The sequence below is a fragment of the Faecalibacter rhinopitheci genome, from assembly GCF_015234135.1.
In the GTDB taxonomy this organism is placed as follows: Bacteria; Bacteroidota; Bacteroidia; order Flavobacteriales; family Weeksellaceae; genus Empedobacter; species Empedobacter rhinopitheci.
Genome location: NZ_JADGIK010000002.1, coordinates 115,343 through 230,685 on the forward strand (window position 1 = coordinate 115,343; position 115,343 = coordinate 230,685).

The 115,343-nt window shown below is 30.7% G+C and carries 103 protein-coding genes and 7 tRNA genes (2 of these 110 running past the window's edge); 57 read left to right on the top strand and 53 right to left on the bottom strand.

Annotation, left to right across the window (positions count from 1 at the left end):
• A protein-coding gene (locus IM532_RS03280) for a DUF5694 domain-containing protein (RefSeq protein ID WP_194182023.1) crosses the window boundary here: on the top strand, positions 1-109 show its 3' end. It extends 740 nt beyond the left edge of the window; the window shows 109 of its 849 coding nt (coding positions 741-849); its start codon lies off the left edge, out of view; it ends in the stop codon at positions 107-109.
• A gap of 60 nt (positions 110-169) precedes the next feature.
• Here IM532_RS03280 and IM532_RS03285 read toward each other — a convergent pair whose 3' ends face one another.
• The 5 genes from IM532_RS03285 to ruvB form a co-directional block, all read right to left on the bottom strand.
• Positions 170-688 (bottom strand): hypothetical protein, encoded by a 519-nt coding sequence (locus tag IM532_RS03285; RefSeq protein WP_194182024.1) that lies wholly within the window; start codon positions 686-688, stop codon positions 170-172.
• Positions 689-716: 28 nt separating this feature from the next.
• A complete protein-coding gene (locus IM532_RS03290) occupies positions 717-1,202 on the bottom strand; it encodes a hypothetical protein (RefSeq protein ID WP_194182025.1) in 486 nt (161 codons plus the stop codon).
• Positions 1,203-1,207: 5 nt separating this feature from the next.
• Positions 1,208-1,717: a hypothetical protein gene (locus tag IM532_RS03295; protein WP_194182026.1), complete on the bottom strand. Its 510-nt coding sequence runs from the start codon at positions 1,715-1,717 to the stop codon at positions 1,208-1,210.
• Positions 1,718-1,810: 93 nt separating this feature from the next.
• Positions 1,811-2,752: a tRNA epoxyqueuosine(34) reductase QueG gene (queG, locus tag IM532_RS03300; protein ID WP_194182027.1), complete on the bottom strand. Its 942-nt coding sequence runs from the start codon at positions 2,750-2,752 to the stop codon at positions 1,811-1,813.
• Positions 2,753-2,772: 20 nt separating this feature from the next.
• Complete coding sequence (gene ruvB, locus IM532_RS03305; RefSeq protein WP_194182028.1) at positions 2,773-3,810, bottom strand: Holliday junction branch migration DNA helicase RuvB; 1,038 nt, start codon at positions 3,808-3,810, stop codon at positions 2,773-2,775.
• Between the two features lie 106 nt (positions 3,811-3,916).
• Between ruvB and hemH the strand changes: the two genes are divergently transcribed.
• The 8 genes from hemH (at position 3,917) to IM532_RS03345 (ending at position 11,424) form a co-directional block, all read left to right on the top strand.
• On the top strand, positions 3,917-4,900 hold the full coding sequence (gene hemH / locus IM532_RS03310) for a ferrochelatase (protein ID WP_194182029.1): 984 nt from the start codon (positions 3,917-3,919) through the stop codon (positions 4,898-4,900).
• A gap of 80 nt (positions 4,901-4,980) precedes the next feature.
• A complete protein-coding gene (locus IM532_RS03315) occupies positions 4,981-6,087 on the top strand; it encodes a DUF3078 domain-containing protein (RefSeq protein WP_194182030.1) in 1,107 nt (368 codons plus the stop codon).
• Positions 6,088-6,098: 11 nt separating this feature from the next.
• Positions 6,099-7,151 (top strand): DUF3078 domain-containing protein, encoded by a 1,053-nt coding sequence (locus IM532_RS03320; RefSeq protein WP_194182031.1) that lies wholly within the window; start codon positions 6,099-6,101, stop codon positions 7,149-7,151.
• 79 nt (positions 7,152-7,230) lie between these two features.
• Positions 7,231-8,463, top strand: coding sequence for an imidazolonepropionase (gene hutI, locus IM532_RS03325; RefSeq protein ID WP_194182032.1), 1,233 nt, complete (start codon positions 7,231-7,233; stop codon positions 8,461-8,463).
• Positions 8,464-8,584: 121 nt separating this feature from the next.
• A complete protein-coding gene (locus tag IM532_RS03330) occupies positions 8,585-9,445 on the top strand; it encodes a YicC/YloC family endoribonuclease (protein ID WP_228063642.1) in 861 nt (286 codons plus the stop codon).
• Positions 9,446-9,454: 9 nt separating this feature from the next.
• Positions 9,455-10,021 (top strand): guanylate kinase, encoded by a 567-nt coding sequence (gmk, locus tag IM532_RS03335; RefSeq protein WP_194182033.1) that lies wholly within the window; start codon positions 9,455-9,457, stop codon positions 10,019-10,021.
• A 73-nt stretch (positions 10,022-10,094) separates the two neighbouring features.
• Positions 10,095-10,886 carry an alpha/beta fold hydrolase gene (locus IM532_RS03340; RefSeq protein WP_194182034.1) on the top strand — a complete coding sequence of 264 codons (792 nt, stop codon included), beginning with the start codon at positions 10,095-10,097 and terminating at the stop codon, positions 10,884-10,886.
• Entirely contained in the window at positions 10,873-11,424 is a 552-nt protein-coding gene (locus tag IM532_RS03345; RefSeq protein ID WP_194182035.1) for a hypothetical protein, read from the top strand. Before IM532_RS03340 ends, IM532_RS03345 begins: the two co-directional genes overlap by 14 nt.
• Before the next feature lie 38 nt (positions 11,425-11,462).
• On the opposite strand, the gene IM532_RS03350 is transcribed toward IM532_RS03345, so the two are convergent.
• From IM532_RS03350 to mutS, 5 genes are all read right to left on the bottom strand, one after another.
• On the bottom strand, positions 11,463-12,224 hold the full coding sequence (locus IM532_RS03350) for a C40 family peptidase (protein WP_194182036.1): 762 nt from the start codon (positions 12,222-12,224) through the stop codon (positions 11,463-11,465).
• Complete coding sequence (locus tag IM532_RS03355) at positions 12,221-12,868, bottom strand: O-methyltransferase (protein WP_194182037.1); 648 nt, start codon at positions 12,866-12,868, stop codon at positions 12,221-12,223. Before IM532_RS03355 ends, IM532_RS03350 begins: the two co-directional genes overlap by 4 nt.
• Positions 12,869-12,970: 102 nt before the next feature.
• Positions 12,971-14,872 (bottom strand): acetate--CoA ligase, encoded by a 1,902-nt coding sequence (acs, locus tag IM532_RS03360; protein WP_194182038.1) that lies wholly within the window; start codon positions 14,870-14,872, stop codon positions 12,971-12,973.
• A 92-nt stretch (positions 14,873-14,964) separates the two neighbouring features.
• Entirely contained in the window at positions 14,965-15,765 is an 801-nt protein-coding gene (locus IM532_RS03365; RefSeq protein ID WP_194182039.1) for a M48 family metallopeptidase, read from the bottom strand.
• Positions 15,766-15,771: 6 nt separating this feature from the next.
• Positions 15,772-18,327, bottom strand: coding sequence for a DNA mismatch repair protein MutS (gene mutS, locus IM532_RS03370; RefSeq protein WP_194182040.1), 2,556 nt, complete (start codon positions 18,325-18,327; stop codon positions 15,772-15,774).
• Between the two features lie 79 nt (positions 18,328-18,406).
• On the opposite strand from mutS, the gene IM532_RS03375 reads away from it, so the two are divergent.
• On the top strand, positions 18,407-18,937 hold the full coding sequence (locus IM532_RS03375; protein WP_194182041.1) for an RNA methyltransferase: 531 nt from the start codon (positions 18,407-18,409) through the stop codon (positions 18,935-18,937).
• Between the two features lie 92 nt (positions 18,938-19,029).
• Here the strand turns inward: IM532_RS03375 and IM532_RS13805 are convergent, their stop codons facing one another.
• Positions 19,030-20,430, bottom strand: coding sequence for an OmpA family protein (locus IM532_RS13805; RefSeq protein WP_194182042.1), 1,401 nt, complete (start codon positions 20,428-20,430; stop codon positions 19,030-19,032).
• A 71-nt stretch (positions 20,431-20,501) separates the two neighbouring features.
• The gene (gene folK / locus IM532_RS03385) at positions 20,502-20,897 is read right to left on the bottom strand and encodes a 2-amino-4-hydroxy-6-hydroxymethyldihydropteridine diphosphokinase (protein WP_317172982.1); all 396 of its coding nucleotides are present in this window, start codon (positions 20,895-20,897) and stop codon (positions 20,502-20,504) included.
• A 43-nt stretch (positions 20,898-20,940) separates the two neighbouring features.
• On the opposite strand from folK, the gene sppA reads away from it, so the two are divergent.
• The 6 genes from sppA (at position 20,941) to rodA (ending at position 28,697) form a co-directional block, all read left to right on the top strand.
• On the top strand, positions 20,941-22,710 hold the full coding sequence (gene sppA / locus IM532_RS03390; protein ID WP_194182044.1) for a signal peptide peptidase SppA: 1,770 nt from the start codon (positions 20,941-20,943) through the stop codon (positions 22,708-22,710).
• Positions 22,711-22,875: 165 nt separating this feature from the next.
• Positions 22,876-23,901 carry a rod shape-determining protein gene (locus tag IM532_RS03395; protein WP_194182045.1) on the top strand — a complete coding sequence of 342 codons (1,026 nt, stop codon included), beginning with the start codon at positions 22,876-22,878 and terminating at the stop codon, positions 23,899-23,901.
• Between the two features lie 22 nt (positions 23,902-23,923).
• A complete protein-coding gene (gene mreC, locus IM532_RS03400; RefSeq protein ID WP_194182046.1) occupies positions 23,924-24,772 on the top strand; it encodes a rod shape-determining protein MreC in 849 nt (282 codons plus the stop codon).
• Positions 24,762-25,277, top strand: coding sequence for a rod shape-determining protein MreD (mreD, locus tag IM532_RS03405; RefSeq protein ID WP_194182047.1), 516 nt, complete (start codon positions 24,762-24,764; stop codon positions 25,275-25,277). Before mreC ends, mreD begins: the two co-directional genes overlap by 11 nt.
• Complete coding sequence (gene mrdA / locus IM532_RS03410) at positions 25,274-27,184, top strand: penicillin-binding protein 2 (protein WP_194182048.1); 1,911 nt, start codon at positions 25,274-25,276, stop codon at positions 27,182-27,184. The genes mreD and mrdA overlap by 4 nt, the downstream gene beginning before the upstream one ends.
• Positions 27,153-28,697: a rod shape-determining protein RodA gene (rodA, locus tag IM532_RS03415; protein ID WP_194182049.1), complete on the top strand. Its 1,545-nt coding sequence runs from the start codon at positions 27,153-27,155 to the stop codon at positions 28,695-28,697. Before mrdA ends, rodA begins: the two co-directional genes overlap by 32 nt.
• 76 nt (positions 28,698-28,773) lie before the next feature.
• Here rodA and IM532_RS03420 read toward each other — a convergent pair whose 3' ends face one another.
• The 11 genes from IM532_RS03420 to IM532_RS03470 form a co-directional block, all read right to left on the bottom strand.
• A complete protein-coding gene (locus tag IM532_RS03420; protein WP_194182050.1) occupies positions 28,774-29,226 on the bottom strand; it encodes a GNAT family N-acetyltransferase in 453 nt (150 codons plus the stop codon).
• A 31-nt stretch (positions 29,227-29,257) separates the two neighbouring features.
• The gene (gene dgt / locus IM532_RS03425) at positions 29,258-30,625 is read right to left on the bottom strand and encodes a dGTP triphosphohydrolase (protein WP_194182051.1); all 1,368 of its coding nucleotides are present in this window, start codon (positions 30,623-30,625) and stop codon (positions 29,258-29,260) included.
• Between the two features lie 96 nt (positions 30,626-30,721).
• Complete coding sequence (locus IM532_RS13765) at positions 30,722-31,537, bottom strand: TPM domain-containing protein (RefSeq protein ID WP_194182052.1); 816 nt, start codon at positions 31,535-31,537, stop codon at positions 30,722-30,724.
• Positions 31,518-31,958: a TPM domain-containing protein gene (locus IM532_RS03435; protein ID WP_194182053.1), complete on the bottom strand. Its 441-nt coding sequence runs from the start codon at positions 31,956-31,958 to the stop codon at positions 31,518-31,520. Before IM532_RS03435 ends, IM532_RS13765 begins: the two co-directional genes overlap by 20 nt.
• 2 nt (positions 31,959-31,960) lie before the next feature.
• Complete coding sequence (locus IM532_RS03440; RefSeq protein WP_194182054.1) at positions 31,961-32,575, bottom strand: LemA family protein; 615 nt, start codon at positions 32,573-32,575, stop codon at positions 31,961-31,963.
• A 112-nt stretch (positions 32,576-32,687) separates the two neighbouring features.
• A complete protein-coding gene (locus tag IM532_RS03445) occupies positions 32,688-33,155 on the bottom strand; it encodes a hypothetical protein (RefSeq protein ID WP_194182055.1) in 468 nt (155 codons plus the stop codon).
• Between the two features lie 126 nt (positions 33,156-33,281).
• Positions 33,282-34,073 (bottom strand): (Fe-S)-binding protein, encoded by a 792-nt coding sequence (locus IM532_RS03450; protein ID WP_194182056.1) that lies wholly within the window; start codon positions 34,071-34,073, stop codon positions 33,282-33,284.
• Between the two features lie 42 nt (positions 34,074-34,115).
• Positions 34,116-34,550, bottom strand: coding sequence for an LNS2 domain-containing protein (locus tag IM532_RS03455; RefSeq protein ID WP_194182057.1), 435 nt, complete (start codon positions 34,548-34,550; stop codon positions 34,116-34,118).
• Between the two features lie 73 nt (positions 34,551-34,623).
• Positions 34,624-35,949: a 4Fe-4S dicluster domain-containing protein gene (locus tag IM532_RS03460; protein ID WP_194182338.1), complete on the bottom strand. Its 1,326-nt coding sequence runs from the start codon at positions 35,947-35,949 to the stop codon at positions 34,624-34,626.
• A 41-nt stretch (positions 35,950-35,990) separates the two neighbouring features.
• The gene (locus tag IM532_RS03465) at positions 35,991-36,965 is read right to left on the bottom strand and encodes an MlaD family protein (RefSeq protein ID WP_194182058.1); all 975 of its coding nucleotides are present in this window, start codon (positions 36,963-36,965) and stop codon (positions 35,991-35,993) included.
• A gap of 53 nt (positions 36,966-37,018) precedes the next feature.
• Positions 37,019-38,314 carry an N-acetylmuramoyl-L-alanine amidase family protein gene (locus IM532_RS03470; RefSeq protein WP_228063643.1) on the bottom strand — a complete coding sequence of 432 codons (1,296 nt, stop codon included), beginning with the start codon at positions 38,312-38,314 and terminating at the stop codon, positions 37,019-37,021.
• A 143-nt stretch (positions 38,315-38,457) separates the two neighbouring features.
• On the opposite strand from IM532_RS03470, the gene IM532_RS03475 reads away from it, so the two are divergent.
• The 14 genes from IM532_RS03475 (at position 38,458) to IM532_RS03540 (ending at position 53,230) form a co-directional block, all read left to right on the top strand.
• Positions 38,458-41,040, top strand: a complete 2,583-nt coding sequence (locus IM532_RS03475) for a putative LPS assembly protein LptD (protein WP_317172976.1) — start codon at positions 38,458-38,460, stop codon at positions 41,038-41,040.
• Between the two features lie 15 nt (positions 41,041-41,055).
• Positions 41,056-41,439, top strand: coding sequence for a RidA family protein (locus IM532_RS03480; RefSeq protein WP_194182060.1), 384 nt, complete (start codon positions 41,056-41,058; stop codon positions 41,437-41,439).
• Positions 41,440-41,459: 20 nt separating this feature from the next.
• Positions 41,460-41,939: a hypothetical protein gene (locus IM532_RS03485; protein WP_194182061.1), complete on the top strand. Its 480-nt coding sequence runs from the start codon at positions 41,460-41,462 to the stop codon at positions 41,937-41,939.
• A 12-nt stretch (positions 41,940-41,951) separates the two neighbouring features.
• Positions 41,952-43,025 (top strand): 4-hydroxythreonine-4-phosphate dehydrogenase PdxA, encoded by a 1,074-nt coding sequence (gene pdxA / locus IM532_RS03490; RefSeq protein WP_194182062.1) that lies wholly within the window; start codon positions 41,952-41,954, stop codon positions 43,023-43,025.
• Positions 43,026-43,096: 71 nt separating this feature from the next.
• Positions 43,097-43,666, top strand: a complete 570-nt coding sequence (locus tag IM532_RS03495) for a YceD family protein (RefSeq protein ID WP_194182063.1) — start codon at positions 43,097-43,099, stop codon at positions 43,664-43,666.
• 46 nt (positions 43,667-43,712) lie between these two features.
• Positions 43,713-43,910, top strand: coding sequence for a 50S ribosomal protein L32 (gene rpmF / locus IM532_RS03500; protein ID WP_194182064.1), 198 nt, complete (start codon positions 43,713-43,715; stop codon positions 43,908-43,910).
• A gap of 128 nt (positions 43,911-44,038) precedes the next feature.
• Positions 44,039-44,515, top strand: a complete 477-nt coding sequence (accB, locus tag IM532_RS03505) for an acetyl-CoA carboxylase biotin carboxyl carrier protein (protein WP_194182065.1) — start codon at positions 44,039-44,041, stop codon at positions 44,513-44,515.
• A gap of 16 nt (positions 44,516-44,531) precedes the next feature.
• Positions 44,532-45,890, top strand: a complete 1,359-nt coding sequence (gene accC / locus IM532_RS03510) for an acetyl-CoA carboxylase biotin carboxylase subunit (RefSeq protein ID WP_194182066.1) — start codon at positions 44,532-44,534, stop codon at positions 45,888-45,890.
• 197 nt (positions 45,891-46,087) lie between these two features.
• Positions 46,088-47,410, top strand: coding sequence for a trigger factor (tig, locus tag IM532_RS03515; protein ID WP_194182067.1), 1,323 nt, complete (start codon positions 46,088-46,090; stop codon positions 47,408-47,410).
• 50 nt (positions 47,411-47,460) lie between these two features.
• Entirely contained in the window at positions 47,461-48,126 is a 666-nt protein-coding gene (gene clpP, locus IM532_RS03520; RefSeq protein ID WP_194182068.1) for an ATP-dependent Clp endopeptidase proteolytic subunit ClpP, read from the top strand.
• Between the two features lie 170 nt (positions 48,127-48,296).
• Positions 48,297-49,451 carry an ATP-dependent Clp protease ATP-binding subunit ClpX gene (gene clpX, locus IM532_RS03525; protein ID WP_194182069.1) on the top strand — a complete coding sequence of 385 codons (1,155 nt, stop codon included), beginning with the start codon at positions 48,297-48,299 and terminating at the stop codon, positions 49,449-49,451.
• 85 nt (positions 49,452-49,536) lie between these two features.
• Positions 49,537-51,627 carry a T9SS type A sorting domain-containing protein gene (locus IM532_RS03530; RefSeq protein WP_194182070.1) on the top strand — a complete coding sequence of 697 codons (2,091 nt, stop codon included), beginning with the start codon at positions 49,537-49,539 and terminating at the stop codon, positions 51,625-51,627.
• Positions 51,628-51,641: 14 nt separating this feature from the next.
• Positions 51,642-51,881 (top strand): hypothetical protein, encoded by a 240-nt coding sequence (locus tag IM532_RS03535; RefSeq protein ID WP_194182071.1) that lies wholly within the window; start codon positions 51,642-51,644, stop codon positions 51,879-51,881.
• Between the two features lie 50 nt (positions 51,882-51,931).
• Positions 51,932-53,230 (top strand): TlpA disulfide reductase family protein, encoded by a 1,299-nt coding sequence (locus tag IM532_RS03540; protein WP_194182072.1) that lies wholly within the window; start codon positions 51,932-51,934, stop codon positions 53,228-53,230.
• 37 nt (positions 53,231-53,267) lie between these two features.
• Here the strand turns inward: IM532_RS03540 and IM532_RS03545 are convergent, their stop codons facing one another.
• The 7 genes from IM532_RS03545 to putP form a co-directional block, all read right to left on the bottom strand.
• Positions 53,268-54,629 carry an exonuclease domain-containing protein gene (locus IM532_RS03545; RefSeq protein WP_194182073.1) on the bottom strand — a complete coding sequence of 454 codons (1,362 nt, stop codon included), beginning with the start codon at positions 54,627-54,629 and terminating at the stop codon, positions 53,268-53,270.
• A 9-nt stretch (positions 54,630-54,638) separates the two neighbouring features.
• The gene (locus tag IM532_RS03550; RefSeq protein WP_194182074.1) at positions 54,639-56,171 is read right to left on the bottom strand and encodes a helicase HerA-like domain-containing protein; all 1,533 of its coding nucleotides are present in this window, start codon (positions 56,169-56,171) and stop codon (positions 54,639-54,641) included.
• A gap of 28 nt (positions 56,172-56,199) precedes the next feature.
• Positions 56,200-57,300 carry an endonuclease/exonuclease/phosphatase family protein gene (locus IM532_RS03555; protein WP_228063644.1) on the bottom strand — a complete coding sequence of 367 codons (1,101 nt, stop codon included), beginning with the start codon at positions 57,298-57,300 and terminating at the stop codon, positions 56,200-56,202.
• Positions 57,248-58,117, bottom strand: coding sequence for a rhomboid family intramembrane serine protease (locus IM532_RS03560; protein ID WP_194182075.1), 870 nt, complete (start codon positions 58,115-58,117; stop codon positions 57,248-57,250). Before IM532_RS03560 ends, IM532_RS03555 begins: the two co-directional genes overlap by 53 nt.
• Positions 58,118-58,128: 11 nt before the next feature.
• On the bottom strand, positions 58,129-58,884 hold the full coding sequence (locus IM532_RS03565; RefSeq protein ID WP_228063645.1) for a rhomboid family intramembrane serine protease: 756 nt from the start codon (positions 58,882-58,884) through the stop codon (positions 58,129-58,131).
• 2 nt (positions 58,885-58,886) lie between these two features.
• Positions 58,887-60,713, bottom strand: coding sequence for a DNA mismatch repair endonuclease MutL (gene mutL, locus IM532_RS03570; protein ID WP_194182076.1), 1,827 nt, complete (start codon positions 60,711-60,713; stop codon positions 58,887-58,889).
• 117 nt (positions 60,714-60,830) lie between these two features.
• Positions 60,831-62,330 (bottom strand): sodium/proline symporter PutP, encoded by a 1,500-nt coding sequence (gene putP / locus IM532_RS03575; RefSeq protein WP_194182077.1) that lies wholly within the window; start codon positions 62,328-62,330, stop codon positions 60,831-60,833.
• Positions 62,331-62,408: 78 nt separating this feature from the next.
• Between putP and IM532_RS03580 the strand changes: the two genes are divergently transcribed.
• The 5 genes from IM532_RS03580 (at position 62,409) to IM532_RS03600 (ending at position 68,393) form a co-directional block, all read left to right on the top strand.
• On the top strand, positions 62,409-64,415 hold the full coding sequence (locus IM532_RS03580; protein WP_194182078.1) for a thioredoxin domain-containing protein: 2,007 nt from the start codon (positions 62,409-62,411) through the stop codon (positions 64,413-64,415).
• A 2-nt stretch (positions 64,416-64,417) separates the two neighbouring features.
• The gene (locus IM532_RS03585) at positions 64,418-64,978 is read left to right on the top strand and encodes a DNA-3-methyladenine glycosylase I (protein WP_194182079.1); all 561 of its coding nucleotides are present in this window, start codon (positions 64,418-64,420) and stop codon (positions 64,976-64,978) included.
• A gap of 62 nt (positions 64,979-65,040) precedes the next feature.
• Positions 65,041-65,931 (top strand): DMT family transporter, encoded by an 891-nt coding sequence (locus IM532_RS03590; RefSeq protein ID WP_194182080.1) that lies wholly within the window; start codon positions 65,041-65,043, stop codon positions 65,929-65,931.
• A gap of 72 nt (positions 65,932-66,003) precedes the next feature.
• Positions 66,004-67,212 (top strand): beta-N-acetylhexosaminidase, encoded by a 1,209-nt coding sequence (locus IM532_RS03595; protein WP_194182081.1) that lies wholly within the window; start codon positions 66,004-66,006, stop codon positions 67,210-67,212.
• A gap of 8 nt (positions 67,213-67,220) precedes the next feature.
• Positions 67,221-68,393, top strand: a complete 1,173-nt coding sequence (locus IM532_RS03600) for a family 20 glycosylhydrolase (protein ID WP_194182082.1) — start codon at positions 67,221-67,223, stop codon at positions 68,391-68,393.
• A 36-nt stretch (positions 68,394-68,429) separates the two neighbouring features.
• On the opposite strand, the gene IM532_RS03605 is transcribed toward IM532_RS03600, so the two are convergent.
• From IM532_RS03605 to IM532_RS03615, 3 genes are read right to left on the bottom strand one after another with little or no spacing between them, the layout of a single operon-like run.
• Positions 68,430-69,368: a hypothetical protein gene (locus tag IM532_RS03605; protein WP_194182083.1), complete on the bottom strand. Its 939-nt coding sequence runs from the start codon at positions 69,366-69,368 to the stop codon at positions 68,430-68,432.
• Positions 69,368-69,823, bottom strand: coding sequence for a GNAT family N-acetyltransferase (locus tag IM532_RS03610; protein WP_194182084.1), 456 nt, complete (start codon positions 69,821-69,823; stop codon positions 69,368-69,370). Before IM532_RS03610 ends, IM532_RS03605 begins: the two co-directional genes overlap by 1 nt.
• Entirely contained in the window at positions 69,823-70,623 is an 801-nt protein-coding gene (locus IM532_RS03615; protein ID WP_194182085.1) for an SDR family NAD(P)-dependent oxidoreductase, read from the bottom strand. The genes IM532_RS03610 and IM532_RS03615 overlap by 1 nt, the downstream gene beginning before the upstream one ends.
• A 122-nt stretch (positions 70,624-70,745) precedes the next feature.
• Here IM532_RS03615 and IM532_RS03620 point away from each other — a divergent pair, with 122 nt between their 5' ends.
• From IM532_RS03620 to IM532_RS03655, 8 genes are all read left to right on the top strand, one after another.
• Entirely contained in the window at positions 70,746-71,639 is an 894-nt protein-coding gene (locus IM532_RS03620) for a lysylphosphatidylglycerol synthase transmembrane domain-containing protein (protein WP_194182086.1), read from the top strand.
• Positions 71,640-71,763: 124 nt separating this feature from the next.
• Positions 71,764-71,838, top strand: a tRNA-Val gene (locus tag IM532_RS03625).
• Positions 71,839-71,879: 41 nt separating this feature from the next.
• A tRNA-Val gene (locus IM532_RS03630) sits at positions 71,880-71,954 on the top strand.
• Positions 71,955-71,996: 42 nt separating this feature from the next.
• Positions 71,997-72,071: transfer RNA gene (locus tag IM532_RS03635), tRNA-Val, on the top strand.
• Between the two features lie 43 nt (positions 72,072-72,114).
• Positions 72,115-72,189 (top strand) — tRNA-Val (locus IM532_RS03640).
• 42 nt (positions 72,190-72,231) lie between these two features.
• Positions 72,232-72,306 (top strand) — tRNA-Val (locus tag IM532_RS03645).
• A gap of 42 nt (positions 72,307-72,348) precedes the next feature.
• Positions 72,349-72,423 (top strand) — tRNA-Val (locus tag IM532_RS03650).
• A 43-nt stretch (positions 72,424-72,466) separates the two neighbouring features.
• A tRNA-Val gene (locus tag IM532_RS03655) sits at positions 72,467-72,541 on the top strand.
• A gap of 41 nt (positions 72,542-72,582) precedes the next feature.
• Here the strand turns inward: IM532_RS03655 and IM532_RS03660 are convergent.
• The 4 genes from IM532_RS03660 to ileS form a co-directional block, all read right to left on the bottom strand.
• Positions 72,583-72,936: a hypothetical protein gene (locus IM532_RS03660; protein WP_194182087.1), complete on the bottom strand. Its 354-nt coding sequence runs from the start codon at positions 72,934-72,936 to the stop codon at positions 72,583-72,585.
• 118 nt (positions 72,937-73,054) lie between these two features.
• Positions 73,055-73,699, bottom strand: a complete 645-nt coding sequence (locus tag IM532_RS03665) for a lipoprotein signal peptidase (RefSeq protein ID WP_194182088.1) — start codon at positions 73,697-73,699, stop codon at positions 73,055-73,057.
• Positions 73,700-73,708: 9 nt separating this feature from the next.
• Entirely contained in the window at positions 73,709-74,092 is a 384-nt protein-coding gene (locus IM532_RS03670; RefSeq protein ID WP_194182089.1) for a TraR/DksA family transcriptional regulator, read from the bottom strand.
• Between the two features lie 6 nt (positions 74,093-74,098).
• Entirely contained in the window at positions 74,099-77,506 is a 3,408-nt protein-coding gene (ileS, locus tag IM532_RS03675; RefSeq protein ID WP_194182090.1) for an isoleucine--tRNA ligase, read from the bottom strand.
• A gap of 214 nt (positions 77,507-77,720) precedes the next feature.
• Here ileS and IM532_RS03680 point away from each other — a divergent pair, with 214 nt between their 5' ends.
• From IM532_RS03680 to IM532_RS03690, 3 genes are read left to right on the top strand one after another with little or no spacing between them, the layout of a single operon-like run.
• Positions 77,721-79,349, top strand: coding sequence for a DUF4836 family protein (locus IM532_RS03680; protein WP_194182091.1), 1,629 nt, complete (start codon positions 77,721-77,723; stop codon positions 79,347-79,349).
• Positions 79,330-79,974: an ATP-binding cassette domain-containing protein gene (locus IM532_RS03685; protein ID WP_194182092.1), complete on the top strand. Its 645-nt coding sequence runs from the start codon at positions 79,330-79,332 to the stop codon at positions 79,972-79,974. The genes IM532_RS03680 and IM532_RS03685 overlap by 20 nt, the downstream gene beginning before the upstream one ends.
• The gene (locus tag IM532_RS03690; protein ID WP_194182093.1) at positions 79,958-81,166 is read left to right on the top strand and encodes an ABC transporter permease; all 1,209 of its coding nucleotides are present in this window, start codon (positions 79,958-79,960) and stop codon (positions 81,164-81,166) included. Before IM532_RS03685 ends, IM532_RS03690 begins: the two co-directional genes overlap by 17 nt.
• A gap of 46 nt (positions 81,167-81,212) precedes the next feature.
• Here IM532_RS03690 and IM532_RS03695 read toward each other — a convergent pair whose 3' ends face one another.
• The 4 genes from IM532_RS03695 to IM532_RS03710 form a co-directional block, all read right to left on the bottom strand.
• A complete protein-coding gene (locus tag IM532_RS03695; RefSeq protein ID WP_194182094.1) occupies positions 81,213-81,860 on the bottom strand; it encodes a porin family protein in 648 nt (215 codons plus the stop codon).
• Positions 81,861-82,014: 154 nt separating this feature from the next.
• Positions 82,015-82,512 carry a hypothetical protein gene (locus IM532_RS03700; protein ID WP_194182095.1) on the bottom strand — a complete coding sequence of 166 codons (498 nt, stop codon included), beginning with the start codon at positions 82,510-82,512 and terminating at the stop codon, positions 82,015-82,017.
• Between the two features lie 270 nt (positions 82,513-82,782).
• A complete protein-coding gene (locus tag IM532_RS03705; RefSeq protein WP_194182096.1) occupies positions 82,783-83,313 on the bottom strand; it encodes a hypothetical protein in 531 nt (176 codons plus the stop codon).
• A 196-nt stretch (positions 83,314-83,509) separates the two neighbouring features.
• Positions 83,510-87,106, bottom strand: a complete 3,597-nt coding sequence (locus IM532_RS03710; RefSeq protein ID WP_194182097.1) for a glycosyltransferase family 117 protein — start codon at positions 87,104-87,106, stop codon at positions 83,510-83,512.
• Positions 87,107-87,228: 122 nt separating this feature from the next.
• Between IM532_RS03710 and guaB the strand changes: the two genes are divergently transcribed.
• Positions 87,229-88,689, top strand: a complete 1,461-nt coding sequence (gene guaB, locus IM532_RS03715) for an IMP dehydrogenase (RefSeq protein ID WP_194182098.1) — start codon at positions 87,229-87,231, stop codon at positions 88,687-88,689.
• Between the two features lie 134 nt (positions 88,690-88,823).
• Here guaB and IM532_RS03720 read toward each other — a convergent pair whose 3' ends face one another.
• Together IM532_RS03720 and IM532_RS03725 are read right to left on the bottom strand one after the other, a co-directional pair.
• Complete coding sequence (locus IM532_RS03720; protein ID WP_194182099.1) at positions 88,824-90,440, bottom strand: SusD/RagB family nutrient-binding outer membrane lipoprotein; 1,617 nt, start codon at positions 90,438-90,440, stop codon at positions 88,824-88,826.
• 10 nt (positions 90,441-90,450) lie between these two features.
• Complete coding sequence (locus tag IM532_RS03725; protein ID WP_194182100.1) at positions 90,451-93,630, bottom strand: SusC/RagA family TonB-linked outer membrane protein; 3,180 nt, start codon at positions 93,628-93,630, stop codon at positions 90,451-90,453.
• 103 nt (positions 93,631-93,733) lie between these two features.
• Between IM532_RS03725 and IM532_RS03730 the strand changes: the two genes are divergently transcribed.
• The gene (locus IM532_RS03730) at positions 93,734-94,330 is read left to right on the top strand and encodes a ribonuclease HII (RefSeq protein WP_194182101.1); all 597 of its coding nucleotides are present in this window, start codon (positions 93,734-93,736) and stop codon (positions 94,328-94,330) included.
• Between the two features lie 49 nt (positions 94,331-94,379).
• Here IM532_RS03730 and coaD read toward each other — a convergent pair whose 3' ends face one another.
• Both coaD and IM532_RS03740 read right to left on the bottom strand, forming a co-directional pair.
• Positions 94,380-94,841, bottom strand: coding sequence for a pantetheine-phosphate adenylyltransferase (coaD, locus tag IM532_RS03735; protein ID WP_194182102.1), 462 nt, complete (start codon positions 94,839-94,841; stop codon positions 94,380-94,382).
• Complete coding sequence (locus IM532_RS03740; RefSeq protein WP_194182103.1) at positions 94,829-95,818, bottom strand: D-alanine--D-alanine ligase; 990 nt, start codon at positions 95,816-95,818, stop codon at positions 94,829-94,831. The genes coaD and IM532_RS03740 overlap by 13 nt, the downstream gene beginning before the upstream one ends.
• Positions 95,819-95,909: 91 nt before the next feature.
• Here IM532_RS03740 and IM532_RS03745 point away from each other — a divergent pair, with 91 nt between their 5' ends.
• The 3 genes from IM532_RS03745 to IM532_RS03755 all read left to right on the top strand — a co-directional run bounded on the left by IM532_RS03745 (position 95,910) and on the right by IM532_RS03755 (position 99,447).
• Complete coding sequence (locus IM532_RS03745; protein WP_194182104.1) at positions 95,910-96,860, top strand: PASTA domain-containing protein; 951 nt, start codon at positions 95,910-95,912, stop codon at positions 96,858-96,860.
• Between the two features lie 10 nt (positions 96,861-96,870).
• Positions 96,871-97,971, top strand: coding sequence for an RluA family pseudouridine synthase (locus IM532_RS03750; RefSeq protein ID WP_194182105.1), 1,101 nt, complete (start codon positions 96,871-96,873; stop codon positions 97,969-97,971).
• A gap of 246 nt (positions 97,972-98,217) precedes the next feature.
• Positions 98,218-99,447: a DEAD/DEAH box helicase gene (locus IM532_RS03755; RefSeq protein ID WP_194182106.1), complete on the top strand. Its 1,230-nt coding sequence runs from the start codon at positions 98,218-98,220 to the stop codon at positions 99,445-99,447.
• A 41-nt stretch (positions 99,448-99,488) separates the two neighbouring features.
• Here IM532_RS03755 and IM532_RS03760 read toward each other — a convergent pair whose 3' ends face one another.
• The 5 genes from IM532_RS03760 to lipA all read right to left on the bottom strand — a co-directional run bounded on the left by IM532_RS03760 (position 99,489) and on the right by lipA (position 104,570).
• On the bottom strand, positions 99,489-100,109 hold the full coding sequence (locus IM532_RS03760) for a porin family protein (protein ID WP_194182107.1): 621 nt from the start codon (positions 100,107-100,109) through the stop codon (positions 99,489-99,491).
• 66 nt (positions 100,110-100,175) lie between these two features.
• Entirely contained in the window at positions 100,176-101,339 is a 1,164-nt protein-coding gene (locus tag IM532_RS03765; protein ID WP_194182108.1) for a dicarboxylate/amino acid:cation symporter, read from the bottom strand.
• Positions 101,340-101,481: 142 nt separating this feature from the next.
• The gene (locus IM532_RS03770) at positions 101,482-102,741 is read right to left on the bottom strand and encodes a CinA family nicotinamide mononucleotide deamidase-related protein (RefSeq protein ID WP_194182109.1); all 1,260 of its coding nucleotides are present in this window, start codon (positions 102,739-102,741) and stop codon (positions 101,482-101,484) included.
• Positions 102,742-102,799: 58 nt separating this feature from the next.
• Positions 102,800-103,600, bottom strand: a complete 801-nt coding sequence (locus tag IM532_RS03775) for a GLPGLI family protein (RefSeq protein ID WP_194182110.1) — start codon at positions 103,598-103,600, stop codon at positions 102,800-102,802.
• A gap of 100 nt (positions 103,601-103,700) precedes the next feature.
• A complete protein-coding gene (gene lipA, locus IM532_RS03780) occupies positions 103,701-104,570 on the bottom strand; it encodes a lipoyl synthase (protein WP_194182111.1) in 870 nt (289 codons plus the stop codon).
• Between the two features lie 147 nt (positions 104,571-104,717).
• Between lipA and IM532_RS03785 the strand changes: the two genes are divergently transcribed.
• On the top strand, positions 104,718-105,206 hold the full coding sequence (locus IM532_RS03785; protein ID WP_194182112.1) for a copper resistance protein NlpE: 489 nt from the start codon (positions 104,718-104,720) through the stop codon (positions 105,204-105,206).
• On the opposite strand, the gene IM532_RS03790 is transcribed toward IM532_RS03785, so the two are convergent.
• From IM532_RS03790 to IM532_RS03800, 3 genes are all read right to left on the bottom strand, one after another.
• Positions 105,146-105,637: an NUDIX hydrolase gene (locus IM532_RS03790; protein ID WP_194182113.1), complete on the bottom strand. Its 492-nt coding sequence runs from the start codon at positions 105,635-105,637 to the stop codon at positions 105,146-105,148. The two genes, IM532_RS03785 and IM532_RS03790, sit on opposite strands and share 61 nt — an antisense overlap.
• Positions 105,627-106,652: a UDP-glucose 4-epimerase GalE gene (galE, locus tag IM532_RS03795; RefSeq protein ID WP_194182114.1), complete on the bottom strand. Its 1,026-nt coding sequence runs from the start codon at positions 106,650-106,652 to the stop codon at positions 105,627-105,629. Before galE ends, IM532_RS03790 begins: the two co-directional genes overlap by 11 nt.
• Positions 106,653-106,747: 95 nt before the next feature.
• Entirely contained in the window at positions 106,748-107,863 is a 1,116-nt protein-coding gene (locus tag IM532_RS03800; protein ID WP_194182115.1) for a DegT/DnrJ/EryC1/StrS family aminotransferase, read from the bottom strand.
• Between the two features lie 99 nt (positions 107,864-107,962).
• Here IM532_RS03800 and IM532_RS03805 point away from each other — a divergent pair, with 99 nt between their 5' ends.
• The 5 genes from IM532_RS03805 to IM532_RS13810 form a co-directional block, all read left to right on the top strand.
• Positions 107,963-109,216, top strand: coding sequence for a 3-deoxy-D-manno-octulosonic acid transferase (locus tag IM532_RS03805; RefSeq protein WP_194182116.1), 1,254 nt, complete (start codon positions 107,963-107,965; stop codon positions 109,214-109,216).
• Between the two features lie 128 nt (positions 109,217-109,344).
• Complete coding sequence (locus IM532_RS03810) at positions 109,345-109,716, top strand: BlaI/MecI/CopY family transcriptional regulator (protein ID WP_194182117.1); 372 nt, start codon at positions 109,345-109,347, stop codon at positions 109,714-109,716.
• Positions 109,717-109,719: 3 nt separating this feature from the next.
• Positions 109,720-111,675 (top strand): M56 family metallopeptidase, encoded by a 1,956-nt coding sequence (locus IM532_RS03815; protein WP_194182118.1) that lies wholly within the window; start codon positions 109,720-109,722, stop codon positions 111,673-111,675.
• A 477-nt stretch (positions 111,676-112,152) separates the two neighbouring features.
• Complete coding sequence (locus IM532_RS03820; protein WP_194182119.1) at positions 112,153-112,761, top strand: outer membrane beta-barrel protein; 609 nt, start codon at positions 112,153-112,155, stop codon at positions 112,759-112,761.
• 127 nt (positions 112,762-112,888) lie between these two features.
• Positions 112,889-115,343, top strand: the 5' portion of a protein-coding gene (locus tag IM532_RS13810) for a UvrD-helicase domain-containing protein (protein ID WP_194182120.1). The gene runs 653 nt beyond the window's last position; the window shows 2,455 of its 3,108 coding nt (coding positions 1-2,455); it begins with the start codon at positions 112,889-112,891; its stop codon lies beyond the right edge, outside the window.

Genomic DNA, 115,343 nt, shown 5'->3' on the forward strand with positions numbered 1-115,343 from the left:
CAAAAGGATTGCTGTTTTAGTTGGAAATAGCCATGCAGGATTTTTTACTGAAATATTGAAGTATGATAGTCGTTTTAAGATTATCAATCTCAATGAAATTATTAAATAATTTAACTGAAATTATAATATAAAAAAATCCCGACATCAATAGTCGGGATTTTAGTGAAGACTAACAACCTTCATTATAACCTACATAAAAAGAAGTTACTTTTCCATTTTTCAATGTTATTCTTAAAAAACTTCCTGCATCATAATCATTGATGATAAAATATCGTTGTGTTTTAGTGCGATTACCGTTATCATCCCAAGAATCAGAAATTTCAATATTATTGTCCTTGTATTTTTCAAGGATATCATATAAAGAATTTCCAATTCCAATTCCTGATAAAGTTTTCAATGTTTTATCATTTGATTCTACTGTATAAACTGAAAAATCTTTTAAATCGTTTCCGTTTTCATCATACATGGAATTAAAATTAACTTCGTATACAATACCTTTATAAACCAATTGACTTGGCGAATCTACTCCTCCATATTCGTTCATTTTTAAAGGAATTTTCTTTCCGATAATTTTTTCTAATTCTGATTTTTTCATTCCAAGTTTAAAATCATTTAAACGCGTAGTTGAAACTTGTGCCATTGCAAATATTGAACACAAAAAAACTGTAATACTTAATATTCTTTTCATTTAAGGTTGGTATTAGTTTATTAATAATTTATATAAAGCATTCTTCGGGATTGTAGCTATTCACTTCAATTTCTATAACCTTATTATTTTTTAAAAGGAAATTCAAGGTCGATTTATTCTCTACATCTTCAATCCGAAAACTGCGTTGGTTGTCATTTAATTTTTCGATATATATTTGATATTTATGGTAGTGCTTCCATAAATCTTCTAAGGAACTTCCGATGCCTAAATTACTCAATGTTTTAATTTTCGGAGAAGTAGTTCTTATTTGTCTAACATACGTGTCAGATTCATTTTTACTTAAAAATCCCCTACCTATTACAACAAAATAATCCAGTCCATTTAATGTGTATTTCTGTTCAACATCTTCTACAAATGCAATAGGTTGTTGACCAAAAAGTTTTAAAAAATCAGGTGTTTTCATCTCAAGTTTAATCTTATTCATACGCGTAGTAGAAATTTGCGCAAAACTGGAACATGACCAAAATATTAATATTAAAACTATATATCTCATTCGGATTAATTTTGATAGTAAATATTATTGTTTAGATATCCCTTTTCATAGGATAATTTAATTTTCCAAACTTTATTATTTTTCAAATAAAATATAAGTTCAGTTTCATTTTCAAGATCATAAAATGTAAAGTATCTGTTGTCATCAGTGCCTAAATATGAAATGGAATTATTTTTATACACTTTCCAAAGATCATCTAACGAACTTCCAATTTTAATTCCAGACAAAGTAATCAATTCTTTTCCCTCAGATTCTACTGAAAAAAACTCATTCTTTTTACTGTATAAATTTTTATAATAAACAACATGGTAATTTACTCCATTTATATTGATATCCTGTTCAGGCATATCTGGGTTGTTAACATCAAAAACCGCTAATTTATCAGGATTCAAACTATAAATTTGTTGATCAGTCATCTTATAATTAACAGGTCCAAAATTTGCTGTAGAAACTCTTTGAGCTAGCGAAAAATTGCCAATTAAAATTGTAACTACAATTAATATCTTTGTTATCATTCTAATTAATTTAAAAAATTAAGCATAAAAAAAAGCTTCCAATTACAATTGCAAGCTAAATAATTATGCCAAAAAATATCTCATTGGAAATGGCTATTTCATAAAATCTATATTTCTTTGTAATCCTGAAAATTTTGTTCTTTTGACAGGAGATTTTTTAAATATTTCTCTAAAGACATCTTCAGTTATTTCTTCCCAATCTTTTTTAGAAAATTGATTGATTTTTTCGTGACCTATAAAACGTTCCTCTTTTGTAGGCAAAGAAAATCGATTCCAAGGACAAACATTTTGGCAAACATCACAACCAAAAATCCAATCATCAAATTTCCCTTTCATTTCTGGAGGAATTTGTTCTTTTAATTCAATCGTAAAATAAGATATACATTGACTTCCATTAACGGTTTTATTGGGCAGAATTGCTTCAGTTGGGCATGTATCAATGCATTTAGTACATTTTCCACAATGATCCGTTTCTATTGGCTGATCATAGGCTAAATCTAAATCCAAGATTAGTTCTGCTAAAAAGAAAAATGAGCCTTTTTGTTTAGATAATGTCAACGAATTTTTACCGACCCAACCAATTCCTGCTTTTCTCGCCCAGGCGTGTTCTAAAATTGGTGCCGAATCGGTAAACGCTCTACCATTCACTTCTCCTATCTCTTCTTGAATAAAATCTAACAATTCACGCAATTTCTCTTTTACCACAAAATGATAATCCTCTCCTTGCGCATACATAGCAATTTTATAAGAATCTGGCGTTCTATTTATATCTTGGTAATAATTATATCCTAGTGAAATTACAGATTTAGCATTATCAACAAGTAATCTTGGATCTAATCGCATATCAAAATGATTTGCCATATAACTCATTTCACCTTGATAATTATTATTTAACCATGATTCTAAACGAGGAGCTTCTTCTTCTAAAAAGTCAGCTTTGGCTATTCCACATGAAATAAATCCCAACGTTTTAGCTTTCGCCTTTATACGTTGGGATCTTTGTAATTTTATATGTTCTTCTGTTAGAAGATGCATCTTTAATTTTGAATTTTCATTTATAAATCAAATAAATCAGTTTGAGGTGAATTTTCCCCTCTATATTTTAATCCTAAATGTTTATAAGATTTTTCAGTAGCAATACGTCCTCTCGAAGTACGCATCAAATATCCTTCTTGTATAAGATAAGGTTCATATACTTCTTCTAACGTACCTCCATTTTCGCCAACGGCAGTTGCTAACGTTGTAATACCTACTGGTCCACCTTTAAACTTCTCAATAATTGTAGATAAGATTCGATTATCCATTTCATCTAAACCATTGTCATCAACTTTTAAGGCTTTAAGAGAAAAATCGGCTATAGATCTGTCTATTTTTCCATTTCCTTTAATTTGTGCAAAATCTCTTGTACGACGTAATAATGCATTAGCAATCCGGGGAGTACCACGACTACGACCAGCAATTTCAATCGCTGCCTCAAAATCAATTGGAGTTCCTAGAATTCCGGCAGAACGTTCTACAATAGAACTAAGTAACTCTACATTATAGTATTCAAAACGAAAATTAATTCCGAAACGAGCTCTTAAAGGGGCAGTTAACAATCCTGATCGTGTTGTTGCTCCAATTAATGTAAATGGATTTAAACCAATTTGAATAGATCGCGCATTTGGACCGGATTCTATCATAATATCAATTTTAAAATCCTCCATTGCAGAATATAAATATTCCTCAATAACAGGTGACATACGATGAATTTCGTCAATAAATAAAACATCATTTTCCTCTAGGTTTGTTAATAAACCAGCTAAATCACTTGGTTTATCTAAAACAGGTCCTGAAGTTATTTTAATTCCAACGCCCAATTCATTGGCGATAATGTTAGCTAATGTTGTTTTTCCTAAACCAGGAGGTCCGTGTAATAAAACATGATCCAAAGCTTCTTCTCTTAATTTTGAAGCCTTTACGAAAACTTCTAAATTTTCTAGAATATGTGCTTGTCCGGCAAAATCGTCAAAACTCTGCGGACGGACAGTATTTTCTTGGTTTAAATCATCGTCTGGATAAAATTCTTTATCGGGATTCAATAGATCAGACATAAATAATGATATAAATTATAATGATAAGCGTTAACGAAAAATTTAGATATTCCTTCGTACTTTTACTCCCACAAAGAACGCAATATTTTTTCAGATAAAATAAATTATGAGTAAAGGAATATTATTAGTGAATCTAGGTTCACCAGATTCTACAGATGTTGAAGATGTAAGAACTTATTTACGCGAATTCTTAATGGATGGTAAAGTAATAGATTCACCGTGGATTATTCGTAAAACAGTTGTTGAGTTATTTATCTTACCCACACGACCAAAAAAATCAGCAGAAGCTTATAAAAAAATTTGGACAGACCAAGGTTCTCCATTAATCGTTTATTCTAAAATATTACGAGAAAAATTACAACAACAAATGGATATTCCTGTGGGATTAGCAATGCGTTATAAAAATCCTTCAATCCAAAACGGTATCCAAGAGTTGTATGATCAAGGTGTACGTGATATATTAATTGTGCCATTATATCCGCAATACACAATGTCTTCTACAGAAACAGTTGCAGATAAAGTTTTAGAAATTCAGAAAAAGAAATTTAAAGATATAAATATTCAATTTGTTAAAGCATTTTACAATCATCCAGATTATATCAAAGTTTTAGCAGAATCTATCAGAGAAAAATTACCAGAAAATTTTGATAAATTATTATTCTCTTACCATGGTATTCCTGAGAGACACGACAACAAGGCTTTAAAAGCTGCTAAAACAAGTGGTCTACCTATTGAAACTTATCGCAATCAATGTTTTGAAACTACGCGTTTAGTTACAGATTATTTACAATTGCCTGAAGATAAATACACGACTTCTTTTCAATCTCGATTAGGTCGTGATCCATGGATTAAACCTTACACCGATCATTTATTGGAAGAATTTCCAGCTCAAGGAGTTAAAAATTTAGCTGTTTGTACACCTGCATTTGTATCTGATTGTTTAGAAACGTTAGAAGAAATATCAATGGAAGGTCGTGAAGAATTTTTGAAAGCTGGAGGTGAAAAATTTACTTATATTCCATGTTTAAATGATCGTGAAGATTGGGTAAATGTTTTAGCCAAATGGTTAAAAGGATGGCAAAATAATTAAAACGGGTAAAGCTGAAGTAAAATAATTAAATATCTTTGTTTGGAATTTTTCAATTTTAAACAAAGATATTTTTTTGTAGAATGAAGTTTCTAATTTCCATATTATTCATTTTTATATCAATTACTTCAACAGCTCAATTTTTAGATACCAATGGAAATCTAATTATTGATGGTAGAAAATATCTAAAATCCAAGGTTGACACTATTGGTAGAAAATCGGGTTGGGAAATCTATGGTACTAACACACTTACCATTAATCAAAATACATTTTCTAATTGGACTGCTGGTGGAGAAAATTCAGTTTCATTTATTGCTAAAGTAGATTATGAATTAAATTATCGTAAAAAACGAAATCTCTGGGATAATCGATTCATAATGGAATATGGTTTTTTAGACAATAAAACAAATGGAACTCGAAAGACCTCAGATAATATTAATATTACTTCTTCGTATGGTTATTTGCTAAAGAAAAGTTGGTATTTAACTTCATCTGTAAATTTCAGATCTCAATTCGCTCCAGGATATGATTATGGTACTACTCCAAAAACAAAAAAATCAAACTTATTTTCGCCTGCATATGTTACATTAGGAATTGGTGGAAATTATAATCCATCACCCGATTTATCTGTCAGCATACATCCTATCACTTCTAGAACTACTGTGGTAATGGATGAAGATTTAAAAAAGAAAGGAAATTACGGTTTACGAGAAGATGGAGATGCATTGTATTTTGAAATTGGCGCATATATCGGCGCACGTTATAAAGTAAAATTATTTGAAAATGTTACGTATGATAATAACATAGGTTTATTTTCTAATTACAGCAATAAACCTCTACACATAGATTTGGTATACGCTGGTGTTTTAAATATGAAAATTAATAACTTTATGAATACGCAATTAACAATTAATATTGCGTACGATGAAGATCAAATAAAAGCAACTCAATTTAAACAAACACTTGGGATAGGTTTAACTTATAAAATTGATAGTACCAAGAAAAAAGAGAAAAGAAGAAAGAACAAAAAAGATATAAAAGAAGTAACTTTAGACTATATTGTTGCACCTTATATTAATAACCATAAACCAATTGATTCAAGAATATACAATAAAATTTTTGAGAAAGATGAAGTAAACGAATCATCAATTTATTTAAAATCTGAAACAATCTTGAATGAATTACTGTAATACCAACCTATATGAAAAAAGTTCTAATTATTTTATGCGTAGCATTTTCCTCTTATAGTTATGCACAAACTGTAAAAGACGGAAATGTATCTACCGACAGTCAACGATTTCTAAAAGAAAAAAAACTAGATGGCCGTACTGAAGGCTGGCTTATAATGGGAAATAATTCTTTATTATTTTCACAAAGTGCATTTTCTAATTGGATGGCAGGTGGTGTCAATTCATTCGCGTTAAATGCAAATGTAGATTATGAATTCAACTTAACGCAAGGGAAACATATTTGGGATAACCGCATTTTATTAGCTTACGGAATTCAAGCTAATAAGGACGAAGACACACGTAAAAATAATGATATTATAGATCTTAATTCTTCATATGGATATAACATTGGTAATAATTGGTTTCTAGCAGCTGCTATGAATTTTAAAACCCAATTTTCTTCGGGTTATGACTATGCTACTACTCCAAATACAAAAATTTCAAACTTTATGGCACCTGCCTACTTAAGTTTTGGTCTGGGTGTGGATTATAAACCTAATGATAATTTCCAAGTTAATATTCATCCACTTACCACGCGTGTTACTTTTGTATTAGATGAGGATTTGCAAACAAAAGGTTCCTATGGTTTAAAAAATGATGGCGATTCTTCATTTTTCGAATTGGGTGCTTATCTAGGTGCTCGATACAAATTTCAGATTATGGAAGGAATTTCTTACGATAATCGCTTAGGTATTTTTGCAAATTATCTCGACAAACCACAAAATATGGACATTGCTTATTGGGGTCTATTAGATTTTAAAGTAAACAGATTTGTATCAGCACAGGTTGCAGTAAATTTATTATATGATGAAAACCAAATCATGAAAACCCAAGTAAAACAAACTTTAGGAATTGGTTTCAATTATAAATTTGATAACAAACCTAAAGAAGAAACAACTGCTTTAAACATCATTCATGAACAACCAATTTTAGAAACTTTAGATCATCAAAAGGAAATTACTAAGAATACATTTATCCTCAAAGATGAACCACTTTTAAATCAAACCAAATTAATTATACAATAATTCTTAACCTGCTTTCTATAAGCAGGTTTTTTATTTGCCTAATTTTTTTGTAGAATTGTCTAAACAAAATCACAATTCTATGAAAATCATTGGCCCTTTCGCACAAATACTTACACTAGCCAATTTACCTTTAAAAGGTAAATTAAAAGACGAACAATTAGAAATAATTACAGATGGAGGAATATTAATTGAAAACGATATAATTCTTGCAGTAGATAATTTTCAAGAATTAATTCAAAAATTTCCAACTGCTGAAGTTGAAAAGATTGAAACAGAACAAGTTTTACTACCTGGATTTATCGATTCACACACACATATTTGTTTCGGAGGAAATCGCGCCAAAGATTTTGCAATGCGTTTAAATGGTAAAACATATTTAGAAATTGCTGAAAGTGGTGGTGGAATTTGGTCTACAGTTCAGCAAACTCGTGCGAAAACAGCGGATGATTTAAAAGATATTACCTTAAAGAATGTTGAAAAACTAATTAGAAAAGGGACAACAACAGCAGAAGTTAAAAGTGGTTATGCATTATCTATTGATGGAGAATTAAAAATGTTAGAAGGTATAAATCTTGCAAATCAAGAATGCGAAATTGATTTAATTCCTACTTTTCTTGGAGCACATATGAAAGCCAAGGATTTTAATGGAACGAACAAAGAATATTTAGAGCAACTTGTAAGTGAAGTCTTCCCTAAAATTAAAGCAGACAAATTAGCTAACCGTATCGATATATTTGTGGAACAATCTGCCTTTTCAGTTGAAGAAGGTGATTATTATTTGAACGAAGCAAAAAAACAAGGTTTTCAAATTACTATACATGCAGACCAATTTACTTCGGGAGGAAGCGAATTAGCAATTAAATACAATGCATTAAGCGCTGATCACTTAGAATTTTCTGGAGAAAAAGAAGTAGCATATTTAGCACAATCAGATGTGGTTGCAACGGTATTGCCTGGCGCATCGATTGGGTTAGGTATGCAATATGCACCAGCCCGCCAATTATTAGATGCAGGTTGCTGTGTTTCCATTGCATCGGATTGGAATCCAGGCTCTGCACCTATGGGGGATTTATTGACCCAAGCATCTATCTTAGCTACTTTTCAGAAATTATCTTCAGCAGAAGTCTTGGCTGCGATCACTTATCGTGCTGCAAAAGCATTAGATCTTTCAGATCGAGGAATTCTAACAAAAGACATGAAAGCAGATTTTATAAGTTTTCCAACCTCAAATTTTCAAAATATAATTTATCACCAAGGTCAACTTGAACCTGAAAATGTGTGGAAAAATGGAAATTTAATTCATTCAAAATAAATACCATTATTAAAAAGAATCATTTGATGAAATGGTTCTTTTTAATTTTAACAAAATAAACTTATCCTGAAAAGGTTATTATTATTTATCGTAATTTTACATCATATAATATTTCGATTTTATGATCGCATCAATGACAGGATATGGTAAAGCTGTATTAGAATTACCTGAAAAAAAAGTAACAATAGAGGTTCGCTCTTTAAATAGTAAAACGTTAGATTTAAATACTAGAATTCCTTCTTTTTACAGAGAAAAAGAACTTGAAGTTCGAAACATTATCTCTGAAAAAATTCAACGCGGTAAAGTTGATTTTATGATGATGGTAGAATTAAATCCTGCCGCTCGTACACAAAAATTGAATGCAGAATTAATCAAAAGTTATATTGCAGATTTCAAGAAAATTACGCCCGATGTAACAGAAGCAGATTTATTGCCAGTTGTTATGCGCATGCCTGATGTAATGAATTATTCGCAAGATGATTTATCAACAGAGGAATGGAATGCAATTAGAGAAACGATTCTGGAAGCTGTAAATGCATTAAATACTTACCGCCAAGATGAAGGAAAAGTTTTAGAGAAAGAATTAATTTCTTATGTAGAAAAAATTCTTCATAACTTAACTTTAGTTGAGCCTTTTGAAGGTGAACGTATCGAAACAATTAAAGACCGATTTAATAAAAAATTAGAAGATGCAAAAGCAGATATCGACCAAAATCGTTATGAGCAAGAATTAATCTACTTTTTTGAGAAATTAGATATTACGGAAGAAAAAGTTCGTCTTAAAAATAATTGTGAATACTTTATCAAAGAAATTCACGAAGCTGGATCAAACGGGAAAAAACTAGGCTTTATTTCACAAGAAATTGGTCGTGAAATTAATACGTTAGGTTCAAAATCGAATCATTCAGAAATGCAAAAAATTGTAGTTCAGATGAAAGATGAATTAGAGAAAATAAAAGAACAATCATTAAACATTTTATAGTTCATTAAAATGAATAAAGGAAAATTAATCGTATTCTCTGCACCATCTGGCGCTGGAAAAACGACGTTGGTAAAACATGCTTTAGAAACATTAGATAACATTCAATTTTCTATTTCTTGTACAACACGTGACAAAAGAGAAGGAGAAGTAGACGGTAAAGATTACTACTATATTACTCCAGAAGAATTTAAAGAAAAAATTGCTAACGACGAATTTGTAGAATACGAAGAAGTGTATACAAATAACTTTTACGGTACATTAAAGTCGGAAGTAGAACGAATTACTGAAAGTGGAAAATCTGTCGTTTTTGATATTGATGTTATCGGAGGATTGAATATCAAAAAAATTTACGCAGAGCAATGTCTTACTGTATTTGTACACCCACCATCTTTAGAAACTTTAAAAGAACGTTTAATTTCTCGTAATACCGAAAGTGAAGAAAAATTAAAACAACGTATTGATAAAGCGGGAATCGAGATGGAAACTGCACCTAAATTTGATATAATCTTAATGAATGATGATTTAGATACTGCAAAAAAAGAAACAATCGAGATTATTCAGAATTTTATCTCATAATAAATAACGAAAGACGTTCTACTAAATTGAACGTCTTTTTTTATCTTCGTCCTGAAACTCACAAAATCTATACATGTTACACTCAGATTTTATCGAAATTGATGGACTCACTTATCATATCCAACAGGATATAATATCTCCCAATCGTCCTACGATATTATTTTTACATGATTCCTTAGGAAGTGTAAAATTATGGCGAGATTTTCCTTTACAAGTCAGCAAATCCACCAACTGTAATATCTTAGTATATGATCGTGAAGGTCATGGAGAATCATCTCCATTTCAGATGACCGCACGTCCAACTAATTACTTAGAAATTGAGGCTGATACTTTACATAAAATCATTACTCACCTCAATCTAAAAAACGTGATCTTATTTGGACATAGCGATGGTGCTACAATATCTTTATTGTATGCTGCTAAATATGCTGAATATGTTTTAGGAACGATAGTGGAAGGTGTGCATGTTTTTGTTGAAAACGTAACGCTTGACGGAATTAAAAATGCCCAATATCAATTAGAAACTACAAACCTAAAAGAGCGTGTGGCTAAATATCATGGCGATAAAACAGCTAAATTATTTAAGATGTGGATCGAGACTTGGCTAAATCCCACTTACAAAGATTGGAATATCGAAAAGGAAATTAAATCTATTCAAGCTCCTGTTTTAATTTTTCAAGGTGAAAATGATGAGTTTGGAACGATGGAACAAGTAGAAAAAATCAAGAAAAATGTAACTTCAAAAGTGATAGATTTTTTAGTCCCCGAATGTGGACATAATCCACATAAAGAAAAACCAGAATTTATTATAGAACAAGTAACTCAATTTATATCTCAAGAAATTAATTATAATGAAACTTTATAACAACAATATACGTTTAGCTAAGAAAATTACTATAGGAACACTTATCAGTGGATTAATCTTTTTATTAGGATATTATTTTACGTATGATCAGTCTTTGATGATTGGTGGAATATTTTTTGGCATTGGTATTTTTCTTATTGTTCTCACAATTCTAGTGAGTGATTTAATTACTGCAAATCGTGAAAAATTTAGTCCTAAAGAAACATCCAATACTATTTTATGGAATATTTTTACGATGGTTATATTGGTTATTTTCACCATTTTTGGATGTAAATTGGCTAATAGTTCATTAATAATTGTGAAAAATAAATCCGAAGAAACAATAAAAAATGTATTTATTACAGGTTGTCAAAATTTTGAAGTAGGAATTATAGAATCAAAAACAACAAAAATGATTCGAGTAGATTATGCTAAAAACGAAAACAACAATTGTGAAATAGGAATTAGATATACTACAACTGACGCGATGAAAGATGAAATACTTTTGGCGGATATAAAACCTTATCACGGGGAAAAAATTGTATATACAATTGAATAAAATAGAAAAGCCACTTCGTTTGAAGTGGCTTTTCTATTTTATATAATTTTCTTAATAAATCGTAATTTATGAGAATATTTCTGAGAATCGGTATTAAAAATTCCATTCGAATCAAATGGATCAATTCTAACTTTCCCATGTGCATGAATAATTTTATAATCTCGTAGAATAATTCCGACATGAATAATTTTTCCATCTGCATTATCAAAAAATGCCAAATCACCAGGCTCTGCTTCTTCTACAAAACTTAGCACTTCTCCTAGTTCTGCTTGTTGATAGGCATCTCTCGGCAATTGATATCCGCCTAATTTATACACTTGTTGTGTAAAACCAGAACAATCAATACCAAAAGTAGATTTCCCTCCCCACAAATAAGGAACATTTAAATACAACTTTGCAAGATCTACCAATTGTTCTTTTGATTTATGAGCAGAAGTATACACTCCATAATATTCAAAACACTTCTCGCCTATTCGTATTTTATTATCTTTTAAAGCACGTAGTTCTGCACCCAAAGTCAAGGTAAATGGTAACCCATTTTCGGAAGCTTGATTGTAAGCATTAATTGCATATTTATCAATGCAATCTCTGTTATATTCTTCATCAGAAATAATTAAAAATTGCTTTGGGTCAACCCATCCCTCATAGCCATCATATGCTAATCTTATTTTGGACCACTTTTCTAATTCTTCTAAAATTTCAACTTTTTCACCAAATAAAACTTGGCTCACCATTTCAGAAGAATCAGCTGCTTGAGCTCTTAATGGAGAAACACTTACTTGACAGATGGCAAATTTCATTTTTTTCGGATTAAAGTGATACCATCCCTAATAGGTAAAATGATAGAATCTACTCGCTCATCAGCTGTAACCATATCATTAAACTCTTTTAGAATTTTTGTTGAAGGATCTTTTTTATCTTCTTCCACCATCATTACTTTTCCATACCAAAGTACATTATCAACTAACATCACTCCACCTGGTCGTAAAAGTTCTAACACTTTTTCAAAATAATACGGATAAGACTCTTTGTCTGCATCAATAAATGCTAAATCAACTGAGTTTGGCTCAATTGTGTTTAATTCTTCGCGTGCATCATTTACACGAAAATCAATTTTATCTGCAAATTCTGATTCATCAAAATATTTACGACACAAATATTCAAGTTCATCATTTTTATCCATTGTAATGATTTTTCCACCTTCTAGCAGCCCTTCAGCCAAACAAAGTGTCGCATAACCAGTGAAAGTACCTAATTCTAAAATTGTTTTTGGAAATAAAATTTTAGATAAAATACTCAATAAACGTCCCTGATATTCTCCTGAAATCATATGAGGTTGCGTTGTACACTGATAAGTTTCAACACGTAAGCGTGCTAAAATATCAGGTTCTTGATTTGCGTGATTGTCTAAATAAGTTTCTAAAATTGGTGAAATATTGATCATACCGTCTAAAAAAGTCTACAAAAATAAATAATTCGTACAGAATAACGAGTATAAATTAGCTATTCTGCACGAATTATTAAAGATTAATCTTAATTTTTGATATTATAATTTTCCTTTTTCAATATCTTGAACGATTTCTGGATTTAATAAAGTAGACGTATCACCAAAATCAGTTTCATTTGAAGCTATTTTGCGTAATATACGTCGCATAATTTTTCCGCTTCTAGTTTTAGGTAAACCTTTTACAAACTGAATTTTATCTGGCTTAGCAATCGCTCCAATGGATTTAGAAACCTCATCTTTTATTTCTTTAATTAATTGTTCTGATGGATTTTGATCATCGTATAAAATGACAAATGCATATAGCGCATTCCCTTTAATATCATGAGGAAATCCTACAACAGCACTTTCCACAACAGCATCATGTTCATTAATCGCATTTTCTATTGGTGCAGTTCCCAAATTATGACCCGAAACAATGACTACATCATCCACTCTACCGGTAATACGGTAATATCCCATTGCATCACGGTACGCTCCATCGCCTGTAAAATATGCATTTTTAAAAGTAGAAAAATATGTTTCTATATAACGTTGATGGTCTCCATATACAGTTCTTGCCATTGATGGCCAAGGAAATTTAATGGTTAGCCTTCCTTCAGATTTTTCGGCAGAAGTTACAATTTCTTGCCCATTTTCGTCCATTAGGGCTAATTGGATTCCAGGTAAGGGAAGTGTAGCGAAAGTTGGGCGTGTAGAGGTAATTCCGGCTAATGGAGAAATCATAATTGAACCAGTTTCTGTTTGCCACCAAGTATCTACAATAGGGCAATTTCCTTTCCCCACATAATCATTGTACCAATGCCAAGCTTCTTGATTGATTGGTTCACCAACAGAGCCTAAAACTTTAAGACTTGATAAATCATATTTTAAAACATAATCTAGTGATTCTTTTGCCAAAGATCGAATAGCAGTTGGAGCAGTATAAAAATGTGTGACTTTTAATTTTTCAACAATTTCCCAAAATCTTCCAAAATCCGGGTAACTAGGAATTCCTTCAAACATAACTGTAGTTGCACCACAAGCAAGTGGCCCATATATTATGTAACTATGCCCAGTAATCCATCCTATATCTGCGGTACACCAATATATATCCTCTGGTTGCATTTGAAATACATTATCAAAACTATAAGCTGTTTGTATCATATATCCAGCAGTTGTATGTACCATTCCTTTCGGTTTACCTGTAGAACCTGAAGTGTATAAGATAAAAAGAGGATCTTCTGCATCCATTTCTTCAGCTAGGCAATCTTTAGATGCTTTGGCCATTTCATCTATCCAGAATTTATCTCTTCCTCCTACCATCATTGTAGGTTCTAATTCTCTACGATATACAATACAAGTTTGAATTGATGGACAATCTTTTAAGGCTTCATCTACGATATGTTTAAGATTTATTGGTTTCTCTCCACGGTATACCTCATTTGCCGTTACAATTAATTTACACTGTGCATCATTAATGCGAGAAGCAATTGCTGCTGAAGAAAAACCTGCAAAAACAATAGAATGGACTGCTCCTATTCTTGCACAAGCCAGCATAGCAATCGCTAATTCTGGTATCATTGGCATATAAATACACACACGATCTCCTTTCTGAATCCCATTATTTTTTAATACATTGGCAAATTGACAAACTTTTGCATGCAGTTGTCGATAAGTAATAATTCGAGTTTCTTCTAATGGATTATTAGGTTCCCAGATTATTGCAGTTTTATTTCCATTCTTTTCAAGATGACGGTCTAAAACATTTTCTGTAATGTTTAATTTCCCTTCTTTAAACCATTTAAATTCTGATTTAGAGAAATCAAATTCTAATGTATTATTCCATTTTTTTTTCCATAAAAAATTTTCAGCTATGTTATCCCAAAACATTTCAGGATTTTCAATACTTTCTTTATATGCTTTCTTATATTCAGAAAAAGAATTAATTCTTAAGTTATTCATTTTTAAATTTTGTGGTTTCAATTAAAAATAAAAAAAAAGGATCAATTTATCAAATTAATCCTTTTAATATTTATATATGAATAAATTACATTCTATTTTCCTTTATATGGACTTGCATTATAATAAGCCATAGCTGTTGGTAAAGCTTCTTTGATTTTAGCAATACGCGTAGCATCTGAAGGGTGAGTGCTTAAAAATTCAACTGTACCACCTGAACCAGCTTGTGACATTCTTTCCCAGAAAGGAATAGCTGCTGAAGGATCATAACCAGCCATTGCCATTAAATATAATCCTGTTAAATCAGCATCTAATTCCATTTTACGAGAATAATTTAGCATTCCTACTTGACCTACCACTGGATAATATTGTTCGAAAGCCGATCCCCATGACGTATTACCAGCTGCTGATCCTACTACAGATCCTAAAACACTCATACCATATTGTTGAGACATTTGTTCTGCTGAGTGGTTAGCTAACGCATGGCCAATTTCATGTCCCATCACTACCGCTAATCCATTTGCATCTTTTGTAATTGGTAAAATTCCTGTATATACAGCAACTTTACCACCAGGCATACACCATGCATTTACTTCGTTTGCTTTTAATAATTTAAATTCCCATTGGTAACCATCTAATTGAGATGAAATCCCTTTCTCAGCATAATATTTATCCGCAGCATATTTAATTCTTTCCCCTACCGTTTGCACTAATTTTGCATTAGTTGTTCCTGTTTCTACTTGAGCAGATTTTAAAACTTCTTGATATTGGGTAAAAGATTGAGGGAAAATTGTTGCATTTGAAACTAAATTAATTCCTTTTCTACCTGTTACGGCATTCGTTGTACATGCTACAAACATAGCACACGCTCCTAACGCTAATAGTATTTTTTTCATAGTATTTTATTTACCAAGTTTCTTTTTAATATCATTTAATTTCATCAACGCTTCAACAGGCGTTAATGTATTGATGTCTGTATTCATAATTTCTTCACGAATTGACTCTAATATTGGATCATCCAATTGAAAAAAGCTTAGCTGCATACTTTCTTCAGTTATCTTTTCTGTTTTATTAGATATCCCTTCATCCGTTTTGGATTGTTCTAGAACTTTTAAAACATCATTCGCACGCTTTACAACTTTAGGTGGCATACCTGCCATTTTAGCTACATGAATTCCAAAACTATGCTCACTACCGCCTGGAACTAATTTTCTTAAGAATAAGATTGTATCTTTAGTTTCTTTGATACTTACATTAAAATTCTTAATTCGTTCCATTGATTTACACATTTCATTTAATTCATGATAATGTGTAGCAAACAATGTCTTTGGCTTTAAATTACTTTGATGCAGAAACTCTGCAATTGCCCATGCAATCGAGATTCCATCATAAGTAGATGTTCCACGTCCAATTTCATCCAACAAAATCAAACTTCGTTCCGAAATATTATTTAAAATACTCGCCGTTTCATTCATCTCAACCATAAAAGTTGATTCTCCGGAAGATATGTTATCAGAAGCCCCAACACGAGTAAAGACTTTATCTATAATTCCTATTTCGGCATAGTCAGCAGGAACAAAACTTCCCATCTGAGCCAATAAAATAATAAGGGCTGTTTGACGAAGTAAGGCAGATTTACCCGACATATTAGGCCCGGTAATCATAATAATTTGTTGATCTACTTGATTTAATTCTACATTATTTGATACGTATTGTTCACCAAGTGGTAATTGTTGTTCTATAACTGGATGACGACCTTCTTTAATTTTCATCTCAAATGAATCATTTAAGATAGGTTTCACATATGAATTTTTCTCAGCAACTTCAGCAAAATTTGATAAAACATCTAGATAAGCAATAGCCTTGGCTGTTTGCTGAATTGGTAATAATTTTGTGATAATTTCCTGCAACAAATCAATAAATAATTGATTTTCTATTGCTAATATTTTTTCTTCAGCGCCTAGAATTTGAGTTTCGTATTCTTTTAATTCTTCAGTTATATATCGTTCTGCATTCACCAAAGTTTGTTTACGAATCCATTCCTCAGGCACTTTATCCTTGTGCGTATTTCTAACTTCTATATAATACCCAAAGACATTATTAAATGCTATTTTTAAAGATGTAATACCTGTTCGTTCAATTTCTCTTTGACACATCTGATCCAGATAATCTTTTCCTGAAAATTGAATTTTTCTCAGTTTATCTAGCTCCTCTGAAACTCCTTCTCTAATAACATTTCCCTTTACGATTTGATGAGGTGGTTCATCCGTTAGCATATTAAAAAGATGATCTACTAAAGGCTTTAAATCTTCCACTTTATTGAATAGATCTACAATTTCTTTAATATGAGAATCTATTGCTAAGTCTTTAATTTCTTTTGAGATTGATAAACTTTGACCTAATTGTAGCAATTGTCGTGGTGTAATTTTTCCCGTAGATACTTTACCAGCTAACCGTTCTAAGTCTGTTAATTGATTAAGTTTTTCTCTTAAATTATATCTTACATCATTTTCTTTAACAAAATATTCAACAATATTTTGACGATTTTGTATTGCCTTTAAATCTTTTAAAACCATTACCATCCAACGACTTAATAAACGCGCACCCATTGGTGTACATGTATTATCAAGGACATTTAATAACGTAACGCCTTTTGGATGTGGCGAATAAACCAATTCTAAATTTCTAATAGTAAAAGGATCCATCCATACGAAACTATCCTGGCTAAGACGTTGTATTGATGTTATATGTTGAATATCAAAATGATGTGTATCATCTAAATAAGCTAAAATTGCCCCCGCTGCAATTGTACCTTCTTTTAAATTTTCAATACCAAATCCTTTTAAATTTTTGGTTTTAAATAAAGAAGTTAATTTTCCAATTGCAAAATCGTATTGAAAAGCCCAATCGTCTAGTAAAAATTTACTTTTAACATCCGAAAAATTATACTTTACACGTTTTTGATATATAACTTCGCTTGGCCTAAATGACTGAATAATTTTGGCTACTTGTTCTTCTGGACCTTCAGAAGTTAAGAATTCTCCTGTAGAAACATCTAATAGCGCAATCCCGCAAGTTTTATCTCCTTGGTGTACGGACATTAAAAAATTATTGGATTTAGAAGACAAAACTTCATCCTGTAATGCAACACCTGGTGTTACCAATTCTGTAACACCACGTTTCACAATACCTTTTACCATTTTAGGATCTTCTAATTGATCACAAATCGCTACACGTAGTCCTGCTTTTACTAATTTTGGTAAATATGTATTTAATGAATGATGAGGAAAACCAGCTAATTCACTATTTTCTGATCCATTTGCTCTTTTTGTTAAAACAATATCTAAAATTCGAGAACTTTTTATGGCGTCTTGTCCAAATGTCTCATAAAAATCTCCAACTCTAAACAATAAAAGTGCATCAGGATATTTAGCCTTGATAGCGTTATATTGTTTCATTAGAGGAGTTTCCTTATTCTTTATTACTTTTGCCAATTATAATGCTTTTAGAAAGGCTAAGTTAAATAAATTCGAAGTGATGAGAAAACTTAAATTAGACGAATTAGGTCGTGTTTCGGCTGATGAATATAAAGAAATTGAAAAACACCCTATAGTGGTCGTTTTAGACAATGTTAGAAGTATGCATAATGTAGGTGCCGTATTTAGAACTTCGGATGCATTCTTAATTGATAAAATCTATTTATGCGGAATTACAGCTACACCTCCACATAAGGAAATTCATAAAACTGCTATTGGTGCTGAAAATTCTGTTGATTGGGAATATATCCAAGATGCGAATGAATTAGTTATTAACCTAAAAAAAGAAGGTTATCAAATTATAACAATTGAACAAACGGAAGGTTCAGTCTTATTAAATGAATTTAAAGTTGATTCTTCACAGAAATACGCAATTGTAATGGGTAATGAAGTAGATGGTGTACAACAAAGTATCATAGACCAATGTAATACATGTATAGAAATCCCTCAATCAGGAACTAAACATTCCTTAAATGTTTCCGTGTGTACCGGTATTATTTTATGGAAATGGTATGAAGGTTTTATGAAATAAACCTTCAATTATCAAACATATAATTGAATATTTTATTCAATAAAAAAAGCCTGAAGAAAACTTCAGGCTTTTAAATTTATTTTAAAACGATATTATTTAATTTCTTTAAAAATTACTCGTCTATTTTCTAAGTTTTTCCAAGCTGGACAGTTAGAAACTGGATTACACTCTACGTGTTTTAATTCAGATTTTCCTTTTCCTACTGGAACTAAATTTGAAGTATCAACTCCTTTATTAGCTAAATAACGAATTACAGAAGCAGCACGTCTTTCAGATAATTTTTGGTTATATTCTACTCCACCAGCAGCATCTGTATGACCTTCTACATAGAATTTATAAGTTGGGTTTGCAATCAATACTTCGTAAGCATTATTTAGTTTTCCATAAGAAGCTTCTCGTATACGATCAGAGTCATAATCAAATTCAACCCCTTCTAAAGCAGAAGTTACTAATAGAGCTACCTCATCACCAGAAATTTGTACTAATTTCTCTGGACAACCACCATTTGTAGGAGGTCCAGGAATTGTTGGACATTTATCTTCTGAATCTGGAACTCCATCTCCATCAGAATCTAAAGAACATCCAGAACCATCAACTCTTACACCAGGAGGTGTATCAAGACATCTATCCCATTGATCACATACACCATCACCATCAGCGTCCACACATTCAAATAATGTATTATCTGATAGCCCAATTCCAGCACTTCCTGTTGGAGCATGCCATTGTAAAGCTTCTTTATGTTTTCCGAATTTATAATGTAATCCTAAAGATAAAGTCATCATATTATCATCACGACCTTCTTCCATATCAGCTGCAGTCCAATGACCTGGATAAGGAGTTCCTGAAGCATCAAATTCTTCATCCCCAGTCATTACATACATCGCTTTTAATTCGATATCAAATCTATTACTTAATTTATGACGTAAACCTAATCCAACTTGAGAATAAAATGATTTATCATTTAAACTTTGTTTAGTTATTGTACGGAATTCATTGCCACTCCCATTATAATTATTTCTTGTAGCATCATATCCTAATATTCCTGCCCCAGCATAAGCATGTAAAGCCCATCTAAATTGTGAAGTATTGTCTACTCTTCTCCAAAGATTAGATACATTTAAGTCTCCCATCAAAGATATACCGTGATATTCCGTTTTTCCCCATGCATATCCATTTTTACCAGAAAGAAATTCATCAACTACCAGCCCTTTTTGTCTGGTATTACCATACTGATATTGTAACGATAAACCGAAAGAATGAGATATTTGTTTATTAATTTGAAATTGTAAATCATAACCTGGTGTGAACCATCCGCTAGACCAACTTACTAAATCAGAATTCTGGATTAAATTACCTCCTCCATAAACGGAAACAGACCAATCGTTAAATTTTTTATCTTCATTTTTAAAGTGTCTTTTCTGCTCTGTTTGCCCAAAAGCTAAAGAAGAAAATATACTTAGCAACGAAAATGTTAATAGATATTTTTTCATAGGTTAAATTATTTACGGTATAAACTAAAAAGATTTATTCTACAAAAATAATAAAATATTCTAATTAAATCTTAAATAAAACTCAAATCTTTTATAAAATCTCTAGTATATATTTGATTATGAGGAATAGTTAGTATATCTGAAAAAAAATAAATATTATTATAACGCAAAATATCTATATCTATAATTCGATCAATATACAACTCCCCTTCCTTTGGTTTTTCATAAATTCTGCCCATAGAATATTCAATTTTTTTAACAATATTTAACATTTCTATAGGTGAAAATTCAGTTGAAACTTCAATCTTTTGATTCAAAAAAGAATTAGATGTAGTAAAACCTTCAGCATCATTTTCTAAAATATTGGAAAATTTTATTATTTCACCAATTTCGCTCGTAATAAGACTTCTCGCTATTTCTAAATTACTATTTTTGTCACCAAGATTTGTTCCTAGTAACAAAGTCACTATATTATTCGACATATACTACAAAAATACATATTTAGACCAAATGAAAAATTTTTTAGGAAGAGTATTATCTACCATAGTAGGGAACATTGCCACATTTAGCATATTTGGATTATTACTTTTTGCACTTATTATTATATCATCAATCTCTAGCGTAAAACCCTCAGTAAAAAAAGGGTCTGTACTTGAGTTGACGTTTGAAGAACCGATATTAGAAAGTAGTATGGATCAAGAAGTATCTGTATTTTCTATCTCAACCCCATCTACATTTTATTTAGATAATATTTTAAAAGCAATTGAAAATGCTAAAACTGATGACAATATTAAAGGTATTAGCTTAAAAGTTGAAAACTTTAAAGGGGGATTAACACAAGCAAGTGAAGTGAGAAAAGCATTAGAAGACTTTAAAACTTCTGGAAAATTTGTCTATTCATATTCTAATAATTCAACCCAATTATCTTATTATATCAACTCTGTTGCTGATTCAGTATTTCAAAATCCTTTAGGAGGTGTATTATTACAAGGAATGAGCTCAGAAGTAATGTTCTTTAAAAATGCTGGAGATAAATATGGTGTAGATTTTCAAGTCATCAGATATGGAGAATTTAAAAGTGCTGTTGAACCATATTTCAGAACTGATTTATCTGAAGAAAATAAATTGCAACTTAACGTCATGTTAGGAGATATTTGGAATAATATCTCAAAAGACATTGCGAAATCAAGAAAAATTACAGATAATAATTTTCAGACAATTACAGATAGTTTATATTCTTATATACCTGAAGTTGGGAAAAAACATAGGATTTTTGACCAAATTATTCAAGAATCTGAATATGATGATTTTATCTTTAAAAAATTAAATTTAGAGACTAATAAGAGTAAAATTAATTCTGAAATATTAGCTAAATATACTATTGGTGTTGAAGATTATTATAATACATTAAATAGTAATGATAATTCAAATAAAATTGCAGTTTTATACGCTTCAGGAACGATTACTGAAGGTGACGGCTTTGATGGAATCCAATCAAAAACATATGTAAAAGCTATTCGAGAAATTGAAAAAAATAAAAATATTAAGGCTTTAGTTTTACGTGTTAACTCTCCAGGCGGAAGTGCAAATGCATCAGAAGAAATTTTATTTGAGCTAAGCCGCTTAAAAAAGACAATGCCAATTGTAGTTTCATTTGGAGATGTTGCTGCATCAGGTGGATATTATATTGCACAAGATTCTGACAAGATATTTGCACAGCCAAATACTATCACAGGGTCAATCGGAGTATTCGGAATGATTCCTAATGCTAAAGAACTTGTAAATAGCTTTGGAGTAACTACGGATGTTGTTAAAACTAATGCAAACGCAGATCAATTAAAATCTATATTTAATCCTTTATCAGATGATGCAACACGTTTAATGCAAAAATCAGTAGTATTAGTATATGAGAAATTTGTAAATCATGTTGCTAAAAATAGAAAAATGACTTTTGACCAAGTTAATAAAATTGGAGGAGGTAGAGTTTGGTCTGGAACAAGTGCCAAAGAAATTGGTTTAATTGATGAATTTGGAGGATTAAATAATGCATTAGCAGAAGCAGCCAAACTTGCAAAAATAGAATCTTATAGTACTGAGTCTTTTCCTAAAAGAAAAGATAGCTTTGAAGAGTTAATGGAAAAAATTCAAGGTAATAATATTAAAGCAAGAATTCAATCAGAATTAGGTACTGATGCAGCTAAAATATTTCAGGAATTAAAAATAATGAATGAGCAAAAAGGTATACAAGCTAGGATGCCTTTTGAGGTAAAAATATATTAAAAAACATAAAAAAGGGTTAAATATTCATTAACCCTTTTTTTTTGGTGAAAACTTTATACTTTAGCAGAAATTTTATTGCCAAATAATAGTTAGTTCTTTTATTTTGACTAAAATTTATCATACTTTTGTAATTCGTTAATTTAAGACCAGAATATTATCTAAAAAATGGGATTATTCGATTTTTTTACCCAAGAAATTGCAATCGATTTAGGGACTGCGAATACTTTAATTATTCACAATAATAAAGTAGTTGTAGATAGTCCTTCAATTGTCGCTATACATAGAAGAACAAATAAAGTTATTGCTGTTGGAGAACAAGCAAAACACATGCAAGGAAAAACTCATGACGATATAAAAACTATAAGACCTTTAAAAGACGGAGTAATTGCCGATTTTGAAGCTTCGGAGTTTATGTTAACAGAGTTTATTAAAAAAATTCCTGGTATTCAAGGTAAATTATTTTCACCTTCCCTTAGAATGGTTATTTGTATTCCTTCAGGAATTACAGAAGTTGAAAAACGTGCTGTTAAAGATTCATGTGCAAGAGTGAATGCTAAAGATGTTCGTTTAATCTACGAACCAATGGCAGCTGCTATTGGAGTTGGAATTGACATCCAACAACCTAAAGGTAACATGATTATTGATATAGGTGGAGGTACTACAGAAATTGCTGTTGTAGCTTTGGGTGGTATTGTATGTGATAAATCTGTAAAAATTGCTGGAGATGTTTTCACCAATGATATTGCATATTATTTAAGAACTCACCACAATTTATATATCGGAGAACGCACTGCAGAACGTGTAAAAATCGAAGTTGGAGCCGCTGTTGAAGAATTAGAGCATGCACCAGAGGATATGCCTGTACAAGGACGTGATTTAATTACCGGAAAACCTAAAGAAATCACTGTAAATTATAAAGAAATTGCTCGTGCATTGGATAAATCAATCTTACGTATTGAAGACGGAGTAATGGAAACATTATCTCAAACTCCTCCAGAGTTAGCAGCTGATATTTATAATACTGGTATTTACATGGCCGGTGGAGGTTCAATGTTAAGAGGTTTAGATCAACGTATTTCTAAAAAAACAGGATTACCTGTATTCTTAGCTGATGACCCATTAAGAGCAGTTGTACGTGGTACTGGAATTGCCTTAAAAAATATTGACAAGTTTACTTTCTTAATGAAATAAATTAATACTAAAGATTACAACAATGCAATATATTCTAAATGCCATTAGAAAAAGTGGAGTATTTATTATTTTCATGTTTTTAGAGTTTATAGCATTGTTTTTAGTCTTTAGAAAAAACATCTATCACGAAACAATTCTTGCAGAGGCAAGCACATCATTCACCGGTTTTACCAATGATAAAATAGCTGCTGTAACTAATTTCGTGAATTTACCTTCTACAAACAGAGAATTACAAGAAGAAAATGCTGTTCTACGTGAGCGTTTAATTCATCTCGGAATAAAAGATGCTCGTTCAAAAAAATTCACTAAAACAGATTCTTTAGGATTTCAGCAAACTTATACATTTATACCTGCTGAGGTTATTAATAATTCTATAATCAAAACTCAAAACTATATTACGATTGATAAAGGTCGTAAAGATGGGATTGAAAAAGGTGACGGAATTATAACAAATAAAGGTGTAATTGGTATAATTACATTTGCTGGACAAAATTATTCTCGCGCAATTTCTCTACTTAATAAAGATATTAAAATAAATGCTCGCCTAAAAGGTGAAGAATATTTTGGTACTTTAGTATGGGATGCAAAAGATGCTCGCTATGCACAATTAATAGAAATCCCTAAATACATAAAAGTAGAAAAGGGCGATACTATAGAAACTGATGGTAAATCTCCTGTTTTCCCTGAAGGTTTAATGATTGGTACTGTAGTCAGTAAAGCTATAGATAATGTATCTGGAGAACTGAAAATACAAGTAAAATTAAGACAAGATTTTGGAAATTTATCACATGCATATGTGGTAACAAATCTTAACAAAACGGAAATCAAACAAGTGGAGAAATCTGACACAATCATAAACAATGTACAATAAAGATTTTTTTTTCAATATATTCTTAATTATCGTTTTAGCTTTAGCTCAATCATTTATATTTAACCATGTAAATTTTTTGGGTAGCTATCAACCGTACATATACGTTGTGTTTGTATTGTTTTTTCCTCCATATCAAAATAGATATTTGCTTGTTTTTCTAGCTTTTATTTTAGGTTTAATGGTAGATGTATTAGAGTATACTGGTGGTATACATGCATTCTCACTTACATTTATTGCATACTATAGAAATTTAATTATAAAACTTTTATCTGGAAAGGTTAATTTTGAAATGGAATATTTTAATTTTAATACATTTAGTATTTCACAATGGATATTCTATTTACTTATATTAATATTCTTTCATCATTCAATTTTATTAGTTCTTGAGAATTTTAAATTTACTGGAATTTTAAAAGTATTATCTAACGCACTTATTAGTTCTGGGATAACTTTTATCTTTGTTATTATTTATAAAATTTTATTTAAAAATAAAATTTCAGTATGAAAAAATTAATTGTCGTTTATGCGCTGATCCTATTTATAGTTTTTCTTTTTATAGGACGTCTCGCATATCTTCAACTTTTAACAGATCGATACACACTGAATGCTTTTAATACTTCTATTAAACAAGAAATCATCTACCCTAATAGAGGCGATATATTAGATCGTAATGGCAAATTACTTGTATCTAATACATATTCATACGAATTAAATGTTCTCCCTATGAAAATAGGTGAAGACTTTGATAAAGCTAATTTTTCAAAATTAGTAGGAGTATCGGTTAATCAATTCGATTCTATTATATCATCTATTACAGAAGCTGACGGTTTTAAAAAACTTTCGCCCTACCCTTTCAAAAAAAATATTACTCGAGAAGATTATGCTCGCATGCAAGAGCAACTATATTTATATCCAGCTTTTAGCATTGTAAAAAGACCAGAACGAAAGTACATGGTAAATACAGCTGGAAATATATTGGGATATATTAATGAAGCTAACCCATCTTATATAAAGTCTGATTCAACTTACTATCAACCAGGTGATTTTGTTGGGATAACAGGTGTTGAGAAATCATATGAAAAAGACCTAAGAGGAGTAAAAGGTATAAAAAACTGGATTGTAGATCGTACGATGAATGTTGTTGGACCATATAAAGACGGGCAATATGATAGACCTGTAAAAAGTGGAAAAACTGTACATCTTACAATAGATTACAGACTTCAACAATTAGCAGAAGAAATGCTTCAAAACAAACGTGGAGCTATTGTAGCAATTGATCCTAAAACAGGAGAAATTCTAGCACTTGCCTCTGCACCAACGATAAATCCAAATGATTTCTTAAACTCTAAAACAAGAAATGCATTAATAAATGACTCTATTTCAAAACCTACTTTTGATAGAGCATTACAAGGATCTTATCCTCCAGGTTCAACATTTAAAATGCTAACAGCTTTGGCTGGAATGCAAATGGGAACAATGACAGACTCCACACGATATGTTTGTAAACATGGTTTTAGATATGGTCGTATGAAAATTGGATGTCACTGTGGACAATACTATTCTCCTCAAACATTAGAACATGCAATTGGAAAATCGTGTAACAATTACTTTTCTGAAGCTTACAGAGATATTGTACGTAAAGATCCTAATGATTATTCTGTAGGGATGAATGAATGGGCTAATATTATGAATAGCTTTGGCTTAGGAAAATTTATGGGAACAGATTTACCTGTTGGTAGCAAGGGATTAATGCCTACTGGAGATTTCTATGATAATAGATTTGGAGAAGGTGTGTGGAATCCATATCGTATTATATTTAACGGTATGGGACAAGGTGATATTAATACTACTCCATTACAAATGGCTAATTTTACAGCTGCTATTGCCAACCAAGGTTTCTTTTTCACACCTCATATTGTTCAAAAAATTGAAGGTCAACCTATAAAAGATTCTAATTTTATAATTCCGAAGAAAACTTTGGTGGATCCTAAATATTTCCCAACAATTTTACGAGGAATGAAAAATGTATTTACGATGGGTACAGGTCGTGCGTTACGAATAAAGGAATATGAACAAATGGGTAAAACTGGTACTGCTCAAAATTCTCAAGGACAAGACCATTCCTTATTTGTATTAATTGCTCCAGCGGACAATCCAAAAATTGTAGTTGCTGCAATCGTAGAAAACGCCCATTACGGAGCTACATGGGCAGGTCCAATGACAAGTTTAGTAGCGGAATTATACATTAATGATACCATAAAAAGGCCAGCATTATTAACTAAGATGAAAAATCAAAGTTTTCAAAGTGAATATGACCGTCAATGGATAAATTATTTGAAACGAAAAGGATTATATATTGAACCTGTAAAAAAAGAAAGCATTGAGCCAAAACAGATTGTTACAAGGAATTGATTGGACTGTAATTATTCTGGGATTAATCCTATTAATCTTTGGAATTATGAATGTTTACAGTGTTGATAGCGAAAGAGGAATCAAACAAATTATTTGGTTCACACTTGGTTTAGGTATGATATTAGGATTAGTTGTTATAAGCGGAAATAATAGAAATTTCTTCGAAACATATAGTCCTATAATATATGCTATATCTGTATTTCTCCTCGTAGGTGTACTTATATTCGGAAAGGAAATTAATGGTGCTAAAGCATGGTATAGTTTTGGACCAGTATCGCTTCAACCCGCTGAATTTGCCAAAATTGGAACTTCTTTATTACTAGCTAATTTTATTAATAACCCTAGTTCTAATCTTAGAAGTATACCTTTTTTAGCTAAACTTGCAATTGTAGTTATTATTCCTATATCCTTAATCTTATTACAACCAGATTTAGGTTCAGTTATAGTTTTTTGTTCCTTATCTATTCCATTATACAGGGAAGGATTTCAACCATGGGTTATTCTAAGTCCTATTGTTGTATTAATTATTTTCTTAATATCAATTGTACAAATACCATTTTACGTCCTATTATTCTTCGGATTTATTTTATTAGTTATTGTACTTTTAATATTAGTTTTTACGTATAACAAAGAAATTGAAGATGCGTGTCATGGGGTATTAATAGGGTTATTTATATTTTTCTTACTATTAATTGGAACTGCCGCTATATTGGGTAATTTTGATGAAGAAACAAGATTATCTTTCGGACATTTATTTCCAAACAACGCATTATTTTTTAAAGAAGCTACTTTTTTTAATACCTTACTTTATGGTAGTGTAGGAGCTGTTATATCTATTATTCCAGTGGTTATTATGAAGGTTTCTTATGAAAAAGATACCAGCTCTTCACCTTTCAAATTACAATCTGGTGTAGCGGCTAATATCATGACTGTTAGTGTAATTAGTTCTATAGTAGTATTGTTATTTACAAGTATTATAAGTTTTATTTCTCCTATTGTATTTGAAAAATTACCAAAACATCAAAAAGAGCGTGTAATGGTTCTATATGAAGGTGAAGCAAAATATAGAGATACTTCTGGCTATAATCTATTATATTCAAAGACTGCAATTGGTTCAGGAGAACTTTTAGGGAAAGGATACAATCAAGGAACGATAAAAAAAGGTCGATTTGTACCAGAGCAGTGGACAGATTATATATTTTGTACAGTTGGCGAAGAATGGGGTTTTGTAGGAAGTGTGGCGTTAGTCATAGTTTATGCCTTATTCGTTGGTAGACTATTTTACATAGCAGAAAAGCAAAAAAATAGATTTGCTCGCTTTTATGGATATTGCGTGGCCTCCATCTTATTTTTCCATTACTTTATTAATATTGCAATGGTAATGGGATTATTTCCTACCGTAGGTATTCCACTTCCATTCTTTAGTTATGGGGGAAGTTCGCTATGGGGATTTACAATACTAATAGGTATTTTCTTAATCATAAACTACAAACAAAATCAAAGTTTGATTTAATTTAAATCATTCTTTCACGTTATATTTTACGCAATAAAAAACTCGATCCTAAAGGATCGAGTTTTTTAAATTATATTTAAAAGTTTATAGAAACATTTACCCATTCCGAATCAAAATCAGCATTATATTTTTTATAGAAATTAATAGCAGGCTTATTCCAATCTAAAACTTGCCAAACCATTCCATGATATTTTTCCTCTTTGGCAAAAACAATTAATTCATCCAATAATAGTTTACCAATTCCAGCTCCACGCATAGATTCTGTAACGATTAAATCCTCTAAGTATAATCTTTTACCTTTCCATGTAGAATAACGGTCATAATACAAAGCAATTCCTACAATTTCTTGATTAATTTCTGCCACCAAAGCCCCCCAAATTGGTTTATTTCCAAATCCACACTCTTCCATTTCTTCTAAAGAAACGGTTACCTCTTCTGGAGCTTTCTCATATAAGGCTAATTCTTTTATTAGTTCTAATATACGAGGACAATCCTCTTTACCTGCTTTTCTTATCTTAACTTTATTCATTTAAAATGTATTAGAAGTATTGTTTGAATAACTAAATAGTCATTCCTATTTCTATTCCTTTAATACGACGATATAATTCAGTCGCATAATTATCTGTCATTCCTGATACATAATCTAAAATACCCATTACCTTTTGGTATTTTGTGCCTTTTTCGTACAAAAATTGATTAGGTACTAATCGCAAAGCTTTCTTTTCAAACGTTTTCCGATGATGTTCATCTTTAAGAATTGGTGGAATAAATTGAGATAATAATTCTGACATTACATTATAACCTGCATTTTCAATTTCTAACACTGATCGATGATTATAAATATTTTCTCTCGAAAAACGTTGAATTTCATTCAATACCTTTTTTGTTTCATTTACCGTTTCATACTGTATAATATCTAAAAGTGCCGTATTAAATTCCCCTTTCGCAATTGACTCAAAATTTTGTTGATAAACTTCAACTGACTTTTGGGTCAAAAGATTAATCGATTTAGCTCTTAAATATGCAATTCGATCATTTTTATCGGTAATTTCCTTTAATGTAGACTTTGTTTTTTCGATTTGTTCAGGATTTAAAGATTCCACAAGGTTTAAAAAAAGGCGTCGACATTTGTCATGATCAATAATTCCTAAACGTTGAGAATCTTCAACATCAATTATACTGTAACAAATATCATCCGCTGCTTCTACTAACCAAACAAAGGGATGACGTTTGTAAATTATTGGCGAGGATGATTCTATAATCATTCCAGTTTTTGAAGCTATTGTGTGGAATATATCTTTTTGAGCTTGAAAAAATCCAAATTTTTTTCGATGTAGTTTAGATTTATCTTTTGCAACAGATTCACACGGATATTTAGCAATGGAAGCTAAGGTTGAATAAGTTAATCGAAGACCACCTTCAGATTTTCCATTTTGTTGCTGCGTGAGGATACGAATAGCGTTAGCATTTCCCTCAAAATTAATTAAATCACCCCATTCTGCCTCAGTAAAAAATGGTTTTAATTCTGATTCGTGTCGATCAAAATAGGAAGCAATTGCATCTTCACCAGAATGTCCAAAAGCCGGATTACCAATATCATGACACAAACAAGCAGCAGAAATCACATCATGTAAACTATAATTATAGAACTCATAAGACTCATCCGATAAATTATAATTTTCTTTAATAAACTTCCCTACTAAATTCCCCATCGATCTTCCGACAGATGAAACTTCTAATGAATGCGTTAACCGATTATGTACAAAAACACTTCCCGGTAATGGAAATACTTGCGTTTTATTTTGTAGACGACGGAATGCAGAAGAAAATATAATACGATCATAATCTCGCTGATATTCAGACCTTGCATCCGAAGTGTCATTTGTGTTGCTTCTTTGGTTTGTATAAATATGATTTAAAATATCCATAAGCTGAATTAGAATCCTAATTTAATGATTAATGGTCATTATAAAAAAAATCCAAATTGAAAATACAATTTGGATTTTTTTATAATATAAAGATGTTTACCAACTACCTGAAGCACCACCTCCACCGAAACTTCCTCCACCGAAGCCACCAAAGCCTCCGCCTGAAGAACCTCCACCGAAAGATCCACCTCCAGAACCAAACCCTCCACCTCCAAAGATAGAACGGCCTGTATTCATTAAGATAACATCATCTAATAAACTTCTTTGTCTGTGTCCGCCATTTCCACGTCCACCTCCTTTATTTTTTCCACCACCAAATATAGCGTACAAGATAAAAGCTATAAAAAATAGTAATATAAACGTTGCAAACCAATCTACTTCGTATTGATCCTCTTTTGGTTCCGCCTTATATTTCCCATTAAAATATTTAAATATTGTATCTACACCAGCATTTATACCCTCAGCATAATCACCATTTTTAAAATATGGTATAATTATTTGATCAATAATTGATTTATTAATCGAAGGTGGTAATTGTATTTGAGATGCATATCCTGTTCTTATAGTTATTTTTCTGTCTTTTTCGCTTAAGACGATAACTATTCCATTATCTTTTCCTTTTTGACCTACACCCCATTTTTCTCCAATTTCGTTTGCAAATGTTTCAATTGGATAACCTTCTAACGATTCTACAGTTAAAACAAGAATCTGTGTAGAAGTGGAATCATTATAAGCAACAAGTTTATTTTCAAGATTATTAAGTTGCATGGCATCAAATACCTGCGCATAATCTTGAACCAATTTCTTTGGTGGATTTTTTAATTCCACTAATTCATAAGGTGTTTGTCCAAATAATGATACAAGACCTATAAAAAAAGAAAGAACGAAATACTTAACTGTAGCTGATTTCATCCGATAATTCATTTTGATCATCCTTTTGAAAAGGAAAATATTGTTTTAATGCGTCTCCTGTCATCTCTATTCCGCGACAAAGTCCTTTTGAATATTTCTCTTCTTTAAAGTATGAAATAACTTCATTTTTAATTTCGTCCCAAAAATTTTCAGGCGTAAGTGCATGAATTCCTTCATCACCTATAATTGTGAAATTATGATCAGTTGGACACACATGAAAAAGAACAGCATTACGATCTTTCGTACGATACATTTCCAAGCGTTCAAATACTTCTAATGCTTTAGCATAATGATCAGTAGAAGATTCGAATTCTATATGAACCCGAATCTCTCCACTTGTATTATTTTCTGCACGCTGTATTGCTTGTATAATATTCTGTTCTTGTTTGGTAGTAAGAAATATATTTTCTTTTTTACCCATAATTAGAATTCTACTTTTGGTGCATTTTCTGTTCCTGCAGCTGCTTTGAAATATCCTTTTTCTTTAAATCCTCCTAAATTTGCTATGAAATTATTTGGAAAAACTTTGATATGAGAATTAAAACCTTCTGCAGATGTATTATATTTTTTTCTTTCAAATAAAACTTCTTGCTCCATACTTTCTATAGATGCTTGTAAGTTTAGAAAGTTTTGATTTGCTTTAAGCTCAGGGTATTTTTCAACAGAAACCATTAAGCGACTTAATGCACCACCTAATTGATCTTGTGCTGCTTGGAATTTAGCAATATTTGCTTCTGTCAATTCAGATGCATCATTTAAATTTAACTGAGTTGAAGTTGCTTTTGCACGAGCTTCTATCACTTGGGTTAAAGTTTCTTTTTCAAAATTTGCCGCTCCTTTTACTGTCCCGACTAACTGATCAACTAAATCTGAACGTTTTTGATATGTATTTTCAACATTAGACCATTGTGCTTTAACACCTTCTTCCATTGGAACCATGCTGTTATATTTGGATACAAACCAACCACCTACAATTAGTAATAAAACTACGATAGCAGCTAAAATACCACCACCAATAAGACACCCTTTGTTTTTCATATATTTAAATAATAGTTATATTCGTAAAGTTAATTTTTTTCTCGAATATTATTGCAAAAATAAAGCCGCACTTAGATAAGCGCGGCTTCTTTATATTAAATTTACATTAAATCTAATTCATTAAACTCTTTGCCCAACTCTCCTCCAATGGAATCAACCATTTAGATTTAAATTCTGATAAAGACGAAATACCATTATTGAAAATATTAATATTGGTATATGCCCCTTCTTTTACATTCTTTTTAAAAGTTGGTAATTTTTCTATTTTAATTTCTCCATTATCTTCAAATGCTACTAACATTCTATTTAAAAACTCAAAATTATACGCTTCATCTAGTTCACGCATAATTTTAGTTAATTTATCTATAGAACAACCACTTGCCATAGCTTGATTTTCATCAACTCCAACAACTATAAATTGATCATGAGGCAAATCAAAGTCTGCTAAAAGCGCTGCTCCATGTGCATTCCAATCTGCTATAAAAGTCTTTAATTTAGATGTAATTGTTTCTTTTTCTTCTGAAGAAAATTTACGATTGGCTTGAAAAATCCAAATTCTTGAATTGTCTGCTAAATTCATCGTATAATATTTAAATATTTATACAAATATACTACGGTATTTTTGATTAAATACTGCATAAAAAATAGTTCTAAAAATAAAAGCTATTCTTTGCAGAATAGCTTTATATTTTAAAAATGATAATTTTTATAAGTCTTGTGCTTCAGCAATTAATTCTGCTAAATCTTTAACCATTACTTTTGATTCTTGCTCAAAATGTTTTACACCGTCTGTCATCATTGTATTACAAAAAGGACATCCTGTAGCAATAATTTGAGGTTTCTCTTGTAAAGCCTCTTCAGTTCGCTCTATATTAATGTCTTTATTTCCCTTTTCGGGTTCTTTAAACATTTGCGCACCTCCAGCACCACAACATAATCCACGCGTCTTACAGCGTTTCATTTCTACTAATTCTGCGTCTAATTTCTCTATCAAAGCACGAGGAGCTTCATACACATCATTACCTCTACCTAAATAGCATGGATCATGAAAAGTAATTTTTTTCCCTTTAAAAGTTTCAGAACCTTCTAATTTTAATTTACCTGCATCAATTAATTGTTGTAAATATTGAGAGTGATGTAATACTTCATAATTCCCACCTAAGTTAGGATATTCATTTTTTAAGGTATTAAAACAATGAGGACAAGTTGTAACGATTTTTTTTACTTCGTATGCATTTAATACCTCAATATTCATCATGGCTTGCATTTGGAATACAAATTCGTTTCCTGCTCGCTTTGCAGGATCTCCAGTACATGACTCTTCAGTTCCTAATACTGCAAATTCAACTCCTATATGATTTAATATTTTTACAAATGCTCTTGTAATTTTTTTAGCTCGATCATCAAAACTTCCGGCACATCCTACCCAGAATAAAACCTCTGGTTGTTTGCCTTCAGCCATGAACTGAGCCATAGTTTTCACAGTTATATTTGACATAGTTTTTTTGTAGTTCTTTTAGTTTTCTTTGTGAATCCTTAGCTAAGAATCGTATTGCCCATCATCAAAAACTTGGATGGAAACATTTTTCTCAACTAAATCGGTAAATTTCCCATTATATCGCGTTGCTTTTACTAAATGGTTATCTACCCAATGGTAATTACCTCCACGAGGTTTTCCCATCAATAAACCATGGTATTTAAACCCATGTTTTTGTAACCAAATCTCAGTATACTCGCGATGTTCTTCTGTACGTGATGTGAAAAATGTAATAATATGTCCCTCATCATACCACTTGTTTAAGGTGATTAAGGCATCTGGATAAACATTTGCTGTTAACATTCTTTCGGGTTCTTCGTTAGGAATATCGTCGCAAATTGTTCCATCAATATCAATTAAATAATTTTTTACATCGTCTGGTAAAATTGGACTTACTTTTTCTCCGTTTTCAATTTTTTCCTTTAAGAAATCTTCCATTTGTGTTGTTGTTTGTTATAGTGTATTAATTAATAGCAATGGGAGAGAATAAGTTTACAATTTTATCAGGATTTTAATCCTGTACCCAATTTAATCTGTCAGCGTTATTGAATTGCCATGGCGCTCCATTATTTTCGACATTTGTCATCATCATATTTAGCTCATTAGGAGCAGCAGATTGTTCCATTACTAAGTAACGGCGTAAGTCTATAATAATTGATAACGGATCTATATTTATAGGACAAGCCTGTGTACATGCATTACAAGATGTACAAGCCCATAACTCTTCTGCAGAAATGTAATCATTAACTAATGTTTTACCATCATCTACAAATCCTCCATTTTTATCGATATTTTTACTTACATCTTCTATACGATCTCTTGTATCCATCATAATTTTTCTAGGAGATAGTTTTTTTCCTGTCAAATTTGCTGGACATTCAGACGTACAACGTCCACATTCTGTACATGTGTAAGCATTTAGTAATTGAACTTGGTTAAGATCAAATATATCTTTCGCGCCAAAAGTTTCTGGTTCTCCTACAGGTTCCGTTGGAGCCGCAAAAGGATCTGCATTAGGATCCATCATCAATTTTACCTCATTTGTTACAGATTCAAGATTTGTAAATTCTCCTTTGGGTTCTAATTTAGAAAACCATGTATTTGGAAAAGCTAAAATGATATGTAAGTGTTTTGAATAATATAAATAATTCAAGAAGAAAAATATACCGATGATATGAAACCACCATGCAGCTCTTTCTACAATTGTAAGAAATGTTACATCATTAAAATGACTTAAAATTGGCGCAGTTAACCATGATGATATAGGAAAAGATCCTGCAACAGGATAATGTTCTGCTCCCATTTGTTGCAACACTTGGTCGGCTCCATTCATCGTTAATAATGCGAACATAAAGGCAACTTCCATAAATAAGATGTAGTTGGCATCATCTTTAGGAAAATCTTTCATTTCTGGTTTCCAAAAGCGCTGTACTTTAACAATGTTACGTCGAATCCAAAAAATGACACATGATACTAAAACTAAGAAAGCTAAAACTTCAAAGAATCCGATCATTGCATCATAAAATCCGCCTAAAAAACTTAGTACACGATGTGTCCCAAACAATCCATCGATTATGATTTCTGCAACTTCAATATTAATTAGTAAGAATCCAACATACACAATAATGTGCAAAAATCCTGCGACTGGTCTTACTGTCATTTTACCTTGACCCAAGGCAACACGTGCCATTGTAGCCCATCGTTCCGATGGATTATCGAAACGATCGATCTTCTTACCTAACTTGATGTTTCGTATAATTTTCTTCACATTTTGTGAAAAGAACCATAACGAACCAATCATGATAAGTGCAAAGATTACATTAGGAATGTAATTCATCATTTATTATAGTTTTTTTTGTGAGTTTTTTGGTTTTAGTTTTATTCTTGAATTACTTGCTTTTTACCAAAAACTGAAATGTTAACGTAACGACTTGGATTTTTCTTTAAGTCTTCTACCAACGCATTCATGCTTTTAATTGTTGCTTGCAATTCATTTGCAATATTGTCTTCTTTAGCTAATTTACCCAATGATCCTTTCCCTTTATTAATGTCATCCAATAAAACATTTAAGTTTTTAGACGCATTTTCAAAGTTTTTAATCGTTGTTTCAAGATCCATTGCGTTGATCTTGTCAGCTGTTTTTCCAAACTTTTCAATAGTAGCTTTAGTTGACGTTAAAGTAGTATTAGCATTATTTAAAGTTTGGGTGATTGTTTTACCATTTGCTGTGATTAATCCATTTGCAGAATTAGATGTTCTTTCGATTGATTTTGCAGTAGCATCAAAAGAACTAACAGTATTATTCATGTTTTTTAATAAAACTTTCAAATTCTGTTTATTTTCTTCATCTAACATCGTTTCTACACCTGATAAAGTTTTATTTAAGGTAATTAAAACTGAATCAATTTTTGTTTGTGTTGGGCCTAATTGCTCTGTAATACCTGCAAATAAACCACCGGAAACTCGACCTGGTAAGAAATCGCCATCTTTCGCGATATCTTTTCCATAATCTAAGATTAATCTAACTTCAGGACCAGACATAATTCCTGGTTCGTAAATTTCTGCTACTGTATTTTTAGAAAATTGTACATCTTTTTCTACAGAAATTAATACTTCGAAGAATATCGGTTGTTGATCATCAATAATAACGATATCTTCTACACGTCCAACTCTAAGACCGTTAATTGTAACTGGTTTAGATGGTGCAAGCCCGCTAACGTTTTCGTATTTTACTTTAAATACTCTACCAGAAGTGAACAGATTTTTACCTTTTAAAAAATTAAATAAGATAAAAAAACTCACTAATGTTACTAAAACTGCGACACCTATTTTGGCTTCTTTTGAAATTTTCACTTTTAAGAATGTTTTTGCAAAATTAATTATAATTTAGATAGAACTGGTCAATATTACAAAGGTTCTTCACCATTAAAAGTAACAACGAATGCGTTTCTGAAACCTTTTTTCTGAACAGCCTCTAATGTTTTCTGTGCAGAATCTAATGTTTTATCAGTTCCAAAATAATAATTAAACATCCCTCCACTCTTCACTCTTAACACGTTAGACAATCCGTTAAAGCGATCATCTCTATCTTTATATTTTTTATTAGATGTCATAAATAATACACGATAATTTTTTTGACCATCTAATCTTTTATTTAAATCAAACTCTACTATGGATGCTTTTGTAAAACCTTTACGTTTTACAACACTCAATAATTCATCCGCTCTTGACTGTAAATTGGTATTTCCGTAGTAATATACGTATTTTGATCCATCTTGAACAATTTCCACATCAGTTAATCCTTTTAATTGTGGAGATGATATTGAATATTTTAGCGTTGTTTCTAGAAATTTAACTTTTAATGATTTTCCTTCTAAAGGTTTTTCGGCAACTTTTACAGGTTTTGGTTTTTCATCAGTTGAAACAATTCCTGAACGACGATCAAATTCTTTTTTATATTCTTTAAATGCCGCATAAATAGCTTCAGTTGAAGCTTGTTTACCTGCATCAGAAGCTAAATATGTACCTTCTTCGTAATTAGAAATAAATCCTAATTCTACTAAAACAGATGGAGAAGCATTCCCTCTAAGAACGTGAAAATTTGCTTGTTTTACCCCTCTACTTTTTCTTCCTTGTTTGTTTACAAAAGATTTTTCTACTAAATCTGCAAAACGAATTGATTGTTCTTTGTAAGCTGCATTCATAATTTCGAAAGCAATAACAGCTTCTGGATCATTAGGATTAAATTTCTCGTATTTTTCTTGATCCTTTTCTAAGAATACTACTGAATTTTCTCGTCTTGAAACCTCATCTGTTTGATTCATTTTATTTAATCCCATCACAAATGTTTCTGTTCCTGTTGCAGAAGAATTCGTTGCAGAATTACAGTGAATTGAAATAAATAAATTTGCTTTGTTATTATTAGAAATTTGAGTTCTTTCCCAAAGTTCTAAGAATACATCTGTTTTTCTTGTATATACTACTTTAACATCTGGATGATTTTTTTCTATCATCGCTCCAAATCTTAAAACAACATCTAACGCGATATTCTTCTCTAAATCAGCAACTCCCCTCGCTCCTGCATCCTTCCCTCCATGGCCGGCATCTATAACAACTACAAAATTAGTTTTCTTTTGTGCAAATGAAAGTGTAGAAAAAAGCACCATCATTGCAAAAAATAAATACTTTTGTATGTTAATCATTTTTAATCTCATAATTAGGATTGTTTTTTTGATTAATTTTGACGCAATTTATAAAAAATAAGTTTTTCAATTTGTTTACTAACGCATTTAAATCCATATTATTTTTTAGCCCGGCCTTGGTTTGTACAATTACATTTGCTCAGGTGGATAAAAATAATGATAAAAATGGAAACTCAAAAGTAGTCACTGATTCTATAAAATTAGATACTATTATACCTGTTAAAGAGAAAATAGAATTTATAGTAGATAGAGAGTCGGATGACGAAAGACATGACCTAAAGAAACGTACTTCGTATTTTTTACGCAACTCGCGTGTAACGTATGGAGATATGTCTATATATGCTGATTATATTGAATTGAACTGGAATACAGGAGATGTATATGCCGAAGGTAAGCGCGATTCTATTGGTCAAATAACAGAGCAAACAAAATTCGTACAAGGTAATCAAGAGTTTTTCCAAGATGCTTTTAAAGTGAATTTCAAAACCAAGGTCGGTATTGCATATAATGTACGCATGACTGAAGGTGAAGGAGTAATTATTGCTGATAAAGTAAAACGTGTAAATGATTCTGTGATGTATCTGCATCGTGCAGATTATACAACGGATACTTATTTTAAAGACGGGAAAACCAAAGATCCGGACTTCGTATTACGTGCTTCGCCAGGAAAATTATTAGATAATGGTGATCAGAAAGTTTTAATTACTGGTCCTATTAATATGCGTATATATGACATACCAACCCCATTAGTTGCACCTTTTTCTTATATACCTCTAGGAAGTAAGAGATCTGCAGGTATATTAATGCCACGTCCTGGAGAAAGATCTGATTTAGGATTTTTTGTTGAAGGTATTGGATTTTATTTACCAGTTGGTGAATATTTCGATATTAAAATGACAGGAGATATTTATACAAAAGGTAGTTGGGGTCTGCGTACTGAGAGTACTTATAAAAAGAATTATAAGTTTTCGGGACGCTTTGCAGCTAATTTTGAGAAAAGAATTAGTGGAATAAAAGGATTAACAACTGGAAATAATGCCTATAACAAAAATGATTTATTTGGTGTAAGTTGGTCGCATCAACAAGATCCAAAATCAAATCCTTACACTCAGTTTAATGCGAATGTAAATTTCTCAAGTTCTAAATATTATCAAAATTCGATTAGTACGCAGTACATCGAGAATAATCAAGTATATACAAATAACATCAACTCTTCTATTACATTAAATAAGAAGTTTAGAGATTCTCCCTTCTCTGCAACACTAAGTATGGGACACTCTCAGTTATTAACTCAGCCAACGAGTCAAATTATATCTGATTCAAATAATAATATTACATTAACCGCTCCGCGATTAAATGTTAATATGACACGTATCTACCCATTTGCGCCAAAAGCTGGAGCAAAAAAAGGATTGATCCAAAATTTAGGTTTAGATTACACATTACAAGCAGCAAATGAAATTAGAACTAATGACACGGATATTTTTACTAAAAAAATGTGGGATGAACAATCTCGTTTAGGAGCAAGTCATCGTGTTAATTTATCAACAGCGGTTACATTAGCAAACTATTTTCCTTTAAGTTTAACTTCTACGTACAATGAAACGTGGAGTGATCAAAAAATTCTAAGAACATATAACCCTATAAATCAACGCACAATAGATACGCGAATTAAAGGTTTTAGTGCTTATAGAACCTTTAATATAAATGCAAGTATTTCTACTAATATTTACGGTACATTTATTAATAGTAATAAAAATGCAAAAATTCAGGGTATACGTCATGTAATCAGTCCTAATATCGGATTCTCTTATAACCCTAATTTTCAAGACCCAAGTTGGGGATATTATAGCAAATACCAAAAAGACAATACCTCTTTAGTTGTTCCTCTTGGACAAGACAAAGAAGATGTTTGGTACAATCAATTTGAACAAGCTTTATACGGCACATCAATTCCTCAATTGACGAATAGTTTAAATTTTGGAGTTTTAACTAATTTAGAATTAAAGGTAAAAGACGACAGCGACCCAAAAGGGTATAAAAAAGTAAAAATATTTGAGTCTTTACGATTTTCATCATCTTATAATTTTTCAGCAGAGAGTTTTAAACTTTCACCAATATCTATGTCTGGTACAACCACATTTATGGATAGAAAAGTTAATGTACAATTTGGTGGTCAATTTAACCCTTATAAATTAGAATTTGAACCTGGCAAAAATGCAGGTAAATATATTGATGAATTGGTAATGCCTCGTTTAACTAATTTTCAAATAGGAACTGGTTATTCTTTTGACAATTCTACATTTGGAGGAAAGAAGTTTGAACCAAAAAACTATAAAAAACGTGGAGAGATTAGAGATGAAAATTTCTATTTTGATGATGAAAATTATGCACATTTCGCAATTCCTTGGAGTTTAAATGCTTCTTTAAATTATACTTATAATAAAGGAACTCTTCGAGAGGCTAATCATACAGGTTCTATAATGTTGAATGGTTCTGTACAACCTTCTCCTTTTTGGAATATTAATGTAAGTACAAATTACGATTTTGTAGATAATAAAATTACAATGCTTAATTTAGGATTAGAAAGAGATCTACGTAGTTTCAGAATGTCTTTCAATTGGGTGCCAATGGGAAGATATAAGTATTACGGATTTATGATTGCTTTAAAATCATCTATGCTAAGCGATTTAAAATATAACGATAGATCAAGAACTAGATTTTAAAAAAACACAAACAATATGAAAAAAGAAATTATATACACAGCAAAAGCACCTGAAGCAATTGGACCATATTCTCAAGGTGTAAAATATAATGGATTTGTATACACTTCTGGACAAATCCCTTTTAATGTAGAAGCAGGAGCATTAGTTACTACAGGAATAAAAGATGAAGTGCACCAAGTAATGAAAAATGTAAAAGCTATTTTAGAAGCTGCCGGAACATCAATTGATAATATTGTGAAAACTACAATTTTTGTGAAGGATTTAAATGACTTTAATGAGGTAAACGAGGTATATGCATCTTATTTTACAGATACTAATTACCCAGCACGAGAATGTGTAGAAGTAGCACGTTTACCTCGCGATGTAAACGTAGAAATTTCAGTGATTGCAATTGCATAACTGAGAACTAAACAATAAATATGCTAAAAGACAAAACTGTACTAAGGAATATAATTGGTGTAATTACTGGTTTGATAGTTGTATATCTTATCGTAAATTTAGGAATTACATTAAATGCTGAAAGATTAGGATGGACAGATGAAAAAGTTTTTCCGGAATGGAGACATATTATAAAATATTTCACAAAAGGTGATGGGAAACAATTCGAAATAGATTTTTTTGGATTAATGTTATTATCATCTGGTATTGCAGCTTTATGCGGGGGTATCGTAACAGCTATTATCGTTAGAAAAGCAAAACAAGCTTATTCAATGTTAATTGGATTTATTCTATTATTAGTAGCCTTTGGAGATATTATTTTCACTCCATACCATCCCACATGGTACGAAATTGCAATATGTCCAGTACTATTCTTATTTTCATGGATAGGAGGATTAATTATAGACATTATCTATAAAAAATTCTTTCGAAAGAAGAAACCAATTTCTCAATCCTACTAATAAAACAAAAATATGTCTGAAAAAGATAAAAAAATACGTGTTGCCATATCTATTGGAGACTACAATGGAATTGGAATTGAAATTATTTTAAAAACTTTAGTTGATAAAGATATTACAGAATTCTTTACACCTGTAATTTTTGGATCTACTAAATTATTATCACATCAAAAAGATAAATTAAAACTTGATCGCATCAATTTTCAAGGAATACAAGATGTAAATCAAATTATCGATGGAAAAATAAATATTGTTAATTTATGGAAAGATCAAATTGACGTTCAATTCGGAAAGGTAACTAAACAAGCTGGAGAATATGCCTATCAATCGCTAAAAGCAGCTGCACAATCGGTAGTAGATGGCTTTACAGATGTATTAGTTACTGCACCTATTAACAAAGATAATATTCAGTCAGAGGAATTCCATTTCCCAGGACACACAGAATACTTAGGCGAAGTATGGGGTGGAGAACCATTAATGTTTTTAGTAGCAGAAAAAATAAAAGTAGGTTTAGTCTCTCAACACATACCAATTGCTAAAGTAGCACAAAGCATTACAAAGAAAAATGTTTACAATAAAATTCAGCAAATCTATAAAAGTTTAGTTGAAGATTATACCATAGAAAAACCAAAAATTGCAGTACTTGGGTTAAATCCACATGCTGGTGATAATGGTTTATTAGGAACAGAAGAACAAGAAATTATAAATCCTGCAATAGAGCGCTGTAAAACTGAAAACAAATTAGTATACGGCCCATATTCTGCTGATAGTTTCTTTAATCCTTCAAATTTAGATGTTTTTGATGCAGTCCTAGCAATGTATCATGATCAAGGTTTAATCCCATTTAAGACCATCGCATTTGATGAAGGAGTAAACTATACAGCTGGATTAAAATATGTACGTACATCTCCTGATCATGGAGTAGCTTATGACATTGCTGGAAAAGGAATTGCTAACAATGAATCTTTTAAAGAGGCTATTTTTTTAGCAATGGAATTATATAAAAATCGCCTAGATTATGCTGAATTAACTAAAGATATTCTTCAGCATATCCCATTAAAACTAGAAAAAGGCGAGAATAGAGAATAAAAAATTAAAATATTTAGCAAAGAGTTCTTTATTTAAAAGAAAAAAATTATCTTTGCGAACCTTTTCGTGATATGGACAAACTGAAAAATTATAACATTATATTTTCTGGATTACCATTAGGAATTACAGAATTTGAGTATGAAATATCACAATCGTTCTTTGATTTGTTCGAAATTGAGACAGATTTTGATAACCCAGCGTTTAAAATAGCGGTTGCTTTTGAGAAAAAATCAACCATGTTAGAACTAATTTTCCAGATAAATGGGACAATTAATGTTGTTTGTGACGTAACGGGTGAAAAATTTGATCAAAAAATTTCAAATGAAGTCAAATTAATTGTTAAATTTGGCCACGAATTTGACAATACCGATAGTGAAATTTGGATTATTCCATTTGATGAGTATGAATTAAACATTGCACAACTTATTTATGAGTTAATAATGACATCTCTTCCATTAAAAAGATTACATCCTAAAGTTTTAGAAGGCAATATTGATCCTGAAACTGCTGAATTATTAGATGAGTACAGCATTTATGATTTAGAGCATATTGAAGATCAAAACGATGATAGTAACGAAGACGATGAGAATGATGATGACATCGATCCACGTTGGGCAAAGTTAAAAGATTTAAAACCATAGGGTTTTTAGTAATAATATAAAGAAAAAAGAAAAAAAGTAGTTAGATATGGCACATCCTAAGAGAAGACAGTCGTCAACAAGAAGAGATAAACGTAGAACACACTACAAAATCGAGGCTCCACAAATAGCAATCGATAAAACGACAGGTGAAGCTCACTTATACCACAGAGCACACTGGACTGACGGTAAATTATACTACAAAGGAAAAGTAGTATTAGAAAAAGTACAAGAAGTTACTGAATAATATCATCTTAGAAAGATTTCAAGCTGTTTCTCAACAAAAGAAGCAGCTTTTTTATTTTTTTTAAATACATTTGTTTCGTTTAATATAAAAAGTAACGTTTAAATTTAATTTTAAAAAACCGCATTATCATGGATATTAAAGACATTCAAAATTTAATCAGATTTGTCTCTAAGGCAGAAGTTGCTGAAGTAAGCATTAAGCAAGAAGATATTGAAATTAAAATTAAAACCCTACATGGGATTTCAAATCAACCAGCTCCACAAGCTTACTATGTTCCTCAACAAGTTCAATCTCCTGCTGTATCTTCACCGGCAATTGCAACTACTACAGAGGTTACTGCACCAGCTACTGATGAAAACAATAATTACATTACAGTAAAATCTCCAATGATCGGAACATTTTACCGTTCTTCTGGACCTGGTAAAGATGCTTTCGTTAGCGTTGGTGATACTATTGCACCAGGAAAAGTTTTATGTATTGTTGAAGCAATGAAATTATTTAACGAAATTGAATCAGAGGTTTCTGGGAAAATTGTAAAAATCTTAGTTGATGATGCTACTCCTGTAGAATACGATCAACCTTTATTCTTAGTTGACCCATCTTAATCTATAATATTTAGCTATGTTCAAAAAGATATTAATAGCAAATAGAGGAGAAATTGCAATGCGTGTAATTCGTACTGCAAAAGAAATGGGTATCAAGACCGTAGCTGTATATTCTAAAGCTGATGAGACGTCATTACATGTACGTTTTGCTGATGAAGCAGTTTGTATCGGTCCTGCGCAAAGTAAAGATTCTTACCTAAAAATGTCTAGTATTATTGCTGCAGCAGAAATTACTGATGCAGATGCTATTCACCCAGGGTATGGTTTCTTATCTGAAAACGCTACTTTCTCTAAAATTTGCCAAACAAACGGAATTAAATTTATTGGAGCTTCGCCAGAGCATATCGACCGTATGGGAGATAAAGCCAATGCAAAAGCTACAATGAAAGAAGCAGGTGTTCCAGTTGTTCCAGGATCAGAAGGATTATTGGACAGCTACGAAGACGCTTTAGTAATCGCTCGCGATATTAAATACCCTGTAATGCTTAAAGCAACTGCCGGTGGTGGTGGTAAAGGTATGCGTGCTGTTTGGAAAGAAGAAGACTTATTACATGCTTGGGAATCTGCTCGTCAAGAGGCTGCTGCAGCTTTCGGAAACGATGGTATGTATATGGAAAAATTAATCGAGGAACCTCGCCATGTAGAGATTCAAGTTGCTGGAGATAAATTCGGAAAAGCTTGTCACTTATCAGAGCGTGATTGTTCTATCCAACGTCGTAATCAAAAGTTAGTAGAAGAAACTCCATCTCCTATCATGACAGATGACTTACGCGAGCGTATGGGTACTGCAGCTGTAAAAGCAGCAGAATACATCGGGTATGAAGGTGTAGGTACAATTGAATTCTTAGTTGACAAACACGGTGATTTTTACTTTATGGAAATGAATACTCGTATCCAAGTAGAGCACCCAATTACAGAACAAGTAACAGGTTTCGATTTAGTGCGCGAACAAATTATGTTAGCTGCTGGTGAACCTATTTCTGGAAGGAACTATTATCCACAAATGCATTCAATAGAATGCCGTATCAATGCAGAAGATCCTTATAATGACTTCCGCCCTTCTCCAGGAAAAATTACATCAATCAATATTCCAGGAGGAAATGGTGTACGTGTAGATACGCATGTATATGCTGGATATACAATTCCACCTCATTACGATTCAATGATTGCTAAATTAATCACAACTGCTCAAACGCGTGAAGAAGCAATTCAGAAAATGAAACGTGCTTTAGGTGAGTTTTATATTGAAGGAATTAAAACTACAATACCATTCCACTTACAGTTGATGGACGATCCTAACTTTATTGCAGGAAACTACACAACTAAATTTATGGAAGATTTTGTATATGATTCTTCTTATGCAGATATGGATTAAAATTATAAATCCTTAAAATACAAAAAGTTCGGTCACTTCGGTAACCGAACTTTTTTTTATAATTAAAATTGATCAAATCGTTACGATTTAAACATTTCACAAATCATAAATTAATGCTAATTAATCACTTGTAAATTATAGTTAAAGCTTTACTATTCACATAAAATTTGTACATTTGCAAACCAAATTTTAGTTCGATGAATATTACTAGAAATACAACAGACAACTTATCTGCAGTAATCACTATTACTGTAAACAAAGATGATTATCAAGAAAAAGTAGACAAGGTATTAAACCAATACAGAAAAACTGCTAACATTAAAGGTTTCCGCGCAGGACAAGTTCCTATGAGTTTTGTAAAAAAACAATACGGACAAGCTGTAGTTTATGACACAGTTAATGAAATTTTACAAAAAGCAGTTTCTGAACACATCAACGAAGAAAAATTATCTATCTTAGGTAACCCGATCCCAGTAGTTAAAGAAGCTATTGATTGGAATGCAGAAGAATTAACTTTTGATTTTGAAATTGGATTAGCTCCAGAATTTGAAGTTGACTTAACTAAAGTTGAGGTTGAAACTTATAAAGTAAAAGTTGAAGAAGACGAAGTTCAAAAATATGTTGACAACTTTACACAACGTTTCGGAGCATTAAAATCTTTAGAAGCTGTAGAAGAAGGTGCTATCTTAAAAGTTGATCAAACTATCAACGGTGAAGAAGCTAAACCATCTTTCATCCGCGTTGAAGATTTAAAAGATGCATCTGCATTTATGGGTAAAAAAGTTGGAGATGTTGTTGAAGTTAATACAAAAGATATTTTTGATACAACTGAAGAAGCTACTCAACACTTAGGAACAGAAGTTGCTGAAGAAGGTGTAAATGTAACATTTACATTAAAAGAAGTAAATACTGTTGCTAAAGCAGAAATCAACCAAGAGTTATTTGATAAAGTTTACGGAGAAGGTGCAGTTGATTCTGAAGAAGCTTTCCGTGAAAAGATCAAAACTGAATCTGAAAATATGTACAGCAAAGAAGCTGATAAGCAAATCATCAATGATGTTGTTGCTCAATTATTAGCTAATACAACTTTTGATTTACCAACAGAATTCTTAACAAAATGGTTAACTTTCTCTAACGAGCAAATTGCTACAGAAGAGCAAGCTGCAGAGGAATTAACTAAAATGGAGAAATCTTTACGTTACCAATTAATTGAAGCAAAAATAGCTGAGGCAAATAATGTTGAAGTAAATGCTGAAGAAGTTAAAGAAGCTGCTGTAGCTGCTATAACTGAGCAATTAAAAATGTACGGACAAACTACTATTCCTGAAGAGAGCATGAACCAAATTATTGCTGGTGCATTATCAAATCAAGAAGAATATAATCGTTTATCTTACCAAGTTTTTACTGACAAAATGTTAGCAATCTTCAAAGAGAACGTTAAATTAAACGAGAAAGAAGTAACTTTTGACGAATTCGTTGAAATTATTACTGAAAAAAATAAAGAATTAGCAGAAGCTTAATTGATTTCTGAAAAAATTCTTTAACTTTCATTAAAATTATTAGATAGATAATGAAAAACGCTGGAGAAGAATTTAAAAAATACGCGTTATTAGATAAAGGAATTAGTAGCTTACATATGGAAAGCTACATCCAAGCTACGACGCCATATATCGTTGAAGAGAGAAAATTAAACGTTGCACAAATGGATGTTTTCTCACGTTTGATGATGGATAGAATTATCTTTTTAGGAACTGCTATTGATGATCAAATTGCGAACATCATTCAAGCTCAATTATTGTTCTTAGAAAGTGTAGATTCAACAAAAGATATTCAAATCTACGTTAACTCACCAGGTGGTGGTGTATATGCTGGTTTGGGTATTTATGACACAATGCAGTTAGTAAAACCTGATGTTGCTACTATTTGTACTGGTATGGCTGCTTCTATGGGAGCTGTTTTATTAAGTGCTGGTGCAGCAGGTAAACGTTCTGCGTTAAAACATTCAAGAGTTATGATTCACCAACCTTTAGGAGGTGCACAAGGTCAGGCTACTGATATGGAAATTACTTTAAAAGAAATTTTAAAGCTGAAAAAAGAATTATATGATATTCTTGGACACCATTCAGGCCAAACTTACGAGCAAATCGAAAAAGATGGAGAACGTGATTATTGGATGACTTCGCAAGAAGCTAAAGAATATGGTATGATTGACGAAGTATTATTACCTCGTAAATAAATCAAAATTCTAATTATAATATTAAATAGCTACTCAATAATTGAGTAGCTATTTTTTTCCATAATAAATATTGAATAACGTTAATGGTTTAAGTAAATTTATAAGTATTAGTTTATTACAATATTTATTTTTTTGAGTAACTTTGTAAATTGAATAAATAACAGACAAAATTGGAAGAAAATAAGTGTTCATTCTGTGGTAAAAGCAGAAATGATGTAAATATATTAGTATCTGGTGTAGAAGGAAATATTTGTGATACTTGTATTACACAAGCAAACGGAATAGTTCTTGAGGATAAAAAATTCAGTAATGAAGGTAATGCTATTCAACCTCTTAATTTAAAATCGCCAAGAGAAATCAAAAGCTTTTTGGATGATTATGTTATTGGTCAGGATCAAGCTAAAAAAATTCTTTCAGTAGCTGTATACAATCACTATAAAAGAATTTTACATGAATCTAACGCTAAAAATGAAGTTGAGATTGATAAATCTAACGTTATTTTAGTTGGAGAAACTGGGACTGGTAAAACATTATTGGCAAAATCAATTGCAAAATTACTAAATGTACCCTTTGCTATAGTAGATGCTACAGTTTTAACAGAAGCAGGATATGTAGGTGAAGATGTAGAAAGTATTTTGACTCGTTTATTACAAGCTGCGGATTATAATGTAGAACTTGCTGAAAAAGGGATTGTTTTTATTGATGAAGTTGATAAAATTGCAAGAAAATCTGATAATCCATCTATCACAAGAGATGTATCAGGAGAAGGAGTTCAGCAAGCTTTATTAAAGATTTTAGAAGGAACTGTAGTGAACGTTCCACCTAAAGGAGGTCGTAAGCATCCAGATCAAAAATTTGTTGAGGTTAATACAAAAGATATCTTGTTTATCGCTGGTGGAGCATTTTCAGGGATTGAAAAACATATTGCAGATCGATTAAAGAAACACGTAATCGGTTTTAAAAATGAAGAACCAAAAGATATTGAAAATTTATTGGACGAAGTAAACTCAATGGATTTAAAAAACTTTGGAATCATACCAGAATTAATAGGACGTTTACCAATTTTAACTTTTTTAAAGCCTTTGGATAAAGAAGCGATGAAAGCTATCTTAACAGAGCCTAAAAATGCATTGTTAAAACAGTACAAAAAAATCTTTGAAATTGACGGCAAGGAGCTAGTGATTACAGATGAAACCATTGATAAAATTGTAGATCGCGCAAATGAATTAGGACTTGGAGCAAGAGGATTAAGATCAGTTACAGAAGAGCTTTTTACAGATCTTATGTATAATATTGATCAATTACCTGAGAAAGTTTCAGTTTAATCCATTGACATAGTATATTTTAAAAATAAACTTTTTATATTTGCATTAACCTAAATGAATGCAAAAACCTCTTAAACAAATTAATATGAAAAAGAATTTACTTACTTTATCATTTCTTGTTGCATGTATTTCCACATATGCACAAGATACATATATAGGTGACAAAGCTATTGTAAAAGTGCAACCAAATACACTTTTCTATAATGGCGGAAATGTAAAATTAGCACCATCACAAGCCCCAGGAACAGCTTTAACAAATATTGTCCTAAATGAAGGTAATATCCAAATTGAAGGAAATTTTGAGAATACTATTACAAATTCAAAAGGTGAACACTTTACAAATTTATATAATTCATCTTCTTCTTACGGTCAGTTGATTATTAAAAGTGATTCAGAAGCTGAAGGAGCAATTTCAATAGAACGCCCTAAAATCGATATTACTACAAATGATTATTTTCCTTTTGGGTTACCATTCCAAAATGAGAATATGTACAGTGTAATTGAAAATATTACAGGAGTTCCAAATTCATTTAGTGGTGATTGTAAAGTTGATGTAGTATGTTCTAATAGATATAATAATACAATTTTAGTTTGGGATATTGCAAAAACAGAATATGATGCGGTCCCTAAACTGGATGGTACAAATACTAATTTTACACAAGTAATTCCAGGATCTAACTATACGATAAAAGTTAATGGAGGTGAAATACGTAATTTTATTACTTCCTTAGGTAATACAGTAAATAAATTCCCTATATATGGAACTCCAAACAATAAAGATTTAAAGTTACAAGGAATTGAAAGTGGTATAAAAGGCGTTAATAAAGCTACTTTTTCTGAATACAAATGGAGTGAATGGAAAAATAAGAAAAATAATTACGGAGAGGAGTTTAAATCTTATTTAGGTGCCGGTGTAGATACTAACGCAAGATATGCAAAAAATTTGCATAGATTTTCTAATCCTTTTACTTCGAATATTGATTTAAGTGATGTAAGTAAAACAAATTCTTGGATTGAATTTGTATTAGGTAATAACTCCATCCAAAAACCAACTGAGATATACACTACTACATTAAGATTTAAAGTAACAAAATTACCTGAAAACTATCAAGTAAATTGGAACAATAATACTGGTTCAACAAATATTGGGGATCCTAGAATTAGTGCATATTTACAAAAGAATGAGGATGTGAATGATGAAACTCCATATTTTTGGGCAGGTAATCCTGATGCTTTACTTATAAAACCTCTAGAATATTTTGAAATAGATTATTACACATTGTCTAAAAATAGATATGGAAGCAATATTGTTAAAGCAAACATTAATATAACTGATAATCAAAAAACATTTATTCAGTCATTTAATGGTACGGATCAACCTATTGCTTATGCCCGTAATAGTTATGGTTTCATCGGAGCAAATGATGAGAATTTAAAAAAGAAAGGTTTAATTTCAGGAAATGATTTTACTCAAGTTGAATTTTTTATAACAAAAGATAATTCAATTCTAGGAGAAGCGGCTTATCTTGTTAATTCATCTTCTTACAAAACAGGTGATGCCATTTCATCTAATATATCAAATAATAATATCTTTTTATATGAAGAAGATATTGATGGAAATGTAATTGAAGATGCACATACATTATTAAACCAGTTTAATACGAATGATTATATAGGTAAACCTTTAAGAATTGGATTTAATAATTTGAATGAAGGTGAATCTTATCAAATTAATCTAAGATTATTTGAAATTTCTATTTTAAATCAAGTCGATACATTTAATAGTGGTACGTATTATTTATTAGATAAATCTACTAATAATGTATCAGAATTAAATTCATCTAACAATATTTCATTTATTGCAGACGAAAATAGTAATAATCGATTTGAATTATTTTGGAAAGAACATCCTAAAACATTAGGTACTTCTGATTTGGTAAATACGGCTACATATATCTATAAAAATAATGCAAACCAGTTTGTTAAATTTGAAAACAATAATACTACAGCTCAGATTGAAATTTTTGATATTAGTGGAAGATTAATTTCTACATATAAAAATGTAAGTACTAGCAATGATTTCAGAATAGATGTTAACAAAAATTCTGGTGTTTATGTGGTAGTCATCACTTATAAAGATGGCAAAGTAGTAAAAGAAAAAGCCTTATTTAACTAAAATAATCCAATCTAATGAAAAAATTGAAATATTTATTAACTATCTTATTAGTGAGTTCATCATTGAATTTATCGTTTGCCCAAGGAGGATTGGACGATGATGGAGATTATTGCCCTGAATGTCCACCAACACCGTCGAATGGTCCTGGTAGAACTCCAATCGATGATTATGCTGGGGTATTAATTATTACAGCACTTACTATTGCTGGAGCAATATATTACAACAAAGAAAAACTAAGTATAAAAAATAAATAGTATTTTTAAACCTCAATCCACCGATTGAGGTTTTTTAATATAAATCACTTATGAAGAAATATTTCTTAATTCCTATTACTCTTTTAGGAACAGCTTTGCTTGCCCAATTCAATATAGATGGACAAATAACTAATTACAGCAATAAACCTGTATTAGTTAAAATTTTTGAAAATGGAAGTGCAAAAACAATTAAAACAATAACTACAGATGTTAATGGTAAATTTTCATCTAGAGTACCAGTCTCATACGCAGGAATAATTCGTTTAGAAATGCCATCTGGAGCAAACATTAATATTTTATCAGATAATGAAAATATTAAGTTTAAAACTAGTTATGACGAAACAATTCAAACTGGTTTAGAGGTGTTAGAAGGTAAAGCTCAAAAAGAATATACTTCCTTACAAAAATTAAATCCGCTAAATGATCTTAATAAAAATGTATTTCCGCATATAAAAAAGATGTATAATGTTAATGAAACATTTTATAAAGCAATCGAAGTGGAAGAAGAAAGAATTACTAAATTAAATGCTTCTCAAACGATTTCATCTCCATTGGTAAAATATATCCAAGGTCTTGAAAATCTTATTGGTGAAATTAAAAACAATCCATCAGAAGCTACTGCTAGTAAAATATTAAATCATATTCAATCAGATGATGAAAAATTAGAACAATCTGGACATTTATCTGATATATTATATGGATATTTGAATTATCAGTTTACTAAAAACTCTTCTGAAACTCCTGAAAATAATCTTAAGTTAGCTACAGAAGCTTTATTACAAAAAGGAAATATTGAAACTGAAAGAGGTCAGAATATTTTATCTACAATTTTTACATTAGTACCAGAACAAAATTTCCCTATTTTCTTTAATGAATATAAAACGAAAGTTAATAATTTAACTTGTAAAGTAACTGAAGATTTAAAATCAAAAATTAATGGGGCAACTGATTTAAAAGTTGGAGATAAAGCTCCTAACATTAATTTTGAAAAATCAGTAAAAGGTAAAAAAAGCTTGTATGATATTAAAGCTAATCAAAAACTAGTTGTTTTTTGGGCTTCATGGTGTCCTGCTTGTTTAAAAGAATTACCATATATCAAAGAATTCTATTCTGATTTTAAAAAGAATGGTGGTGAAATTATAGCTATTGCTCTTGACTACGATCAAAATGAATATGATAAAGCAACGAAAGATTTTGAATGGTATAATTACACCGATTTACTTCGTTGGGATTCTCCAATTGCAGAAGCATATAAAGTAAATTCAACACCTACTCTATTCTTATTAGATAAGGATAATAAAATTATCCAAAAAGCAAATCATGTTACAGATTTTCAATTATCAAAATAAATATAAAAAAGGCTTCAATTGAAGCCTTTTTTTATATTTATTTTATTTTGATGATTTGTTTCTCTTTAGCTTTAAAAAGATAATTTCTAATAATTGATTTTATATCCTTTGTTTCCTCTGCTTTCGTAATAATTTTTTTAATTAAATCCATTGATTTAATCTGATGATGAAATTCATAATAACCATATCCTATAAATTCATTATTTTCTATACATATAAAAGACTTTTCAATTCCTTTTCTACCTCTACTTACTATTAAAAAATTATTGGCAGGAAATTTAGTTTTAACCGCAATTTCTTTTATTCTTTTATTATAATCTTGAATTGATTCTTTGCCTATACAAATTCCATTACACGTTCCTACTGTATATCCAAAACATGACTCATCCGATTTTATACCTTGATTAACTTGTTGACACAAGTGATAATCGGTAATAATATTTTCTAAAGCTTTATCAGCTTCTTGTTTAGTTTGAAAAGAAAGAAATGGAGTAGATTTTCTATTTTTACCAACTTCAAATTTTGATAGTGTATGTTTATTTTCTCTAAAATAAATATTATGTTGATATAATGATCGTTTATAAACTCCTGGATTAAAAGTCGGTTTAATCCTATTAATTTCATTTATTTCTTTTACTGAAGCTAATAGATTACTACCTGTTAACTCAACTTTTATAGATTTTGTATATCTTTTTATATTATTATTTCGAAGAGTTTTAGAAGTGAAAATTTTACCAACAGTTTGAGCAATATTTATACTTTTTCCGATATAAATTATTTCTTTCTCCTCATTATATAAATAAAATAATCCAGGTTTATTGGGTAACCCTGCTAAAAGTTTATCGTACTTACTATTTGCTTTTTTAGGATATTTCAGGCCTGACTTTTTAGTTATAATTTTGTTGTTATCTTTATCCAAAAGCATTTTGAAAAGAGCTACTGTAGCAAGTGCATCCCCTGAAGCACGATGTCTATTAGTAACAATAATTCCCAAAGAAGTACATAGTTTACCTAAGGAATAGGATGGCATTCCTGGTATCAATGTTTCTGCATACTCAAAGGTATCAATCCAATCTTTCTCATATTGATAACCTAACCTATTGAATTCTTGAATAAGCATTCTATAATCAAAAGTTACATTGTGGCCTACTAATGTACAACCGTCTGTGATATCTACTATACGCTTCGCTATCTCGTGAAACTTAGGTGCAGTTTTCACCATTTTTTCCGTTATCTTAGTTAATTTCTGTACAAACGGATCTATTCTACTTTGAGGATTGACAAGAGAAATAAATTGATCGACAATATTTTCTCCATCATATTTATATATTGCAATTTCAATAATTGATTCTTCACCTACTTTGCCTCCTGTCGCTTCTATATCTAAAATTGCGTACACTTTCTTATCTTATTTTTTTCCTTTAATTGAATTCATCAAAATTTTCATTACCCAATCAATAATTTTGCGAGTGGCCGTTCTACCCACCTCTCGTACCATTTTATTATCAGTCCAATCTTTTTCTCGAGTGGTCGATTTATTAGTAGTAGGTTTTGATTTATTTTGTGTTTCTATAACCAGAGTTTGAGCTTTTATTTTGTTTTCTAAAATTTCATACGCTGACTCTTTATTAATTTTCTCAATATACTTCTTTACTAAATCAGATGAATTCACAATTTGTTTAATTTCATTTTGTGATAAAATATCCATTCTTGAATTCGGTGATCGCATATGAGTATATGCTAATGGTGTTGGTATACCCTTCTCGTCTAAAACAGTTACAAAAGCCTCTCCAATTCCTAATTGTGTTATTACTTCTGCTGAATTATAATATGTTGTTATTGGATAGTTTTCTACCGTCTTTTGTATTTCTTTTCGATCTTTTGCAGTAAAACCACGTAAAGCATGCTGAATTTTTAATCCAAGTTGACCTAATATTTGATCAGGAATATCACCTGGGACTTGAGTTACAAATATTATACTAACTCCTTTAGATCGGATTAGTTTCACGATGGTTTCTATTTGTGACAAAAGTGATTTAGATGCTTCCTTAAAGATTAAATGAGCTTCATCTATAAATATGACTAATTTAGGTTTTTCTATATCTCCTTCTTCCGGAAATTGGGTATAAATTTTATTTAAAAGACTTAGCATGAAAGTAGAAAATAAATTAGGATAACCTTGTATATCTATAAGTCTTAAAATATTTACTGTACCAGATTGATTTTTAGGTTTAATTAAATCAAAAATATCAAAACTTGGTTCGCCAAAAAAATTATTAGCTCCTTGCTGTTCTAATGCAACTATCTTTCTAAGAATTGCACCTAAAGAAGATGAAGAAATGGTACCATAACTTTTGTTAAGCTTCTCTTTTCCTTCTTTAGATTCCGTAACATATTGCAAAACCTTTTTAATATCCTTTAAGTCAATTAAAGGAAGATTTTCATCTTCACAGTATTTAAACACAATTGAAATTATACTTTCTTGTGTCTCGTTTAACTCTAAAATTTTACTGAATAATATAGGACCAAATTCTAATAAAGTAGCTCTTAATGGAATTCCTTCTTCATCAGATATTGATAATAATTCTGTAGGATAACCACTTGGTTCCCATTTTATATCTAAGTTTTTATGTCTTGATGTAATATTATCATCAATATTTCCTGGAACTGCAATTCCCGAAAGATCTCCTTTAATATCCATCAATAAAGTTGGAATTCCTTTCAATGAAAGTTGTTCAGCAATAACTTGTAGAGATTTTGTTTTTCCTGTTCCGGTTGCACCAGCAATTAAACCGTGACGATTTAAAGTTTTTAATGCAATTGAAATTTCAACTTCGGGAATTATTTCACCGTCTAGTATAGCTTTACCAATGATAATTTTATCATTTTTATAAGTATAACGAGATTGTAGCTCATGTACAAAGTTTTCTCTTCTAGACATATTATATATTAATTATATATTAAATATACTAATTATTATGAAGTTTATAATTTACAATTACAGGAAAGTGATCGGAAAATTTCTTACGAATAACTTTAGCTTGTACCACCTCTAATTCTTGGGTATGAAATAAATAATCTATACGTATTGGAAATTTAAACCCATGAAAAGTAGTTCCATTTCCACTACCCGCTCTTATATATGAATCTTTAAGGTATTTTGTTATTTGTTCATATTCATAAGAAGATGGTGTTGAATTTAAATCTGATCCTAAAATAATAGGATGTGGAGATTTTCGGATAAATGGAATTAAGAAATCAAGTTGATTTTCATGTACTCGCATTCCATTTACTAATTTATTTTCTATTTTTTTACTCGATTGTTCTATCTCTTCCTTTGTTTCAGACAACATTACATCTTTTACTAGTGCTTTGTCTATATACATGGGTTCCATATATACATTTATTAGCCGAATAGTATCAGTCCCTAAATCTATATCTGCAAAACCTGCAATACCACTACTCGATGTATTTGTACTCTCTATTCTATTTGTATATATAATTGGATATTTACTATAAATACTTAATCCAGCAAAATATTCATAATAATAACCTTTAAGCTTAGTTTCTCGCCATTTTTTATGTGTTTTTTCTCCTCCCTCTTGGAAAAACATAATATCCGTTAAATTTTGTTCTACTAACTCCTGAGTACCTTCAGTTTTAAAACCGTGTGTATTAAATGTCATTACTGAAATATCACTGATTTCAGTTGACTTTTTATTTAAATTTATTATCGGATAAGATAAATAAATGGGATAAAATAGGCCTGAGGATAAGATTAAAACTAATAAAAATCTTCTGACACTCACTAAAACCCAATACACTAAGAATAAAACAATTATAAAAAATATAACCGGAAATCCAATAGATATGAAATTAAAATAAGGTATTTGTGATGGTGAAAAAACTTTATTTAAGAATATTGTATACGCGACTAATATTACCACAATATTTATGGTAAATATAAATTGATTAAAAAAGTTTAATCTAAATTTATCGCGACTAAATATTCCCATTTTATCTTCCTTCGTTAAATAAAAAATCTTTCTCTTCTTTCGATAAACTTTCATATCCAGAACGAGAAATTTTATCTAAGATACTATCAATTTTTTTCTGTTTTTCTACTTTCTGATGATTAAATTCATAATCATTTTTTGTAGCCTTTTGTGAAAATTTATTGTCTTTATTTTTATATGTTTTGAAAGTAGTATTATGTTGATTTTTTGTAAATAAACCTTTGATTTTTTCTATAAAATTTCCTAGAAAATCATTTCCTTTTTCAAATTGTTTCATATATAAATACCCAAAAGCCATTCCTCCCAAATGAGAAATACTTCCTCCAATATTATCTCCTTTAAGAATAATTTGTAGAATATCTAATCCAATAAAAAAATACCCAAAATATAAAATTGGAAAACTAGTAGGAATTAATACTAATCGTACGGGAAGTTTTGGATTATAACTAATAACTGCAAATAATAATGCATATACTGCAGCCGAACTTCCTGCTAATAGATTTGTAGATTTTATTGGAAATAATAAGAAACAAACTGCACCTGCAAGTCCTCCAAATATGTAAAATGTAAGAAGATTATTATCTCTGAAAAATCTTAAAAATAACTGTGATACAAAATACATTAAAATCATATTCATCAAAAGATGCCATAAATCCCAATGCATCCACATATAGGTAAAAACAGTCCAAGGTTTCTGAATATAATTTTCCTCTAATCTAGGTAATCTTAAATCGTTATTTAACGATGTTCCTATTAGTTTATCTATAATAAATAAAGAGAAAAATATTACAACATTGATATAGATAATCTTTGTTGCAATATTTCCTGTATTATATTTTAGTTTTAAATCGTTTAAAATACCATTTAGCATATTAGTAGATTTTAATTCTTTCTATATAAATTTTTTTTCCAATTTCTTACAAATAAAAATCCTATTAAAGCACCTCCTAAATGAGCAAAATGAGCAACATTATTCCATTCAAAATTTCTAACTCCAAAGAAAAGTTCAACTGCTATTAAAATAGGTATAAAATATTTGGCCTTAATGCCTACCGGAAAAAATATCAAAGCTAATTTTGCTTCGGGATATAACACTGCAAAAGCTAATAATAAACCATATATGGCACCTGAAGCTCCTACCATTGGCGTTATATAATTTTGAACTAAACTTATTGCATTTGGATTTTGAACTACAGATAGAGCAGGTTCGTTTACTAATTCTCTGTGTAGATTTAGCTTTGCAGCTTTATATATATCTGCCAAACTAACTCCTTGCTCTACAACCAATTTTTGTAATTGACTAATTTCTATATAATTCACCAAATTATATAGAATAAATCCTCCAAATCCTGCAAAAATATACAGTTTCAAAAAGTTTTTAGCTCCAATTGTTGTTTCTACTGCAGCCCCAAACATCCATAAAGCAAACATATTAAAAAGTATATGTTGAAAACCTCCATGCATAAACATATGAGACAACACTTGCCAGGTTTGAAAATTCGGTGAACCAGGATAAAAAGCTCCTAAAATCACCGTTAAATCTATTCCCTTAGATTCAAATATATAAGTTGCTAAGAAGAATAATCCATTGATTATTAGTAAATTCTTCGTAATCGTTGGAATTGGTTGTCCCATCATAATTATTGTAATATTTTTTCGACTTCTGTCGTATTCATTTGCACAAAAATAGGTCGACCATAAGGTGAATAATTCGGATTAGGCAACTTAAATAATTCTTCAACTAATGTACGGGCTTGTTCTTCTTTTAAAGAAGTTCCTTTCTTTACGGCTGAATTTTTTGCTAAGATTTTTGCAAACGAATTATCCAATTCTAATGATTCCTTAAATTCTAATTCATCAATAAAATCCATAAAAATTGAGACCACATCTTCTTGTTGTACATCTACTGGTATTGCATTTATCTGAATTGACTCTTCGTCTAAAGAAATATCGAAACCAAAACTTAATAATTGACTTTCAACATTTATTAATTTCTGACGATCATTCGGAGATAAATCCAACTCTATAGGAAAAAGCATTTGCTGAACCAATGCATTATCTCTTTTTGAATGTATAAATTTCTCAAACAAAATCTTTTGATGTGCACGATGTTGGTCAATAATTAATAATTCACCTCTGTATTCAACAATCAAATATTTATTATGCCACTGTATAACATTCAATTTTTCTTGTTGCCCAACCTCAGATTCAAATAATTGATGTGTCTGTTCAAAATTAGACTCAAAAACTTGATGTGCATGATTATTTTCAATTTCTAACTCCACAGCATCATTATAAAAATCCATTGTAGAATTTATAGCAGATGGTTTTGGAGCACGATAATGGTTATCATTAGAAAAAGGATTAAAACTAGAATCTACTGTTATTTCTGGCATTTTTATTTCTTTATCATCAGATGCAGATGGAATAAATGCCCAGTTCGGATCTTGTTCAAAATCTAAAGAAGGTGTGATATTAAATTGTCCTAAAGCATGTTTCACTGCAGCACGGATAATCGTATAGATTAATGCTTCATCCTCAAACTTAATTTCTGTTTTTGTAGGGTGAATGTTTATATCAATACGAGAAGGATCCAATTGCAAATACATAAAATATGCAGGCTGATAACCAGCTGGTAATAACTCATCAAATGCATCGCATAAAGCATTATGCAAATAAGGGCTACGTATAAATCTATTATTTACAAAGAAAAATTGTTCGCTTCTTGATTTTTTCGCTGCATCAGGTTTTCCTACAAATCCACTAATTTTTACTATTTCGGTATCTTCCTCAACAGATATAATTTGCGAACCTAACTTTTTACCAAAAATTTGTTGAATTCTTTGTTTTAAATTTCCCGCCTTTAAGTGGTAAATTTCTGAATCATTATGGTGCAAATAAAAACTAATATTTTCATGAGCTAAAGCAATACGCTGAAACTCGTCTTGAATATGTCTTAACTCAACCTGATTTGATTTCAAAAAATTACGACGTGCCGGAACATTGTAAAATAAGTTTTTTACAGCAATAGAAGTTCCAACCGGACACACAACAGGATCTTGATTGCGAACTTCACCACCCTCAATTATCAATTGGGTACCTAATTCTTCAAATTCTCGTCGTGACTTTGCTTCCACTTGTGCCACCGCAGCAATAGAAGCTAAAGCTTCTCCTCTAAATCCTTTTGTAAGGATTGTGAATATATCTTGGGTCGTTTTTATTTTAGAAGTTGCATGCCTTTCAAATGCCATTCGCACATCAGTCACACTCATTCCACTCCCATTGTCTATAACTTGAATTAAACTTCTACCAGCGTCTTTACAAATTAATTGTATGGTTGTTGCACCTGCATCAACAGCATTTTCAACTAATTCTTTCACTACAGAAGAAGGGCGTTGAACTACCTCTCCAGCTGCAATTTGATTGGCTACATGATCTGGTAGTAATTGAATAATATCATTCTTCATTCTTCCTAAAGAAATATTTTTTCGACTTTTCTTTAAAATCTACTTTTCACAAATATACGAACAATTATAGTTTTCAAACTAAACTCTCCACATGTATAAATTGTACGGTTAATAATGTTAATATTTTTTTATAATTTCATTTACTTGTGTAAACTCATTATCTACTTGATTATCATATTTTTTTGTTAAATAAGAAACTAAAATAATGGATAAAAAAGAACTTATAAATCCAGGTATTATTTCATACCATTCTTTGAAAGGGTGTTCTATATAAACCCAAGTAAGAACCACTGCAGCACCAACAATCATTCCAACTAATGCGCCTTGCCATGTTGTCTTTTTCCAAAGTAATGAAAGCAGAATTAGAGGTCCAAACGCAGCTCCAAATCCAGCCCAAGCATTTCCTACTAAATTAAGAATTGAATCTTTAGGAGTAAGCGATAAAAGTAATGATATAACTGCCACCACTAATACTGAAATTCTACTTGCAACTAATAATTCCTTTGGGGTAGCTTTTTTATGAAGAAAAGCCTTATAAATATCTTCAGTTAATGAACTTGATGTTACTAATAGCTGAGAGGAAATAGTACTCATTACCGCAGCTAAAATTGCAGACATTAAAAAACCTGCAATAAGTGGATGGAATAAAATACGAGAAAAGTAAATAAATATTGTTTCAGATTCCGTTTTTGACATGTCAAAAACAGCCATTGATTGTGGATCAAATTTTAATAAATAAGCAATTCCCACTAACCCAACTAACAATGCTCCACCAACTGTAAATATCATCCATGTAATTCCTATCTTTCTTGCTTTTCTTAATTCAGAAACTTGTCCAATAGCCATAAAACGAACTAAAATATGAGGTTGTCCAAAATAACCCAAGCCCCAAGCAAGTAAAGAAAAAATGCCTACTGTTGTTGTTCCTGTAAACAAGTCTAAATAATTTGGACCTTTAGACTGTATAATATTAAAGGTTTCTCCTACTCCGCCAATTTCTATGATTGCTACAATTGGTACAATAACCAATGCTAGAACCATTATAGTTCCTTGCACAAAATCCGTTAAAGAAACTGCTAAAAAACCTCCTAAAAAAGTATACACTACCACCACAAAGCTGGTTAATAACAATCCTGTCATATAATTTAACCCAAAAGCAGACTCAAATAATTTACCACCAGCAACCATTCCGGAAGAAGTATATAATGTAAAGAAAATTAAAATTAGTAAGGATGACACAATTTTTAATAAATGTGTTTTATCCTTAAATCTGTTTTCAAAAAAAACTGGTAATGTAATGGAGTTTCCTGCTATTTCTGTATAAACCCTTAAACGTGGAGCAACGATTAAATAATTAACATACGCTCCAAAAGTAAGTCCAATAGCTATCCAAGAAGCTGATAAACCTGTCATATACATTGCACCTGGTAATCCCATCAGAAGCCATCCACTCATATCTGCAGCACCGGCAGATAATGCAGTAACTGCAGCTCCCATTTTGCGTCCTCCAATCAAAAATTCATCTGAATTAGAATTAGATTTTTTAAAAGAATAAACTCCAATACCAATCATCAAAGCAAGATAAAATCCTATTGAAATTATTTCGTAAATATCCATTTATTGTAGCTTAATTTAATCGAAGATAAACTTTTTCATTTATTCTAATTGTCCGAACTTTAAATATTATATTTTTTTATGATGAATTTTCAACAAAACAACCTTAAATCAACGAGTAGTCCATATTTAAAACAACATGAAAATAATCCAGTTTGGTGGCAAAGTTGGAGTGATGAAGTGTTAGAGTATGCACAAAAAGTAAATAAACCATTACTTATATCTATTGGTTATTCCGCATGCCATTGGTGTCATGTTATGGAACATCAATCATTTGAAAACGCAGATGTGGCTAATATAATGAACGATAATTTTATCTGTATCAAAATTGATCGTGAAGAACGTCCAGATTTAGATGCACTTTATATGAACGTTGTACAAATCATTCATCAATCGGGAGGTTGGCCACTAAATGTATTTGCCTTACCAGATGGGCGTCCCTTTTATGGAGGAACTTATTTTCCGCAACATCAATGGTTGGAATTATTGGATAATATCCAATCAATGTATCATCACAATTATTCTAAAGCACTCGAATATGTTCATTCAATTGCTGATGGATTAACAAAAATGGAAACAATTGAATTGAAATCTGAACAAAAATTATCTAAAGACAAAATTCAAGAAACATTTGATTTCTGGAAACAACAATTTGATGATGAATGGGGAGGATTTAATCGAGCGCCGAAATTCATGTTACCGAACTGTTGGGAATCGATTCTTCGTTATGGTGTGCAAACCAAAGATGAGGATTTATTGATTCAAACAAAAATCACGTTAGACCGGATGGCCTTTGGTGGAATTTACGATCAATTAAAAGGTGGATTTGCGCGTTATTCAGTTGATCCGTATTGGAAAGTTCCTCATTTCGAGAAAATGCTCTACGATAATGGGCAACTACTTTCTTTGTATGCCAACGCGTATAAAGTTTACGGAGAAAAAGAGTATAAAACAGTAATAGAAGAAACAATTCATTGGTTAAAAGATGAAATGCTTTCTCCTAAAAATACTTTTTATGCAGCCATTGATGCAGATTCACAAGGCGAAGAAGGTAAGTATTATGTATGGAATTCTTCAGAACTAAAAGAAATTTTAGGTGATGAATTCGATTTTTTCAAAGCATATTATAATGTTGGTGGATTTGGCGAATGGGAACATGGTAACAATATCTTAATGCGACTAATAGATGATGAAGATTTCTGTGAAAAAAACCAATTTACATTAGATGAATTAGCTATTCAACGAAAAAAATGGAAAGAAACACTTAACAAAATTCGTGAACAGCGCATTAAACCTCATCGCGATGAAAAAGTTTTAACCTCTTGGAATGCTTTAACCATAAAAGGATTATGCGATGCTTATCAAGCAGTAGGAAATGAAGAATATTTAAAACTAGCTAAAAATGCAATAGAATTTATTTTGGATACACAATGGGATGGTGAAACATTGTACCGTAATTATAAAGATGGTCAAACTACAATTCCCGGATTTTTGGATGATTATGCATTATTAATTGAAACTTTAATCAAGTTATTCGAAACAACATCTAGTCAAAAGTATTTAGAAGAAGCGCAAGTCGTTACAGAACAGGTTTTTAATCAATTTTATAACCATAAAAATAAAATGTTTGCCTATAAATCCCATTACGATACGCCATTAGTTAATGAAACATTTGAAATTTATGATAATGTGATCTCATCATCTAATTCCATTATGGCAAATAATTTATTTAAATTAGGAAAAATCTTAAACCAGGAACATTACATCTACCAAGCCCAACAAATGCTTTATAACGTTGAAGAAAAAATTCACGATTATCCAAATGGATTTGCTAATTGGATACAATTATATTTGAATTTTAGTCACGATTACAAAGAAATTGTTATTATTGGTGATGATGCTAAAGAATATTTAAATCAATTAAATTTATACTACATTCCAAATGCTATTTTTGTTGCCAGCAAAACAGAAAGTTTAGAAATCACGAAAAACCGTTGGACAGAAGGTAAAACGGGAATTCATATTTGTGAAAATTATGCTTGTATGATGCCCGTTTATGAAATAGAAAAAGCAATTGAAATGATATAACCATGGAAAAACAAAGATGTTTTTGGGTCACAAACGATCAAATTTATATTGATTACCACGATAACGAGTGGGGAAAACCAGTTTTTGATGATGAAACTTTATTTGAATTTTTAATTCTGGAAAGTTTCCAAGCAGGATTAAGTTGGTTAACCATTTTAAAGCGTCGCGAAAATTTCAGACAAGCATTTGATCATTTTGATGTGCAAAAAGTGGCTGACTATACCAACGAAAAAGTGGATGAATTACTACAAAATGACAGCATTATACGTCACCGTGGAAAAATTGAAGCTGCAATTTCTAATGCTAAGCTATTTATAGAAATTCAAAATAAATATGGCTCATTTTCAAAATTTATATGGAGATATGTGAATAATCAACCAATCGTTAGTCATTATAAAATGAAAAAAGAAGTGCCTGCAACTACTCCACTTTCCGATCAAATTGCTAAAGATTTAAAAAAAATAGGCTTTAAATTTTTTGGATCAACAACAATATATGCTTTTTTACAGGCAATTGGAATAGTAAACGACCATACAGTAAATTGTTTTTGTCATAATGGTTAAAGTTTAAATTCGCTATTTTATTATCGATTGAACTTTATCATATTTGCACAAATTACAACAAGATGAAAATATCATTGCAGAATTGGATTATTTTGGGAATACTTGCATTAACCTGGGGTAGTTCTTTTATCTTAATAAAACAAGGACTAGTTTCCTTTACACCATATCAAGTGGGTTCATTACGCCTTTGTTTTGCTGGAGGAATTCTAGCTATTTGGGGAATTCCTAATTTAATCAAATTACCTCGTAAAATAATTCCGTATGTTGCTCTGGCAGGATTTACTGGTAATTTTGTTCCTATGTTTTTATTTCCCATTGCACAAACTAAGGTATCTAGTTCTATGGCTGGGATATTAGATTCACTAGTTCCATTATTTATATTACTTTTTGGTGCTACAATTTTTAAGGTAAAAGGAACACAAAATCAAATATTAGGTGCTGTTATTGGATTTGTTGGAGCAGTTATTTTAATTGGAAGCGATGGATTAACAGGTGAAAATAGTTTTTGGCATTGTATGATTATTGTTTTTGCAACTGCCTTATATGGATTAAACAGTTTAATATTAACAAAATATCTTAACGACATTCCTTCTTTTCAGTTATCTTCCTCTTTGTTTACTATTTGGCTACTTCCCTCAATTTTAATTTTATTATTTTCAGGATTTCCTACAGAATTTATTGGATCTTCTGAACAATGGCAAAGCTTGGGATATATCGCGATTTTAGGTTTAGTTGGTACAGCAACAGCTATGATTTTATATTATAAACTTATTCAATCCACTGGACCCATTTTCTCATCAATGGTAACATACTTAATGCCTATTGTATCTGTATTCTGGGGATTTATAGTAGGCGAAAAAATTACCTGGTTGCATATTGTAGGCTTTTTACTGATTTTATCAGGCGTCTATTTGACTCAAAAACCAGATAAAAATAAAATAGAAATACAATAAATCATTATAAATAGTTTATTTTAGTCCTTAATTAACACAAATTCATTACTATAATTGAATAAAAGGACTAAAATGAATTATCTTAAAAACACACTAAAAACGTTCATCTATTCTTTATTTTTATTTAATTTTAATACCGCAAATGCTCAATTTGATAGTATTGAAATTAATAAATTAACTACACAATTTAAAGATTTAATTTCTGTTAATCATAATCAAATCTTACAGCCTAAAATTGATGGATATACAATAAAATTAATTGGTTCTGACAACAAATCTACAATTGATTTAAACGGAAATATACATCAACCTCTAATTCATAAAAAAGTCAATCTACTTTTTAAAGCAACACGAAATTCAGATTCTTGCGAAGCTGAAATTCCAGTAAAAAATATTCTAGTTACTGGTAAATACACTGATCAAGGTCAGAATCAAAAACCTTTTGTTATTCCTTCATTACGGGAATGGCATGGAGAATTAGGGGAATTTAAATTAAATTCTCGTTCGAGGATAATTATCAATTCTTCTAATCCAAATTTTTCAGAAGCTGCTTATTTACTAAAAGAAGATTTAAAAAAGCAATTTGGTTATAATGTAGAAGTTGTAATCAATAAAAAACCTAAGAAGGGTGATATTATAATAGAAAATTCAATAGCTAATGAATTAGGTGAGGAAGGATATGCAATAAAAATTAAGGATTACGCTCAATTAGAAGCTCCTGCATATAGTGGAATTGTCTTTGCAACGAGAACCATTTTACAGATTTTAGACCAATCTACAGATAAGATGTCACTCCCAAAAGGAGAAATAAGAGATTATCCTACTTACGAGGTTAGAGCTATGATGCTAGATGTAGGAAGAAAATTTTTTACTATAGATTTTCTTAATGACTATGTTGAAATATTATCTTATTATAAAATCTCAAACTTTCAAATTCATTTAAATGATAATGCTTTTGATAAATATTTTGAATTTGATTGGGATAAAACTCCATCTGGATTTAGGTTACAAAATGACACTTATCCAGATTTAGCCTCTAAAGATGGACATTATACTAAAAAACAATTTATTGATCTACAAAAGAAAGCTTTAAGATATGGAATAAAAATAATTCCTGAAATTGATGTTCCTGCTCATTCATTAGCTATCACGAAAATTTTCCCAGAAATAGCAAGTGATAAATACGGAAAAGATCATCTTGATTTGAATCATCCTAAAACTTACGAAGTTGTAAAAATATTTTTGATGAGTATACACAAGGTGAAAACCCCGTCTTTATAGGTGAAGAAGTGCACATTGGTACAGATGAATATGATAAAAAAGAAGCAGAAACATTTAGAAAATTTACCGATTTCTTAATTAAAATTGTTCAAAATAATGGCAAAAAAGTTAGAGCTTGGGGTGCTTTAACGCATGCAAATGGAGATACACCAGTTACTTCTAAAGATGTAACACTAAATATGTGGTATAATGGATATGCTGATCCTATTGAAATGAAAAAATTAGGTTACAAACAAATTTCTACACCAGATGGATGGTTATATATTGTTCCTGCTGCTGGGTATTATTATGATTATTTGAATGTAAATAACATCTATAACAAATGGGAACCACGACATATTGGGAATATAAGTTTTGAAAAAGGTGACCCTACCATTGTAGGTGGAATGTTTGCTATATGGAATGATATTGCTGGAAATGGAATTTCAGAAAAAGATGTACACAATAGATCTTTTCCTGCGCTTCAAGTCTTAGCAGAAAAAATGTGGAATAGTGAGGAGCAATCCCTTTCCCTATTCGATTTTAATCAAAAGAAGTTAAGTGTAACCGAAGCACCAGGACTAAATTTAAGAGGATATTATGGAGAATCTATTCAAAAATTAATGGATTATCATTTTGAAAATAATTTTATAAACTCTGTAAGCAATAATAATTCTGGTATAGCGTATGAAAATATCGCATTTGTAAATGGGATTTCTGGACAAGGTATCACCTCTAACAATCAAGGTAAGATTACTTTTCCATTTGAAGAAATTGGGAATAGTTATACGGTATCATTTTGGGCTAAACCAGTTCATCCAAACGCATCACTAAATTTTAAATCTAAACATGCTATATTTTATATTAATCCGAATGTTATTGGCTACTCACGAGAAGGTTATGATTATGAACTTTCAGAAAATACTTTGCAATCAAATTGGCATATGATCACAATTATTGGTAATAAAGAACAAACCTCTTTATTTATTAATGGTCAATTAATAAAGAAAATGGAAACTGAAAAAATCGTCCTTCCATATAAAGACAAAACAGATAAAGAAATAACATACAACAAAGTCAAAACTCTAACTTTTCCATTACGAGATTTGATGATGAATAATTATATAATAGATGAATTTAAAGTATATAACATAGAATTTTCTAAAGATGAAATTTTGAGTGAATATAATTTATATAAATAACTAAAAATGCCCTTTATATGAAAGGGCATTTCTTTTTTAATGCATTAAAATTTGTAAATCTCGAGCCAATTTTCTCGTAAATTCGTCTGCACCTTTATCGTTTAAATGCGTTGTATTGTAAAACCATTTTTGTTGATAACTGATCGAATCCTTTGAATAATCTAACAATGGTAAATCATATTGCTTTAAAGTTTTTTTATATCGTTCCACAATTTCATTCCGATTCAACATATAATCTTGTCCTTTATAAAATTCTGGCGCAATCGTAAAAATCAATTGAATATTTTCTTGCTGACAACGTTTTATTAAGTTTTCAATCAAAGGATAAACATCGGCATCAAACTCCGCATCTTTCGCTTTTAACGTTGCCCAATTTACATTCCATTTTCGGTTATAGGATTTGAAGCCTTTTTGACGAAAATATCCATTTTTATCTACAGTTTCTTTCTCCGCTTTTTTGATTTCATCTTGCCAATACTTTCGATCTTCGTAGCGATAAAACGGAATCAAATAATCTTTCCAGTCTGCATTTTCATATTCCTTTAAATAAGTATATAGTTTATAATTCCATAACATAAACGGAACATATTGATTGGGTTGAAATACTTCATCGATGTGCGAAAAAGAAAAAGTATCTAAATTCCAAACAATTGTTTTGGGATGAGGATTATTATCCAAATATTTCAGAAAACGATAATATTGCATCTTAAATTTACTTCCGTTTAGTCCTAAATTATGCGTTTTCATATGTAATGAATCTTCTAAAATTTGAGGATTGATATGAATCATCGCACGAGAAGAACCGAATACAGCTAAATCTACATCAATTTTTCCTTGATTAACACGATTCCATTCTTGCACTTCGCCACTAAACAATGCTTTCTCTTTTAATGAATTCGAGTAAATTAAATCTCCGAATCCAGTTAAAAAATAAATGGCCACCAATGTGACCAGTATATATTTAATGAATTTCATTATTTTCTCAACATTTCGATGTGGGGAATATCATCTTCTAAATACTCTTTAGAAACTTGTTCGAATTCGAAAGATTCATAGAATTTTTTCAGATACAATTGAGCAGAAATACGGATAGATGAAGTGAAGCATCTATTTTCGATAACTTGAATAGAATTGGCGATTAAATGTTTACCTAAACCTAAACCACGGTGTTTCCCTCTACTAACCACACGACCAATAGATGGTTCGTTTTCGTAAGAAATTCCTTTCGGAACAATTCGCGAATAAGCCACTACTTCATCATTAATTGTTGCCCAAAGATGACCACATTTCAAATCTTTTCCATCTGCATCTTGGTAAATACAGTCTTGTTCAATCACAAAAACTTCATTTCGTAATTGAATAATTTGATATAATTCTTTAGCCATTAATTCATCAAACAATTTATAATGCCAAACTACTTTTCCTTCCATTAATCTAACTTTGAATATTTCGCAATAATATTTTCAAACACCTTTTGTGGTAAAATACTTTTTAACGTCACCGAAAATTTTTGCATCGTTTTACCAATATAATAATGCGGTTTTGTATTTTTTTGATTCATGATTCCTTCAATTATCGGAATCAAATCTTCAGTTGGAGTTCCTTGCGCCACTTCGTGATCGATATCAGCCACCATTTCATCGTATTTCTTTTTGTAAAAAGACGACACAAATGTTTTTACACGACCTTCTGCAATATTGGTTTTAATATCCCCAAAATTTAAAGTTGTAATCTCCACACCTGTATGACGATTTTCTAAACGGGCTGATTCAATTAATCGATCAATCATCGCTTTCGAAGCCGAATAATATCCTCTAAATGGTAATCCGTTGTTACTTGCAATGGAAGAAACATTTAAAATATGTCCATATTTCTGTGCACGCATGACCGGTAAAACTTCTTGCATTGTATAAATTGGACCATACACATTTACATTCAATAATTTTTCAATATCATTTTTAGAGGCATCTTCTACAGCCCCCAACATTCCTATCCCTGCATTGTTGATCAAAACATCAATACGATTATTTGTTTCTGCTAAAATCTGTTGAAAAGTACGTTCAACATTCTCTTTATCTGAAACATCCGTAGCTATATGCATAAATTTCTCTTGTCCTTTTTTTGAACGAGATAAACCATAAACTTGATGTCCTTTATCGTGAAAATAATTGGCTAATGTTAATCCAACCCCAGAGGAAGATCCTGTTATAACAATAACTTTTGATTGCATATTGATGTAAAATTTTAAACAAAACTAAGCAATATCAAACAATTAATAAACGTGAAATATTTTTTTGAAAGGTTAAATGTATAATCTCTAAATTTGCTGCTTAATTTTGAAGTGATCATACATTGAATCAAAAAACAAAAAAACACCTTGTAACTGGGATAAAACTTGCGATTAGCTTGGTTTTAATTTATTACGTTTTCTTTGTCAAATTACATATTTTCGACATTCTTGATAATTATAAAAATGCCAATTGGTTTTATATTTTTTTAGCAGTCCTATTATTTATCGCTTCACAGGCTTTATCTGTATTTCGCTTAGATTATTATTTTAGAGATATAAATCTTGATTTATCATATAGATCAAATATTCGTTTATATTTCTTAGGTATGTTTTATAACACCTTTGTTCCAGGAGGTATTGGAGGTGATGCCTACAAAGTATATATTTTAAATAAAAATTATAAAAATGGTTTAAAACAAATTTCCCAATCTGTTTTTTTAGATAAGATTATAGGATTATTTGCAATGATTTTAATTATCATTTTTTTAGTTTATTTATCTAATTTAACTGACTATCCTATTATTCAGTATAGCGCATTAATAAGCTCTTTAATCGGGTTTATTGCTGTTCCCTATCTTTTAGGATTATTTTTCCCTATACATAAAAAAACATTTTTTAACTCAATGATTTATTCAATTGTTTTACAATTGATTCAAGTAGGAATGCTTTACTTTGTATTAGAAGGCTTAAATATTCATCCTGACAATTTCAGTATTTACCTACTAATTTTTCTTGTTTCGGGTATATTATCTATTATATCTTTCAGTGGGTTTGGAATACGTGAAATTGTGTTTATGTATGCCGCGCATCGATTTAATTTTGATGAAACTTTAGCAACAAGTGCTGCATTTATCTTCTCAATAATTACAATTACAGTATCATTTATTGGAATCATCTACTTATTTAAAGGTGTAAAAGTTGAAGAGAAGAAAAAAAATACAAAAATTTCATTTTAGGTTTTTAAAATATTTAACTGAATAGAAAAGAGTTATGTAAAACATCAAATTTTATTTAATATTTTTTCGATTCAAGTATTTGGATTATTCAAAAACAGCCCTATATTTGCAATCCAATTACGAAGGTCCCTTAGCTCAGTTGGTTCAGAGCACCTGCCTTACAAGCAGGGGGTCACTGGTTCGAATCCAGTAGGGACCACATAAAGACAATAGTAAGTCTTTTCAATCAAATTCTAATAAGGTCCCTTAGCTCAGTTGGTTCAGAGCACCTGCCTTACAAGCAGGGGGTCACTGGTTCGAATCCAGTAGGGACCACAAAAAAGACAATAGTAAGTCTTTTCAATAAAATTCTAATAAGGTCTCTTAGCTCAGTTGGTTCAGAGCACCTGCCTTACAAGCAGGGGGTCACTGGTTCGAATCCAGTAGGGACCACATAAAGACAATAGAAAGTCTTTTTAGTAAAATTCTAAAACAAGGTCTCTTAGCTCAGTTGGTTCAGAGCACCTGCCTTACAAGCAGGGGGTCACTGGTTCGAATCCAGTAGGGACCACATAAAAGACAATAGTAAGTCTTTTCAATAAAATTCTAATAAGGTCTCTTAGCTCAGTTGGTTCAGAGCACCTGCCTTACAAGCAGGGGGTCACTGGTTCGAATCCAGTAGGGACCACAAAAAAGACAATAGTAAGTCTTTTCAATAAAATTCTAATAAGGTCTCTTAGCTCAGTTGGTTCAGAGCACCTGCCTTACAAGCAGGGGGTCACTGGTTCGAATCCAGTAGGGACCACATAAAGACAATAGTAAGTCTTTTTAGTAAAATTCTAAAACAAGGTCTCTTAGCTCAGTTGGTTCAGAGCACCTGCCTTACAAGCAGGGGGTCACTGGTTCGAATCCAGTAGGGACCACATAAAATTCCTTTCAAGATTACTTGAAAGGAATTTTTATTTTAATGTATTTTGGTTTTCATTAAGCGTTTATAAGGAAAAAGTGAAAGCACAAAAATTACGATTGAAGCTACTACTCCTTTTAAACTATGTTTAACAGATTGATGATCTAGAAAATCATCATTTTTATCTGAATAATATAATTCATATTTATCTCCAATATTCAAATCTAAACATGGTCCCCCTAAAATTTTAGTATTATATCTTTTATTATGATATAAAAATGATATTGAATACGCTCCATTACCAACACCGCAGTTCTTTCCAGCTATCGTAATTTCCTTCTTATTTTTATGATCTATACTTTCTACATTATTTATATATTCATTAATCAAATAAGCTGAAAAGATAGCCAATACAAAAGCTATTACAAGTTGATTTTTTTAAAAAAATTATTCATCTATTTAATTATAAATAGCATCAAATATAAACATAAAAAAAACCCTTACAAGTGACTTGTAAGGGTTTTGTATTTTAAAACTTAATTCGCTCTCCTGAGTCGGTAATAAAAGCTTTATTTCTAAAAATAAATAATGCAAAACCTCCTATAGAAATGGCTGTATCTGCAATGTTGAATACTGGTTGAAAAAACTTGTAGTGCTGTCCTCCAATGATTGGAATCCAAGATGGCCAATCTAATTCGAATAGTGGGAAATATAGCATATCTACCACACATCCTGTAAGCCAACCCGAATATCCAGTAAAATCTGCTTTTGCAATTCCGGGATATCCAGCCCAACCTTGAAACATATCGTTCCACGTTGTTCCTTTGTCGAATATCGCACCATACGCAATACAATCAATCACATTTCCAATGGCACCAGCTAGAATTAATCCAACTGGAATTATAAAATAGCTATTGGAAATTTTCTTAGCATACATATTTATATAGTAAATAATACCTGCTATTAAGAAAATTCGTAAAACGGTTAAAATAATTTTACCTGTAACACCTCCAAACTCCATTCCATATGCCATTCCAGGATTTTCTACAAAGGCGATTTTGAACCAGCTAAACACTTCGACATCCTCGCCTAAATAAAAGTTAGTTTTGACATAAAATTTTGAGATTTGATCAATTAAAATGACCAGAAAAGTAATCAAAAAAACTTTTTTCAAAATAATATTTTAACGTTGTAAATTTTTCGCTTCGATACTTAAAGTTGCATGTGGAACTAATTTAAGACGTTCTGGATTTATTAATTTTCCGGTAACTCTACAAATTCCATAAGTTTTATTCTCTATACGAATCAATGCATTTTTAAGATCTCTAATGAACTTTTCTTGACGAGAAGCTAATTGAGCATTTTGCTCCTTACTCATTGTCTCAGATCCTTCTTCGAAAGCCTTGAAAGTAGGTGATGTATCATCTGTTCCATTTGAACTATCGTTCATATAAGCTTCTTTTAAAAGATCGTAGTCTCTAATCGCTTGGTCCAATTTTTCTTGAATCAACGTTTTAAATTCTTCTAATTCTTTATCAGAATATCTTACTCTTTCTTCTGTAGCCATAAGCGCTTACTTTTTTAAAACCGTTATCATAGTTGAAATTCCATTAATTTCTACCTCAATTCCATCTTTTACAGTATCCAAAATTTCTAATTCTACTGTAAGAGTTTCAGAACAGATATACTCTTTATTTGATTCAACCGCTTTAACGATTGGTTCATCATTTTTTATTTGTAGCTTAATTTTATCTGTTACTTCTAATCCAGTTTCTTTACGTAAATTTTGTACACGATTTACTAATTCACGAGCAATTCCTTCATTTACTAATTCGTCAGATAATTGTAAATCTAAGGCAACTGTTAATGTTGAATTAGATGAAACGGTCCATCCTGGAATATCTTTAGTTGTAATTTCAAAATCTTCGACTTCTAAAGTATATGTTTTATTGTCGATTACCAAATCAATTTTTCCTTCTGCCTCTAATTTAACAATTTCATCATTAGATAATTGTGCTGTAGCAGCAGAAATAGCTTTCATTTCTTTTCCGAACTTAGGTCCTAAAGTTTTGAAATTAGGCTTAATTGATTTTACTAAAAGGTTTGATGCTTCCTCATTCGTTAATAATTGAATTTCTTTTACATTTACCTCTTGTTTTAATAATTCTGTAATTGATTCTAATTTTTGCTTCATTGAATCATTTAATACAGGAATAATTACTTTTTGTAATGGTTGACGTACTTTCATATCGCTTAATTTACGTAACGATAAAATCATACTTGTTGCCATCTGTGCTAAATGCGTTTGCTCTTCTAAATCTGCTTTAATTAACGTTTCATCCACAGTTGGGAATAATGCTAAGTGTACAGATTTTGCAGCATTTTTACCTGTTGCAGCATTTAAATCTTTGTATAATCGATCCATAAAGAATGGTGCGATTGGAGATCCTAAAATTGCAACAGTTTCTAATACTGTGTATAATGTTTGGTAAGCAGAGATTTTATCTTTTGAATACTCCCCTTTCCAGAAACGTCTTCTTGATAAACGAATGTGCCAGTTCGATAAATTATCGATTACGAATTCTTGAATTGCACGAGCCGCTTTTGTTGGTTCGTATTCTGCTAAATACGTATCTACTTTCTTCGTTAATGTATTTAACTCCGATAAAATCCATTGATCTAACTCTGCACGCTCTTCTACTGGAATTTCTTCTTCAGCATAAGTAAATCCATCTACGTTTGCATATAATGCAAAGAATGAATATGTGTTGTATAATGTTCCGAATAATTTACGACGAACCTCATCAACACCTGCTAAATCGAATTTTAAGTTTTCCCAGGGTTGAGCATTTGCAATCATGTACCAACGCGTTGCATCAGGACCATACGTCGCTAATGTTTCAAATGGATCTACTGCATTCCCTAAACGTTTAGACATCTTTTGTCCGTTTTTATCTAACACTAAACCGTTAGATACAACGTTTTTATAAGCTTTTGAATCAAAAACTAATGTTCCAATTGCGTGTAATGTATAGAACCATCCACGAGTTTGATCTACCCCTTCAGCAATAAAATCTGCTGGATACATTGTTCCGTTATCGATTAATTCTTTGTTCTCGAATGGATAGTGAACTTGTGCATAAGGCATTGCTCCTGAATCAAACCAAACATCTATTAAGTCAGACTCACGTTTCATTGGTTTTCCTGAAGCAGAAACTAAAATCACCTCATCTACTACATTTTTATGTAAGTCGATTAAATCGTAATTAGTTTCAGACATATTTCCAACTTCGAAACCTTCAAATGGATTTGAAGTCATAACTCCAGCAGTAATTGCTTTTTCTATTTCAGCAACTAATTCTTCTACAGAACCAACAACAGTTACTTCATCACCATCTTCTGTTCTCCAGATTGGTAATGGAATACCCCAGTAACGAGAACGAGATAAGTTCCAATCGTTCGCATTTTCTAACCAATTTCCGAAACGACCTTCTCCAGTTGCTTTTGGTTTCCAATTAATTTCTTTGTTCAATTCAACCATACGATCTTTAACCGCTGTTACTTTAATGAACCAAGAGTCTAATGGGTAATATAAAATTGGTTTGTCTGTTCTCCAACAATGTGGGTAACTGTGTTTATATTTCTCTACTTTGAAAGCTTGATTACGCTCTTTTAATAAAATCGCGATTTCAACATCCACTGATTTCTCAGGTGCTTGACCTTCATCGTAGTATTCATTTTTCACATATTTCCCTCCGAAACCTTCAGGAATTTGAGCTACGTAACGACCTTGTAAATCTACTAATGGAACAGGATTACCATTTTCATCCAAAACTAACATTGGAGGAACACCAGCATCTTTTGCTACTTTCGCATCATCTGCACCAAAAGTAGGCGCTGTATGTACGATACCTGTACCATCTTCTGTTGTAACGAAATCACCAGGGATTACTTGGAATGCTTTATCTGCATCCTCGAATGGTAAAGCCCATTCTAATAATTGCTCATATTTTGTTCCTACTAAATCAGCTCCTTTGTATTCCGCTAAAATGCGATAAGGAATTGTTTTATTTCCTGCAGCATAAACTTTGAAATCTTCTTCTGTTTCTGCTAAGAAATATGGTTTACCAAATTGTTTTCCTACTAATGGTTTACCTAAGATTACTTTAATTGGCTCGAATGTATATTGATTGAATGTTTCAACTAATACATAATCGATTTTTGGTCCAACTGTTAAAGCTGTGTTTGAAGATAAAGTCCAAGGTGTAGTTGTCCAAGCTAAGAAATAAACATCACCATCTACATCTTTCAATAAATCAGAAGTATCTTTTTTAGCTTTAAACTGTGCTACAATTGTAGTATCTGTAACATCTTGATAAGTTCCTGGCTGATTTAATTCATGAGAAGATAAACCTGTACCCGCTTTTGGAGAATATGGTTGGATTGTGTATCCTTTGTATAATAAATCTTTATTATAGATTTGTTTTAACAACCACCAAACCGACTCCATATATTTTGGCTTGTATGTGATATATGGATCGTTCATATCTACCCAATACCCCATTTTTTCAGTTAAGTCATTCCACAAGTCTGTGTAACGCATTACTGTATTTTTACAAGCTTCGTTATATTCAGTAATCGAAATTTTAGTTCCGATATCTTCTTTTGTAATTCCTAATTCTTTTTCAGTTCCAAGTTCTACTGGTAAACCATGTGTATCCCAACCTGCTTTACGAAAAACTTGTTTTCCTTTTAACGTTTGGTAACGACAAAAAATATCTTTTATAGATCGTGCCAATACGTGGTGAATTCCTGGCTTTCCGTTTGCAGAAGGTGGTCCTTCGTAAAAAACGTATGAATCATTTCCTTCACGAGACGTAATACTTTCTTCAAAGACATTATTATCTTTCCAATCTTTTAAAGTATCCTGTGCGACTTGTACTAAGTCTAAGTGCTTATATTCTTTGAATTTATTTGCCATGAATTCTGAGTTTATTTCTTTCTAAATCAAGGTTTGCGAATATAAGGAAAATTGCTAAATTATAGTAACATTTCCCTCCGCAACTGTGTATTTTATATGCAAAACAGTATTATAAAAAATATTTAAATCAATTCAGTTGAAATCTTAGAGTTTTAGCGAAATATTTTACCATTTTTGTAAATACACTTATTCATCCAATATATACGAATCAATTATGAGAAAAATATTTAATTTCATTGGACTGGCACTGTTTATTATACAACTTTTTAGTTGTTCAAAAAATAAGGATTATGTAGAAATTATTCCAGAAGATGTAGATTTTGTGGTCCAAATTAATCCCAAAACCATAGCCGAAAAAGGAAATTTCAAAAATATCGAAACGTATAATTGGGCTAATATTGTGGTAAACGAAATAAAAAATTCAGATCCTACTTTAAATGATTTATTTGAAAAATTTAAATCTTCACCCACTTCATCAGGATTAGATTTAATATCGCCTATTTACATTTTCGGAAAGAAGCATCAACAAAAAAATGTCGCTTCATTAGTGATGAACATGAACAAAAAAAGTGACTTTGAATCACAATTAAAAATCATTTATAAAGCTATATATAAAAAAGAAATTAATTTTATAGATGAAGGAAAATATACTTTTATAGCAGGTCAAAAAAAACCATTTGTAGCGTGGAATAATAAACATTTTATTTTTATAGCAAGTGAATTTGGAACTTCAACTAAAGTTATAGATGAATATTTTAAAAGGCTGATAAGTTCTGAAAAGGCTTTAAAAAACACCAACAATAGTTTTGCTGATTTCCTAAAAAAATCGGAAGATATTAATATATGGTATACAGGAAAATTCCTTAATTATTTTAACCAAACAAATACTGTTGAGAAAAATGAAATTGATCTAACAAATAGTGCTTGGGCAACTTTTCTTTCTTTTAATAACGATAATATAAGCATTACTCAAAAATTCCATCCTGATCATGCTACAAAAATTAAAATGGAAAAAAGGCCAATATGGAAGAGTAAAATAAATTCAGAAATTTTTAAATTTTTCCCTAAACAAAGTTATTTAAATATTGGATTTGCGGTGCATCCATCTAATGCTAAATATATTCTTAGCCAACAGAATTACATCTCAGAATTTATAAACAACTATGATATTAATCCCGCTATTTTAGCTAAAAGTGCAGAAGGAGAAATACTATTAAGCGTTTTCGATTTTGAGAGTAGACAAACTTTTAATGTAAAAGAATACTTTGGGAAAAAAGAAAAATTTGCAAACAAAGTAATTGTTCCTCAATTTATTTTAGCCGGAAAAATGAAAGATCAAGCATTTTATAATCATTTAATTTCTACACTTCAGGAAGGTTTAATTAAAGAGTTAAATTATTACACATTTCCAATCAATTCTCAAACATCCCTATATATTACACAAAAAAATAATGTTTTATATATTACAAATAATCACATTCAGATTTCAAACTTTATAAATGATCGAGTAGAAAAAATTAATTTCATTCAGAGTGATTATTCAAATGGAGCTAAGTATCCATTATTTGCAAATGTTAATTTAAATTTAGAGGAATATCCAACAGAAGTTAAAGACTTTTTCTTTAATCAACTTCCATTTGGGGAAACAACAGAAGTTAGAAATTTCGCCCAAAATATTGAATATTTAAAACTTAATTTTTCAGATGAATATACTAAAAATGGTCAAATAAAATTTAAAAATATCGAGGGTAATTCACTAGAATTGATCCTTAAATTTATAGACAATGCTTATTCTTTATACTTAAATCCACAAATCAATTTAAATGAACGAGATAAAAATTAATCAAGTTATACCACATCCTTTAAAAGATTTTGGGTTTGATAAATCTGAAGTTTGGAATAACACAATTACTTTTGAAAAAGGTAAATATTATCAAATAATAGCCAATTCAGGCGTAGGTAAGTCAACCCTAATAAATATTATTTACGGGGATAGAAAAGATTATGATGGAGAAGTTTTTTTTGATGACATAAATATTTCAACTTTTAATGTAAAAAAATGGAATGAACTTAGAAGATCAAAACTATCCTATGTTTTTCAAGGATTACATTTATTTGAAGAACTTACCTTATTAGAAAATATTCAATTAAAAAATGGTTTAACTAACCATGTTTCTGAAAAGCAAATTATAGAATGGGTTGAAACTATAGGTTTAGAAAAACACTTAAATCAAAAAGCCTTACATCTTTCCTTTGGTCAACGTCAGCGAATTGCAGTAATACGAGCATTTTGCCAGCCATTTGATTTTATTTTACTAGATGAACCTTTTAGTCATTTAGACGATCAAAATAAAAATCTATTGATGAATATGATTGAAAAAGAAGCCATAAAAAACAATGCAGGTATTATTTTAACCACATTAGAATTTAATAATGATAAACGCTTAAGCCATGTTATCCAACTCTAATCAATTGCTTCAAAAAATTGTTCGTCAAGAAATTAGTATCACACGAATAATTACATTTTTTATTTTCACAATAATTGGATTTTATATTCTGATTTTAGGAAACGTATTATATTTTGATTTTGCGAAAAATTTCACCAAAGATTCAACAGTCTGGAAATCTAATTACATTGTTTTAAATAAAAAAATATCTTCTTTACAATCCCTAACTGGCACTAAACCTACTTTTAATCAAGATGAAATTGAGATTTTAAAGAACCAGTCTTTTATAGAACAAATTGGCACTTTTAAAACAAGCTTATTCCCCGTTAAATTACAAGTTGGTGGGGTCGCAGGAATTAGAGGATTTTCTACCGATTTATTTTTTGAATCTGTTCCTGAAAATTTTATTGATATAGAAAATGACAAATGGGCTTGGGAAGAAGGAAACGATTTTGTTCCTATTATAATTCCTAAAAGTTATTTAAACTTATATAACTTCGGATTTGCATCTAGCCAAGGTTTGCCGCAAGTATCGGAAGGACTTTTTACACAAATTCCATTTCAATTAATTATTGGAAAACAAGGGAACCAAAAAATATATCAAGCAAAAATTGTAGACTTTACAACTAAAATTAATACAATTTTAGTTCCTGAAAATTTCTTAGATTGGGCTAATGAGCATTTTGCATCTCAAAAAAATAATGAATCCTCTCGAATCATTGTACAAATAAAAAATGATGGTGAGGAAAACTATATCTCTTTTTTTGAAAGTGAGAATTATGATATAAATAAAGATGAATTAAAAAATAATGAATTAACATCTTATTTAAAAATAGCGTTTAGTTTAGTATTATTTATTGGCGGAATAATCGTACTAGCCTCAATTTGGTTAATGTTAATTAATTTTCAATTATTAATTGAGAAAAATAAACATAAAATTAAAGATTTGTCATTGATTGGATTTACCGCTAATCAGCTGAGTTGGACTTATCAGAAAATAATGGCTTTATTTCTGATTTTAGGCTTAGTTGTAAGTATTCCTTTAGTTTATTATACAGTGAGCTATATTAAAGGTAAAATAGGAAATTTTATTACAATTGAATATTCATCATTTACACAAATAATTATAGGAAGTATGATTGCATTAATTGTAATTGTTATTATAAACTCAATTATCTTAAAATCAACCATACATCATATTATTAAAAAATAAAAAAAGGAACCGATTGGCTCCCTTTTTTTATTTTTTTTTAAGTGATTTAGAAAGAATATCCTACACCTAAGTTAAATCCGTGATTTTTTGCATCAAAGTTAGAATCACCTTTAAAAGTATCTTTTAACCCTAAGTAATATCTAACTCCTACGTTAATATTATCTGTAATATTATAACCAACTCCTGCAACAGCACCAAAATCTACTTTTTCTACACTATCAGAGATATCAGTTTTAGTTTCACTTGTTATACTTTGTCCATTAATGTTTGTATCAAATTTAGCTTTATTTGATGCATATACATTAAATCCTACTTGTGGACCAATTTCAAAATTGAAACGTGTTCCTCCAGGATAAATTTTTAAAAGAACTGGAACTTGAATATAATCTAATGTTGTTGTATTTGAATATGTTGTTGTAATATTATTTGAATTAACTAAATCATTTTTATATTTGGCACCTACTCTAGCAAAATTAACCTCTGGTTGAATTGCAACAGTTTGGTTTAAAGGAATGTGGTAATAAACACCTGCAGACCATCCTAATTTGTAATTATCATCTTTTACATCATCGCCTAAAAAAGAAGTAACATTTAAATTAGTTTTAATACCTAATTGTGGAGTATTAGTCTTTTCTTGTGCGTTAACACCAACTAATCCTACCAACCCCATTGCCACAAAAAATAACTTTTTCATTTTATAAATATTTTAAATTAAGTTGATAAGTAATTTTCAACTAACATGCCAAAAATTATCTAAAATTGATTAAAACCCACAAAACATTGTTTATCAATATTTTAAAAACATAAAAATATTCTAAAATTAAGTGAGAGGGTAGCTATTTATTCTTTTAAAATTTAAAAGCGACTCCAGCTCCAACTGATGCTACTTGATATCCGTTAAATCTAACACCCTTGTAATGAAGATAAAAATCCATTAATTCATTGTAATGATATCCTAACTTAGGCGTAAAATAATGAGTTCCAGAAGTCTTTTTTCCTTGTCCAAACGCATAACCTAAATCAGCTCCGAAATAAAGATTTTTATAAACATCTATTTCTGCAGAACCACCAATCATTAAATAATTAAAAGTAGATTTGTTATTTAATCGTGAATCATTTCTTACATTAGAATAATCGTATCCAATATGACCTCCGACTTTAATTATATCATTAATTGGTCCTAAGTATCCAATAGAAATTCCTAGATTTATATCAGAGTGATTTGAAGCATAACCAACTGGTAGACCAGCATACGTATTAACTCGTATTCCTGTTTTATTTGATTCTTGTGCATTGATTTTTATAGCTGCACACACAACAGCTAAACATATTACTATTTTTTTCATAAAACCTAACTAAACTAACCAATACAAAAGTATTGTTATTCAGATAGTTAAATAATTTTAAGCTATAATAAAATTAAAACTTAAAATTCTTAAAATAATATAACTCGCTAGTAGTCTGCATTTAATAATAATCTCAAAATTAATTATAAGAGTATTTTAACAGAACAACAATGTTTAATATAAAAGCATTCTGTATTTTATGGAAATGCATTTATGAGAAATAAAAAAAGCTATCCTAAAGGATAGCTTTTTTTATTATTTTAAACATTATTAGAATTTATATGCAAATCCTACAGATACTGCATTAAATTTATAATCAATATAGTCATTATCTTCTGGTCCTGCACTAATTCCTTTGTATCCAACATATAAATCCCATGTTGATGCTGAATATCCTACTTTAGGTTGGTAGAATAAACCTCCTTCCATTCCGTCAGTAGTTGCAAATGCATAACCTAAGTCAGCTCCTACAAAGATATTGCTTCCTCCAAATTCATATTTTGCAGTTGCAGCTAATGGAATAAATCCATAATCTTCACCTTCGACTGTAAGAACTTGATTTCCTACTCTGTAATCATAATCTTTACCAATAAAATGATCATAACCAACTTTTGCTCCTAAGCTAAAGTTTGTGGCTACTGGCCATAAATATGCTAAATCTACACCAACGTTGAAAGAAGAAACATCTGCTGTATCTCCTACAGGAATACCAACATGTACAGTACCCTCAAATCCTGTTTGTGCATTAACACCTACTAATCCGATTGCTGCGAATGCAGCTGCAAATAATAATTTTTTCATCGTATTTATTTTTTTTTATTTATTTATAATAGCTAATCATAAGAATGATTACTCCACCTTTTTCAAGTAACGTGCCAAAAATTATAAATTTGTTAAAAAATATTAACAATTGCGCATATAGCGTGTATAAATTATTATAAATAAAAAAAGTACAGCCATTTGGCTGTACTTTTTTTATGATTTATTTAAAATAGATTTATTGTCCAACTATTTGATATAATAGATCTTGTTGCTTCTTAGCGTATATTGTATCAACTTCTGCAGCTACACCAATTAAATCATTTAAGAAGTTTAATTGATTCATTAATCGAGACTCCTCATGAGGTTCCACTTTTCCGTCTGCAATTACTTCTTTATATAAAGCTACAAAACTTGCTTTAAAAGGAGCATAATCTTTTTCAAATCGAGCTAAAGCTTTTTCTTTTTCACCTTTTTCAGAAATTGCTGATACTTCATTAAATAAAGCCATCATTACATCACTTTTTGCACCTGATATATCACTAGAAACTGTATTTCTAAAGCTCGTTGGTAAAGTATCAAAGAATTTTATTTTATCATTTGCATTTTTGCGAACATATTGAAATAATTCTTTTGCTTTCTTTTCCTCTCCTGCTTTAAGATATAATCCAGCAATACGGCTTACTCCATAACCTATATCATAACGAGGCCAAGCAGGAATTTCTTCCATTATTTTGTCCAATACTTTTATTGCTTCTTGTTTTTTACCAGCTGCTAATAAATCATCTGCTAATCTTACGGCAACATTTCTAAATGATGAGGAATAATTACGTTCTGTTAAACTATAAGAAACATTTTCTTTGTTGAATCCTGGAGATTTATATGAAAAGAAAATACGAGATAATTCATTAATATTAGAACCTCCTATTACACCTCCTTTACCAAATTCATTATAGATAGGAACTAATTTATAAGTTAAACCAGTATTCATCAAATAATCATTTAAATAAAATGTGTTGGATGGATCTGATACACCTCCTCCACTAAAATAGATTGGACGATCCCAATTGTAATTAGCAAGCATAGATAACATCATTAAATCTCCTTTGTATAAAGTTGATTTTTTAATATTAATCGTAATTTCGTCAACCATTTTGTGCGCATCTTCTTTTGCTACAATTCCGTACTTCACAGCATTCGCTTTATTTACAGGAATTTTAATTGTACTAACTGGTAAGAAATTTACTGGTCCTATTTTGTATCCAAAGTAGTCTGCAAGCGCCTTTTTTGTCTCAGACTTATTATCTAAAATAAAATCTATAGCCTGTTTCGCTGTCATTGTATCATTTGTAACAAATGATTCTAATGGTGCTAATCCTTTGTAAACAGATAATATTTGATTTACATCTAACTCCGGATCAGTTAAAAACTGACTCGCTTGTTCTGGAGACATTTGATTTAATTGGCTTAAAGAAATTTTCTCTCCATTAGCTCCTTCTTTAGTAAAAGAATTTAATTGATCAAAAATGTTTTTAATTGAACCTGAAACCATAAAAATGTTATCATTAGTTCCACTTTGAAAATCAGAAGTTTTTAAGTTTGTCGGAATTCCCGGCGCATTATATGTACGACGTAATAATTGCTCTAAATTCCAGGGTGATGAAGCTAAAGTTAAATTCGCAATTTTAACGTCTGTTCTAAAATCTTCCGTTTCTTGTAATCCCCATAAAGGATAAGTGTCATTATCTCCGTAAACAAATAATATGGCGTTTTTGTCTAAAGGATTGATGTAATTGTAAGCTAATGAATATGCAAGTGTACGCTGAGATCTGTCATGATCATCCCAGTTCTGAAATCCCATTAATAATGGAATTCCTGCTAAAATAGCTATTATCCCACCTGTCAATCCTTGGCTTAATTCTTTTTTAGTTACTTTTTTCAGTAGAAAATAAATTCCCTGAACTCCTAAACCACACCAAATAGAAAATGCGAAGAATGAACTAACTAATGCATAATCACGCTCACGAGGTTCAAATGGTTTTACGGAAGTATAAATAATGATTCCAATACTCGTTAAAAAGAATAATGATAAAATACTCCACCAGTTTACAAAATTTCTATTTAATTGGAAGAACATACCGATTAATCCTAAGATTAAAGGCAACATAAAATATACATTAGTTCCTGCATTATGATATTCTGATGGTAAAAGAGATTGATCTCCTAATCTAGGATTATCAATAAATGGGATACCTGAAATCCAATTACCTTTTGTCACCTCAAAATTACCTTCTAAATCATTTTGACGACCAGAGAAATTCCACATAAAATAACGTAAGAACATATACCCTACTTGATAATCTAAGAAGTAATTAACTTGTTGTACGAATGTAGGAGATTCTATATCTAATATTTCATTGTATTTCTTTAAATCCGCAATCTTTATCTTTTTTGCTTCTTTAAGTTTCATTAATTCGGAAAATGCTTGTTGAGCACCTTCATCATTATAATAAGCGGCATTTAATGAAAATTCTGGAAATCCATACACTGCTGCGTAATTTTCCATTACGTTTGGATCTGGATTAAACATTTTAGGGAAAATTTTCATGTACTTATCATTATAGACATATTCTATACGATCAGATACTTTTACATATTTCCCTATTTTGTTGTCTTTTATGTAATCTGCTCCTGTAATATTTCTTTCATAATTTCCATTCGCATCCTTTTGAATTCCATCTTCTGCAATATGTGCAGTATATACAGCACCATACATTACAGGCCAAGATCCATACTGCTCTCTATTAAAATAATCTAATGCTCCTAATGCAGTATCAGGATCATTTAAATTCATATGTGGATTGGCATTTGCTCTGATAGGAATAACTAACCAACAAGAAAATCCAACTAACATAAATGTGATACACCAAGCAATTGTATTAATTAATGCAGAACCATATTTCTTTGAAAGGTTGAATATTCCATACAATAATGCTAATAATAATACTGATGCAATGATAGAACCTGAATGAAATGGCATTCCAAAGTTGTTAACAACATAAACCTCCGTTTTACCGAAGAATGTCATTGTTAATGGGAATATTATTTTGAATGTAAAAGCTAATATCGCGACAGTTATAATGTTAGCAGTAATAAAACTTTTAATAGAAAATTTATATTTCCTAGCATAATATACATAACATACCAAAGGAACAGCTAAAATAGCCATTAAGTGCACCCCGATTGATAAACCAATAAATAGAGAAATAATGACTAACCATTTATTACCTCTTGCTGTATCGGCTACGGGATCCCATTTAGTTATTAACCATACAATTACTGCAGTAAAAAAAGATGCCATTGCATATACTTCACCTTCTGATGCTGAGTACCAAAATGTATCACTAAACATAAAGATTGAAGATCCAATTAGTCCACTACCTAAAACAACTAATTTCTGAGTAGCATTTAATTTTACATCATCTACAGAAAGATTGATATCTTTCTGATTAATAAACATTTTACGTGCAAAATAGGTAATTGTCCAAAACAATAACATAATTGTTCCTGCACTAAATAATGCTGAAGTTGAATTAATTAATATAGCATATTTTCCACCATCTCCAAAAGATAAGCCTGCCCATACTGCTCCAAATAATTGAAACAATGCAGCTCCAGGAGCATGAGTTATACCTAATTTTGCTGAGGATACGATGTATTCTCCACAATCCCATAAACTTAAGTGGCGTTCCATCGTTAATAAATACACTAACGCGGAAACTGCAAACATGGCCAAACCTAAGCAATTATTCCATTTTTTGAATTTTGAATCCATTATTATCAATAAAGTATCTTGCGAAATTAAGGTAAAAATATTGAATAATTTTTTAGTTTAATTGTTTTTAGGATAATTTGATAAATTAATCTTTATGCTTTATATTTGCACTGCAAAAAGCAATGCCTTTAACAGACAAAATACTTCAAACCGGCTATACTTTTGACGATGTGTTATTAGTACCTGCCTATTCAGAGATTCTTCCGAACCAAGTATCTTTACAAACACGTTTTACTGACAATATTATTTTAAACATTCCGATTGTATCTGCAGCAATGGACACCGTTTCAGAAGCTCGTTTAGCAATTGCCTTAGCACGTGAAGGTGGATTATCATTTATCCATAAAAACATGTCTATTGAAGATCAAGCCAACGAAATTGATATGGTTAAACGTTCTGAGAATGGAATGATTTCAGATCCAATCACTTTATCACGAAAACATACGTTGCGCGATGCTGTAATCTTAATGGAAAAATATAAAATTTCTGGATTACCGGTTATCGAAGAAGATAGAACTTTAGTTGGTATTATAACTAACAGAGATATTCGTTACCAAGAAAACTTTGATCAATTAGTAGAAGAAGTAATGACTAAAGAAAATATCATTACATCTGGAATTGATACAGATTTACACAAAGCAAAATCAATCTTATCTCAATATAGAATTGAAAAATTACCAATAATTGATGAAAATAATAAACTAATTGGTTTAATTACAATCAAAGACATTGATAATTTAACTGAATTTCCTAATGCATCTAAAGATTCTAAAGGACGTTTACGTGTTGGTGCTGGTGTTGGTGTTGGAGCGGATACGCTTGATAGAGTACAAGCTTTAGTATCTAAGGGAGTAGATATTGTAGCTTTAGATTCTGCTCATGGACATTCTGCGGGAGTAATTCGTAAAGTTGCTGAGGTTCGTAATGCATTTCCACATCTAGATATCGTTGGTGGTAATATAGTAACTGCTGATGCAGCTAAAGCTTTGATAGATGCAGGAGCAAACGCATTAAAAGTTGGAGTTGGACCTGGATCTATATGCACAACACGCGTGGTTGCTGGAGTTGGAGTTCCTCAATTATCTGCAATACATGATGTATATAATTATGCAAAAACAAGAAATGTATCTGTTATTGGAGATGGTGGAATTAAACTATCAGGAGATATTGTAAAAGCTGTTGCAGCTGGAGCAAACTTGGTAATGTTAGGAAGTTTATTTGCTGGGACGGATGAAGCTCCAGGAGAAGAGATTATTTTCCAAGGACGTAAATTCAAAGCGTATCAAGGGATGGGTTCATTAGCTGCTATGAAAAGGGGGTCTAAAGATCGTTATTTTCAATCAGATGCTAATAAATTAGTTCCAGAAGGTATTGAAGGTCGTGTTCCTCATAAAGGATCAATATCAGATGTAGTATACCAATTATGCGGAGGATTAAGAGCTGGTATGGGATACTGTGGTACACCAACTATTCAAGACCTAATCGAGAATGGTAAATTTGTTAAAATAACTGGTGCAGGATTACATGAATCTCATCCGCATGATGTTGTTATTACAAAAGAAGCACCTAATTATTCGAATTAAGAATTAAAAGTTTTCTAAATATAAGCCGTCGTTAATCGACGGCTTTTTTTATAGATTAAAATTTTACCCATAAAAAAAACCTCTCCAATTGGAGAGGTAAAAATTATATTTGAGGATTATAATATTTTATAAAATTAACGTGCAAAGTATAACTTAGAGTTAATTTCATCACCGTTTGATAAACGAGAAGAAGCTTCTGTCCAGTTAACTCTGTTTAGTGTTTGTTGACCTATTGGATATCTTACACGTCCTGGTATATCTGTTGCAATAACATTTCCTGACATTAATGGTGTAAATACATACGTTGTACCATTTGGTCTTGTATTAGTCTCACCTGGCATTAATAAGATTGAAGTATTAGGATATCCTGTTCTTCTATACTCATTCCATGCTTCGTCTGCGTTTCCTAATAATGCAATGTATTTTTGGTTCATTACATGTTCTTGGTTAGCTGCAGGTAAATTTGCAATATAAGCTTCTATCATTTCAGGTTTTACTTCCCAATATTCCATATTAGCACGTACACCAGCAATGTAATTCGCTTGTGACCATCCGTTAAGTTCTGCTAAAATAAATTCAACTTCAGCGTAATCCATTAGAACTTCAGCTTTATTTATCTTTTTATAATTATGAGAAAAGAAATTTACATTAGAAGAAAGTCCATAATATGTATCAACTGTCGGTTGACCATAAGGCATTCCCGTATAGTTATTTAAATCACCTTCAACTAGACCATATCCGCCATCATCTACAGATTTATACCATTTATCTGTTGTTTTATATTGTGTAAATGTTAAACCTTTCGGAGCTACTAATTCAAATAATCGAGGATCTAATCCATAAGAACCTTTTTCACCTTTTAATAATTCTACAAATGTTTGGTTCACATAAAAATCTGTACGATTATCTACATAGAATAATTTCCAGAATGGATTACCTTCAGCATCTGCTGTTCCAAATTTATGAGTAGCTGACTCATCATTATTAGAAAATACACCACCTGCTATCGCTTCTGAAATGTGAGTCTGAGCAGCTGGCATTTTATCTTTTAAACGATTAGCTATTCTTAAACGTAAAGAGTTTGCAAATTTCTTCCACTTTGATGCATCTCCATTATAGATATTATCTCCTGAAATACTTCCACCCTCAACGATTTGATCAGCTGCGGCCTTCAATTCATTTAATAAATCTGCATAAATTTCTTCTTGCGTAGCATATGCTGGAACAGTATATGCATCAATTTGCAAGGCTTGGAATCTTGGATTATTTTTCTGACCGTAAGACCAATAAGGAATATCACCAAAATGAGTTACTAAATTGTCAAACGTATAAGCTAACATGATTCTACTTGTAGCAATCTGATTTTGAATATTACCATACGCAGACATTTGTACCGTTGTAGCAGGATCTTCACAACGTTGAATTATATCTTTGTAATTATTAGCCGCACGATATAAATAGGTCCATCCATTAGACGTTTGAGCATCTCTATATTGATATTTATCTTCTTCTAAGTAATTATTTTGAGAAGAATACTGCATCCATGGAAGTGACATACGAGCTGACCACCACCCATCACGAGTATAATTCATTAAATATCTATTAGCTCCGTTAAATATTGTTGATGTTGGAACAATTTCTGGATTGTTCTCATTTGTATTTATAGCTAGTAAATCATTATCACAAGAAGTCAACGTTCCAACTGATGCTCCAAGTAATGTGAATAAAACTAATTTATTTATAAGTTTCATAGAATTCTAATTAAAATTGTAATTTAAGATTCATACCATAAGTTCTAGTTGATGGTAAAGATCCACCTTCCATACCTTGTACGTTTCCACTTCCTCCAGAAGCTTGTTCTGGATCAATATGTTTGTTATCTAATCCCCAAGTTCCTAAGTTTCTACCAAATGCAGAAATAACTACATTAGAGAAAGGTCCTCTAAATTTTTCTGGGAATGCATAAGAAACTGTAACCTCTCTTAATTTAATGTAATCTGCATCAAAAACATTTTGAGAAGTAGGTCCCGCATAGTAATGACCGTAGTAGCTAGCAGCAGATACGTTTCGTGTATTTTCTGCAGTGTTAGTTACTGTATAACTACCATCTAAATTCTTAACAACGTTTCCAGTTACCCCTTGAGATACAGTTCCCGTTTCACGAACATTATTTGCAGCTGTTTCCTCTAACATACCTGAGTACATTCCGAATAAATTCGTTACTGAGAAGTATTTACCACCTTGTTGAATATCTAATAAAGCAGATAAAGTAAAGTTTTTATAAGTAAATGAGTTTCTAATACCCATATTCCAATCTGCGATGATAGAACCTAAGTTCTTAACATCCGATGATAAATATAATCCGTTAGCACCAACTACTTTGTTTCCATCAGAATCATAGATAAAATCAGTTCCTCTAATTTGACCGTATTTTTCACCTACAGCAGCTACTAAAGTTGCTTTGAATGGCGCTGATCCTAAAGTTAAACTTTCAAAATCACCATATAATTCTGTAATTTCATTATCGTTTTTAGAGAAGTTAACGTTAATCCCCCATTCAAAATCATTTGTACGAATAGGAACGATATTAACCATTGCCTCAATTCCTTTATTTACAGATTTACCTGCATTCAGCATTTTTGAAGTTACACCAGTTTCTGCACCAGTTTGAACCCCCATGATTAAATCAGTTGTTTCTTCTCTATAGTACGTAACATCAAAACCAAAACGGTTTTTAAACATTTGCATTTCTAAACCTACCTCGAAAGCTTCTTTTCCTTCTGGTTTTAAGAATTGATTCTTTTTAGATAAAGAAGTTAAAAAATAAGGACCTCCCATAAATGTAGATCCACTAAATGCGGTATTTTCATATACATCAAAAATTTGGTGTACACCTGCATCGTTACCTGTTTTAGACCAACCTGCTCTAACTTTACCAAATTTTAACCATGAAGCATCTACAAGTTGAGAGAATACAAAAGATCCTGTTACAGAAGGGTAAAAGAATGAATTATTATGTTCTGGTAATGTTGAAGACCAATCATTACGAGCTGTTCCTTCTAAAAAGAAAGTATCTGCAAAACCTAATGATGCACTTGCATACACAGAGTTAACACGTCTTTTATACTTATTTGTAGAAACAGATGCTTGTTGTGCAGAGTTATTGATTGTATATAAACCTGGAACAATTAATCCACCATTTGTACTTGCTGACATAGAACCATAAGTTTCGTGTCTTCTATTCACTCCCGCAAAAGCATTTAAACTGAAATCACCCCACTTTTTGTCTACATGTAAACGACCTTCGTAGTTCATTTCTGTTTTCTCTCTATAACTGTCTGAGAATCCATCCTGTGCTTGGGAACCGACTGCTACTCTTGAAGTTATGTTTAATGAAGTATTATCACCATATATATTACCTACAGCATAAAATCCAGGAGCTATATCATATTTCAACTCAAAGTTTCCATAAAAACGGTCACGTTGATCATTTGAAGTATTTTCATTTAAAATCCAATATGGGTTATCTGAGTATTTTGGTGTAGCATCATCCCATGATGTACGGTTCCAAGATCTTTGTTCACCAGTTGAAGTTTTATAATTTTTTAAACGATTATAATCTAACTGAACTTGTCCCCATTGGTAAAGTTTTTGTGGAATTGAGTTATCACCATATCCAAATTCTGGTCTATTATAACCATTTGTACGAACATAAGTAATACCTCCTTTCGCAGTTAATTTATCATTAAATCGTGTAGATAAATTTAAATTAGCTGTTGTTCTTTTTAAACTTGTATTTGGTAAAATCCCTGATTGATCTACATGAGATAAAGACATACGTGCTGATGTATTCTCATAAGATTTAGAGAACGACACAGAGTTTGTATAAGCAATACCTGTTTGGTATAAAGTTTTATAGTTTGCTTGCGCTGGCGACCATGCTCTCGTTTTTAAATAAGTAGAAGGGTCATTAGAATCAAATGCATCCCAATGTAATACTTGTTGCCCATCTAAACGTGGTCCCCATGATTCATCAGCTGCATAATCAACTACACTATAATTTGTACCATTGATATTAACTTGTTGAAAATCTGCATCAAAACCACCTCCATATAACTGTTGTAATTTCGGTTGAATATTTAATGATTCAAAAGCTAAACCAGTATTGATTATAATTTCATCTTTACCTTTTTTAGCAGATTTTGTTGTAATCATAATTACCCCGTTATTCGCACGAGATCCGTATAAAGCTGAAGCTGGTCCACCTTTTAAAACGTTGATTGTCTCAACATCATCCGGATTGATATCAAAAGAACCATCACCATAATCACGTCCTCCTGAACCTGACTGTGTTGAACTTGAATTATAGTTAGAGTTATCCATTGGAACTCCATCTACAACTATCAATGGTCTATTTTCTCCAGTAATAGATCCAACACCACGTAAGATAATACGAGCTGATGTACCTAACCCTGATGGTGCTGTAATTTGAGCACCTGCTACATTTCCAGATAAAGATTGTAACGCATTTGATCCACGTCCTTGTGATATAACATCACCCTTTACTTCTTGAGAAGCATATCCTAGTGATTTTTTATCTCTTGTAATACCTAAAGCTGTTACAACTGCCTCACCTAATTCGATATCTTCAGAAGCTTTTAAGGATACTGTATAAGAATTTGATTCTCCAACTACAAAAGTTTGTGATGGTGAACCCATTGATTCTACATATACATACTCTCCTATATTAGCTTGAACTGAAAAGTTACCGCTTTCGTCAGTGTAAACTTCATTACCTCCGGAAGTTCTTACAACCGCATCCATTACAGGTAGACCTTCATGATCTTTTACAACTCCTGTAACAGTTTTTTCTTGTGCGTATAAAGAAGCACCAAATAGTAAACTTCCTAATACAAACAAGTTTTTTAAATTTCTCCTCATCTGTTAAAACATTTTTAAAACTTATATAAACATAAACTAAAGTTCATTAATTTCAAACTTAATTATAAAAAATATTGTTAAATTTGTTAAAATAATCAAAGAAATGGACAAAAAATTAACAAATCTCCAATTTGAAGTAGGGTGTGATGAAGCTGGTAGAGGATGTTTGGCGGGTCCAGTAGTTGCTGCGGCAGTTATTTTGAGTGAGGAATTTAATAATGAGATAATTAATGATTCTAAGAAGTTAAATGAGAAAACGCGCAATTCTTTACGTCTTTTTATAGAAGAAAATGCATTAGCATGGGCTGTTGGAATCGTAACTCCTCAAGAAATTGATCAAATTAATATTCTTAATGCAAGTTTTTTAGCCATGCATCGAGCACTTGATCAATTAAATACACCTATAGATATAATTGTGGTAGATGGAAATAGATTTAATAAATACAAAGATATTCCCCACGAATGTATTATAAAAGGTGATGGAAAATACATGAATATTGCTGCGGCATCTATTTTAGCAAAAACATATCGTGATGAAATAATGGATAAGTTAGATTTGAAATATCCAGCATATAACTGGAAACAGAATAAAGCTTACCCTACCAAAGCTCATCGAGAGGCAATTGCAAAATTTGGAACAACACCTCATCATCGATTATCATTTAAATTATTACCAGATCAATTATCATTAGAATTATAAAAAAAGCCTGAAAATTAATTTCAGGCTTTTTTACATATAATAATAAGTATTAAATTCTAACAATATCAGGTACAAGAATTGTATAGTTTCCTCCATTTCTCATTACATCTCTTACTATACTAGAAGAAATATATGCTTTTCCTGATGAGGTTAATAGGAAGATCGTTTCAATGTCATGATTTGTAATTGCACGATTGGTATGAGCTATCGCTTTCTCAAATTCAAAATCGGCAGGATTTCGTAAACCTCTCAAAATAAATTGAGCATCTACTTCTCTACAATAATCTACCGTTAAACCTTCGTACACATCGACCTCAACATTTTTAAATTTCGCAACAGATTGTGCTATAAAATCTCTACGTTGTTCTAATGAAAACATATAGTTTTTAGATGAATTAGTACCGATCGCAACAATTATTTTATCAAAAAGAGGTACTGCTCTTTCTATAATATCCAAATGACCTATTGTAATGGGATCAAAAGAACCTGGAAAAACCGCTACTCTTGCCATGGTGATTTTCTATTTAATGCTAAATTAATTTCACTATCCATTAAATCAGATAATTCAATTTTAGAATATGCTGCTTGTTGTGGAAAAATACTAGCAGGTGAGAAACCTGGTAAAGTATTCATTTCAATAAAATGAGGTTCACCATTAACTATAATATATTCAGATCTAGAAAAACCTGTCATATTTAATGATGTATAAGCCTTTTTAGATATTTCTTCTACTCGCTTAGTAACTTCGTCTGGAATTCTAGCAGGAGTTATTTCTTGTGATTTTCCTTCATATTTAGCTTCATAATCAAAAAATTCATTGTCCGAAACAATTTCTGTGATTCCTACAACTTTAATTTCACCTCGATAATTTAAAACACCTACAGAAACTTCAATACCATCTAAGAAAGATTCAATTAAAACCTCTTTATCTTCATGAAAAGCTTTTATTAGAGCATCTTCAAATTGTTCTTTTTTATTCACCTTAGAAATTCCCAATGAAGAACCTGAACGATTAGGTTTTACAAAACAAGGTAAACCTACATGAGATATAATATCTTCTACAACATAGTCAGAATCCTTCTGAATGTAGATTGACTTTGCATGTGGAATACCGTATTTGCTTAATGCTGCAATACAATCTTTTTTATTAAAAGTTAAAGCAGATTGATAAAATGGACAACCTGTATAAGGCATTCCAATTAATTCAAAATAAGCTTGTAAGTAGCCATCTTCCCCTGGTGTACCATGAATAGTATTAAAAACTACATCAAATGTATATTTTTCACCCTCTTTTATGAAACTAAAATCTTCTTTTAGAATTGGGTATTTTTTACCATCAATTTCTGCAAACCAACCTTCCTTTAAGATACGAACGCGAGTTCGATCATATTTTTCAGCATTTAAACTTGCATAGATTAATTCTCCACTTTTTAATGAAATAACGCTTTCATCTGAGTATCCTCCTGCAACTACTGCAACTCTTAACATGATTAAATATTAAATTTATTCAAATATAGAACTTTGATAATAATCATTAATATTATTTTTAAACTATATTTGTACGTTATTAATAAGATAGATGAATTCAGCAAAATCAATTCTAAAAGTTGTGCTTAATACTATAGCTATTATCGCACTTTCTTATGGAGCCTATTATTTTGTATTTAATATTTGGTTAGATAGTTATACCAACCACAATGAGTCGGTTGAAGTACCTGATTTAGCCAGTATGAGTGTACAACAAGCCACACAAGTCTTAGACGATTTAGGTTTGACATATGAAGTTGACTCCGTTAATTTTGATCCTAAAATGAAACCTTATTCGATTATCGATTACTTTCCGAATTCTAATTCTAAAGTAAAAGAAGGTCGTAGAATTTTTATAAAAGCTAACCCAAAAACTTACCGCCCAGTAGAATTACCTGATTTAATTGGTAAATCAAAGCGTTTAGCGTTTACTCAATTAGATATTTCTGGTTTAAAAATAGGAAATATTATCTATGAACCAGATTTAGCAAAAGATGCAGTACTTAAAATCATTTATAATGGTAAAGTTTTAAAAGCTGGAGATGTATTACCCCGATTTGCTGTTGTAGATTTAGTTTTAGGACGCGGAATGTTAACAGGTGTACGCACACCAAACTTAGTAGGATTAGATTTAACTTCTGCTAAGGCAGCTATTAAAGATAATTTCTTTGAATTAGGTCAATTAAAATATATTGGTAGTTCACAAGATACAGTTGGTGCTAGAGTTGTGTATCAATTCCCTTTCAATGGAGATGCATACGACCAAGGACAGCCAATAGATTTATGGTTATCTAACAAATCAATGTCTGAAATTAAAGATCAATTGAAAATGTTAGACCGAGAATACAAAAAATTTGACGAAGATACTATTCAAGGTTCTAGATACCTTGATATACTAAATAAAAATAATCCTCAACCCAAAGTAGAAGAACAAAGGGTGGAAACTGCTCCACAAACACAACAAGCTCCAAAAGTTGTACAAGAGGAAATTATTATTGAATAAAAAAGAATAAATGACGGAAGACATAGAAGAACTTTTCCTTGAGGAAAACGAAGACGAAAACAAATTATATGAGCACTTTTCAATAACGGTAGACAAAGGTCAATCGTTATTGCGTATAGATAAATTCTTAATGGTTCGTATTGAGAATGCTACACGAAATAAAATTAAACAAGCAGCAGATAACGGAAATATTCTTGTGAATAAAGAAGCGGTTAAATCTAATTATAAGGTGAAACCAGGAGATTTTATTCAAATTATGCTAGAAACACCTCCTCGTGAGAATGAAGTTTTAGCAGAAGATATCCCATTAAATATTGTATATGAAGATGATCAAGTTGTGGTTATCGACAAAGAACCAGGAATGGTTGTACACCCAGGACATGGTAATTACCGTGGAACTTTAGTTAATGCATTAAAATTCCATTTTGATAACTTACCTTCTATCTCTGATCAGATGGAACGTCCAGGTTTAGTGCATAGAATTGATAAAGATACAAGTGGATTATTAGTAATTGCTAAGACTGAAATAGCGATGACCTCTTTAGCTGAGCAATTTGCAAATCACACGACAGATCGCCTTTATAATGCTTTAGTATGGGGAGTTTTAGCTGAAAATGAAGGAACTATCATTGGTAACATTGGTAGACACGAAAGAAACCGTATGCAGATGGCGGTTTATGAAGATGGAACACAAGGAAAACATGCCGTTACACATTATAAAGTATTAGAGCATTTTTCGTATGTTACATTAGTAGAATGTAAATTAGAAACTGGTCGTACACACCAAATTCGTGCACACTTTAAACATATTGGTCACACATTATTTAATGATGAGCGTTATGGTGGAGATCGTATTTTAAAAGGAACAACTTTTAATAAATATAAACAATTCGTAGATAATTGTTTTAAAGTTTGTCCACGTCAAGCATTACATGCTCGTACACTAAGTTTTGATCACCCTACAACTGGAGAAAGAATGTCTTTCGAATCTCCATTACCAGCAGATATAGTTGAAATCGTAGAAAGATGGAGAAATTACTCTATCAATTCTGTTCATGCTACATTACCTGAAGATCCTATAGATCGTAATCAGAAAGAATTAAAAAGTTAAAAAAACTTTATATAATTGATTAAAAGCACTTCTTAAGAAGTGCTTTTATTTCTCAAACTATTTTAATCAATAGCAATTTAGTAACCAGTACATTCTCTTCCTTTCTAAAATACATCAGTTATTTTAATAGAATTAAATTATTACCTCTAATCAACTATTGATTTATTTATCATCTTATCATTTGTTGTAAAATTTAATAAACTAGAAGTTTTAAAATTTGAACAAATAAATTAAATCCAAGAAACAATGTTATTTTCAGAATTAAATATAATTGATCCAATTTTAAAAGCAATTGAAGAAGCTGGATATACAGAACCAACCGAAATTCAAGAACAATCAATTCCTCTTTTATTAGAAGGAAACGATATTATTGGTTGTGCACAAACTGGAACAGGAAAAACGGCATCGTTCGCTATTCCTATTCTTCAAAATTTAATGAGCAAACCTAGTAGCGGAAACAAAGTAAGAACATTAATTCTTACTCCTACGCGCGAGTTGGCTATTCAAATCAATGAAAGCTTTAAATTTTATGGAAAGCATCTACCCTTAAAACATTTTGCAATATTTGGAGGCGTTAATCAAAATCCACAAATTAATGCATTACATGATGGTGTTGATATCTTAATTGCTACACCAGGACGATTATTAGATTTGATCAATCAAGGATATTTAAAGATTAATCAAATTGAGATTTTTGTTTTAGACGAAGCAGATCGTATGTTAGACATGGGATTTGTACATGAAATTAAAAAGATTTTAGAAATTATCCCTAAAGAAAGACAATCGTTATTTTTCTCGGCTACAATGCCAAAGAATATCAGAAAGTTTTCTCATTCTGTTTTACGCCGTCCAAAAGAAGTAACAGTAACTCCAGTTTCTTCTACTGCAGAAACGGTAGAACAATTCGTTTATCATGTAGATAAAGATATGAAAGTTGCTTTATTAGTAAGTATTTTAAATGATCATCCAAATGATCGTACACTAATCTTTACGCGTACAAAACATGGTGCTAATCGCTTAGTAAGACATCTGGAAAAAGCAGGAATTCCTTCTGCAGCCATTCATGGAGATAAATCTCAGAATGCGCGCCAGCGTGCTTTGAATGATTTCAAAGAAGAGAAGCTACAAGTATTAATTGCAACAGATATTGCGGCTAGAGGAATTGATATTGACCAATTACCTTATGTAATAAATTATGAATTGCCTAACGTTCCTGAAACATATGTTCACCGTATAGGTCGTACAGGTCGTGCGGGTCGCGAAGGTAAAGCGATATCGTTATGTGGAGCAGACGAAAGAGGTGATTTAATGAATATAGAAAAATTAATTGGTGCTTATGTAACAATTATTAAAACACCTAAAGAATTCTATAAAAAACCTGAAGAAGAAGTAAAACAAAAAAATTCTAAAACTAAATTCAGACCGAAAAAAGAATACTTTAAAACAAAAGATGACCGCCGTAATCGTAGAAAATAATAAATAAAAAAAGCACTTCAATTGAAGTGCTTTTTTAGTTATTATAATTTATAACTTACGCCTGCTGATATATTAAAATTTTTGATGTAAGTATATTCACTAAATTTTGTTAATCCTAAATCTGCTCTAAGACTTACATCTAATTTTTCATTAAGCTGATAACCTCCACCAAAAGCTATTGAAAACTGTAAGTTATTAATAGCTTCTAACTTACCTTCTTTTGTAGGAAGTTTATTAAATTTATCTTCTATCTTACCTTTTATTGAAATTAAATAAGCTATTTGAGGTCCTAATTCTACGTAAAATTTTGTTGGTTGATATTTTAGTAAAAAAGGTAACTTGATTAGATTCATTTTATAATATTCATCAAATCTTGGTTGTGTATTTTCTGAATTTTCTATTCCTCCAAAATATTCTATTGTAGAAATATTTACATTATTAAATTGTTCATAAGAATAAATTAATTCAGGCTGAAAACTGAATCCATTCTTCATTTGAAGATTATAAAAACCTCCTATATAAAAACCAAACCTATTTTGATTATCGCCAATTTGAGCATTGGCAATTCCTGTAGTTTGTGCTCCAGCTTTTACACTAAAAGAACTTTGTGCTATACTAATTATTGGATTTATAAGTAATGCCATTAAAAAAACTTTCTTCATATCAATGATTTAACTAAAGAAAGAAACGTGTTATTGTTATTGTTATTGTTATTGTTATTGTTATTGTTATACTTTTTCTTCCGAATATTTATCCACAATCATACTTAGTGCACCATCTGTTGTAATGTTACAAGCTGTTCCAAAGCTATCTTGTAGTGCAAAAATAGTAAGGATTAAAGCAACACCTGCTTCATCAAAACCTAAAACATTCGAGATTAAACCTAATGATGCAACCACAGTTCCACCAGGAACACCAGGAGCGCCCACAGCAAAAACTCCCAATAAAACAACAAACATTACCATAGTTCCTAAATCAGGAATAGTACCGTATAATACTTGTGAAACAGTCATTAAGAAGAAAACTTCTGTTAAAACTGATCCACACAAATGTGTATTTGAGAAGAAAGGAATTGTAAAATTAGAAATTGATGGTTTAATCACTTTACTATCATTTACAGCTTTTACCGCTATTCCTAAAGTTGCAGCTGAAGACATCGTACCTACGGCTGTAAGATAAACTGGTGGATAATGTTTCAATAATTTAAAAGGATTTGTTTTATGATAAAATCCAGCAATAGAATACAATAAAGTCATCCAAATAAAATGTCCTATAATTACTATAAAAATCACCTTTAAAAAAACAGGCAATTGTTTTTCAATAGAACCTTCATAACTTAAAATTGCGAAATTTGCAGCAATGAAAAAAGGCAATATTGGAATTAAAACTTTATTCACTAATAAAATGACAATATCCTTGAACTGATCAAAAATCTTTTCCAATTCTTTCGCTTTCGTAATTAATATACCTAATCCTAACATTAATGAAATGACCAATGCTGTCATTACCGAAAAAACAGGTGGTATATCCATTTGAAATAATAATTGAGGTATTTCTTTTAATGAATCGACCGAAGTAGGGATAGATAAAAATGGTATAATTTGGTATCCTGCTGCAACCGCAAAAAAGCCTGCTCCAATAGAAGATAAATAGGCTATTAATAAAGAAAATCCTACGATTTTGGTAGACCCTTCGTTTAATTTTGTAATAGAGGAAACTATAAACCCAATAACAATTAGCGGCACTAAGAAGAAAATTAATTGCCCCGTAAAGTATTTAATAGATAATACAACTTGTATCGTTGATTCTGTTAAGTAATTCCCTAAAATTAATCCAGCAACTACACCTAATAATAACCGAAATAAGGTATTATTTAAAATCTTTTTTAACATTCTATGTAAATTTGCATCAAATATAAAGTCTATTAATTAAATAGACTTTATATATTAATGAAAAATTTAACATTATATTTAATCTTCGATTAACTAAATATGTTGCTCTGAATATTACAGAAAAAAGAATTACTTCAAAGAATTAATAACAATCTCTTATAAATTGGATCGCTAAATTTAATCCGTTGTTAGAAACTGTTTTAATAAAATCTTCTCTGTCCATATAAGGATAAAAGTATTTTTTATTGATGGTTTTAATTCCATTCGATACTGAAATCCAAACTGTACCTACTTCTTTTCCGTCTTCACCTTTAGATGGACCTGCTACGCCTGTTGTTGCAATTGCAATATCCGTGTTCAGTACTTTACAAGCACCTTTTGCCATTTGCTCAGCGACTTGTTCTGAAACAACAGTAAATTCTTGAATAATTTCTGGACGAACGCCTAATACAGAGGTTTTAACTGCAGTAGCATAAGATACCACCGAACCATAAAAATACATTGAACTTCCTTCTACATTCGTTAATAAAGTAGCTATATTTCCACCTGTACAACTTTCGGCTGTAGAGATTGTTAAACCTCTATATTTCAGATTTTCTCCTATTATTTTTTGAGGTTTTCCTGAATTTTCAGAAACCAAATATTCTCCAGCAATTAATTTAAATTTATCAATCAATTCTTGAACTGATAATTTTAATTCATCTTCATTGTTCCCAATAGCTGTAAATCGTAAATCAATCGAAGTCCGATTAGGTAAATAGGCCAAACTAATATAATCAGGAATTTCATTTTCCCAATCTTCCACCAAAATTGCCAAATCACTTTCTGGAATTCCACTGACTAAAATATCGCGATGAAAAATAATATCAGAATTATATTTATCCTTTAATTTAGGTATAATTTCATCACGCATCAATCCTTTCATTTCGAAAGGAACACCCGGAAGGTTAATTATAATTTTATCATCAATTGTAGTCCATAAACATGGTGCAGTTCCGTAACGATTTTGAATGAAAGTCGATTTCTCAGGAATTAATGCTTGGTCTTGATTGAGATTATTTAATTCTTTCGTATAGCCCCTCGAAGCAAATAGTTGAATAATATTTTCTAACACTTTTTGCTCTCTAATCAATCCACAATTTAAAAATTGACATAAAGCATTTTTAGTTTTATCATCTTTCGTTGGACCTAAACCACCTGTTACAATTATAATATCAGATTTATCAATTCCACGCTGAAAAGCTTCAATAATATGGTATAATTCATCCTTAACCGAAAGAATTTCTTCTACTTCAATTCCGATTTGATTTAGTTGTTGTGCGATAAAAGCCGAATTTGTATCGACAATTTGCCCGATTAAGATTTCATCTCCAATCGTTAATAAAGTTGTTTTGATTTTCATGCATAAAAAAACTTGCTCCCTTAAAGGTAACAAGTTTTTGTTTTATATTTTATTGAAATTATTTTGTATCTATTGCACTTGACTGATTAAACATTTCATTTCGTTTGCGATTGGCTTCGTCGTAGATATCACTTATTTCCTCTTGCGATATAATTTGTAGTTTAGATTTTTTATCCGATTTTAAAGGATTTTTGAATTTATAGTTTTTGACATTTGGTTTAATGTTTTGCACACGAATAAAATTATCCATTCTTCCTACTTCTGGAATTTCGATGAATAAATTCATCTCTAAAACAAATCCATCCAAAGGTTGTACTGCAATTGGCATAAAATTAAAATCGATATCTTTTGTAAACCAAGCTTCAACATCAAATACCGTATTAGCAACTGTATATTTTGATTTCGCTTTATGTACTTTATATCCTAAAATTTCTTTGGATTCATTCGTAACTTCCCAATTTAATTTTTCAATAGAATTTTTTACAATATACTTTTTACCATAAACATCCACTTCGCGATAATTCTCTTTGGCAGTAAAATCCGAATATGTTAATCCAAAAGGTAAACCTGCAACAGATTTTTTCACTCCTCCTTTTGTATCTTGAGCATTATCAATTCTCTCTTGTTCGATTGAATTATATTCTTTTTCAGATGAATAAATTAAATAGTCTAAGGGTTTGGGATTTTCGTTCTGTTCGATGTTCCATTTTCTTGCATCAGCGTCTTTAATATCTCCAAAAAAATTTTCAATATATTCAGGTGTATATTTTGTATGATGTTGGAATTCGACTTTTACTTCATAAATCTGAGCATTTGCAAAAGAAGTAAGCACGAGTACTAAATAAAAAAGTTTTTTCATTTTAATATTAATTTCATTAAAAATAAAAAAAGAGTTACAATTTCTTATAACTCTTTGATATATTGATAAAATAATTTTAAATCCATCGAATTGACGAAAATTATAAAATATGTTTTTCTGCGTGGTAAGAAGAACGAACCAATGGTCCAGATTCTACGTGACGGAATCCTAAACCACGAGCAAAATCTTCATATTTCTTGAATTGCTCTGGTGTGATGAATTCTTGTAAAGGTAAATGTTGTTTCGTTGGTTGTAAGTATTGACCAATTGTAATGACATCTACATTTGCATTAGCAATATCTTGAATTGTTTCAAAAACTTCTTCTTCAAATTCTCCTAATCCAAGCATAATTCCTGTTTTTGTACGACGTTGACCTGCTTCTTTAGCATAACGTAACACTTCTAAGGAACGATCATATTTTGCTTGTATACGAACTTCACGAGTTAAACGACGAACAGTTTCCATGTTGTGAGATAAAACTTCTGGTCCTGCATCAATAATACGATCAATATGTTTCTCGATTCCTTGGAAATCCGGAATCAACGTTTCCATTGTTGTACCTGGGCTAATACGACGCACTGCTCGAATTGTTTCTGCCCAAATGATTGATCCCATATCCTTGATATCATCACGGTCTACAGAGGTTAAAACAGCATGTTTAATTTTCATTAATTTGATTGAACGAGCTACTTTCTCTGGTTCTGCCCAATCTACTTGCTCTGGACGTCCGGTTTTTACACCACAAAATCCACAAGAGCGTGTACACACATTTCCTAAAATCATAAATGTCGCTGTACCTTCTCCCCAACATTCACCCATGTTTGGACAGCTTCCACTTTGACAAATAGTGTTTAGTTTATATTTATCTACTAAACCTCTTAATTCTTTATGTTTTTTACCTGTTGGCAACTTTACGCGCAACCACTCAGGCTTTTTAACTCTTCCGTCCGGTCTTAACTCAACACTCATATTTCACGATTTCGAAAGGCTAATTTACAATTAATTTTGAGAAGTCATTGTTATTAAACTTATTGTATTGTTTCTTAAAATTTAACATAGAAATACATAAAACGGAACAGCAATTGTAATTCTTTCAAAACAAACAATTTAAAATATATGAAAAAATCAATTTTATTATTTTCTACACTTAGTTTAATATTATTTAGTTGTGAGAAAAAAACTGAAACACTAGTGACAACTGATGGAAATAAAGATACAGTAGTTGTAAACACAAATGATACTTTATCGCCCAATGATGATACAGGATTACGTGTAGATGAGCATAATTCAAAAAATTCAATTGATTGGGCAGGAACTTACCATGCTACTTTACCTTGCGCAGATTGTGATGGCATTCATACAATTATAGAAATTAATAATGATGAAACTTATAAGCTAACCCAAGAATACCTAAATAAGAATAACAAATCTGAAAATACAGGTAAATTTACATGGTCTGCTGATGGAAGTAAAATTAATTTGAAAACTAAAGATAATAGTAATTTTAACTTTAAAGTTGGAGAAGGAAAATTAATTTTTCTAGATCAAGAAGAGAATGAAATTACAGGACCTTTAGCAGATAAATATATACTTATTAAAAAATAATATAAAAAATCCGAACAAATTTGTTCGGATTTTTTATATAATTCTAAAAGTTTAAATGCTGTTATAACGCCTTCAACTTGTATTTCTTCTTCTAAATATTCTTCTCTCGAAAAATAATGATATGCTTCTATCTCACTCGATGGTGTGATTTTTTGATTTAAAATTGTACAAAAGCAATCTTGTTCCATCAACAAATTATTTTCCCCATAAGCCATTGCAGTAATATGAAAACAATAATTTAGATTATTAGGATCTAAAACGATATTAAGTTCCTCTTTAATCTCACAGATTAATGCTTCTTTAGATGTTTCACCTTCATCAATTTTACCTCCTGGTAAGTACCAAGCTTTTTTATTTTTACTAAAAGTTAGTAAAAGCTTATTATTTTCAACTACAATTAATCCTGCAGTTGGTAATTGTTTAATTTTCATTTTCAGCTCTTAGACATTGTTCCCATTTCCAAGAATTACGTAAAGACTCTTGTAAAGAAATTTGTGGTTCCCAACCTAGTTCTGTTTTTGCTAATGTATTATTTGCATATGCTTCCACTATATCTCCATCTCGACGCCCCTGAATTTGGTAATTAACTTTTACCTCATTTGCATTTTGAAATGCGTTTACAACTTCTAAAACTGTAGAACCTGTTCCGGTACCTAAGTTGAAATATTCTAACGTAGATTTATTTTCACCATTAATTAATCGTGTCATTGCTTTTACATGCGCATCAGCTAAATCATTTACATCAATATAATCACGAATTGCTGTTCCGTCTCGTGTTGGATAATCATCACCCCAAATTGATAAACATTCTCTAATTCCGGCAGCTGTTTGCGTTACATATGGTACTAAATTATTAGGAATTCCTTTAGGAAGTTCTCCTATTTTAGCTGATTGATGTGCTCCAACAGGATTAAAGTAACGAAGGCAAATCACATTTTTTTGATAAGTTGCTGAAAAATCTTCTAGGATTTCTTCTCCCATTTGTTTTGTTTTACCGTAAGGAGATTCTGGTTTCTTTAGTGGTGTTTGCTCATCAATAGGCATCACATCTGCTTGACCATATACGGTACACGAAGAGCTGAAAATAATGTTATTTACATCAAAATCCTGCATTGATTCTAACACATTAATTAATCCAACTAAGTTATTTCTGTAATACATCAAAGGTTTTTGGACAGATTCACCAACAGCTTTATAAGCAGCAAAATGAATTATTCCTTCCACATGATTTGCTTCAAAGAAACTTCTTACCTCCTTTTCGTCCTTTAAATCAATTTTAAAATAGGATGGTTTAATGTTGGTAATAGAAGTAATTCGAGCAAGGAAATTTTCTTCTGCGTTCGAGCAATCATCAATAATAATCACCTCATAACCTGCATTTTGCAAAGCAACAACTGTATGCGAACCAATATATCCTAAACCTCCTGTTACGAGAATTTTTTTCATGTTTTAATTTAGTAGATGTTAATACCCAAATGTAATAAAATTAAAAAGCTTCTACTAGAAAGTAGAAGCTTTTATGAAATATTGTTTTCAGTATTTTACTTTGCGAAAAATTCTTTCACTGCACTTGTAATATAAACTAATTGTTCTTCAGTTAATTCTGTATGCATTGGTAAAGACATTACTTCTTGAACTAATTGATCTGTATTTGGAAAATCTGCATCAATATAATGTCCATTATTGTAAGCTTTTTGTTTACGTAATGGAACCGGATAATAGATCATTGCAGGTATTTCTTTTTCTGTTAAGAAAGCTTGTAATTCATCTCTTTTACCATCAAGAACACGTAATGTGTATTGATGATAAACATGTGTAGAATAATCGGCTTCTGCTGGCGTAATTAATCCAGCAATATCTTTGAATGCATTTGTATAATAAGAAGCTGCAGCATAACGTGCTTTATTGTAATCGTTCAAAAACGGTAATTTATGACGTAAAACAGCTGCTTGAATTGAATCTAAACGAGAATTCACTCCTACTTCATCATGATAATAACGTTTGTACATACCATGATTTACAATTCCACGTAAACGGTGAGCTATGTCATCATCATTCGTAAAAATTGCACCTCCATCACCATAACATCCTAAATTTTTAGATGGGAAGAATGAAGTACAACCTACATGACCAATTGTACCAGCTTTTTTACCTTTAAATTCTGCTCCAATTGCTTGCGCAGTATCTTCAATTACGTATAAATTATATTCTTTTGCAATAGCCATAATTTCATCCATATTAGCACATTGACCAAATAAATGAACAGGAATAATTGCTTTTGTTTTAGGGGTAATTGCGGCTTTTAATTTTTCAGCATCAATAGTAAATGTATCTAAATTAACATCTACTAAAATAGACTTTAATTTTAATAAATCGATTACCTCAACAGTAGCTGCAAATGTAAAATCAGCAGTAATAACTTCATCTCCTGGCTCTAATCCTAGCGCCATTAAAGCAATTTGTAAAGCATCAGTTCCATTTCCGCAAGGAATTACATGCTTTACATCTAAAAATTTCTCTAAATCTGATTGAAATTGTTTTACCTCTGGACCATTGATAAATGCTGCAGACTCAATTACATTTAAGATAGAAGCGTCAACTTCTGATTTTATTTTTTGATATTGACTTTGTAAGTCAACCATTTGAATTTTTTTCATAGTCATGAATTCTATAAATCAGCAATAAGATAATTTGCCGTAAATCATTAGCAAATGTACAAAAAAACCTAAATCAATATTCTTTAACTTTGCATCATTGTGCAAGTAATATATAACATTTCAATTAAGGCGTACGGATTAGCGTTAAAATTGGCTTCAGGATTTAATGATAAGGCAAAACTTTGGGTTAAAGGTCGCAAAGATTGGGAGCAAAAAATTGCTTCAAAAATTTCAAAAACTGATAAAGTTCTATGGGTACATTGTTCTTCTTTAGGCGAGTTTGAACAAGGTCGTCCTGTGATTGAATCTTTAAAAGAAAAATACCCACATCACAAGATTGCGGTATCATTTTTCTCACCTTCTGGCTATGAAATTCGTAAGAATTATCCGGGCGCTGACGTCATTTTTTACCTTCCATTGGATACAAAAGAGAATGCAGAAAAGTTGATTAAAGTTCTTCATCCAGATCTTCTTGTTTTAGTAAAATATGAATACTGGTTTAATTTAATTACTGCATTAAATCAAAAAAATATCCCCACAATTGTGGTATCTGCTATTTTTAGAGATAGTCAGAATTTCTTTAAAAAAGATGGACGAAACTGGTTTGCACAAAAGTTAAATTTAATTAACCACTTTTTTATACAAAATCAGAAAAGTAAAGTTTTATTAGACTCCATTGGAATATCTCAGTCAACACTTGCAGGAGACACACGTTTTGATCGCGTTAAACAACTTGTTCATCAGAATAATCAATTGGATTTTATGGATCATTTTAAAGGAGATTTAAAATTAATTGTCGTAGGAAGTTCGTGGCCAAAAGATGAAGAATTATTTCTTTCATTAATCAACCAAAAATTAAAAGATGATTGGAAAATTGTTTTTGCTCCTCATAATTTACACGATAAAGAAATTGAAAGTTTTATAGCTAAATTAAATGTTAATGTAGCCAAATTCTCTGATTTAGATTCTACTTCTTCTGAAGATTTAAAACAAGCAAAAGTCTTTATTTTAAACACAATTGGAATTCTTTCAAAAGTGTATGCTTACGCTGATATTACCTATATCGGAGGAGGATTTGGAGCCGGAATTCATAATACATTAGAAGCTGTGACTTATGGAAATCCTGTAGTTTTCGGTCCGAAATATAAGAAATTCCAAGAAGCCGTTGATTTAATGGAAGTTGGAGGTGGTTTTACTATCACTAATCAACAAGAATTTGATTTAATTATGGATCAATTGATTTCTGATGATAATTTCAGAAAAAAAGCAGGGCAAGTAGCGGGCGATTTTGTACAAAAATCACCAAATGCAACTGCGATGATTATGGAATATATTTCTACTTTAATTAAATAAGTCTATACGTCAAGATATATCTTGGCGTTTTTTTATGTCCATTACAACAGTCATTTATAAAATTTTCTTAAAAAGTTGGAGATGTAAATTTTTATTCTACATTTGTAGTATTCTACAATTATAGAAATATGAATTTATCTAAAAAAGAAGAAGAAGTAATGGAAGTCATTTGGTCAAAAGGGAAAGCTTTTGCCAAAGATATTATTGATGCTGCACCAGAACCAAAACCTGCAGCCACGACTATTGCTACGTTATTAAAGCGTATGTACGATAAAGGATTTATCGATTACAATCAACAAGGAAATTCACGTCAATATTTCCCGCTGGTAAAAAAAGATGATTATTTCTCAAAAGAAGTTAAAGGAATAATTTCTAATTTCTTTAATAATTCGGTTGCACAATTTGCTTCATTTTTTGCAAAATCAAATACGATGAGTATTGAAGAGTTAGAAAAATTACGAGATGTTATCGACAACGAAATCGACCGCAAAAAGAGATAGCCTATGATAGCTTATATCATCAAATTTGTATTGTGTTCAGGATTTTTATATTCATTTTATAAAGCATTTCTTGAGCGTGAAAGTATGTATAAAATTAATCGATTTTATCTACTATTTTCATTGGTGTTTGCACTTTTTGCACCTTTATACAAAATACATCTTCCAATTACAGAGCAGGAAACTCCTATTTCATCTGAACTTATATCCTACTTGATGGCAAATCCTGATATTTTACAAGAGGAATCTGCTATTACCTGGACAAATGCATTGAATTGGTTGTATACTGTAATTGGAATAGGTTTAGCACTACGATTCATTTTTAATATCGGTTTATTAATCTACTGTATTAAACAAGAGGATAAATATGATATGGATGAACTAACTATTGTTTTGGACAAAAATTCTAAACAGCCTTTTAGTTTTCTACATTATATATTTTTACCTAAAGATGATTATCAAACTATTCATCCAAATCTTATCCAGCACGAAAAGGCACATTGTATTCAAAAACACAGTTGGGATATTTTATTTATAGAAATTTATCAAATCATTTTTTGGTTTAATCCTTTTGTGTATTTGTACAAAAAATCAGTGCAGCTAAATCACGAGTTTTTAGCTGATGAATATGTTTTACAAAATAATGTTGATTTAAAATTTTATCAACTTCAAATTTTAGACAGTATTGCTGCTCAGTCACAGAATCAAATGGTAAGTCATTTCAATTTTATATTAACTAAAAAACGTCTTCTTATGATGACAAAAAACACATCCAAAAGAAAGATGCGCATTTTATCTTTCGCAAGTTTACCGTTTATATTATCTGCTTTTGTATTATTTAGCCAAAAATCATTTGCGCAAGGAGTTAATGAAAGTGCAAAGAAAGTTGAGAATGCTTTAGATCAAAAAGTAGAAAATCCTATAAAAGATGTAATGACTTCAACTATTGATTCTTTAGTAGGTGATACTATTAAAACTAAAAAATTTAAAATATCTAATAAACATTTTACATTAACTGATCAAGATTTAGGTGATATCAATACAAAAGATATTAAAAACATCGACATCAAAGACCATAACAATGCAATTATAACTTTAAAATCTGGTGAGACAAAAGAAATAAAACTTAATGAATTACCTCAAAAAAGTAAATTCAAAATTAATGATAAAGGTGAAATGATTGGTGAGGGCAAATTTTCAATCTCAAATACTGATCAATTAAACAGTATCGATCCAAAAGAAATCAAATCTATTGTTGTTGGAAAAGATAGAAACTCTTTACAAGTTATTAAAAAGAATAATGATACGATTAGATTTAGTGTTGATTCTAAATTTAAAGCAAGTAATTCTACTATTTTAAAGCTTGATGATTTATCAACTAATGAAATTTTAACTCCTGCTATCAAAGCTAAATTGAAAGATATTGATATTAAAAATTTTGCTGGAATTGAAATGTTAAAACGAAACGGGACGAAAGTTATCCAAGTTGAAGATAAAATTTTAGTATTCGATGCTAAGGATAAATTAATTAGTGAATCTAAAATTCCTTCTAAATTAGAAACAAATGTTTTTGGTAATAATATCGTTTACAGCTCAAAGACAAATTCAGTTCACACTTTCAGTAAAGAACTTACAAAAGAACAGCAAAAAGCAATTGTTGAAGCTCAAGAGAAAATGTCAAATGCTAAAAATCAAAAAAATAATAAATCTGATTGGAGTATTGATGTACAACCTCAATCTAATCAAAACGCTTGGTCTATAACTACCAAAGTTGTATCAATAGATGACGTTATAAAAAGTTTAGATGATAAAAACACTGATGTTTGGAGCATCAATTACAATGGTGAAAAACCTGAAACTAAAAAACAAATAGAAGAGCGATTAAAACTTGAGAAACTAAATAAAAAACTTGCTGAAAAACGCATCAAAGAATTAGAAAAACAACAAAAGCAACTGAAATAATTTTTTATAACATTTTTAAAAGGAAGTCAATTTAGCTTCCTTTTTTATTAGAATATACTTTCGTTTAAGTTTAAGAAATGAAGCACGCCGGCTAATCATTTATGTTAATTATTTTCTTTTTTTCCCATCTCAACATTTAAATTTAATTGATTTTTAAATGTTCTTTTTAAGATTTAAACAATTCATACTATTGATCAGTTTTAAGCGAAAATAAACGCTAATCTTTTATTATTTATCTGAGATTCTACAAAAAGATAAGTGATATTTCAACATAACAACATATATACGCAAGTTGAATATGTGTCCTATAAACATGACATAGTTTAGGAAATTTTAAATTTAACATTTCACAACTTAATATCATTCAGCAAAATGAATGTTTTAGTTAAAGATATTAACCATATGACTGGATTTAACTGATTTTAATCATTTGTTACCACTGCTCCCCCTCGCAACTTTACACAAAGTTTAAAAGTTATGAAAAAATTAATTTTAGCAGCAACTTTATTAGCTTTCGGAGCTAATGCATTTGCACAAGAGAATGAAGGTGAGAAAAACGGAGTTAATTTAGATGGGCAATGGATGATCATGGGTCAAGCTGGATATACTTCTACAAACGAAGGTGATACTCAAACTTACACAGCATTACCATCAATCGGAAAATTCATTACTTCTGATATTGCGGTAGGAGCAGCATTTGGATATACTGGTTCTCGTAATGAAATAAATGCAGATTACATTAAAAAAACAAACACTTATTTAGTTCAACCTTTTGTACGTAAATACTGGGATGTAGCAGGAAACTTAAAAGTTTTCGGACAAGCTTCTGTACCTGTAGGGATTGGAAATACAAAAGATAAAGTAAACGGTGTAGATTATAGAAATAGCTATACAACTTATGGTGTAGAAATCGCTCCAGGTTTAGATTATTTCTTTTCTTCTAACTGGTCTGTAGAGGCTACATTTGGATTATTTGCATGGAATGCAATGAACCCAAAACAAGGAGATACAAATAACACATTCAATTTCGGATTAAACTCTGGAATGATGGACGGTGTTAAAGTAGGTATCAAATATTTATTTTAAATATATTCTCTTTTATGTAAGAGATGAAGGAAGCCTGAGGAGGCTTCCTTTTTTTATGCGACATACTTTGGCTCTTTAATGTTATACTATTGCGATAAATTATTAACTTTCTAAAAATTTATTGTAAGTGCTACAACCCGGAGATTTTAAAATTTACAATGCTTCTGCTGGAGCAGGTAAAACATATACGTTAGTTAAAGAATATATTTCATTATTACTTAAAGATGAAAGTGTTTATCGATTCGAAAATATCTTAGCCATTACATTTACCAATAAAGCGGCAAATGAAATGAAAGAGCGTATTATTGAAACTTTAGAAGAATTAGCTGATCCAGCAAAATTACACGATCAATATATTTCTACACTTGCTTCGGAACTTGCAATAGACAAAAATATTATACAAGAAAGATCTCGTAAAATATTAATTGCAATTCTTCATAATTACTCTAAATTTTCTATCTCAACAATTGATAAGTTTAATCTTCGATTAATGAAATCTTTTGCACAAGATTTGGGATTATCAATGAATTTTGATGTCGAAATGAATACCCAAGAAATTATAGAAGAATCGGTAGATTTATTATATTCCAAAATTGGTGAAGATGAGAAATTAACAGAAACTATGATTGCTATTGCGCTAGATAATATGGATGATAACAAATCTTGGGACATTAGAAAGGCACTTTCATCAGATACTGTTAATATATCAAATGACAGAAATTTAGAGCACTTAGAACAATTAAGAAACGTTTCTTTAGAAGAATTTGTAACCTATCGTAAAAATATTTTTAATGATGTAAAAGATTTAAAAAAAGGGGTACAAATAATAGGTCAAACTTTCTTTGAATTAATTAAAACTAATGGGATTTCAATAGATGATCTTCCTGGAAAATCTCGTGGAATTGCAGCATTATTTACAAAACTTAATAATTATGATGGTTCTTCAATTATACTACCCACAGATGGCAATAAAAAAGATATTATAGATGGTGTTTATTTAGATAAAGTTAAAAACGCAACTGCCGGACAACTTTTTCCAGAAATAAAAGCCTTATATCTTCAACTCCAATTTATCAATGATAAATTAATTTTACTATCAAATATTCAAAAAAACATATCCTCTATTTCGTTAATTAATGAAGTAGAAAAATCATTGGATTCTATCAAAAAAGAATCTAATGTATTATTGATTAACGAATTTAATACACGTATCAGTAAACATTTACGCGATCAGCCAGCAAACTTTATATATGAAAGAATAGGAAGTAGATATAAACATTATTTTATCGATGAATTTCAAGATACTTCTACCCTACAATGGCAAAATTTTGATCCTTTGATTGAAAATGCTCGTGCGCAGTCGGATACAATTATGTTAGTAGGAGATGCAAAACAATCTATTTACCGCTGGCGAGGAGGAAATCCTGCTCAGATGATAGGCCTAATAGAAAATAGAGAGGAGCTTAACATTAAAGTTCAGGAATTAGAAACAAACTGGAGAAGTCATAAAAATATTATTCAGTTTAATAATGAATTATATTCTCATATTTCGCCTCAATTAAATTTAGAAGGTTTTAAAAAACTTTATAAAGACGGTAACAATCAAAATTCTAACCATCGCAAAGAAGGATATGTACATATACAATTTATTGAAAATTTAGAACGATCTAAAGATCCTTTTAAAGAACAAAATTTAAGTTATGTATTAGACTATATTCATCAATGCCAAGAAAATGGTTTTTCTTTGAGTGATATTGCTATATTGGTTCGTAGCAATGCACAAGGAATAGCATTGGCTAAGCATTTAACTGAAAACAATATCGTTGTTATTTCTAATGAAGCATTATTATTAAAAAATTCTTATGAGATACAGTTAATCGAATATTTATTTAAAATAGCTGCTAATTCCTTGGATGAACAGAGTAAAATTCGTTTTTTAATGGTGGCATACGAATTAGAATTGTTTACAACAGATGACTTAACTATAACCATTGAAAAAGGTATAAAAAAGAAATTAGATGGCTTCTTAAAGCTTACAAAAGAGATTGGTATAGATTTAAGCTTTGTACAAGATGAGAATTTATCTTTATACGATTTTACAGAAAAAGCAATTCGATCTTTACGCTTACAAGATAAATCGCCAGCATATATTTTAACATTTTTAGATGTTATATTAGAATATGCTTCAAAAAATGAGTCGGATTTAAATTCATTTTTAGATTATTGGTCTACTGCAAAAGATAAATCCTCTGTAAAAACTCCGAAAGGTGTAGATGCAGTACAAATCATGACAATTCATAAATCTAAAGGCTTAGAATTTCCTGTAGTTATTGTACCATTTTTGGATTGGCAACCTAAAAACAACAAAATTTGGATACCTTTAGAAAAATCCGAAATCAATCCTTTTAGCAATTTTTATTTAGGAATTAATAATGATCTTAAAACAATTCGGGATTTAGATATTAGAAATGCAATAGACGAGGAAGAGAATCTGGTTCAGATGGATGAAATTAACACTTTGTACGTTGCCACTACGCGCGCAAAAGAACAGTTGTATCTTATCGCTATAAAACCAAAAGAAA

Bases quoted from the DNA above. Each gene is read 5' to 3' on its own strand.
- IM532_RS13765 (WP_194182052.1), bottom strand. From the start codon at position 31,537: ATGAAATCAGCTACAGTTAAGTATTTCGTTCTTTCTTTTTTTATAGGT.
- queG (WP_194182027.1), bottom strand. From the start codon at position 2,752: ATGCATCTTCTAACAGAAGAACATATAAAATTACAAAGATCCCAACGT.
- IM532_RS03485 (WP_194182061.1), top strand. From the start codon at position 41,460: ATGCTAAAAGACAAAACTGTACTAAGGAATATAATTGGTGTAATTACT.
- hemH (WP_194182029.1), top strand. From the start codon at position 3,917: ATGAGTAAAGGAATATTATTAGTGAATCTAGGTTCACCAGATTCTACA.
- IM532_RS03320 (WP_194182031.1), top strand. From the start codon at position 6,099: ATGAAAAAAGTTCTAATTATTTTATGCGTAGCATTTTCCTCTTATAGT.
- IM532_RS03670 (WP_194182089.1), bottom strand. From the start codon at position 74,092: ATGGCTACAGAAGAAAGAGTAAGATATTCTGATAAAGAATTAGAAGAA.
- lipA (WP_194182111.1), bottom strand. From the start codon at position 104,570: ATGAGTGTTGAGTTAAGACCGGACGGAAGAGTTAAAAAGCCTGAGTGG.
- gmk (WP_194182033.1), top strand. From the start codon at position 9,455: ATGAATAAAGGAAAATTAATCGTATTCTCTGCACCATCTGGCGCTGGA.
- IM532_RS03790 (WP_194182113.1), bottom strand. From the start codon at position 105,637: ATGAAAATTAAACAATTACCAACTGCAGGATTAATTGTAGTTGAAAAT.
- pdxA (WP_194182062.1), top strand. From the start codon at position 41,952: ATGTCTGAAAAAGATAAAAAAATACGTGTTGCCATATCTATTGGAGAC.
- IM532_RS03420 (WP_194182050.1), bottom strand. From the start codon at position 29,226: ATGAATAAAGTTAAGATAAGAAAAGCAGGTAAAGAGGATTGTCCTCGT.
- hutI (WP_194182032.1), top strand. From the start codon at position 7,231: ATGAAAATCATTGGCCCTTTCGCACAAATACTTACACTAGCCAATTTA.
- IM532_RS03815 (WP_194182118.1), top strand. From the start codon at position 109,720: ATGATAGCTTATATCATCAAATTTGTATTGTGTTCAGGATTTTTATAT.
- IM532_RS03375 (WP_194182041.1), top strand. From the start codon at position 18,407: ATGAGAAAACTTAAATTAGACGAATTAGGTCGTGTTTCGGCTGATGAA.
- IM532_RS03745 (WP_194182104.1), top strand. From the start codon at position 95,910: ATGAATTCAGCAAAATCAATTCTAAAAGTTGTGCTTAATACTATAGCT.
- IM532_RS03615 (WP_194182085.1), bottom strand. From the start codon at position 70,623: ATGCAATCAAAAGTTATTGTTATAACAGGATCTTCCTCTGGGGTTGGA.
- IM532_RS03770 (WP_194182109.1), bottom strand. From the start codon at position 102,741: ATGAAAATCAAAACAACTTTATTAACGATTGGAGATGAAATCTTAATC.
- IM532_RS03550 (WP_194182074.1), bottom strand. From the start codon at position 56,171: ATGTCTAGAAGAGAAAACTTTGTACATGAGCTACAATCTCGTTATACT.
- accC (WP_194182066.1), top strand. From the start codon at position 44,532: ATGTTCAAAAAGATATTAATAGCAAATAGAGGAGAAATTGCAATGCGT.
- IM532_RS03440 (WP_194182054.1), bottom strand. From the start codon at position 32,575: ATGAAAAACAAAGGGTGTCTTATTGGTGGTGGTATTTTAGCTGCTATC.
- IM532_RS03290 (WP_194182025.1), bottom strand. From the start codon at position 1,202: ATGAGATATATAGTTTTAATATTAATATTTTGGTCATGTTCCAGTTTT.
- IM532_RS13805 (WP_194182042.1), bottom strand. From the start codon at position 20,430: ATGAAAAAATATCTATTAACATTTTCGTTGCTAAGTATATTTTCTTCT.
- IM532_RS03435 (WP_194182053.1), bottom strand. From the start codon at position 31,958: ATGGGTAAAAAAGAAAATATATTTCTTACTACCAAACAAGAACAGAAT.
- IM532_RS03330 (WP_228063642.1), top strand. From the start codon at position 8,585: ATGATCGCATCAATGACAGGATATGGTAAAGCTGTATTAGAATTACCT.
- IM532_RS03710 (WP_194182097.1), bottom strand. From the start codon at position 87,106: ATGGATTCAAAATTCAAAAAATGGAATAATTGCTTAGGTTTGGCCATG.
- IM532_RS03480 (WP_194182060.1), top strand. From the start codon at position 41,056: ATGAAAAAAGAAATTATATACACAGCAAAAGCACCTGAAGCAATTGGA.
- putP (WP_194182077.1), bottom strand. From the start codon at position 62,330: ATGGATATTTACGAAATAATTTCAATAGGATTTTATCTTGCTTTGATG.
- IM532_RS03580 (WP_194182078.1), top strand. From the start codon at position 62,409: ATGATGAATTTTCAACAAAACAACCTTAAATCAACGAGTAGTCCATAT.
- IM532_RS03445 (WP_194182055.1), bottom strand. From the start codon at position 33,155: ATGAATTTAGCAGACAATTCAAGAATTTGGATTTTTCAAGCCAATCGT.
- acs (WP_194182038.1), bottom strand. From the start codon at position 14,872: ATGAATAACTTAAGAATTAATTCTTTTTCTGAATATAAGAAAGCATAT.
- sppA (WP_194182044.1), top strand. From the start codon at position 20,941: ATGAAAAATTTTTTAGGAAGAGTATTATCTACCATAGTAGGGAACATT.
- IM532_RS03560 (WP_194182075.1), bottom strand. From the start codon at position 58,117: ATGCTAAATGGTATTTTAAACGATTTAAAACTAAAATATAATACAGGA.
- IM532_RS03455 (WP_194182057.1), bottom strand. From the start codon at position 34,550: ATGGAAGATTTCTTAAAGGAAAAAATTGAAAACGGAGAAAAAGTAAGT.
- IM532_RS03800 (WP_194182115.1), bottom strand. From the start codon at position 107,863: ATGAAAAAAATTCAAATGGTTGACTTACAAAGTCAATATCAAAAAATA.
- IM532_RS03810 (WP_194182117.1), top strand. From the start codon at position 109,345: ATGAATTTATCTAAAAAAGAAGAAGAAGTAATGGAAGTCATTTGGTCA.
- IM532_RS03725 (WP_194182100.1), bottom strand. From the start codon at position 93,630: ATGAGGAGAAATTTAAAAAACTTGTTTGTATTAGGAAGTTTACTATTT.
- rpmF (WP_194182064.1), top strand. From the start codon at position 43,713: ATGGCACATCCTAAGAGAAGACAGTCGTCAACAAGAAGAGATAAACGT.
- IM532_RS03285 (WP_194182024.1), bottom strand. From the start codon at position 688: ATGAAAAGAATATTAAGTATTACAGTTTTTTTGTGTTCAATATTTGCA.
- IM532_RS03685 (WP_194182092.1), top strand. From the start codon at position 79,330: ATGAACGAGATAAAAATTAATCAAGTTATACCACATCCTTTAAAAGAT.
- IM532_RS03365 (WP_194182039.1), bottom strand. From the start codon at position 15,765: ATGAAAAAAATACTATTAGCGTTAGGAGCGTGTGCTATGTTTGTAGCA.
- dgt (WP_194182051.1), bottom strand. From the start codon at position 30,625: ATGGATATTTTAAATCATATTTATACAAACCAAAGAAGCAACACAAAT.
- IM532_RS03695 (WP_194182094.1), bottom strand. From the start codon at position 81,860: ATGAAAAAGTTATTTTTTGTGGCAATGGGGTTGGTAGGATTAGTTGGT.
- ileS (WP_194182090.1), bottom strand. From the start codon at position 77,506: ATGGCAAATAAATTCAAAGAATATAAGCACTTAGACTTAGTACAAGTC.
- galE (WP_194182114.1), bottom strand. From the start codon at position 106,652: ATGAAAAAAATTCTCGTAACAGGAGGTTTAGGATATATTGGTTCGCAT.
- IM532_RS03535 (WP_194182071.1), top strand. From the start codon at position 51,642: ATGAAAAAATTGAAATATTTATTAACTATCTTATTAGTGAGTTCATCA.
- IM532_RS03820 (WP_194182119.1), top strand. From the start codon at position 112,153: ATGAAAAAATTAATTTTAGCAGCAACTTTATTAGCTTTCGGAGCTAAT.
- IM532_RS03760 (WP_194182107.1), bottom strand. From the start codon at position 100,109: ATGAAGAAAGTTTTTTTAATGGCATTACTTATAAATCCAATAATTAGT.
- IM532_RS03740 (WP_194182103.1), bottom strand. From the start codon at position 95,818: ATGTTAAGAGTTGCAGTAGTTGCAGGAGGATACTCAGATGAAAGCGTT.
- ruvB (WP_194182028.1), bottom strand. From the start codon at position 3,810: ATGTCTGATCTATTGAATCCCGATAAAGAATTTTATCCAGACGATGAT.
- IM532_RS03785 (WP_194182112.1), top strand. From the start codon at position 104,718: ATGAAAAAATCAATTTTATTATTTTCTACACTTAGTTTAATATTATTT.
- IM532_RS03750 (WP_194182105.1), top strand. From the start codon at position 96,871: ATGACGGAAGACATAGAAGAACTTTTCCTTGAGGAAAACGAAGACGAA.
- IM532_RS03730 (WP_194182101.1), top strand. From the start codon at position 93,734: ATGGACAAAAAATTAACAAATCTCCAATTTGAAGTAGGGTGTGATGAA.
- IM532_RS03590 (WP_194182080.1), top strand. From the start codon at position 65,041: ATGAAAATATCATTGCAGAATTGGATTATTTTGGGAATACTTGCATTA.
- IM532_RS03340 (WP_194182034.1), top strand. From the start codon at position 10,095: ATGTTACACTCAGATTTTATCGAAATTGATGGACTCACTTATCATATC.
- IM532_RS03755 (WP_194182106.1), top strand. From the start codon at position 98,218: ATGTTATTTTCAGAATTAAATATAATTGATCCAATTTTAAAAGCAATT.
- IM532_RS03355 (WP_194182037.1), bottom strand. From the start codon at position 12,868: ATGATCAATATTTCACCAATTTTAGAAACTTATTTAGACAATCACGCA.
- IM532_RS03690 (WP_194182093.1), top strand. From the start codon at position 79,958: ATGTTATCCAACTCTAATCAATTGCTTCAAAAAATTGTTCGTCAAGAA.
- IM532_RS03395 (WP_194182045.1), top strand. From the start codon at position 22,876: ATGGGATTATTCGATTTTTTTACCCAAGAAATTGCAATCGATTTAGGG.
- IM532_RS03585 (WP_194182079.1), top strand. From the start codon at position 64,418: ATGGAAAAACAAAGATGTTTTTGGGTCACAAACGATCAAATTTATATT.
- IM532_RS03470 (WP_228063643.1), bottom strand. From the start codon at position 38,314: ATGATTAACATACAAAAGTATTTATTTTTTGCAATGATGGTGCTTTTT.
- IM532_RS03540 (WP_194182072.1), top strand. From the start codon at position 51,932: ATGAAGAAATATTTCTTAATTCCTATTACTCTTTTAGGAACAGCTTTG.
- IM532_RS03775 (WP_194182110.1), bottom strand. From the start codon at position 103,600: ATGAAAAAACTTTTTTATTTAGTACTCGTGCTTACTTCTTTTGCAAAT.
- IM532_RS03460 (WP_194182338.1), bottom strand. From the start codon at position 35,949: ATGAATTACATTCCTAATGTAATCTTTGCACTTATCATGATTGGTTCG.
- IM532_RS03450 (WP_194182056.1), bottom strand. From the start codon at position 34,073: ATGTCAAATATAACTGTGAAAACTATGGCTCAGTTCATGGCTGAAGGC.
- mutS (WP_194182040.1), bottom strand. From the start codon at position 18,327: ATGAAACAATATAACGCTATCAAGGCTAAATATCCTGATGCACTTTTA.
- IM532_RS03530 (WP_194182070.1), top strand. From the start codon at position 49,537: ATGAAAAAGAATTTACTTACTTTATCATTTCTTGTTGCATGTATTTCC.
- IM532_RS03345 (WP_194182035.1), top strand. From the start codon at position 10,873: ATGAAACTTTATAACAACAATATACGTTTAGCTAAGAAAATTACTATA.
- IM532_RS03350 (WP_194182036.1), bottom strand. From the start codon at position 12,224: ATGAAATTTGCCATCTGTCAAGTAAGTGTTTCTCCATTAAGAGCTCAA.
- accB (WP_194182065.1), top strand. From the start codon at position 44,039: ATGGATATTAAAGACATTCAAAATTTAATCAGATTTGTCTCTAAGGCA.
- clpP (WP_194182068.1), top strand. From the start codon at position 47,461: ATGAAAAACGCTGGAGAAGAATTTAAAAAATACGCGTTATTAGATAAA.
- IM532_RS03680 (WP_194182091.1), top strand. From the start codon at position 77,721: ATGAGAAAAATATTTAATTTCATTGGACTGGCACTGTTTATTATACAA.
- IM532_RS03555 (WP_228063644.1), bottom strand. From the start codon at position 57,300: ATGAAAGTTTATCGAAAGAAGAGAAAGATTTTTTATTTAACGAAGGAA.
- IM532_RS03610 (WP_194182084.1), bottom strand. From the start codon at position 69,823: ATGGAAGGAAAAGTAGTTTGGCATTATAAATTGTTTGATGAATTAATG.
- IM532_RS03605 (WP_194182083.1), bottom strand. From the start codon at position 69,368: ATGAAATTCATTAAATATATACTGGTCACATTGGTGGCCATTTATTTT.
- IM532_RS03700 (WP_194182095.1), bottom strand. From the start codon at position 82,512: ATGAAAAAAATAGTAATATGTTTAGCTGTTGTGTGTGCAGCTATAAAA.
- IM532_RS03495 (WP_194182063.1), top strand. From the start codon at position 43,097: ATGGACAAACTGAAAAATTATAACATTATATTTTCTGGATTACCATTA.
- IM532_RS03295 (WP_194182026.1), bottom strand. From the start codon at position 1,717: ATGATAACAAAGATATTAATTGTAGTTACAATTTTAATTGGCAATTTT.
- guaB (WP_194182098.1), top strand. From the start codon at position 87,229: ATGCCTTTAACAGACAAAATACTTCAAACCGGCTATACTTTTGACGAT.
- IM532_RS03720 (WP_194182099.1), bottom strand. From the start codon at position 90,440: ATGAAACTTATAAATAAATTAGTTTTATTCACATTACTTGGAGCATCA.
- mutL (WP_194182076.1), bottom strand. From the start codon at position 60,713: ATGAAGAATGATATTATTCAATTACTACCAGATCATGTAGCCAATCAA.
- IM532_RS03705 (WP_194182096.1), bottom strand. From the start codon at position 83,313: ATGAAAAAATTATTATTTGCAGCTGCATTCGCAGCAATCGGATTAGTA.
- tig (WP_194182067.1), top strand. From the start codon at position 46,088: ATGAATATTACTAGAAATACAACAGACAACTTATCTGCAGTAATCACT.
- mreC (WP_194182046.1), top strand. From the start codon at position 23,924: ATGCAATATATTCTAAATGCCATTAGAAAAAGTGGAGTATTTATTATT.
- IM532_RS03765 (WP_194182108.1), bottom strand. From the start codon at position 101,339: ATGTTAAAAAAGATTTTAAATAATACCTTATTTCGGTTATTATTAGGT.
- mrdA (WP_194182048.1), top strand. From the start codon at position 25,274: ATGAAAAAATTAATTGTCGTTTATGCGCTGATCCTATTTATAGTTTTT.
- coaD (WP_194182102.1), bottom strand. From the start codon at position 94,841: ATGGCAAGAGTAGCGGTTTTTCCAGGTTCTTTTGATCCCATTACAATA.
- mreD (WP_194182047.1), top strand. From the start codon at position 24,762: ATGTACAATAAAGATTTTTTTTTCAATATATTCTTAATTATCGTTTTA.
- IM532_RS03595 (WP_194182081.1), top strand. From the start codon at position 66,004: ATGAATTATCTTAAAAACACACTAAAAACGTTCATCTATTCTTTATTT.
- IM532_RS03565 (WP_228063645.1), bottom strand. From the start codon at position 58,884: ATGATGGGACAACCAATTCCAACGATTACGAAGAATTTACTAATAATC.
- IM532_RS03315 (WP_194182030.1), top strand. From the start codon at position 4,981: ATGAAGTTTCTAATTTCCATATTATTCATTTTTATATCAATTACTTCA.